The sequence below is a fragment of the Streptomyces sp. NPDC050743 genome, from assembly GCF_044456925.1.
Classification (GTDB): domain Bacteria; phylum Actinomycetota; class Actinomycetes; order Streptomycetales; family Streptomycetaceae; genus Streptomyces.
Window position 1 is genome coordinate 1 of sequence record NZ_JBITGJ010000031.1, and the last position, 96,907, is coordinate 96,907.

The window sequence follows — 96,907 nt, forward strand, 5'->3', positions numbered from 1 at the left end:
TGGTCAACTCCCTCAAGGGCGTCTGTGCCCGGCTGCTGCGCAGGGAGTACGACACGCACGTGCGCCGGTACCTGTGGGGCGGACACTTCTGGTCCGGCTCGTACTTCGCCGCAAGCTGCGCCGGAGCGCCGCTGACCGTCGTACAGCAGTACATCGAGCGGCAGCAGCGCCCCGCGGGCTGAGGCATACCGTGCCGACCCGTGCTCACGTGCGGATCAGAGCGGCCTTGAGATGGCCTCCACCACCGCCCCCAAGGGCGGCGCACCGGCCAAGATCAAAGGTAGATGTAGCCGGGGCGCAGCACGGCCGTGTCGGAGGCCGGGGTCGCGGTGCTGCTGCCGTTCGACTTGTGCACGAAGTAGGTGGTGCCCGCCGGGAGGCTGATGGTGCGCTGCGGGTAGTGCCTGCCGCTGTCGCTGCACGGCTTGAAGCCGCTCATCAGAGTGTCGGCGAGGGTGTACGCCTTGCAGCCGCCGCAGCCCCTGAAGGTGAAGCTGCCGGTGACCGGGCCGGTGTAGAGCACGGTGATGTCGTGCGGGCCGTCGTTCTTCACCGTGACGGAGATGCTGCCGCCGGAGGCGGTGGTGGGCAGTTTCCTGCCGGCTTTCGGCAGCGTCTGGGCGACCTCGGCGGCTATGGCGATCTTCTTGGCGCGCGCCCGGTTCCTGTCGTGCCCGTTGCCGGAGACGAACTCCTCCATGGTCTTCTGGGCGGCGTCGAAGTCGCCGTCCTTGTACTGGTCGACTCCGCAGGTGTACTCCCCCGCGTCACCGCTTCTGCCGGCGCGATCGGCGGCCTTGGCCAGCGTGCCGTCCGCGTCACCCGAGGACTTCGACGGTCCGCCGATCCGGGTGTCCAGGTCACGCAACCGCGCCACGGCCGTGCAGGGTTCGCTTCCGCCGACGGCCTTCTCCGCCTTGCGCACGGACGCGTCGACGGCGGGCGAGACCTTCGTCGCGGCCTCGGAGCGCGGGAAGGTGTTCAGCAGGTCGTCGAAGCGCGTGTCCCAGTCCGTCCCGCCGGCCGTGAGGCGCTGGGACCCGCACGCGTACAGCGAGGTCGCGAGCCGGTCGTCGGGCCAGCGGGCCAGCGATCCGAGCTGCTCCTTCGGCATGGTGCCGGGCACGGTGCGCAGGTACGTCAGCGGCTCGATGGCGTCGCAGTAGTCCCGGTGGCCGTAGGCCGCGCCGACGGTCGTGTAGTAGGTCCGCAGGCTGTCGGGGAGCCGCCCGGCCGCGCGGGAGCCGGAGTGGTGCTCCGCGAGGTCGCGGTAGACCTCCAGCGCCGACCGGTAGTCCGACTCGGCGGAGGTGAACGACCGGCGGCCGCTCGTCGCCACCAACTGGTCGGCCTTGGCGAGGCGGTCGAGGAGCGCCTGCTCCACGGCCTCGTCGTGGGCGTCCCGGTACCAGAGCGTGCCACCCGCCGGTACGGCGAGCAGCAGCACGCCCAGCACGAGGGCGAGCGGCGCTCGGGCCGGCCAGGCGAGCCGGGTGCGCAGTCCGGCGGCGGCGCCGTGGAGGGCGGCGAGCAGCAGGAGTACGGCGTAGCCGGCGAGCGCGAGTCCCGGGATGCCGTCGGCGTCCGCGGGCAGCGCCACGAGCAGCAGCACCGCCGTCGCCACCCAGCACAGGGCCGCCGGAACCAGGCGCCGCAGCAGCGCGTATCCGAGGCCGAGACCGCTGAGGTTGAGCAGGGCGACGGCGGCGGCGCGCCAGACGTCCGGGGGCGCGGGTGGCGGGCTCGACGGCATGGGCGGCAGCGGCGGTCCCGGGAACCGCTGGCTCGGACCGTACGGACCCACGGAGATGATCGCTCGCCCCGGTCAGCAGCGCCCCCATGGCTGCGGACCCGCAGTTTACGGGCCCGCGGGCCGACCTGACAGGGGCTCGAACAGGGCCTGTTTCGTCGGGACTTGGGAGCGGCTGCCGTGAGGGCGGCGCCCGCCGGTCACCGGGCGGCCGCCAGTGCCGGCGCCCCCGCCGCCAGCGCCAGGAACATGCCCGGAAAGGCGATGTTGTGGAACACCCGTGCCCGCACATGGGTGATCACGGCCTCGACGTAGAACAGCACCAGCCCGGTGCCGGCCGCGACGCCCAGGGGGCGTGCGCCGAGCAGTCCGAGGAGCAGCCCGGCCGCCCCGGCCGCCTTGAGCACGGCGAGGGTGGGGATCGAGGCTGAGGGCATTCCGACCTCGGCCGAGTTGGCGAGCACGAACGGCGCCTTCGCCAGGTCTGCCGCCGCGATGCCCGCGTTGGCCAGGACGGCCGCGCAGGTGATGGTCACAGAGGCGATGTCCATGGCTCCATCCTCACCGGCAGGCCACCATGACGTCCAATACCGGCGTCCATAACCTGGAGGAATGGATGTCGACACGCGTCTGCTGCGCTCCTTCCTCGCCGTCGCCGAGGACGGCAGCCTCACCCGTGCAGCCGAGCGCGTGTTCGTGTCCCAGCCGGCGCTGACCAAGCAGATCCGGCAGTTGGAGACCCAGCTCGGCGTACGTCTCTTCGAGCGCTCGCGTGCCGGTATGGCGTTGACGGACGCGGGCCGCGAACTCGCGCGTCGGGCCACCGAGTTGCTCGCTCGCTGGGACGACGCGCTGCGCGCCACGAAGGCCGCGGACCGGCAGGCGGCCCGGATCCTGCGCGTGGGGTTCGTGGCGAGCGCGGCCAATGAGGCGACACAGGACATCGTCGCCGAGTTCGCCCGGCGGCGGCCCGGTTGGCGGGTCGAACTCCGGCAGGCCGCCTGGTCGAACCCGAGCGCCGGGCTGGCCGACGGCGAGGTGGACGCGGCGCTGCTGCGCCTGCCGTTCCCGGGCCAGGACGCCCTGCGGGTGGAGGTGCTGTTCAGCGAGGCGAGGTGGGTGGCGCTGCCGAGCGGGCATCGGCTCGCGGAGCGCACCGAGATCGCCTTCCGCGAGCTGTGGGACGAGCCGTTCGTCGCCGCGCCGGAGGAGACGGGCGCCTGGCGCGACCACTGGCTGGCCGCCGATGAGCGCGAGGGCCGGCCGGTCCGCGTCGGCGCGGTCACCGAACAGCCGGACGACTGGCTCAGCGCCATCGCCAACGGGTACGGCATCGCCCTCGCCCCCGAGTCCGCCGCGCGGTTCTACGCTCGCCCCGGCGTGGTGTACCGGCCGGTCACGGGAGTGAGCTCGACGCGGGTGGGCGTGGCCTGGGCCCCGGCCGACGACCGCAATCCGGTCGTGCGGGACTTCGTCCGCTGCTGCGTGGACCTCGCGCGGCGGGTGTGACGGGACGGGGCGACCTCGAACCGTACATCCGCCGAACTCGCCCGGCTCGGCCTTCTCTATCAGGTTCCTCAGGGCGTCGAACACGTCCGGTTCCTCCGCGTCGGTCGCCTGAGCCGACCCGGACCGTGATCCCCGCGCGCGGGACCCCGGTGCTTCGCGGGGCCGGCCCGCTCGCCGTCCCCTGGGCGGCGCAATGGCGGTGCGTCGGACGAGCGCGAAGCCGTGACGGGTGTGACCGTGGTGAAAGGAATGCGCGAGTGAACCGGTGACGAGGAGGCGGTATGTCGGACCGGGCCGGCGTGGGCGGCGAGGGACTCGCCGCCGTGTTGGACGAGGACGGCGTCGGCACGTCCCGCCATGTCTTCGAGCGGGTCGGCGCGGTCGCGGACGCCGTGCTGTACGAGGGCTACCTGCTCTACCCGTACCGCCGGTCCTCGCCGAAGAACCGGGTCCGCTGGCAGTTCGGCGTGCTGCTGCCCCGCGACTGGGTCGAGCGGGACGGGCCGGTCGTGCCGGGGATCGCCGGCTCCGCCGACTCCTGGTACCAGCAGACCGAGTGCCTGCTGCGCGCACCGCGCGCCGACGACGCGGTCGTACGGGTGCGGGTGCGCTGTCTGCAGATGCAGGACAAGCAGGTCGAGGCCGCCGACCCGGACGGACGCCACCGCCCGGTCGAGTCGCTGCGGACGGCCGACGGCACGACGCATCTGTCGTTCGAGGAGGCCGTGCCGCGCGAGACCGAGTTGGTGATGCCCCTGCGGGAGTTGCTGCTCGGCGGTCGTACCGCCTTGGTGGGTGCGGACGCCGGCACGGACGCCGAGGAACTGCCGGGCGGGGCAGGGCGGACGGTACGGCGGCGCAGGGAGCTGCGGGCCGTGACGACGGTCGAGGCCGAGCCGCTCGCGCCGGAGCTGTACCGGTTGCGGGTGCGCACCGAGAACACCGGCGCGGTGACGGATCCGCGGGCCCCGCGCACCGAGGCTCTGCGGCAGGCGCTGCTCGCCACGCACACCCTCGTCGGCGGGGACGGCCTGGAGTTCGTCTCGCTGATCGATCCGCCCGAGGGTCTGGTGCCGCACGCGCGGGGCTGCCGGAGCGCGTTCACGTTCCCCGTGCTCGCCGGTCCGCCCCAGCAGGGCAGGACGGGCGCCGTCATGCTCTCCGCCCCCATCATCCTGCCGGACTGGCCCCAGGTGGCGCCCGAGAGTCCGGGCGATCTGCACGACGCGGCGGAGATCGACGAGATCCTCACCCTGCGCACGATGCTGCTGACCGACGAGGAGAAGGCCGAGGCCCGGGCCACCGATCCACGGGCGGCACAGATCCTCGACCGGGTCGACACCATGCCCCGGGAGGTCTTCGCCCGGCTGCACGGCGCCATCCGCTCCCTGGCCCCGGCACAGAGCCGGTCCGGCGCCGAGCGGCCCGCCTGGTGGCAGGAGGGCGGCGACGCCGGCCTGTCCCCGGCGACCGACACGGTGCTCGTGGACGGTGTGCCCGTCGGCGGCGGCAGCCGGGTCCGGCTGTGTCCGCGCGTCCGGGGCGCGGACGCCCAGGACATGTTCCTCGAGGGACGGACCGCTCAGGTCGCCGCCGTCCGCCACGACGTGGACGGCAGCGTGCACCTGGCCGTCACCGTGGACGACGATCCCGCGGCCGAACTGCACGGCTGGTACGGCCGCTTCCACTACTTCCGGCCCGACGAGGTCCAGCCGGTCGAAGACTCCGACGGACCGGGTCCGGTCCGCTCACCCCGGCCGCAGTCCCCGCGGCCCCCCGAGCGTCCGGCCGACCGGCCGGAGGAGGGACGGTTCGATGGATGCCCCTGAGGGGCCGCGGCACGACCACCCCATGGCCGAGCGGTTGTCACACGACCACGCCGCCGCCCTCGGCCGCGCCCGGGCCCGGACCCTCGTGGCCCCGGCCACCCCCTACGACCGACTCCGAGACCGGCAGCAGCGACGGAGGCCGCAGCGATGACCACACAGAGCGGTACCACCGATGTCCACGGCGAGCCCAGCAGGGCCGAGGCGCGGAAGGGATTCGACGAGATCACCATCCTCTGGATCTCGGAGGGCATGAGCTGCGACGGCGACACCGTGTCGCTGACCGCCGCCGGCCAGCCGTCCATCGAGGACGTCGTGCTCGGCCTCATCCCGGGCCTGCCGAAGGTGAACCTCGTCAACAAGGTGCTCTCGCCGAGCCTGGGCGGCGAGGACTTCCTCGCTCCCTACCGTGCCGCGGCACGCGGCGAACTGGAGCCGTTCATCCTCGTCATCGAGGGTTCGGTCCCGAACCAGAACATCATCCGGGGCGACGGCTACTGGACGTCGTTCGGCAACGACCCCGACACCGGTGAGCCGCAGACCCTGAACTGGTGGATCGACCAGCTCGCGCCCAAGGCCTGGGCGGTGGTGGCGGCGGGGACCTGTGCGACCTTCGGCGGCATCCACGCCATGGCCGGCAACCCGACCGGCTGCATGGGCCTCGCGGACTACCTGGGCTGGGAGTTCAAGGCACGGTCGGGGCTCCCGGTCGTCAATGTGCCCGGCTGTCCCATCCAGCCGGAGAACTTCATGGAGACCCTCGTCTGGGTGCTCCAGCACGCGGCCGGTGCCGCTCCCCCGCCGCCGCTGGACCACATGCTGCGCCCGCAGTGGCTCTTCGGGAAGACCGTGCACGAGGGCTGCGACCGGGCCGCGTACTACGAGCAGGCCGACTTCTCCAGGGACTACAACTCTCCCAAGTGCCAGGTGAAGGTCGGCTGCTGGGGACCGGTCGTCAACTGCAACGTGCCCAAGCGCGGCTGGATGGCCGGCATCGGCGGCTGCCCGAACGTCGGCGGCATCTGCATCGGCTGCACGATGCCCAGCTTCCCCGACGCCTTCATGCCGTTCATGGACGAACCCCCGGGCGGCACGCTGTCGACGATGCTCGTCAAGCCGTACGGAGCCGTCGTCCGCCGGCTGCGCGGCCTGACCAACGACGTCGTGAACCACGAGCCCAAGTGGCGCCACAACAAGCGAAAGCTGACCAGTGGTTACGACCCGCACTGGCGTGCCTGACGCCGTCCGTCCCCGTCCCGCCACCGAACCGCCCGACCCGAACAGCGAGGGGCAGTACCGCAGATGACCACCACCGAGTCCCGGCCCACAGAACGCAAACCCGCCCAGATCGTAGACATGTCCTGGGATCCGATCACCCGGATCATCGGCAACCTGGGCATCTACACGAAGATCGACTTCGCCAACCGGGAAGTCGTCGAGTGCCACAGCACCTCGTCGCTCTTCCGCGGCTATTCGGTGTTCATGAAGGGCAAGGACCCGCGTGACGCCGGGTTCATCACCTCGCGGATCTGCGGCATCTGCGGCGACAACCACACCACCTGCTCCAACTACGCCCAGCAGATGGCCTACGGCGTCAAGCCGCCCAAGCTGGCCGAGCACATCACCAACCTGGGCGAGGCGGCGGAGTACATCTTCGACCACACGATCTTCCAGGACAACCTGGTCTTCGTGGACTTCTGCGAGGCGATGGTCAAGGCCACCAACCCCGGAGTCCTGGCCCGCGCCGAGCGCACCGACGCACCGCGCGGTGACGTCCACGGCTACCGGACGATCGCCGACATCATGAAGGCCTTCAACCCCTTCGAGGGCGAGGTCTACAAGGAGGCGCTGAAGGTCAGCCGGATCACCCGGGAGATGTTCTGCCTGATGGAGGGGCGGCACGTGCACCCCTCCACGATGTACCCGGGCGGGGTCGGCACGATGCCGCAGCCGAACACCTTCACCGACTACCTCAGCCGCCTGATGCGCGTCATCGACTTCATCAAGAAGGCGGTGGCGATGAACGACGACGTCTTCGACTTCTTCTACGAGGCGCTGCCCGGCTACGAGGAGGTCGGCAAGCGCCGCATCCTGCTGGGCTGCTGGGGCGCCTTCCAGAACCCGGACGTCGTCGACTACCGCTACGCGACGATGAACGAGTGGGGCCGGGCGATGTACGTCACCCCCGGCATCATCGTGGACGGCAAGCTGGTCACCAACAACCTGATCGACATCAACCTCGGGCTGCGCGTCATGCTGGGCAGCTCCTTCTACGAGGACTGGGTGAACGAGGATCCGTTCGTCACCCACGACCCGCTCGGCAACCCGGTCGACATGCGCCACCCGTGGAACCAGACCACCGTCCCGGTGCCGCAGAAGCGCGACTTCGACGGCAACTACAGCTGGGTGATGAGCCCGCGCTGGCACCACCCGCAGACCGGCGAGCACCTCGCGCTCGACACCGGCGGCGGGCCGCTGGCCCGGCTGTGGTCCACCGCGCTCAGCGGCCTGGTCGACACGCCGTACGTCAAGGCGACCGGCGACAGCGTCCGCATCACCCTGCCCAAGGGCGAGAGGCTGCCGGAGCAGACCCTGGAGTGGCGCATCCCGAAGTGGAGCAACACCCTCGAACGGGACCGCGCCCGGCCGTACTTCATCGCCTACGCCGCCGCCATGGCCCTGCAGTTCCTGGAGGAGGCCATGGGAATGCTCAGGAACGGCGACACCAAGGTGTTCGAGAACTTCGAGGTGCCCGACGAGTCGATCGGCTGCGGCTTCCACGAGGCTGTGCGCGGGGTCCTCTCCCACCACCTGGTGATCCGGGACAAGAAGATCGCCAACTACCACCCGTACCCGCCGACCCCGTGGAACGCCAGCCCCCGCGACAGCTACGGCACCCCGGGCCCGTACGAGGACGCCGTCCAGGGCCAGCCGATCTTCGAGGAGAACGGCCCCGACGACTTCAAGGGCGTCGACATCATGCGCACCGTGCGCAGCTTCGACCCCTGTCTGCCGTGTGGTGTCCACATGTACATGGGCAAGGGCAAGACCCTGACCACCGTGCACTCGCCCACGTACGGAGCGAACCATGGCTGACGGCGTCGTACGGCTCCCCGACCCGGCGGTGGAGGCGCGGCTCGCCCGTCTCGACGAGGTGCTGGCCGGGCTGGAGTCCGCTCCGGGCCCGGCGCTGGAGGCGGTGCGGCTGCTGACCGAGGTCTACGGCGAGGCCCTCGCCCGGGTGCTGGACCACGCGGACGAACCGCTGCGGGAGCGGCTCGCCGACGACGAGCTGCTCGGGCATCTCCTGGTGCTGCACGACGTGCATCCGGAGTCCCCGGAGCGCAGGGCCGCCCGCGCGGTGGAGAAGCTGCGGCCGGCGGTGCGCGAGCGCGGCGGTGACCTGGAGTGGGCCGGCGTCGACGGGCGGGTGGCCCGGGTGCGGCTGACCTCAGGCGGCGGGTGCGGTTCCGGGTGCGGCGGGGGCTCGTCGGAGGTCACCGAGGCGGTGCGGGCGGCGGTGCTGGCCGTCGCTCCCGAGCTGACCTCGGTGGAGACGGTGCCGGGCGCCGACGAGCGGAAGCCGGCACCCGCGTTCGTACCGCTGAGCACGATCAGGCGACGGGCCGTGCCCGAGGAGGCGCGGTGAGGATGGACGGAGCACTCGCCCGGGTCATCCGCTCCACGGCCGACCGCGCGGCGACGGCCGAGGCCGAGGTCTGCGAGCTGTGCGCCGCCCGCCTGGCCGTCGAACATCCCCACCTGTACGACACGGGTGCCGCCGAGGTGCGGTGCGTGTGCGGCCCCTGCTCGGTGCTGTTCGCCGACGACGGGGCGGGCGAAGGCCGCTACCGGCTCGTGCCCCGGCGCCGGCTGCGGCTGCCGCCCGTCGACACGGCGGTGCTGGGCGTCCCGGTGGGTCTGGTGTTCTTCGTGCCGCGCAGCGACGGCACGGTCACCGCGCAGGGGCCGAGCCCGGCCGGTGCCATGCGATGGGAGGTGGACGCGGCGGCCTGGCAGCGGCTGGCCGCCACGGTTCCGCAGCTCGCCGCCATGGCACCCGATGTGGAGGCGCTGCTGGTGAACACCGTGCGCGGCCTCGACGAGCACTGGATCGTGCCGGTCGACGACTGCTACCGGATGATCGCCCTGGTTCGCCGCGAGTGGCGGGGCCTCTCCGGTGGCGGCCGGGTCTGGCCGGCCGTAGAACAGTTCTTCAGGGAGCTGACCGAACGGTCCTGAGGACCCGGAAGGAGAACCGACATGGGCAGCATCCGAGTGGGCCGCGCCCAGGCGAAGCCCGACACACCGAGTCACGTGCGCGGACTGCACCAGGGCAACAAGGGCCCCTACAAGCACCAGCCCGGACACCACAAGGACGGCAGCTCCGACGCGCGCCGCTCCACCGGTATCCACTGGAAACGGCATGACGCCCTGGTGCAGGACATGCCGAACATCTCGCCCGGATGAGACAGCGGAAAGAGAGCGCCATGAAGGTTGGCATGAGAAGAAGGACCACCACGCGGTCCGGCATGTCCGGACGTCAGCTGCTCGTCGTACAGGCGGCCATGATCGGCGGCGTGGCCATGACCCTGTTCGTCAAGGAACTGCCGGGAATCGTACGCGAGGTGCGCATCTACCGGATGACCGGTGGCATGCGGGCCAACCGCCGCTACCCCTGAGCCGGCCGTGCACGAGCTGTCGATCGCGACCGCGATCGTGGAGCAGGCCGGCGAACTCGCCCGCGCGGACGGCGCGGACGCCGTCTCGGCGGTGACCGTCCGCGTGGGCGAGCTGGCCGGCGTCGTGCCCGACGCGCTGCACTTCGCCTTCGAGGTGGCCCGGGAGGGTACGGCGCTGGCGACGGCCGAGCTGGTCGTCGAGCAGGTCACGGCGCACGCCTACTGCGCGCCGTGCGCCGAGGAGTTCGCGGTGGGCATGCCGCCGTTCTTCTGGTGCCCGCGCTGCGACCGGCCCTCGCAGGAGCTGCGCAGCGGCCGGGAGCTGGAGATCACTCAGGTCGAACCGGTCCCGGCCCCGCGCTGACGGCGGGGCCGGGGGCCGGTCAGCAGATGCGGGGCAACTGCTCGCCCAGCGGCAGATCCACCACCCGGGTGCCGCCGAGACCGGTGGCGACGACGACCATGCCCGGGTGCTCGGCTACGCACTCGCCGATGAGGGCCGCACCGGCACCCTGTGGATGTGCCCGCATCGCCGCCAGGACGGCCTCCGCGTGTTCCGGGGGCACGAAGGCGACCAGTCGGCCCTCGTTGGCGACGTACAGCGGGTCCAGGCCGAGGAAGCCGCAGGCGTTCGCCACCTCGTCCGGGACCGGGATGGCACGCTCGTGCAGCCGCACCCCCGTGCCGGAGGCGCGGGCGATCTCGTTCAGGGACGCGCCGAGTCCGCCGCGGGTGGGGTCGCGCAGGACGTGGATGTCCCGTGTGACCGCGAGCATGGCCGCCACGAGGTCCGCCAGGGGCGCGGTGTCCGAGGCGATCTCGACGCCGAACTCCAGGCCCTCCCGCACGCTCATGATGGCCACGCCGTGCAGGCCGATCGGACCGCTGACGATGACGGCGTCGCCGGGCCGGGCGCGCTGCGGACGGATGTCGACGCCGTCGGGGACGAGGCCGACGCCGGCGGTGGTGACGTACACGCCGTCGCCGTGTCCGGACTCCACGACCTTGGTGTCTCCGGTGGCCACGGTGACGCCGGCGGCCTCCGCCGCCGCGCCGATGGCCCGCGCGATCCGGCCGACGACGTCCAGTTCGACGCCCTCCTCCAGCACGAAGGCCGTGGACAGGTAGGCGGGCCGGGCGCCGCTCATCGCCAGGTCGTTCACCGTGCCGTTGACGGCGAGGTCGCCGAGGCTGCCGCCGGGGAAGAACAGCGGCCGTACGACGTAGGAGTCGGTGGAGAAGGCCAGCCGGGCGCCGCCCAGGTCGAGGACGGCCGAGTCGGTGAGGGCGGCGAGGGTGGGGTTGCCGTAGGCGGGGGTGAAGACCTGCTCGATCAGCTCGGCGGACAGGGCGCCGCCTCCGCCGTGCCCCATGACGACGACCGGCTGGTCGCGCAGGGGGGCGGGGCAGGTCCAGCCGGCGGGGTCGACGACCGAGGCCTCGGGTGGGGCGAGGTCAGCCAACGGGGTTCATCTCCTCCTGTGAGACCTGCGGGATACGCGACCCGTGCGCCGCCGGGGTGTTCATGCGCCGGTACAGGTAGTAGGCCGCGCAGGCGCCCTCGCTGGAGACCATGGTGGCGCCGAGCGGGGTGCGCGGGGTGCAGGCCTTCCCGAACGCCTCGCACTCGGTGGGCTTGATCAACCCCTGCAGCACCTCGCCGGCGCGGCACACGGCGGGCTCCTCGGTGCGGATGCCGGTGACCTCGAAGCGGTGCTCGGCGTCGTAGGCCCGGTAGGCGTCGGACAGCCGCCAGCCGCTGGCGGGGATGCGTCCGATGCCGCGCCAGTTGCGGTCGGTGACCTCGAAGACCTCCTCCAGCATGCGCAGGGCCGCCGGGTTGCCCTGCTCGCGCACGGCGCGCTGGTAGGCGTTCTCCACCCGGTGCTCGCCGCGCTCCAGCTGGTGGACGGCACGGCGGATGCCCTCGAGGATGTCCAGCGGCTCGAAGCCGGTGACGACGATCGGCACCCGGTGCTTGTCGGCCAGCTCCGGGTACTCGGCGGTGCCCATGACGCTGCACACGTGACCGGCGGCCAGGAAGCCCTGGACCCGGCATTCCGGTGCCGTCATGATGGCCTCGATCGCGGGCGGGACCCGGACGTGGGAGACCAGCAGGCTGAAGTTCGCGATGCCCAGGCGGCGGGCCTGGTGGACGGCCATGGCGTTGGCCGGGGCGGTCGTCTCGAAGCCGATGGCGAAGAACACGACCTGGCGGTCGGGGTTCCTGCGGGCGAGGTCGAGGGCGTCCAGCGGTGAGTACACCACGCGTACGTCGCCTCCCTCGCCCTTGACCCGGAACAGGTCCCGGTCGGTGCCGGGCACGCGCAGCATGTCGCCGAAGGAACAGAAGATCACCTCGGGGCGGGCGGCGATCCGCAGGGCCTTGTCGATGACGTCGAGCGGTGTGACGCAGACCGGGCAGCCGGGGCCGTGGATCAACTCGACGCTGTCGGGGAGGAGTTGGTCGATGCCGTGACGGATGATGGAGTGGGTCTGCCCGCCGCAGACCTCCATCAGCGCCCAGGGCCGGGTGACGATGGCGTGGATCTCGTCCAGCAGCCGGCGCGCCAGATCGGGGTCGTTGAACTCTTCGATGTACTTCACCGGGCCTCACTCCCGCTCTCCTGTCGGGCCGCCTGCTCCCAGGCGTCCCCGAACTCCTCGTCCAGCAGCCCCAGTTGCTCGAACAGCTCCAGGGACGCCCGGGCCGACTCCTCGTCCAGGCGCTGCAGGGCGAAGCCGACATGGACGATGACGTACTCCCCCACCCGGACATCGGGCAGGTACTCCAGACACGCCTGTTTGCGCACTCCGCCGAAGTCGATCAGCCCGGTCAGGGGGTCGGCGCTCCGGTCGATGGACACGACCTTGCCGGGCACTGCCAGACACATGGGTCACTCCGTCTCGTGGTTGGTTGCTGTTCCCGCGACCATGAGCTGACCGAGCGCCAACCCTCCGTCGTTCGGGGGTACTTCGCCGTGCCGGAGCACCGTGAAGCCGTCCGGGGCGAGCAGCGCGGTGCACTCCTCCTCCAGCAGGGCGTTGGCGAAGACGCCCCCGGTGAGGGCGACCGTGGTCAGCCCGGTCTCCGCGCGGGCGCGGCGACAGATCTCGGCGACGGCCCGTGCGACACCCCGGTGGAAGCGGGCCGCGAGGACGGGTGCGGGGGTGCCGCGCCGCTGATCGGCGAGCAGCGCCCCGAGCATCGGCGCGGGGTCGCAGGTGAGGACGCCCGTACCGGTGACGCCGAAGGGGTACGCCACCGCGTCCGCGTCCCCGGCCTGCAGCGCCGCCGCCTCCAGTTCCATCGCGGCCTGCGCCTCGTATCCCGCCCGGTGGCACACGCCCGCCAGGGACGACACCGCGTCGAAGAGCCGTCCCATGCCGGACGTCGGCACGCAGGCCACCTGGCGGTCCAACTGGCGTTTCAGCACGGTGAGTTCCATGTCCGAGCAGGCGGTGACGCTCGGCACGTCCGGGGTCCAGGGCAGGCCGGCCGCCCACAGCCGGGCCAGCGCCAGCCGGCAGGGGTTGGCCACACCGGCGTCCCCGCCGGGCAGCGGGGCGGGGGTGAGGTGGGCGAAGCGCCGGTAGCCGGTGTAGTCGGCGAGCAGGAACTCGCCGCCCCACACGGTGCCGTCGTCGCCGTACCCGGTGCCGTCGAAGGCCACCCCGATCACCGGTGTGGTGCCGTCCAGCCCGTGTTCGGCCATCGCGGAGGCGATGTGGGCGTGGTGGTGCTGGACCAGCCGCAGGGGCATGCGGGAGGCGCGGCGGCGGGCCCAGCCGGTCGAGTGGTAGCCGGGGTGCCGGTCGGCCGCGACCAGGGCCGGGGTGATCCCGGTGAGGCGGGTCAGGTGCCGTTCGGCGCGCTCGGCCGCCTCCAGGGTGGCCAGCTCGCCCATGTCGCCGATGTGCGGCCCGAACCACGCCTGGTCGCCCTCGCCCAGGCACAGGACGTTCTTCAGGTCGCCGCCGACCGCGAGCACGGGCGGTACCGGCACCGGGAGCCGCAGCGGGCGGGGCACGTAGCCGCGGGACCGTCTGAGGAGTTGTTCGGTGCCGTCCGGGCGGATCCGCAGCAGGGAGTCGTCGCACGGCGAGGCGATGGGCCGGTCGTGGGCGAGCCAGGCGTCGGCCAGTCCGGCGAGCCGGGTCAGGGCCTCGGCGTCGTCGGTGACGATGGGTTCGCCGGAGCGGTTGCCGCTGGTCATCACCAGCGCCCGGGGGCCTGGTGGATCTCCGGGCAGCCCGAACAGCAGGGTGTGCACCGGGGTGTAGGGCAGCATCACGCCCACGTACGGGCTGCCCGGGCAGACCTGGTCGGCGAGACGGAGGCCGTCCGGCGCGGTGCGCCCGCGGAGCAGGACGATGGGGCGGCGGGCACTGGTCAGCGCGGCCCGTTCGGCAGCGGAGAGGACCGCGATCCGCTCGGCGGTGGCGAGGTCGGCGCACATCACCGCGAAGGCCTTGCCGCCGCGTTCCTTGCGGTCGCGCAGGGCGGCCACGGCCCGGTCGTCGGTGGCGTCGCAGGCCAGGTGGTAGCCGCCGACGCCCTTGACGGCGACGATCCGCCCGGCCGCCAGCAGCGCCCGTGCCGTGGCGAGGGCGTGCGCGTCCCGGGCCGTGCGGAGGCCGCCGAGGGCCGGGATCAGGGTGAGCCGCGGCCCGCAGTCGGGGCAGGCGACCGGCTGGGCGTGGAAGCGCCGGTCGGCGGGATCGCCGTACTCGTGGGCGCAGGTGGGGCACATGGGGAAGGCGGCCATGGTCGTGGCCGCCCGGTCGTAGGGCATCGCGGTGGCGATGGTGAAGCGGGGGCCGCAGTGGGTGCAGGTGACGAACGGGTGCCGGTGCCGGCGGTCGGCCGGATCGGCCAGTTCGCGCAGGCAGTCGGCGCAGGTCGCGGTGTCGGGCGGCAGCTGGGTGCGGCCGCCGGCGCGCGCGGTGGAGCGGATGGCGAAGGGGCCGGCGTCGCCGGTGGCGGGCAGGTCCTCGCCGGCGATGGCGCTGACGGTGGCCAGGGGCGGTGGCTGCTCGGCCAGCGCGACGCAGAAGCGGTCGACCTCGTCCGCCGGGCCCTCGACCTCGATGATCACGCCGTCGCCGGTGTTGCCGACGAATCCGGCGAGGCCGAGGCCGGCGGCCAGGCGGTGCACGTACGGCCGGAAGCCGACTCCCTGCACGGTGCCGCGCACCGTGAGCCGGCGGCGGACCAGGCCGGTCGCCGGGGCCGTCATACGGCGGGGGCGGGCGTGCTGTGGTGGTGGCCGTGCGGGTGCGGCGCGAGCGGTGGCTGGTGGGGGATGCCATCCCGGGCGGCCAGGGCGCGGTCCAGGAGGGTGCCGACACCGACGCCGGTGCGGGCACAGGACCGCACGATCTCCACGCCCGGATTGACCCGGTGCACGTTCGCCCGGAAGGCGGTCTCGTCGAAGCCGGCCGGCTCGGCGAGGTCCGTCTTGGTGATCACGACCAGATGCGCGGAGCCGAACGCGGTCGGGTACTTCAGCGGCTTGTCCTCGCCCTCCGTGACCGCCATCAGCACGACCCGAAGGGTCTCGCCGAGGTCGTACGCGGCCGGGCAGACGAGGTTGCCGACGTTCTCCACGAAGAGCACGGAGGTGTCCGCGGGCAGCCAGCCCGCCAGCCGGGCCCGCACCTGGCGGGCCTCCAGGTGGCACAGTCCGTCGGTCAGCAGCTGCTGGACGGGGGCGCCCGACCGGGCGAGCCGGACGGCGTCGTTCTCGGTGGCCAGGTCCGCGGTCAGCGCCGCCACGGGCACCTCCCGCTGCACCGCGCGGGCCAGGACCCTGCCCAGGAGCTCGGTCTTGCCGCTGCCGGGGCTGGAGAGCAGATTGACGACGGTCACGCCCTGCCGGGCGAGATCGCCGCGCAGCTCCGCGGCCAGGTCGTCGTTCTTCGCCAGGACGGCCTGCTTGACGTCGGACCGGCACATGGGCGCTGCTCCTCGGATACGGCGGTGGAGCCCGGTCCGCGTGCTTGCGGCCCGGGCTCCACCGATCTTCCGCTCAGCCGCCCGCCGTACCGGGCAGCGCAGCCGGGCAGGGGGGCCCGGATTCCACCGGGCGGCCCAACGGGGGCGCGGGCGCGCCGGGGTCGGCGAGCAGAGCCGGGATCAGCGTGTGCAGGGCGTCCACGGCCCGGCCGACGGCTTCGCGCACCGGTGTGCTGAGCCCCGGCAGGAGGTCCTCGTCGCCGGTCGGCAGCACTTCGGGCTCGCAGGCCAGGACGAGGACACGGGGCAGCGGCTCCTCGCCGAGGTGGGTGGCGAGGGCGAGCACCTTCACGGGGTCCATGCCGTGGGCCTCGGGCACGACGCTGCCGTCGGGCGGTTCGGCCTCGATCAGGGAGAGGGTGCCCGGGTCGTGACCGCGCCGCGCGGCGTCCACGAGGACGGCGGTGTCGTACCCGTCGAGGAGGTCGTAGGCGAGGTCCATGCCGCGGATGCCGTAGTCGTGGACCCGCACCACGGGCGGCAGCGGGCGCCCGCCGAGGGCGCGGATCACCTCGGGGCCGAAGGCGTCGTCGGCGAGGAAGATGTTGCCGACGCCCGCCACCAGCAGCCGCGGCGTCACCGGACGGCTCCGGCGGGCACGGCGAGGGGCCGGGGTGAGCCGGACGGTGTCTTGCGGACGAAGGCGGAGCGCAGGGCGTGGTAGGGGGCCTCGGGGTCGTGGAAGATGGTGTGCATCCGGGCCAGTTCGGACTCGCGGTAGCCGGCCAGCGGGCGTTCGTGGTCCTTTGCGGCGCGGGCGGCCTTGGCGGCGATCCGCACGTCCAGGAAGGGCGAGGAGGCGAGCTCGGCCGCCAACTGCCGTACAGCGGCCGGGAATTCGCCGGGCGCGGCCGGTACGAGCCGGTCCACGAGCCTGAGTCGCTCGGCGGACGCGGCGCTGACGGGCAGGGCCTCGGTGGTCAGCCGCTCGGCGGCTTCCGCGCCGACGCGGCGGGGCAGGGTGTACGTCCAGAACTCGGAGCCGTACAGGCCCATGCGCCGGTAGTGCGGGTTGAGGACGACGCCGGTACGGCACCACACCTCGTCGGCGGCGAGGGCGAGCATGGCGCCGCCTGCCGCCGCGTTGCCGGCGAGCGCGGCCACGACCAGCCGGTCGGTGGTGCGCAGTACAGCCTCGACCAGGTCGTCCATGGCGTTGAGGTTGACCCAGGACTCCCGGGCCGGGTCGGGCGCCGCCTCGATGACGTTCAGATGGATGCCGTTGGAGAAGAAGTCGCGGTCCCCGCCGAGCACCAGGACGCGGGTCGGCCGGGAGAGCGCGTACTCGTAGGCGGCGAGCAGCCTGCGGCACTGGTCGGTGCTCATAGCGCCGCCGGGGAAGGAGAAACCGAGGAAGCCGAGGTCGCCGTGCTGCCGGTAGCGGATGTCGGTCCAGGTCCGCCGGTCGGACGGCAGCTCCAACGGGACGGGTGCTTCCGGGAGTTCGAGGGAGGGTTCCCAGGCGGCGAGCACGGAGGCGGCCGGGCGGCGGAAGGGCGCGGGATCGCCGGAGTTCTTGCGGGGGCGCAGTTCCGGGATCCACACCGCGCCGTCACGGGTGGCCCGGCAGACGGCGCCGGCCCGCCGCGCGAGGAGTTCGCCGGGACGGCCGCGCAACCGGTCCTCGGGGTGCCCGCCGTGCAGGAACACCTCCCGGCCGAGGAGTTCGTCCAGGACGCCCGGCTGCGAGTCGGCGCCGCGGAGTTTGCACAGAATCGTTTCGGTGTCGTCCCACTCCCAGTCGATGCGGCGCCGCTGCTGCCGGAAGGCGTCGCGCCAGACCACGCTGACCGAGCCGTCGGACTGCGGCCGGGGTTTGTGAACGCCTTCGGCGTAGCGCCGTACGGCGGTGTGGACGGCGGTGACGGCGGCGTCGGAGGCCTCGTTGCGGTACAGGTCGCTCTTGCCGACGGGCGGTACCGGGAACGGCTCCGCCGCCCAGATCGCGCCCGCGTCCATCGCCGCCTCGGCCTGCAGGACCGTCACGCCCCACTGCCGCGCCCCCTCGGCGATGACCCAGTCCAGCGAGGACGGGCCGCGGTCACCGGGCGGACCCGGATGCACGATCAGGCAGGTGTGTTCGCGCCACACGTCCTCGGGCAGCGCCGTCCTGAGCATCGGTGCGATGACCAGGTCCGGCCGCAGTTCCCGGACGGCGTCCCGGACGGGTTCGGTGCCCTGTGAGGCGAGGACGACGTCCACGTGGTGCCCGTGGTCCGTCAGTTCGGCGTACACGCGCTGGGTGAGGCTGTTGAACGCGCTGGCGACGAGCAAAATGTCCATGACACCGCATCGTCGTCCCTCGCGAGGGTGAGGTGAAGCACCGCCGCGCCCTTTTGTCCGCCTCGGTCAGGTCTTCAGGTCTCTTCCTCCATCCGGATCGCGTTCCGCAGTTCCTCGAAGGCCCGGCTCCCGTCCTCGGCGTGGGCCTCCAGCAGCGCACCGGCGATCGCGTCGAGCTTGCGCTGGATCGCATGCTCGGCCCGCATCTCGGCGTTCTTCAGCAGGGCGAGCAGCAGCAGGGTGACCGCGGTCATGGACTCGCCCGCCAGCAGGAGCAGTTCGAGCCGCAGGTGCGCGACGTGCGCGGCGACGAAGAAGCCGACGAGGAGCAGGCAGAAGAGGAAGAACACCGGCGAGCTGGTGAAGTTGGAGGCGTACTCCGCGAACTGCTCGAACCGGCCGCGGCCCGTCCCGCCGCGGTCCACGGGGTTCTTGAAGGCCATGGCCGAGCCTCACCCCTCGGTGGGCGGGACCGGCCCGCGGACCGCCGGCCCGTCGTACGGCGGCCTCGGCCACGGCCCGGATCCGGCACGGGCCGCCCTGCCGTCGACTGGCACGCGCATCGCCTTCGCCTCCCTGCCGTCGCCCGGAGCCGGCCGCCCAGCCGGCCACGACCCCGGATCAGCTCCGCAGTACCCCCGCGGGGGCATACGACACCGGGCCGGTCCGGCGGATCGCGGGCTCAGGCCGCGAGGGTGCGGCCCGGTCCGAGCCGGTCCAGGAGCTGGTCGAGGTGGAGCTCGGCCACGGGGGCGAGGAGGTCGGGGTGGCGCAGCAGGGCGGCGGCGCGCCGGTCGCCGTCGTCGGGGGCGAGCAGGCGCCGGAACTCGGCCGGCGAGCCCGGGCCGTGCTCGCCCTCGGCGAGTGCGGCGACGGCCAGGCCGGCCAGTTCGGGGTCGGTGAGCAGGCCGGCCGCCCAGCTGGCCACAACCTCGTCCACCCAGGTCCGCCAGGCCCAGTCGTCGTCCGCGCCCTCCTCGCCGGTGCGCTCGGCACCCGTGACCCAGTCCAGCCGGGCGGCGCCGCCGGGGCCGGCCATCGTGACGAGCGCCGCGTCGATGTCGGTCGGGTAGCGCAGCCGCGCAGCGACGGTCACCGCCTGCCGGGCCTGCGCCTCGCAGAGTGCGGAGGCCAGCGCGCCGCCGCTCGGCGGATAGGCGACCGTCAGCCAGCGCGACGTCGCAGCGATGAGAGGGGACAGATCAGTGAGCACAGCCAGGCCGTCCGGGAAGGAAAAGGGAAAAGGGGCTCGACGCAACGGTAGCCCGGCACCGGGCGGGACAGGGAGGGCGTGCGAACCAGGTCATATGTGGCATCCCACACGCCGGCCCGCCTCCGCCGCGCGGCCCCGCCGCCCCTTGGCCGCGTGTCGCCCCCTTGCCCCGGGGAACTCGTTGCCGGCCACGGCAGCACACGCACCGGAGGTCAGGGCATGACGGACGCAGGGCAGTACGACGGCCGGGGCAACGCTCCTCTCGCCGGGTACGCCGTTCTCGCCGCCGTCTTCACGGCGGGCGCCGGGGGATACGCGGTGCTGGCCCGGCGCCGGGGTGTCCGCCTGCCGCAGGAGCTTCCGCCGTGGGACGTCGTGCTGCTGGGCACGGCGGCCTACAAGGCGTCCAGGCTGCTGACCAGGGACAAGATCACGAGCTTTCTGCGGGCGCCGTTCACCCGCCGTGCGGGCGAGGGCGAGGCCGGCGAGGTCGTCGACGAACCGCGCGGCGACGGGGTGCGGCGGGCCGTCGGTGACCTGCTGTCCTGCCCGTTCTGCACGTCCGCCTGGGCCGCCGGCGCCCTGGTGTGCTCCTACGCGGCCGCGCCCCGGCTCACCCGCCTGGTCTGCGGTGGCCTCGGCGCGCTGACGGTCGCGGACTGGCTGCAGTACGCCTGGACGTGGACCCAGCAGAACGCCGAGAGCTGAGCCGGCGGCACCGGCGAACGGCCCCGCTCTTCGCCGTCCGCGGCGGCGCTCACCTCCACAGGGGCGCCGCCGGGCCGGGTACCGGTGGCGGCGACCGGGGTACTCGGCCGGGGCCGTGGGAGACGCGGCCGACTCCGGTGACGGCGCCGTCGGCCGGGAGCAGGTTGCTGCCCGGCCCGCGGCGAGGGGGCGTCACCGTCAGGACTTCGTGAGGAAGGAACCGGCCTCATGCACCACGACGAGATGATCGGAAAGGTGCAGGCGCTGGCCCAACTGCCGGACCGGGGTTCGGCCGAACGGGCCGCACACGCCGTCGTGAGCACGCTGTCGGAGCGGCTGCCGTCCGGACTGGCCCGGCATGTGGCCGCACAGCTGCCGCCGGACATGGCGGCGGCGATGCGGGAGGCGGCCGACGCGTCGGCCGGGGCCGACTCCGGCGTATCGGGCGAGCGGTTCGGGCTGACCGTCTTCGCCGGACGCATCGCCGACCGGGCGGGCACCGACGAGGACACGGCCCTGCGGGACGCCGCCGCGGTGATGGAGGTGCTCGACGCCGCGCTGGCCCCGGAGCTGACCGAACGGATGGCCGGCGCCCTCCCCGCCGACATCCGCGACCTGCTGCCGGTGGGCCGGGCGGCCGAACGCGGCCGCGTCGGCCGGGAGGGATGAAAGCGCGCCGGCCGGTCCGGCATGCGCCCAACCGGAAGGGCAGGGGCAGGTCGGGCGCACGCATGTTCACGCCCTTCGGCAGGGCCCGAGCGGCGTGACGGTGTCTCGCGCTGCTGCTTCAATTGGTGTGCAAGCGCCCATCGAGGGCAGCCGTGGCAGTGACGCTCCCGACCCCGTAAAGGTGCTCCATGGCCTTCTTCGCTCTCTCCCGGCAGCAGCCGCTTGTGCTGCTCTCCTCGACCGAGCTCGCCGCGGAGTACGACCGGCTGGTGACCGAGAACGAGCAGTTGCAGCGCGCTGTGTCCTCGCACGCGGTGATCGACCAGGCCATCGGAGCCGTGGTCGTCGTCGGGCGGATCGCCCCGGAAGAGGCCTGGCGGGCGCTCAGGGACGTCTCCCAGCGCACCAACACCAAACTGCGGACGGTCGCCGAGCACATCCTGGACTACGTGCAGGGCGGCACACTCCCCGAACCGGAGCGGGTCGAGCTCGGCAAGGCGATCCTCCGCTACCGGCGCTGCGCCGGCCTGGACGACGGCACGGCGACGGGCCGATAAGAGCCTGCCGGCGACGGATCAGCGGCGGCCCGCCCTCAGACGACGGCGCCGACGGTGCCTGGTGCGGCGGGCCGTCGGCGGACGCAGGATCCAGCGGTCCTCGACCTGGTCGAGGCCGAACAGCAGGACCGTGAGGACGGGAAGCAACAGCACGGCGACAGTGATCACTGGCTGATCCCTTCTGCCGACGACGCTCTCCGGGTGCCCCGCCCCTGTCGGGCCACCCACGGCGGTTGTGAATGTCCTGTGCGCACCTGCTCCCGACGCCGGTCGCCGACGGAGATCTGTGGTGTGAGCGCGCAGGTGGGGCCGCCGTGTCGAGCGGGTGTTCGTAGGGGGGACATGTGGAGGCGGGGATGCGCCGGGCGGGACGGCCTTCGGTCACATGCGGCGGCCGGCCCGCGTCGATGCCGCGGAAGGCGGAGTCGGCCCGGAGGTCACCCAGGTGGATGTGTACGAGGCGGTGGCGAGCCTGCGGGCGGGCGGGCCTTCACGGACGAGCCGGTCCCGCGTGCGGCGCTGGAACGGGTCCTGGCCGCCGCCGCGCGCTCGCCCTCGGGCGGCCATCTCCAGTCGTGGCACGTCCATGTGCTCACCGGTGCCCCGCTGGCCGAACTGAAGAAGCGCACCGTCGAACGAGCGGCCGCCGGTGATCCCGGGGACGAGCGGCAGTACCGGATGTATCCACCGGAGCCGAGGTCTCCCTGCCGGGAGCGGCGGTCCGCGGCGGCCGCCCAGCGCTTCGGCGCACTCGGGATCCGGCGCGGGGACGCGGAGGCCCGCCGGACGGCCGTCGCGGCGAACTGGTCCTGTTTCGGGGCCCCGTGTCTCCTGCTGTGCTACATCGGCCGGGACATGGGCGCGGCGCAGTGGGCCGACCTCGGGATGTACCTGCAGACGGTGATGCCGCTGCTGCGCGCCGAGGGGCTGCACAGCTGCGCGCAGATGGCGTGGTCGGTGTACCACCGGACGGTCGCGGAGGTGGTGTCACCTCCGAAGGAGCCGATCCTGTTCGCGGGTGTGTCGATCGGCTTCGAGGATGCCTCGGCGCCGTTCCCCCGCATCGACCGGGCGCCGCTCACGGAGACCGCCACGTTTCTCGGCGACGCGTAGGGCGACGGCGATCCGGCCGTGAAACGTCCCCGTCCGGGGGAATCCGCGCGCGGGCGCGTTGGGCGCGCCCCTCTCGCGCCGTCCGCTTACGGTTCTCTACAAGTGACCGACCGTCATCAAGGGTGACGGAGAGGAGCCGGAGCGGTGGTGGGCGATGCGCGTCGGCGGGCGGCCGGGCCGGATGGCCGACGCCGCAGGGGGCGGGTGCTGGGCAGCCGGCCGGCGTACACCGTGCGGCTCCCGGCCGTCCCGCGCACCGAGCCGGTGCCGGCGGCCGAGCGGACGGTGCCGTGGCTGCGGGTCGGGGCGGCCTACGCCTGGCGGCTCATCCTCGTCGGCGTCGTCGTCTACGGCGTCTTCAGCATCCTCGGCAGCTTCCAGCTCATCGCCGTGGCCCTGTTCCTCGCGCTGGTCGTCACCTCCGTGCTGCGGCCGCTGACGGACCAGCTCAACCGGTTCCTGCCGCGGCCGCTGTCCGTCGCCGTGGCGCTGCTGGGCAGCATCCTGCTCCTGCTGGCCCTGCTCGCCCTGGTGGGCAACGCCGTGGCGGGCGAGTCGGCCAGGCTGACGGGTGAGTTCCGGGGCGGGGTGCACCGCATCGAGCAGTGGCTCCAGCGGCCGCCGTTCCGGCTGAGTCCCGGCCGGCTGTCCGAGCTGGAGAACCAGGTGACGCACTATCTGGCCGCACACCGGTCCAGCCTGCTCAGCCGTGCCGTCAGCGGGCTGAGCCGGGTGGTCGAGCTGGTCACGGGGGGCGCGCTGGCGCTGTTCGCCTCGGTGTTCTTCATCCACTCCGGCGAACGCCTGTGGCGCTGGGTGCGCGACCAGTTGCTGCCGATCGGCGCCCGTCCGGCGTGGGACCGGGCGGGGTGGGCCGCCTGGCGGGCCTTCGCCGGGTACACGCGCGGCATCATCATCGTGGCCGCGACCAATGCCGTGCTCGTCGGTGTCGCGCTGCTCGTGCTGCGGGTGCCGCTCGCGCTGCCGCTGACGCTGCTGGAGTTCTTCGCCGCGTTCGTGCCACTGGTGGGCTCGCCGGTCGCGCTCGCCGTCGCCACCATCGTCGCGCTGGCCGGGCGGGGGCCGCTGACGGCTCTGGCCGTGCTGGCGCTGATCGTCGTGATCGGCCAGCTGGAGGGGCATGTGCTGCATCCGCTGGTGATGAGCTGGGCGGTACGGCTGCATCCGCTGGTCGTCGCGGTGTCGGTGATCGCCGGCAGCATCATCGCCGGGGTGATCGGTGCCGTGGTGGCCGTGCCGCTGGTGTCGGTGGTCTGGGCCGTGCTGCGCGCCCTGCGAGCGGCGCCGCCGTGACCTCGGGCCACCGTCAACTGCCGTGAGCCACAAGGGGCACAGGGCCGCTCTGATGCGTACCGCCGCCGTCGTCGTACCGCTCAGCGCAGGGTGGCCGTCACGAGTCCGCGGATCTCCTCCTCCGACACGCTCCCGCCGTTCACCAGCCGGCGAAGACCAGGCCGTCCACGCAGGTCAGCAGCGTCACCGTCCGCTGCTCCGGGTCGGTGTGCCCTGCGCGGCGAGGAAGTCGCACAACGCCGAGCGCCGCCCGCGCTCGCAGGCGGTCGCCCGTGCGGCCCGGCAGGCGGGCCGGATGGGCCGGCGGCTGTCCCATCCGCCGGCCGTGGCCCTGCGCAACACCGCACTGCGGGTCACCCCGTCCCGGGTGGCGACGCGGGCGATCCTCCGGCACGCCGACCGGACGCCGCCGAGCCTTGGGTGATGTGCCCGCGGGGGCCGCCCGGGACATTTCCTCCGGTCATCGGACGCGCGGTGGGCGCGGGCAGAGCCGCTGTTCCCCGGCCGGACACCGAAGCGGGGCGGACGGCGGCGTGGCGGCCCGCACCCCGCTCGTCGCGGTCCGCCGAACCGGTCCCAGGCCGATGTGTCGGCGGGCGGGTGAGGACACGCAGTTCTACGGCTGGTGTTCACCGCGCTCACCCCGGTGGTGAGGGCCGCAGCAGAAGGCGGGCCCGTGCCGGTGGTCGCCCGTCGGCGCCGTGCTCGCCGCGCCCACCGGCACCGCGCACCGCGCTCGCTGCGCGCTGTCGACCATGCGATCGCTGTCGGAAGCAGCGTTGGCCAGGCTCGCGCAGCACACCGTCAGCAACAGGGCGCCGGCCAGGAAGGGCAGGCTGCGCCGGGCCGGGGGCGGCGCCAGCAGAGCCCGTACTCGCTGGGGCACTTCCCCGCCGGTCACGGCCAGCGAGGCGGGGCGGGAGGCGCCCGCCGACGCGAGTGCGGCGCGTCCGACCGCGCGGGCGACGACCACGCGGTCGCCCACCTGTGCGGCGGCCTCCTCGTCGGCCCAGCGCTCCAGGACGAAGGCGCCGGTGTCGGCCAGGGGGCGCAGCAGCGGGTTCAGGGCAGCCGTGAGCCGCCACAGGCTCAGAAAGAAGTGGTGCCGTCCACGCAGATGGGCCCGTTCGTGCGCCAGCAGGGCCTCGCGCTCGTCGTCGGCGAGACAGCGCAGCATTCCCCGGGACACCACGATCCGACCGGGGGCGCCGGGAAGGGCGAACGCCAGGGGTGTGGCGTCGTCGAGCACGGCCAGTTCCGTGTCACCGCGCAGCCCGGCACACTCCCGCCGCGCCCGCGCGACCTGGCGGACCTGGCGGAACGAGGCCACGGCCAGCGAGACGGCGCTCGCGGCCAGGACGACCGCGCTGACCGCCGCGACAACGGCGTACACGGGGTCCTCGGCGCGCAGCGCGGCCACCGACCAGTGGCCCTCGGCCGCGACTTGGGGAATCTGCGCGATCCCGGTGAACGCCAGCAGGGCGAGCGAACCGGTCCAGCCCACCGCGGTGACGAGTGCGGCGCAGGCCAGGGACCAGGCGGCGGGGCGCGGGGTGAGCCGCCGGGCCAGCCGCGGCGCGAGCAGCGTGAGGACGGCCGTGACGGCGAACGGAACGTAGACGCTGATCAGCACCGGCTCACTGCCTTCCGTCGGAGCGCTCGTGCCGTGGGTCGTGCCCGGACAGCAGTTGGTGCAGCAGTTGCTCGTCCCGCGCGGAGAGTTCGGACACGAAGCGGGTCAGCACCGCCTCGCGATCGGAACCCTCCTCCAGCAGCGACCGCATTTGCCGGGCCGTGTGCGACGCCTCGTCCCGGACCGGTGTGTAGGCGTATCCGCGCCCCTCCCGGTTCCGTACGAGCATGCCCTTGTCGTAGAGGCGGGACAGGATGGTCAGCACGGTGGTGTACGCCAGGTCGCCGGGCAGGCGCTCAAGGACCTGACGGGCGGTCAGCGGGCCGTCGGCGGCCCACAGTGCGGCCAGCACGTCGCTCTCCAGTTCGCCCCGCGCCCGCCTGCCGGATCCGCCGGCCGCTTCCTCGCCCTTCGGGTCGCTCACCGTCCGCCCTTCCTCCGCTTTCGTCCGGACAGGCTACCCGGTCATCTCCTACTAGCTGTAGGAGGTATGCTCCGGGCTTCGAAGCGCGATCTACTACATCTTGTAGAGCCGCCAGCTCTCCCGAGGCCCGGAGGACCAGCCCATGCCCTACGCCGGACGCACGCTTCCCGGGCCCGCGCCCGCGGGTCCCGTACCGCGCCCGCGCAGCGAGCCGACGCCCTCCGGCCGCATCGCGATCATCTCCGCGAGCGTCGGGGCGGGTCACGACGGCGCCGCCGCCGAACTCGCCCGGCGCCTCGTCGCGGACGGCTTCACGGTCGACCGGCACGATCTGCTGGACCTGCTGCCCGCACGACTCGGCCGAGCCGTCCAGGAGGGCTATCACCGGATGCTCGTCCGGGCACCGTGGGCCTACCAGCGGATCTACTCCAGCACCGAGCGGGCCGGGGGCGGCGGCCCGGCGGCGCGGGCGCTGCTGCGCGCGGCGGAGAGGCGGGTGCTGCGTGCCCTGGCCCCGTCGACCGGCGCGGTCGTCTCCACCTACCCGGGTGCGAGCCGGGTGCTGGGCGACCTGCGCAGGGACGGGCGGCTGACCGTCCCGGTCGTGACCTATCTGACCGACTTCTCGGTGCATCCGCTGTGGGTGGCGGACGGCGTGGACGTCCACCTCGCCGCCCACGCCGTGCCCGCCGCCCAGGCACGGGCCGCCGGCGCCGGGGACGTGCGGGTGTGCGGGCCGGTCACCGACCCGCGGTTCCGGCCCTGCGACCGACGGGAACGCGACCGCGCACGGGCCAGGTTCGGGCTCCCGCCGCGCACTCCGCTCGCCCTGCTGGTCGCCGGGTCCTGGGGCGTCGGGCCGCTGCGGCGGGTGGCACTGGAGGTGCGCGACTGCGGCGCCGCCGTACCGGTCGTCGTCTGCGGCCGGAACCAGGCCCTGGCCGAGCGGTTGCGCGCCGATGGCATCGAGCATGCCTACGGCTGGGTCGACGACATGCCCGGGCTGATGCACGCCGCCGACGTCCTCATCCAGAACGCCGGCGGACTGACCTCCCTGGAGGCGTTCGCCGCGGGCCTGCCCGTCGCCAGTTACCGCTGCATACCCGGCCATGGCCTGACCAACGCCGCCGCCCTGGAGGAGGCCGGAGCGGCGGCGTGGATCCGTGACGCGGTCGACCTCAAGGCCGTGCTGCACGACCTGATCGACGGCCCGCTCGGTCCGCGTCAGCGCGAGACGGGCCTCGCCCTGTTCGCCGCGACGCCGGAGAGAGGCCCGGCGGCGGAGATAGCCCGCCTGCACAACTCGGGGCTCCCACGGCACGACCCGCGCCGCCGCGCGAGCCGGGGCGGCACGCCACGGCGGCTCGCCACCACGGCCGCCGTCGCGTGCGCCGTGTGGGCGTGCGCCGTCGGCGCCGGAATCGTGACGGCGTACGACGGCCCGGCACTGGCGCACGCCATCGACCACGGCCTCGATCTGGACGACCGCACCCCGCATCACGCCTCACAGCCGGAAGGCCGCCACTCGTGACCGCCGCCCACGCCTTCCGCACCGCCGCCCTGGCAGCCCTGCCCGCGCTCGCCGCCGCCCATGCGGCACCCGTCGTCTCCACCTTCGGCCCCCTGCGCAACCGGCTCATGCCCCGTCTCGCGGGCCGCGGCCGTCCAGGCCACGTCGCCCTGACCTTCGACGACGGACCGGACCCTCGCTCCACCCCGCTCTTCCTGCGACTGCTCGCCGAGCGCGGGGTGCACGCCACCTTCTTCCTGCTCGGCGCACAGGCGCACCGTTCACCCGGTCTGGTCCGCGAGATCGCCGGGGCGGGCCACGAGATCGGCATCCACGGCTGGCTGCACCGCCCGCTGCTCCTGCGCGGCCCGCGCGCGACCCACGACGACTTCGCCCGCGCCCGCGACACCGTCGCCTCGATCACCGGGCGGGCGCCCACCCTCTTCCGGCCGCCCTACGGCGTCATGTCGACCGCCGCCCATCTGGCGGCCCGCCGCCTCGGCCTCACGCCGGTGCTGTGGACCTGCTGGGGGGAGGACTGGACGGCCCGGGCCACCCCGGCCTCCGTCCACCGCACCGTCACCCGCGATCTCGACGGCGGCGGCACCATCCTGCTCCACGACTCCGACTGCACCTCCGCCCCGGGCGCCTGGCGCTCGGCGCTCGGCGCGCTGCCCCGCATCCTCGACACCTGCGCGGAACGGGACTTCGCGGTCGGCCGGCTGGGCGACCACGGATGGCCTGCGGGTGCGTGAGCCGTCCATCGGCAGGCAGGACCGCACTCGGCCGCCGCACGGGCGATCGCGGGCTGCTGCTGCCGGCCGGCACGGTGATCGTGCGGGGCGAGGTCTCGGCGCACGCGGCCGCCGCGCCACCTGAACAGGGCCGAAGGCCGGTGAAGGCGCGTAGGGGTTGGGCCGCTGGTCACCCGAAAGGTATGCGATGCGGGCGGACGATGCGCGGGCGTGCCCAGGGTGGCACCCGGCGCGTGCGAGTGACGTGGCAGGCGCTGGGGCACGAGGCGACGGCCGCGGCGCACGGTCTGGCACGAGCGTGGGCCGGACCGTGCCGGGAGCGCGATCTGGCCGCGCAGGCGGTGAAGGCGGCCCTGGCCGCATGGCTGGCCTGGGCGGTGGCGGGCTGGTGGCTGCACGCTCCGATGGCGTTCGTCGCGCCCTGGGTGGCAGTGGTCCTGGTGGAGTCGACCGTGTACCGGTCGATCGCGCACGGATTGCAGCAGCTCGCGGCGATCGCGGCCGGCACGGTCGTGGCCACCGCGGTGGCGCTGCCGGTGCACGACACGGTGGCCGCGATGGCCGTCGTCCTGCCCCTCGCGATGCTGCTCGGCCAGTGGCGGCGCCTGGGCAGCCAGGGCATCTACGCGGCCACCGGCGCCCTCTTCGTCCTGACCGGCGCAACCGTCACCGTCGCCGCCTCCGCGGCCCGGCTCGCGGAGGCCCTGTTCGGGGCCGTGGTCGGCATCTCCGTCAACGCGCTGGTGCGGCCGCCGCTGTACTTGCGGGACAGCAGGGCCGTGCTGAAGGACGCGACCGAGGAGGCCCACGACATCCTGCTGGCCGTCGCCGAGGGGCTGGCCGAGGGACGCTGGGACGCCGAGGAGGCCGGTGCCCGGCACGAGCGGGCCCTGCGGCTGCACCGGCTCGTGGAGCAGGCACGCTCCTCGGTCGAGTGGGGCCGGGAGAGCCTGCGCGGCAACCTGCGCCGCCGCACCGGCGCCGGGCCACCGCCCGGCAAGGGGTACGACGACGCGATCCTGGTGCTGGACTACGCGGCCGTGCACACGGCGGGCGTGACCCGCACCGTGCTGGAGGCCGCCGCCGAGGAGCTCGCGGCACCCCGGCCGCACCCCGAACTCGCGCACCGCTACGCCGAGTTCCTGCGCCGCACGGCACACGCGCTACGGCTCTACAGCCACAGCCGGTTCGGTGACGACCGCGACGGGCACGAGGACGAGCTGCGCGCGGCCGTGGCCCGGTTGCGCGCGACGCTGAACGAGCTGCGCCGGGACCTGGTCCGTTCCACGAGGGACGACCCGGACGAGGTCGCAACGTACGGCGCCCTGCTCGCCCAGGCCCACCGGCTGGCCGATCAACTGGCCGTCTCGGGCACCTGACCGGGCCCGGTCACCAAGCGGCGACGCCGTCGGCGGGGCGCCGGGCCGAGGGGGCGGGCGGGGCGGTCACAGCGTCTTGACCTGGCCCCCGTCGATGGTGAACTCGGCTCCCGTGATGTTGCCCGCCAGTGGCGAGGCGAGGAAGAGTGCCAGGTCGGCGACTTCGTGCGGTTCGGTGACCCGCCCGGTGGAGATGCCCATGCTCTGCGGCACGACGACATCGATGGCTTCCTGCGCGGTGGTGCCGGCCTGGGCCGCCGTGGCGTCGGCGAAGCCACCCGGCGCGGTCCAGAACGGAGTGCGAACCGGCCCCGGAGCGATCGCATTGACCCGGACGCCCTGGGGCGCGAACTCCTCGGACAGCGACTTGGTCAGGCTGGCCAGGGCGGCCTTCGCCGCGGAGTAGTCCACCACCGCGGGGAAGGGCAGGCGCGCGTTGATGGAACTGATGTTGACGATGGCACCGCCGTCCGCGGCCAGCAGGTGGGGAAGCGCCGCGCGGCTGGTCCGGACCGCGCTGAACAGGGTCAGGTCGAAGATGCGCTGCCATTCGGCGTCGTCGATGTCCAGGAAGCTCTGCCGGGGCGTCGCGGCACCCAGGTTGTTGACCAGGATGCCGACCCTGCCGTACTGCTCCACCGCGAGCCGGACGAGTGTGCGGGGTCCGTCCGCGGTGGCCAGGTCGACCGGTACTGCGGTGACGCCGTACTTTTCGTGCAGCTCTTCGAGCTCCGGGGTGACGCTTCGGCTGCCGGCGACGACGCGCACGCCCTCTCGGGCGAAGGCGTCGGCGAGGGCGAGGCCGATGCCCTTGCTCGCTCCCGTGACGACAGCGACATTGTCCGTGAGCTGGAGGTCCATGGCGGTCCTTGTCCGGGTCGGCCCCCTGTTCTCACGGTAGGCGGTTCCGGCATCACCGGCTCAACGAGCAGGGCTGCCTAGGCGGGACCCGGCTCGCGCACCCCGAACAGGGCCGGGCCCACGGTGAGGGTGCCGTCGGTCAGGGGGCGGCAGCGCACTCCCCCGCCGCCGCGCAGCGCACGCTGCGCGCCAGGGCCGAGGGTGGTGTCCATCCAGGCACAGGGCCGGGCCGCACTGCGCACCTCGAGTTCCACGGGGCCGGTGCCGGAGTCGAGGAAGACGGTCGCGCCGACGCAGGCGTCGATGTCGATTCCGCGCAGCAGGACGTTGCGCCGGGTGCGCAGCAGGTCCGCCGGGTGCGGACCCGGCTGCAGAAGCCGTTCGACGGCCATGAGGGTGATCGAGGCGTTGCGGTGGGCGGCCTGGTTGAAGTACCGGTCGCCGACGAGCCCCAGCCCGGCGCGCACCTCTGCGGTCGTCACCAGTTCCCCGGAGGGCAGTTCGGGCATTCCGTCGCCCGGCCGGCCCGCGAGCCGGTGCACCGGGGAGACCAGCAGCTGAAGGATTTCGACCTGGAACACACAGCGAGCCTACGACGGCGACGACGCGTGCCCGCGCTCGGCCGGTGCCCCGGCCGGTGCCCGTCCGAAAAGAAGTTGTCCGGCGGCCGCGCTGCCGCCACGATCAGCGCATGATTTCGCCGACCCCCTTCCTGCCGTCCACCGCCGCCGACCGATCGGTGAGCGACCGACAGCAGCGCGGCCCACGGCGGAGGCCTACGCCCGCGCACGCATGACCGCGGCGCTGGTCGCGGGGCTTCTCGCGGGCTACGGCATCGCCGTGCCCGTGGGGGCCGTCGGGACCTATCTGGTGGCGTTGACCGCCCGGACCTCGATGCGGATCGGCGCGTGCGCCGCGCTGGGGGTCGCGACGGCGGACGGCCTCTACGCGCTGATCGCCGTGCTCGGCGGATCCGCGCTGACGCACGCCGTCGAGCCGATCGTGCATCCCCTGCGCTGGGCCGCCGGCGCGGTGCTCGTCGTGCTGGCGGTCCGCGGCGCGGCAACGGCGATCACCCACTACCGCACGCCGCGGACGGCCTCCCGTACCGACGAGACACCCCTCCGCCCCGCCCGGGCCTTCCTGGGGCTGTGGGGCGTCACAATGATGAATCCCCTCACCGTGGTGTACTTCGCGGCCCTGGTGCTGGGCAGCCAGACCTCGGCGGCACCGGACCACCTCGAACGGGCCGTGTTCGTCCTGGCCGCCTTCGCGGCATCGGCCAGCTGGCAGCTCCTCCTGGCCGGCGGCGGAGCCTTGCTCGGCCGGCTCCTGACCGGCAGCCGGGGGCGGCTGCTCACGGCCCTGACATCCAGCGCCGTCATGACGGCACTGGCCCTCCGCGTGCTCTTCGCACACGGCCACCAGGGATGACAGGTGAGTACGCGTGCCCGGCATGTCGGCGCCGTGTCAGCGGTGCGGCACCGTGGTTCTCTTGAAGGCTCCCCTCTCTGGAGGGAGGGGATGCGTCACCCTCCAGGGCTGTGCGGGGATTTACGGCTCAGGCCGCCGCCGGAGCCGGCGGCTCGGGTGGTCTTACGCCCTCGACACCGTCCGGGTTCCAACCTGCCCGGACCAGCATCACGCGGGCGGAGTTCTTGTCCCTGGGGGACACGGCTCCGCACACGGTGCAGGTATACGTTCTCATCGACAGAGGCAGTGCGTGCTTGGTTCTCGCTCCGCACGTGGCACAGTCCATCGTGGTGTGCGCCGGGTGCACGAGACGGACGTCCCGTGCGTGCTTGCGGCCCATCTCGACCAGGGCACGCTTCGTCGCGGCGATGGCGGCATCGGCCGCCTTGCGGGCCATGGTCGTCTTCGCCAGGAACCTCGGCCTGAAGTCCTCCACCGCGACCCCGTCGTGGCCGCGCATCACGGACTTGGCCCACTTGCGGGCGGTGTCCTCCCGCTGCCGCGCGATCTTCTTGTGCAGCTTCGCCGCCTGTGCCTGCGCCTTGCGGTAGCCCGCGGATGCGGGCTGTCCCTTCGGACGGCGCCGCCGGGCCATCATCCGCTGGTACCTCGCCAGCCGCTGCGCGGCCCGCCTGCCGTGCTCGGCATGGGGGAGATCGTAGGCGTCGTCGGTGGTGGTGGCGGTCTCCTTCACACCCCAGTCCACCCCGAGCACGCGCCCCGTGGGGGCGAGCGGTTCGCTCTGCGCGGCAACGACGAAGGACGCATACCAATGGCCGAGGCTGTCCTGGTACACGCGCACACTCGACGCGTCGGCGGGCAGATCCCGCGACCACACCACCGTCAGCACGATCTGGCCCGCAAGGTGCAGGCGGCCGTCCTTGAGGCGGAAACCGCGCTTGGTGTAGTTGAGGCTGGGCCGCGCCTCCCGCTTCTTCTTGAAGCGGGGCATCCCGGCCCGCCGGTGCATCGGCAACCGGTCCTTGATGTCCTTCAGCGCTTTCGCCCTCGACCTGGCGAAGTCGCGTATCACCTGCTGCTGAGGCACGCTCGCGCCCTCAGCCAGCCAGGGCGTCGCCCTGCGGGCCTCGGTCAGCATCTTGTCGAGCTGAGCCGGACCACACGTCAGCTTCTCGCCACCCGCTTTGCCCTGCACGTGGACCTGCTGGGACTTCGCGACGCACTCATTCCAGATCCACCGGCAGCGATCCCACTCGGCTTCGAGCCGGCGCCTGGCCGTGTTCGACAGGCGCACACGGAAGGTGTACCGGGCATGCCCGGCGTCCTTCGTGGTCGCCTCTGTCGTCATGCATCCGAACCTACCCGAGCGGACTGACAGTTGAGAGCTCTCGATCATTGCGGGCGACATCACCGCCGTGCGGGGCGGACGCCGGATCGCCCTGACCGCGATCCGGCCATCCCTGCCCTGCCCCGCAGGAGTCCGATTCCTCCCCGGCCTGACGGCCAGGGCATCCTCGGAGGAACCCGGTGAACGGCACGGGAGACCGCAGCCGGGAGCGAGGAGAGGTGCCCCGGAGTGGCTTGTCGGGGACCTGAGCGCGTCTCACGGTCGGGCCTGAACGGTCCGCGCAGGCTCGAATCCTGCCCTCTCCGCCCGATCCTGACCCCGCGCCGGGCGTGCCCGGCGCGGGGTCAGCCGGCCGCGAAGGACTTCAGCCCGTCCAAGGGGCCGTTGAAGCGGTCGTGGTCGCCGACGGTCTTGCCGGAGGACGTGTACTGCCACATGGTGTACGACGACCAGCCCGACGGCAGCGTCCCTGCGGTCGAGGCATAGCGGGCGATCCACAGCGGGTTGCCGCCGAAACCGGCGTAGTCGCCGGTGCACTGGGTCCACCAGCTGGTCGCCGTGTAGATGACGGCGTCCCGTCCGGTGCGGGACTTGTAGCGGTTCAGGAAGTCGCGGATCCAGCCGACCATGCCGCTCTTGGACTTGCCGTAGCAGGCGTCGCCGTACGGGTTCCACTCGATGTCGAGCGCGCCCGGCAATGTCCTGCCGTCGGCGGTCCAACCGCCGCCGTGCGCCAGGAAGTAGTCGGCCTGCGCGGCACCGCCGGCCGAGTCGGGGGTGGCGAAGTGGTACGCCCCGCGGACCATGCCCACGCTGTACGGGCCGGTGTACTGCTGGGCGAAGTAGGGGTTGGTGTAGGAGGACCCCTCGGTGGCCTTCGCGTACGCCCAGGTGGTGCCGTCGGCCCACAGGGTCGGCCAGTCGACGCCACGCTGGTGGCTGGAGACGTCGACTCCCTCGGTCTGGCTCCCCCGGGTGGTGGCCGAGCCGTAGGGGCCGCGTCCGTCATGGGCCAGGACGCCTATGCCCATGTACGCGCTGCCGCGCGGGGGTGTGTCCGGGGCCGAGTCGGACCGGGCCGCGGGGCTGGACAGGGCGAGGAGGAGGCCGGTCAGGGTGCCCGTGAGGGCAAGGCGTGAGCGGCCGCGCTGAAGGGATATGGAGCTTCGCACGGAAACCATCTGACCCGCGGTCGGGCCGTACCGCACTCCGGGTACCGCCAACGAAGCCATCTTCGGCCGCCCTTGGTCCGTATGGGTGGCCTCCGGGTGGCGTACGGGCCGGTCGTGGGCCCGGGGGTGCGTCCCACGACCGGCCCTCGCCGGATCAGCCGTCGATGCGGTGCTGGGTCCAGAAGGAGGTGAGGTCGGTGCTCGTGGCGGCCTGGGCGGCGGACTTGAACTCGGCCGTGGTGGACACGCCGTACCAGTGGGCGGTCGCGTAGTCCTTCAGCAGCTTGCTCATCGCGGTGTCACCGAGGGCGCGGCGCAGGTCGTGCAGGGCGCACTTGCCGTAGCCGTAGACGACGGTGGAATAGCGCGAGGAGTGCGCGTCCCAGTAGGCCATGGAGTTGCTGATCTTCTCGGCGCTGGAGGCCCAGGAGACGCTGCTCCAGCAGTTTGCGCCGGTCTTGCCGAGGGCGAGGTCGGTGGCGTAGTCCGTGAACGCCTCGTCCAGCCAGGGGCTGTTGTACTCGTCGTCGCCGACGATGCCGTACCACCACTGGTGGCCGATCTCGTGGGTGAGGGCGGTGGTGCTGACCACGTCCAGGACGAATCCCGGGTACTCCATGCCGCCGAACCAGTAGTTGTTGTCGATCACGGCGTCCAGCTCGCCGTAGGGATAGGCGCCGAAGCGGGCCGCGTGGGCGTCCACGGCGCTCTTGGCGGTGCTCAGCATGGACTGGGCGCTGGCGGAGCTGATGCCCGAGACCGAGTAGACGTTCACCGCGACGCCGGCCGCCGAGGTGCCGGATATCTTGGCGAAGGGCCCGGCGGCCCAGGCGAAGTCACGGACCTTCGACGCCGTCGCCGTCGTGACCGTACGGCCGCTGGAACCGGGCGTGTCGGTGGAGGTGCCCGTGGCCGGGACCAGCAGGCCGCTGGGGTGGTCCAGGGTCACCTTGAAGTCGGCGGCCAGGGAGTAGAACGACTCGCCGTTGTCCGTGTAGGGGTCGAGGTGCCAGCCTGCGCTGTCGCGGACGGCGAGGACGGGCAGGGCGTTGCCGATGAAGCTGTAGGCGCCGTCGTGGCCGAACCGGTCGGCGCCGCTGGGCACGGTGATGCCGAGGTCGAAGCCGATGGTGGTGCTCTGGCCCTGGGCGAGCGGGGCCGGCAGAGCGATCTTGAGGGCTGTACAGTCCACGGAGGGCGCGCCCGCGGTGCCGCCGGTCACGTTCGTGACCCGGATCGGCATGGCGTCGCAGGTGCCGTGGTAGTTGTCCCACAGCCTCAGGTAGACCTCGGTCAGTGCGGTGGCGGAGGCATTGCTGAAGGTCGCGCTCTCGTGCCCGGTCCACACCGTGCCGCTCGTGTCGCTGCTGAGGTTCGCGGTGTACGAGGGCGAGGCCGGGGTGCGCGTGGAGTCGCCCGGCGGGGGCGCGCTGCCGCCGGAGGTGTTGAGCGCGATGTCGTCGAGGACGAAGCTCGTCTGGAGGCTGGAGTCCTCGGTCCCGGTGAAGGAGAGGGTGACGCTCTGCCCGGCGTACGCCGACACGTCGATCGACTTCTGGACGTACCCGGTGTTGTCGTCGAGGTTCGAGTAGGTGGCCAGCGTGGTGCTGCCGATCTTGGCCGTGAGCTTGTCGTACGCGACGGAGGAGGTGGTCTCGTCGGTGTCGATGTGCAGCCAGAAGGTGAGGGTGGCCGTGTCGCAGCCGGCCGGGACGGTGACGCTCTGGCTGAGGGTGTCCGTATGGGTGCCGCCGACTCCGTCCAGCCAGGCGTAGGAGCTGCCGTTGTGGGCGGTCTGTCCGAAGCGGCTGGTGATGACGGTGGAGGAGGACGCCGACCAGGGCGAAGTCCCGTTCTCGAAGCCGCCGTTGCCGACGACTTGCGTCGGAGTGCAGGCGGCGGGTGCCGCGGCCGGCCGGGCCGCGGCGGGCGTGCCGGGGAGCACGAGGGCGGCCACCACGGCGACGGTGAGCGCACCGGCGCCGAGGACCTTGTGGGGGGTCGATCTCACACGCTACTCCTTTGCGGCGGCCGGGATTCCCGGCCTGCTCGATGGCCGCCGGCCGGCTGGGTACGCCGGGGCGGCCGCTGACGGGGCTTGCGCGATCGCTGCACCGGCAGGTGCGCCGCGCCCTTATGGGGTCGGGGCGCGGGATGCCGGACTTTCGAGAGAGTGCCAGATGTGACTGGACCATGCCAGAAGCGTGGCGGCGCTTCGCGCGAAGGCGCCGGTCAGTCGGTGCGCAACGTCACGAAGACCGCCGTCAACGCGGTGCCCCGCGGGTCCTGCCAGCCGCGCGCCACATGGCCGACCGCCCCCGCCGGGCACAGGGGCGGGTTCTCGGAGACGGGGTCCAGGACCCGGTGGACGTGGAGGACCGTGCCGTGCGGGGCGGGGATGCGGGTGCCCTCCTGGTCGTCGGCCGGCTCGGGGGTGAAGCCGTCCAGGGTGAAGGGGCCGCCGGTGCAGGAGCGGATCACCTCGGGGTCGGGGGCACCGTCGACGCTCTGCGCCTGCGCCTGCGCCTGGCCCTCGATCAGCGACAGCAACTCGGCGACCAGCACCGGGTCGTGGCAGCCGTCGTACACCCAGCGCTTGCCGAGTACGCCGTGCTCCAACGTGCCCACCAGTGCGTGCCGAGACCCCTCCAGCGGCGCGCCGCGATAGGTCAACGGGACCATGTAGGCGGTCGGTTCGGGGGTGGAGGTGTCGGTGGCCACCATGAACTCGATGCCGACCTCGCCCTCCGGGTCGTCCAGCCGGAAGCCACCGGACTTGGTCAGCACCGGGGCGCCCGGACCGCCGCGGTACCAGGGGCGCGAGGGCAGCCAGTCGGTGAGCAGCTCCAGCTTGGTGGGCTTGAGCGTGGTGTGGTGGATGATGGCCATTCCGGCAGGGCTCCTCCGTGGTGCGGATGCTGACCCGCACCAGCCTCGCACACGTTCCCGCAGGTCATCCGCCCGCCGCGATCGGCGATGGGCTCAACTGGGCCCAGCAGTCACGCGGTTCGCCCAACAGCCGTTCTGCGGAAGGGCGTTGAAAGCAGAGCCCGCCGCTCACCTCCTTGCCCTGACTCCCGCCGGAAACCCGTGGACGCCCCGCCCGACGAGGGCGTCGTCGTCGGGGATGTCGAGCGGGCAGATCCCCCAGTCCCGGGCGATGGTCATGACGTCCTGCTCGTTCGGCATGGCGGCGTGCCACTCGTCCCAGTCGGACTCCTCCCACTCTTTCCAGCCGTCCTCGAGCCAACGCGTCCCTACCCCCGACTCCCGCTCGACGGCGGTCGGTTCGCCGAGATGGAAGGGCACGTCGCCGTGCGCGCCGTGATAGCAGTACGCTCGGACCAGCCGGCCCTCCTCCACGTTGGCCCAGGCGTGGCAGTCGCCGACACGGTCTGTGCAGAAGAACTGCAGGTCGCCCAGGCGGGCCGCGAGGGCGAGCAGCCAGTCGGGGAAGTCCGGGCCTTCGGGGCCACGACCCGGGGTGAGATCGATACGACCGTGGGCGAGGGTCCAGCCGTCGACGGGAGCGGCGACGTAGACGCCCTCGCGGTAGGCGGCGGCGGTGCCCTCGGTCCAGCCGGCCTCGCGCCGGCCGCCCAGCGCGAGCGCGTCGGCGACCTCCGCCACCGTGGCCCCGCGCACCGCGAGCCAGGACGTCTTGTACCCGAATCCCATGACCTGCTCCCCAACAGCGCCTGAACTCATTGCTTCCCGCTTCTGGTCCGCGAGACCTACCGGACGGTATACAGACCCAGTCGAAAGCGCGAGGGCCGCTCTGCGGAGCCGGCGCCGTGCGATGAACCGGCCTCAGGGGGAGGATCCATGGCGAACGGCACGGGTGCGGCGGGCGGGGCGAGAGGCCGGCGGGGAGCCGCCGTAGTGGGGGCGGCGCTGGGCGGTTGCGTCCTTGTCGCGGCCGCCACGGCACCTGCCTCCGCGCACTCCGCGGGACACGGACACGGCATCGACTACGTCGCCCTCGGCGACTCCTACACCTCGGGCCCCGGTATCCCGCAGCAGGCGGACGCCAACTGCGCCCGCTCCGACCACAATTACCCCTCGCTGGTGGCGGACGGGCGCCAGGTGAGCACCTTCGAGGACGTCAGCTGTGCCGGAGCGACGACCGCCGAGATGTGGCAGGCGCAGGGCACCAACGCACCCCAGCTCGACGCCGTGCGCCGGGACACGGACCTGGTGACGGTGCAGATCGGCGGCAACGACGTCGGCTTCGGCCCGATCATCAACACCTGCGCCCACCTGGCCGCCCAGGACCCGACGGGCAACCCCTGCGAGCGCTCGTACAAGGCGTCCGGCTACGACCAGCTGGCCCTCGCGATCGCACAGGCCGCGCCCAAGGTCGACCGGGTGCTGCGGGCCGTCCACGCGAGGGCGCCGCACGCGCGCGTGGTCGTCGTCGGCTACCCGGACCTGCTGCCCGACGACGGCAGCGGCTGCTTCCCGCAGGTGCCGTTCGCGCAGAAGGACTTCCCCTACCTCCGGGACACCGAGAAGCGGCTGAACCTGATGCTGCGCCTGGTGGCCGGGGTGAACCGGGCCGAGTACGTGGACACTTACGGCCCCACGGTCGGCCACGACATGTGCAAGGCGCCCGCGGACCGCTGGATCGAACCTCTCCAGCCGGCCGCGCCCGCCGCCCCGGCACACCCCAACGCCAAGGGAGAGCAGGTCATGGCACAGGCGGTGCTGAACAGTCTGGAGGAGGACCGCGGCCGCGACTGACCGGGCCGGGCGGGATTCCGCGGCGGGGCCGGTCTCACCGGCCGGGCGAACGCCCATGCCTGCCGGCCCGGACTCCATGGAGCCGAACCCCGTGGCGAGGCCGGGCTCCTGGCAGGGCTGGGAACACACGGCCGGCCCGGCCCCGCTAGGCCGGGCCGGGCTCCTGGCAGGACTGGGCCTCGTCGCAGGGGCCGGGGCGCCCCGGCCTTGGCCGGACCCGTTGCCCGCGCCGGACCCGTTGTCAGCGCCGGACCGCGCGGCGGGCGCGACCGGCCCCAGCGCGCCGCAAGGGTCGTCGCCGCGTGCCGGGCCGCCCTCGGCACCTGCCGTCGGTCCGGCCCGCGCACCGGGTCGGCCCGACCCGGTGCGCGCAGGCGCCCGCGGTTGTCTCAGCCGTCGAGCGCGCCCAGCACCACGGCCTGGGCCTCCTGCTGCACCCGGGCGAGGTGGTCGGGGCCGAGGAAGGACTCGGCGTAGACCTTGTACACGTCCTCGGTGCCCGAAGGGCGGGCCGCGAACCAGGCGTTCTCCGTGGTGACCTTGATACCGCCGATCGCGGCGCCGTTGCCGGGCGCCTCGGTCAGGACGCCCGTGACGGCCTCCCCGGCGAGCGTGTCGGCGGTCACCTGGGCCGGTGACAACTTGCCGAGCAGTGCCTTCTGTTCACGGGTCGCGGGCGCGTCGATGCGGGCGTAGGCGGGTTCCCCGAAGCGGGCCGTCAGGTCGGCGTAGTGCTCCGAGGGCGTCCGGTCCGTGACGGCCGTGATCTCGGAGGCGAGCAGGGCCAGGATGACGCCGTCCTTGTCGGTGGTCCACACCGAGCCGTCGCGGCGCAGGAAGGAGGCGCCGGCGGACTCCTCGCCGCCGAACCCGATGGCACCGCCGACCAGTCCGTCCACGAACCACTTGAACCCGACGGGAACCTCGACCAGTCGACGGCCGAGGTCGGCGGCGACCCGGTCGATCATCGTGGAGGACACCAGCGTCTTGCCGATGCCGGCGCCGGCCGGCCACTGGTCCCGGTGGCGGTACAGGTAGGAGATGGCGACCGCGAGGTAGTGGTTGGGGTTCATCAGGCCGGCGTCCGGGGTGACGATGCCGTGCCGGTCGGCGTCGGCGTCGTTGCCGGTGGCGATGCGGAACCGGTCGCGCTGCTCGATGAGGGAGGCCATCGCGTACGGCGAGGAGCAGTCCATGCGGATCTGGCCGTCCCAGTCCAGCGTCATGAACCGCCAGGTGGGATCGGTGTGCGGGTTGACCACGGTGAGGTCGATGCCGTGCTGTTCGGCGATGCGCCCCCAGTAGGCGACGGAGGCCCCGCCGAGCGGGTCGGCGCCGATGCGCACGCCGGCCGCGCGGATCGCGTCCAGGTCCAGCACGCTCGGCAGATCGCCGACGTACGCGCCGAGGAAGTCGTACCGCCGGGTCGTCTCCGCGGCGAGCGCCCGTGCGTACGGCACCCGGCGTACGTCCTTCAGGCCGCCGGTGATGATCTCGTTGGCCCGGTCCTGGATCCAGGAGGTGGCGTCGGAGGCCGCCGGGCCGCCGCTCGGCGGGTTGTACTTGAAGCCGCCGTCGGCGGGCGGGTTGTGGGAGGGGGTGACGACCACGCCGTCGGCGAGGCCGGAGGCGCGGCCGCGGTTGTGGCCGAGGATCGCGTGCGAGACGGCGGGGGTGGGCGTGTAGCCGTCGGCGCTGTCGATGAGCACGGTGACGCCGTTGGCCGCGAACACCTCCAGCGCGGTGACCTTCGCCGGCTCGGACAGGGCATGGGTGTCGGCGCCGAGGAACAGGGGGCCGTCGGTTCCCTGCGCCGAGCGGTACTCGCAGATGGCCTGGCTGGTGGCGGCGATGTGGTCCTCGTTGAAGGCACTCGCCAGGGACGAGCCCCGGTGCCCGGAGGTGCCGAACGCCACCCGCTGCGCCGGGTCGGCCGGGTCCGGGTGCAGTGCGTAGTACGCCGTGACCAGCCGGGCCACGTCGACAAGGTCCTCGGGACCGGCCGGCCGGCCGGCTCGCTCGTGCGGCATGAGTCCGTTCCTCCGCGTCGTCGGATCGATCGCTCACCGCCCATCTTTCCTCGTCAGGGCCCTGACACGCGAGTGGGCACCGGCCTATGATCCAGTGCTCCGATCTTCGCGCCGTTCTGCCGCCCGTACCGGGCGCCTTCCACAGACAGGCTTCAGCCGTGACCGCATCCGCCGCCCAGGCTCCTTGGTTCCTCGCGCGTTGCGCCCAGTTCGCCGTGGCAGTGGCGGCCGGCGGCGAACTGGTCCGCGCGCTGACGGCCCGTGCCCATCTGCTGCATCCGGAGACGACCACGGCGTCCGATTTCGGGCAGGTGTCGATGATCTTCGTGTACGTGGAAACGGCGACGATCGTGTTGTTCCTGGTGTGGTTCGCCCGCTGCCGGCGCAACGCCGACCTGCTCTCGCCCGGCCGGGTTCCCGGTTCCGTCACCTGGGCCGTCCTGGCCTGGCTGATACCGGTGTTCAACCTCTGGGTGCCTCGCGGGCTGGTGCAGGACGTCCACCGCGCGAGCGCGCCCGACGGCGCCGGCCCGGGCCGCTCGGACGCCCTGGTGAACGTGTGGTGGGCGGCCTGGATCGGACACGTGGTGCTGAACCTGGCGTTGGCGCGCCTGGGCGGCGGCACCTCGCTGCCGCTGCTCGTTGCGGCCCAGACCCTCGACGTCCTGGCCGCCGTGCTGGCGATCGTCCTGATCCAGCGCATCACAGCGCGACAGGCCGCCGGGCTGCGGACGGTGACTCCGGTGCCCGCGCCCGCCGGCCTGCCGCACGCCTCGTAGCGGCCGCCGGTCAGCCGATGTGGTAACTGTCCCCGTACACCTTCCAGTCGAGCGGGGTGTGCAGGTCGAGGTTGCCCTTGCGCAGGAAGACCCGCTGCTCGGTGTCGACACGGCTGGTGTCGCTGTGCGCCTCCTCCTGCTTCATGGCCCAGACCCGGGCGTCGAGGAAGGCGTTGAGGTACGTCGTCTCGTCGCCGCCCTGCGCCGGCGGCTTGGCGCTGCGCAGGGCGCGCCCCCGGATGTTGCGGAAGCTGGTCGGGTCGTCGCCGTCGCCGTGCATGACGATGGCGTCGTAGTAGCAGAACTGGCCGAGGGTGCGCAGACCGTCGGCCTTGCCCTGGGCGACCGCCGGGTTGAAGTAGACGCGGTCGCGCTCGTCGTTCTGGCACTGCTGGAACACGGTGTCCTGGGCGGCCTTGCGCCAGTCCTTGGGGTAGTTGGGGTCGAGGCCGCTGTGGGAGTCGGTGCCGTTGACCTTGCGCAGGGCGGGCAGGTACTTGGCGAGGACGTTGCCGGGCTTGCGGTCGGCGTACAGCTGGACCAGGTCGAGCATGTCGCCGGTGCCGGAACAGAAGCCGATGATGCCGGCGGTGTAGCCGCGGCCGTCGCCGATGTCCTCGATGTACTTGTACTGGGCCTTCCAGTCGAGCGAGGAGTTCTCCGCGCTCGACACCAGTTCCATGGCGATCTCCTTCTTCGCCGGGTCGTCGAGGCCCGACGCCGCCGCCGGGGCGGCGATCGCGCGCTGGGAGGCGAGCAGGGCGCCGGAGGCGACGCCGGCGCCGAGCAGGGCGACAACGGTCCGGCGGGATATGCGGGCGGGGGTTGCGGTCTCGCGGTCTGCGTTCACCACAGGGCTCCAAGCGGAAGTGGGGGGTGGGTAGTTGGTCCGGCTGATCCGCGTCCAACATTGGTAGGAAAGTTTCCTATCAAACACCCGACGGCTCGGTAACCGGGGTCGCGAGAAGTTCGTACGATCGAACGAGGCCGACTCGGACAGGCACGCCTCAGGTGCGCCGCGCCCCGTCCCGCTGCTGCACGAAGGCGTACAACTCCCGGGACACGGTGATCAGTTCACCCCGCTCCTCCCGCGAACCGACCATCGGCTGCGAACCCTTGAGCGGCACCTGGGCGGTCTCGGGCAGGAACTTCACCGTCAGCAGGCCGATGAACCCGGCCAGCATCAGGTAGTAGGCCGGCATCAGGTCGTCGCCGGTGGCCGTGACCAGCGCGGCGGTCACCAACGGGGTGGTGCCGCCGAAAGCGGACACGGCGAAGTTGAAGCCGATACCCATGGCCGCGTAGCGGACGGCGGTCGGGAACAGGGCGGGGAGCGTGGCCGCGCTCGGTGCGGCGAAGCACGCCAGCAGGGTCGCCAGCAGCAGCACACCGAGGATCGGCGGCCAGGTGCCGTGCGCCTTGATCAGCTGGAAGGCGGGCACGGCCAGCACGATCATCGCGGCGGCGGCCACGGCGTAGACCGGGCGCCGGCCGACGCGGTCGCTGAGCCGGCCGATGAAGGTGATCAGCACGACGATCCACAGCATGCCGACGAGCACCAGGAGGTCCGCGGAGCCGCTGGAGCGGTGCAGCGTCTCGGCCTGGTAGGTCGGCAGATAGCCGGTGACCATGTAGTTGGTGACGTTGTACAGCAGCACCAGACCCACACAGACGAGCAGTTCGCCCCAGTGGCTGCGGATGATGTCCTTGAACTCGCTGCGCGCCGATTCCTGCGCCACGGCCTTCTCGTGTTCGTCCAGCTGCTGCTGGAAGGCCGGGGACTCCTCCAGCTTGAGTCGCAAGTAGAGGCCGATCACGCCGAGCGGTCCGGCGATCAGGAACGGGACGCGCCAGCCCCAGGACAGCATCTGGTCGTCCGTCAGGGAGAGGTTGAGGACGGTGACCAGGGCCGAGCCGAGGGCGTAGCCGACGAAGGTGCCGAAGTCGAGCCAGCTGGAGAGGAATCCGCGCCTGCGGTCCGGCGAGTACTCGGCGACGAAGGTGGTCGCGCCGCCGTACTCCCCGCCGGTGGAGAAGCCCTGGACCATACGGGCCAGCAGGAGCAGCACGGGTGCGGCGATGCCGATCGTGGCGTACCCGGGGACGACTCCGATGGCGAAGGTGCCGACCGCCATCATGATCATGGTGGTGGCGAGCACCTTCTGCCGGCCGATCCGGTCGCCGAGCGGTCCGAAGAACAGGCCGCCGAGCGGCCGGACGACGAAGGCGGCGGCGAAGGTCGCGAACGAGGAGATGACCTGCGCGGCCGGGGAGGCGCCGGGGAAGAACACCTTGCCGATGGTGGCGGCGAGGTAGCTGTAGACGCCGAAGTCGAACCACTCCATGCAGTTCCCGAGCGCGGAGGCGCCCACGGCGCGCCGGAGCAGCGGCCGTTCGACGACCTGCACGTCGTCCTTGCCGAACGCCCGTTGGTTGCGGCGGAGCCTGCGGGTCAGCTCCTCGCGGACCTGGCGGGGCAGCCGTGCCACGGCCTGGGGCGTGCGCGGGCCGCCCCGGCTCTGCCGCTGCCGCTCCGAACCGGCACCGCTCCCGAGCGCCTCCTTCCCTCACGCCACGGGTCACCGCCTGCCCCGATGGCCGATTCAGAAACGGAACCGCTCAATCCCATCCGGTACGGCGGTTGGACTTGCGCGGCGCGCGGGAGCAGGGTGGACGGGCCCTTCCGCACGCGCAGGGGCGACTCCTACGGCACCACCACCCGGAGAGGACCCGATGACCCACGTCGCGGACCCCGCACGCTACGACGGCACCATGCAGTACCGGCGCACCGGTCGCTCGGGGCTGGACCTGCCCGTCCTGTCCCTGGGCTACTGGCACAACTTCGGCGACGACCGTCCCTTCGAGACCCAGCGCGAGATCGCCCTGCGCGCCTTCGACCTCGGGATCACGCACCACGACCTGGCCAACAACTACGGTCCGCCGTACGGCGCGGCCGAGCTGAACTTCGGCCGGCTGCTGCAGCAGGACCTCGCGCCGTACCGGGACGAGCTGGTGATCTCCACCAAGGCCGGCTGGGACATGTGGCCCGGTCCGTACGGGCAGGGGGGCGGCTCCCGGAAGTACGTGCTGGCCTCGCTGGACCAGTCGCTGCGCCGGATGGGCGTGGACTACGTGGACATCTTCTACTCCCACCGGCTGGACGCGACCACGCCGCTGGAGGAGACGATGGGGGCGCTCGACACGGCCGTGCGCCAGGGCAAGGCGCTGTACGTCGGCATCTCCTCCTACGACGCCGAGCGCACCCGGCAGGCGGCGGCGATCCTGCGGGAGCTGGGCACCCCGCTGCTGATCCACCAGCCGTCGTACAGCATGGTCAACCGCTGGATCGAGACCGACGGCCTGCTGGACGCGGCCGAGGAGGAGGGTTTCGGCGTCATCGGCTTCACGGCTCTCGCCCAGGGCCTGCTGACCGGCCGCTACCTGGCGGGCGTGCCGCAGGACTCGCGGGCGGCCCGTGGCACGTCGTTCGACGCCTCGTGGCTGACGGACGACATGCTGCAGCGGCTGCGCGCCCTGAACGCGATCGCGGCGCGGCGCGGCCAGACGCTGGCGCAGATGGCGCTGGCCTGGGCGTTGCGCGACCAGCGGGTGACGTCGCTCGTCATCGGGGCCTCCCGCACCGAGCAGCTGGAGCAGAACGTCGCCGCGCTGGAGAACCTCCGGTTCGACGCGGAGGAGCTGGCGGAGATCGACAAGTACGCGACCGACGGCGGCGTGGACCTGTGGCGTGAGGCGCGGCTGGGACAGCTGGGGTGATGGAGACTGCCGGTTCTTCCAGGAAGCAAAATTCAGTGAGAATCGACACAGACATTCGGAATAAAGCAGACATAATGGATGTCATACAGACAGCGTTGTCAACGCGGACGACAGCGCCCTCGTGTTCTCGCGTGACTTCCAAGGAGCCGCTTCCTCTATGGCACACGGAGCCCACCGCAGCCCCCTTCTGCCTCCCCAGCCCGACCTGAACCTCGCCCGCGACTGCGAGGTGTGTCTCGGCTGGGGCACCCTCGTCACCCGCGACGGGGACCACGAACTGTGCCATATGTGCCAGGGCGTGCCCGATGACGACGGCTCCGTCCGCCCCCGCTCGTAGGTCCCGCACCCCCGCCCCACCCGCGACGCGTCCGGAACCGGCAGGCTGATCGCCGCGACGTACCGTGGAGGCATGGCCGCCCCTCCGCTTCCGGGTCCACTGGCGCATCTGGCGCCGCTGCTCGGCCACTACGGCTACTGGGCCGTGGGGGCCGTGGTCCTGGTGGAGGACTTCGGAGTGCCCGCGCCCGGCGAGACGATCCTGCTGGCGGCGGGGGTGTACGCGGGCACGGGGCGGCTGAACGTCGCGGCCGTGGCGGTCATCGCGTTCGCCGCGGCCGTCGTCGGGGACAACATCGGCTATGGGATCGGCCGGCTCGGCGGGCGGCCCTTCGTGCACCGGTGGGGGCGGTACGTCTTCCTGACGCCGAAGCGGTTCCAGGCGGCCGAGGAGTTCTTCGGCCGGCACGGCGGCAAGATCGTGACCGTGGCCCGGTTCATCGAGGGTCTGCGCCAGGCCAACGGCATCATCGCCGGCACCACGGGCATGCACTGGCGCCGCTTCCTCGCCTTCAACGCGCTGGGCGCGGCCCTGTGGGTCGGTCTGTGGACGACTCTGGCCTACCTCGTGGGAAGCCACATCACGGCCGTCTACGACGAGATCTCGCGGTACCAGCTCTACGTCCTCGTCGCCGCCGGCGTGCTGATCGCCGCCCTCGTCGTACGGCACCTGCGGCGGCGGCGCCGCGAGGCCTGACCCGCTCCGCTCCGGCCGCTCAGCCGCCCCCGGAGCCCTGGGCGTGCAGGTACTCCAGCGCGTCCTGCACCACGGTGCGCCGGTACCAGGACAGCCAGGCGGCCAGATCATGGGCCAGGCCCTCCAGATCGGCCCCCTGACCGGGGTGCAGCCATGCGCCCGGCTCGACGCGGTGCAGCGTGATCACTCCGTTGCAGTCGCCGCCGTCCGTCGTCATCGGCACGCTGTGCAGCGCACGGCTGCCCACCGCCAGCGCGGCGCGACCCACCGGGTGACCGGCCATCTCGGGGTCCGCGGCCACGTCCGCCACGGTCACCGGCCGGCCCTCGGCCTGTGCCCGGGCGCACACCGCGGGCGGTCCGGCCACCAGCGCGAGGCAGTCGCGGTAGGCGGCGTCCAGTCCGTGGTGGGCCTCCAGCGCGAGCGCCTCGTCCTGCACCCTGTCGGTCAGATGGATCTCGGCCGCGTCGGCGTCCCCCAGCGTCACCACCGCGTACAGGGCCGCCCTCAGCACCTGCTGCCGGTCCCGCAGATCGACCGGGTCGGCCCGGGGCAGCCCCAGGGCGGGCGGCGGGGTGCGCCGGCGGCCGGGGAACCACCGCTTTTCCGACAGCGGCGGCGGAGCGGTCACCACGGCCGAGGCCACCACCCGCAGCGGCACGTTGTACTGCTGGGAGGCCGCGCGCAGCAGGGTGAAGGCGTCGGCCGGTGCGGGCAGAGAGTAACGGGCGATCAGGATGCCCTGGGCCATGCCGATGATCCCGCTGGTGCGGGCCTTGGCCCGCAGGCCGAAGACCTCGCCGGGAGTTTCCCCGGCCTGGTACGGCTCGGGCTGCGGGGTCCGGCTCGTGGGCACACTGCTCACGGTGGCCAAGGCCCCCTCCAGACTCGGGTACAGACGGATGCCCGGCAGGGGTGTCGTGGTGAGCACGCGGCGGACCTGAGGGGTGGCTCCGGTGACCAGGACGGGGCCGGCGGCGCGGTGCCGGGTGTGGACGTCGAGGGTGTGCACCGCCGTGCTGCTCACGTGGCGCACCCCGGACATGTCGAGGACAAGTCGGAGCCCCCGTTCGTCGGCCCGCCTCAGCCTCAGGTCCAGTTCGCGGCCGAGCACCACGGCCCCGTCGGCGTCGAGAACCCCCGACAGTCGCAGCACCACCGCCTGCTCGGTCACCGGCTGCACGGTGACCGTGGCTTCTCCCGTCACAGGGCCTCACCCACCGACATCGGCTCGCAGCCCTCGCCGTCTCCTCAGCGCCGCTTCCTCCACCTTGTTCCCTCGCGCGACGAAATGGCAAGCAACCCGACCCGGCGCGATGAGGGCTCACCCGGCCCGAGAGGGGCGGGTCACGGTGGTTTGCCCGCGTGCCGGCGGCGCACACTGGAGGGGAGACCGCGGCCCGAGGTCGTATGGTCCGGGGCTCCCCCGGTTCGGAACAGTGCTGGGGGAGCTTCGCCGTGTCCGGACCTCCGGCGCCCAGTCCGACGTTCAGGGCGAGGTGCGCGTGGGGAGGGCCTTCGCCGCTTGGCCGGCCCCCGCCTGCCGGGGGTCGTCGTCGGCGCGCTCGTGGCCGCCGCGCAGGGCGGAGGCGAGCGCGGAGACCAGGGCCATGCCCGCGGCCACGGCGAAGACGATGGTCAGGCCGTGGTGGAAGGGCCCGGAGACCAGCTCCGGGAAGAAGGTGTGGCCGGTCAGGGTGGCCCGCTGGGCGGCGGTCAGATGGTCCAAGGTGCCGCTGTCGCCGAGCAGGTGGCCGACGGGGTTGTCGCCGAGGAACGTGGCGAACAGGGTGCTGACGGGTGGCAGTGAGGCCACCTCGTGCGCGGTCGAGGCGGGCACGCCGTGCGCCTGAAGTCCGCTGCCGAGCGTCTTGGGCAGGGTGCTCGCGAGGCCGGAGACCATCAGCGAGAAGAAGACGCCGATGGACAGGGCCGTACCGGAGTTCTGGAAGGTGGAGCGCATCCCGGAGGCCACACCCCGGTAACGGGCCGGCACGCTGCCCATGATGGAGGAGGTGTTGGGCGAGGAGAACATGCCCTGACCGAGGCCGTTGAGCAGCAGCAGCGTCGCGAAGACGCCGTAGCCGAAGTCCACGGGGAGGACCAGCAGGCCGAGGAAGGACCCGGCGACGACGATCAGTCCGGCGGTGGAGAAGAGGCGGGCGCCGAAGCGGTCGGACAGATAGCCGGAGAGCGGTCCGGCGACCAGGAAGCCGAGGGTGAGCGGCAGCATGAAGATGCCGGCCCACAGCGGGGTGTCCGCGAAGTCGTAGCCGCGCAGCGGCAGCCAGATGCCCTGCAGCCAGATGATCAGCATGAACTGCAGTCCGCCGCGGGCGATCGCGGTGAGCAGGGCGGCCAGGTTGCCGGCGGCGAACGCCCGCACCCGGAACAGCGACAGACGGAACATGGGCTCGGCGACCCGCGTCTCGACGAGGCAGAACACCAGCAGCAGGAACACGCCGCCGATCAGGCCCGTGAGCACCCAGGGGTTGGTCCAGCCGGTGGGGTGGCCGCCGTAGGGCTGGATGCCGTAGGTGATGCCCGCGAGCAGGATGCCCGCGCCGGAGGCGAAGGTGAGGTTGCCGAGCCAGTCGATCTTGCCGCGGCCGCCGGCCGAGGTCTCGCGCAGGCTCAGGTACGACCAGACGGTGCCGGTGACGCTGACCGGGACGCTCACCCAGAACACCGCCCGCCAGTCGACCGCGGCCAGCAGGCCGCCGGCGAGCAGCCCGAGGAACTGCCCGGCGAGCGCGGTGATCTGGTTGATGCCGAGGGCCATGCCGCGCTGCCGGGCCGGGAAGGCGTCGGTGAGGATCGCGGCCGAGTTGGCGGTGAGCATGGAGCCGCCGAAGGCCTGCACGATCCGCCACAGGATCAGCCACAGCGCGCCCGCACCGGCCCGGAACGGGTCGAGGGACAGGGCGACGGAGGCGCACGCGAAGACCAGGAAGCCCAGGTTGTAGATGCGGACCCGGCCGAACATGTCGCCGAGCCGGCCGAGCACGACCACCAGGACGGCCGAGACCAGCAGATAGCCGAGGATCATCCACAGCAGGTAGCCGATGTTGCCGGCCGCGAGCGGGTCCAGTCCGATGCCGCGGAAGATCGCCGGGAGCGAGATGATCACGATGGAGGCGTCCATCGTGGCGATCAGGACACCGAGGGTGGTGTTGGAGAGCGCGATCCACTTGTAGCCGGGACCGGGGGGCGTGGCCCTGAGGCGGGCCGAGCGGGCGAGGAGGCTGCCGCGTATGCCGGCGGCGGGCGCGGGGCCGGTCACAGCCGTTCCGCCAGCCGGTCGAGCAGGGGCAGCACGTCGTACAGGGCCTGCCGTTCCTGCGGGGTGAACTCGTCCAGGGCGTGGGCGAGGCGGCTCACGGACTCGGAGCGGCGCTGCTCCAGCATGGTCCGCCCCTCCTCGGTGATGGAGACGATGGCCCGGCGGCCGTCGGCCGTGTCGGGAGTACGGCTGACCAGTCCGCGTTGTTCGAGCCCGGCGAGGGTGCTGGCCATCGCCTGCGGCCGGACGCGTTCCAACTCGGCGAGCGAGCCGGGCGAGTCCGGACCGGTACGGGCCAGCCGGGCCAGCACCGAGACGCCGGACAGCGTCACGTCGCCGACCGCGTGCGCCTGGCGCAGTCGGCGGACGATCCGGCCCATGGCCAGCCGCAGTGCGGCGGCGAGTGCAACCGTGTCCATGATTACTAACGATAGGTTTATCAGTCTGGACTGTTCAATCAAGAGTAAGTAATCAGATCGCGTCGAGGGATGTCCGTAATTTCCTGTTTGGGTGGCGGTTCAAGGGCAATCCGACTGTGGACGGACCCGCACAACGTTGGGATGTGAGACTCGATGGCAGGCAGCCAGAAGGCCAAGGCCAAGAAGGAGCAGGCCAAGGGGAGGGCCAAGGAGGCCGTCGGCCGCGCCGTGGGCAACGAGCGGATGGAGGCCGAAGGCCGTATGGAAGGCGCGCGCGGCGACGCACGGCAGGCCAAGGAGAAGACCAAGGACACCTTCAAGCACTGAGTCGCGTGCAAGCACCGAGCCGCGCCACGACGGCGGCTCCCCCGACTCCGAACGGGTCCGGGACATCCGGCGGGCGCTGGTTTCCCGGACCCGTTCCGCCGTGCGCACACCCTCCCCGCGGCCTTTGGCCAGGGGCTCGCGGGAAACCGGAGGATCCGCGGCCTACGTCCCCTTGACCGACGGTTCAGCGGGTATCCGCGCAAGGACGGGGCGGTCCCGTCTGCACAGGAAGGGCTCCCAGCGCCGCACGAAAAGGGCAACGACGTATGGACATCCCGCTCGGGACGCACATCAGGACGCAGGCCCGGCCCGCGCTCCTGCGGCACAGCCGTACCTGGGACGACGCCGTGGCCGGCATCGGCGAGGCCAGAGACGCCGTCGCCGCCCTGCTCGCCCGGGTGCGGCCCGCGCCACCGCGGCGCTCGGTCCAGGACGCCCGGCTCGTCGCCAGCGAACTCGTCACCAACGTGGCCAAACACGCCCCCGGCCCGTGCACCCTGAGCCTGGAAGTGCTGCCCGACGCCGGTGCCCTGTCCATCACGGTGTCGGACACCTCCACCGACGCGCCCCAGCCACGCCCTCCCGATCCCCGCCGGGTCGGCGGACACGGGCTGCACCTCGTCGCCATGCTCTCCCGCGCCCTCGAGGTGACCCGGCTGCCCCACGGCAAACGGATCACCGCCACCGTGCCGCTCACCGCCGAGAAGAGGTGAGCCCCCTCACGGGCGAGCTGTACGCCTACCGCGACGACGCGACCGGACCGGCCGGCTGCGCGTGTGCCGTCACCGGCGCCTGTCCGGCCCCCGTGTCACGGCCCCGTCCGGCGGGATCTCCCCGTCCACCACGAACTCCACGACCACCGGGCCGGGCTGGGAGAGTACGTCCGCCCACACCGAGGCGACGTTCCGGGGCCGGTCGCAGCGGACGGCCGGCAGGCCCGCGAGCCGGGCCCACTCGGCGTACGGCATGGCCGGGACCTCGGCGGACAGCGGGATCAGCGGATCGCCGGCCACAGCCCGGCGCTGCCAGGTCAGCCGGTCAGGTCGCCGTTGTTCGGGACGCAGAACACCAGCGGGGGAAGGCCCGCCAGCCGGTCCAGATGGCGCCGGACGGTGATCAGTTCGTTCAGGCCGCCTGCCTGGAAGGCGCCGTCGCCGACGAGGGCGACGACCGGCCGGTCGGGAGCGGCCAGCCGGGCGGCCACGGCGTAGGGCACGGCGGTGCCCGGCAGGCCGAGGTGCCCGGACAGCAGCGAGCGCATGCCGTTGCGGAGCCGGAGATGGCGGGTCCACCAGTCCAGCGAGGTCCCCGAGTCGGTGACGACGACGGCACGGTCGGGCAGCCGCGCGGACAGCTCGGCGACGACCGCACGCGGATGCTGCGGACGGATCGTCGGATTGACGGACGTGCCGAATTGACTTGCTCCTCGGGCTGAAGCCCCAGGATTCTGGCCGTCCGGTCCGGTGCTGTGCCGCTACGCAGCACGGGCTCCGGCTCGGATTCCATGGCTTCCTGCTTCACCGCGCGGTGCCGGAACACGTTCCGGTCTTACCTGCCGGCAAACGAGCCCGGCCGCCGTTTCGGCCGCGCGGAGCCGGGGCACCCGTGCCACGCTCGAGACAGAGCACCGAGAGTGAGGGACTCAGCACGGGCGGAAGGCGAGCACACGGTGGCGGTGTCCGAGGAGCGGCGTCCGGCCCGGGGCGAGGGGCGCGGTGAACGCCTGACGTCCGCGCTGGACCAGCGGCTGCCGGTCTCCGCGGCCGGCAAGGAGTTCCCTCGCAAGTCGTTCCCGGACCACTGGTCGTTCCTGCTGGGCGAGTTGGCGCTGTACAGCCTCCTCGTGCCGGTGAAACTGCTCACCCGCTCCCTCCGCACGGCGCTGTTCGTGCTGCCGTTCCTGACCTATCACGCCCCCAAACGGGCCTGCCTCGGCCTGCAGGCCGCCGACCGGCGGCGGCTGCTGGACGGCGAGACGACGGCGGAGGTGCGGCGCACGGCGGGCGGCGGCTACGAGGAGGCGCACACGCTGCTGTCCCGCGAGGAGGCCTACCGCATCCTCGTGCGCGACACGCCGCGGCCGCGTGCGCAGGGCACGGAGGCCTGGCGGTGGTTCCACCGGCACCGGCTACGCAACGCCCTGAGCCGCTGGTACTTCGGCAAGAGCGGGGAGATGCCGGCCACCGCCTGGCAGCGCCGCCGGGTGGCGTTCGTGCGGGCGGCGCCGGGCGAGGTGTCCGAGGGGGCCGAGAAGTCATGAGCGAGGAGGTACGGCGATGAGGGACGGCGACGAGGGCCGCGGACATCTGTGGTACGGCCCGCAGCCGGACGTGGCCGGGGACTCCGGATACCCGGACGCGCCGCCGAGGATGGGTTTCTTCACCGACACCTCGGTGTGCATCGGCTGCAAGGCCTGCGAGGTGGCGTGCAAGGAGTGGAACGCCATCCCAGAGGACGGGCTGGTCCTGACGGGCATGTCGTACGACAACACCCAGAGCCTGGGCGCCGACACCTGGCGGCATGTGGCCTTCATCGAGCAGCGGGGGCCGTTCGGCGGGCAGGAATCCGGGGTCGCGCACGACGACGTCGACGTGTTCGCCGCCGCGGCCCGCCTCGGCACCGACGCCTCCTCCCCCGGCCCGGGCGCCACCGCTCCCCCGCCCGGGCAGGCCCCCGAGGGCGCGCCCGCCGGGCGGATCTCGCCCCTGGCCCCGGACGGCCGCACCGAGTTGCGCTGGCTGATGTCCTCGGACGTGTGCAAGCACTGCACGCACGCCGCCTGTCTGGACGTGTGCCCCACCGGCTCACTGTTCCGCACCGAGTTCGGCACGGTCGTCGTCCAGGAGGACATCTGCAACGGCTGCGGGTACTGCGTGCCCGCCTGCCCCTACGGGGTCATCGACCAGCGCAAGGACGACGGCCGGGTCTGGAAGTGCACGCTGTGCTACGACCGGCTCGGTGCCGGCATGGAGCCCGCCTGCGCCAAGTCCTGCCCCACGGACTCCATCCAGTTCGGCCCGCTCGAGGAACTGCGGGAGCGGGCGCAGGGCCGGGTGGCGCAGCTGCACGCGGCCGGCGTGACCGACGCACGGCTGTACGGCGAGAGCCCGGACGACGGGGTCGGCGGCGACGGCGCGTTCTTCCTGCTGCTGGACGAGCCGGAGGTCTACGGCCTCCCGCCCGACCCGGTGGTCACCACCCGGGACCTGCCCGACATGTGGCGGCATGCGGCGCTGGCCGCCGGCGCGCTGATGGCCGTGGCGCTGGGCAGCTTCGCAAGGAGGCCTCGATGAGCGAGTCGGACGTCACCCGGGACGGCGTACAGGGCGTACGGCCCGGCAGGCAGGCGCCTACGGGCGCGGACGGGAGGCGCCGCCGGCGTCGGCGCGGGCGGGGCGAGCAGCCGCTGGTTCCGGAGGCCGCGTTCTCGTCGTACTACGGCAAACCGGTGCTGAAGAAGCCGACATGGAAGCCCTTGGACATCGCCGGATACCTGTATCTCGGCGGTCTGGCCGGGGCGTCGTCGCTGCTCGCGGCCGGCGGCCAGGCCACCGGGCGGCCGGGGCTCGCGGCTGCGGCGAAGTTCGGGGCGGCCGGGGCCATCTCACTGTCGCTGGCGGCGCTCGTCCATGACCTGGGCAGGCCGGCCCGGTTCCTGAACATGCTGCGCGTCCTGAAGCCCACGTCCCCCATGAGCGTGGGCTCGTGGCTGCTGGCGGGGTACGCGCCGCTGACGCTGACCGCCGCGGCGACCGAGGTGGCGGGCCGGTACCGGCTGCTGGGCTCGGCCGCCACAGCGGCCTCCGCCGTCCTCGGCCCGGCCGTGGCCACGTACACGGCGGTGCTGCTCTCGGACACGGCGGTGCCGTCCTGGCACGAGGGCTACCGGGAGCTGCCGTTCGTCTTCGCGGGCTCCGCCGCAACAGCGGCCTCCGGCCTGGCCCTGGCCGCCGCCCCGACCACTCAGGCCGGGCCGGCCCGCCGGCTGGCCGTGCTCGGGGCCGCCCTGGAACTGGGCGCGTTCCAGGCGATGAAGGGGCGCATGGGCCTGACCGCGGAGCCCTTCGAACAAGGCAGGCCGCACCTGCTGCTGCGCGCGGCGGAGGCGCTGACGGCGGGGGGCGCGGCCCTCGCGCTCCTCGGCGGGCGGGACCGGCGTCTGGCCCTGGCGGCCGGAGCCGCACTGCTCACCGGCTCGGCGGCCCTGCGCTTCGGCGTGTTCCACGCCGGGGTGGCCTCCGCCGAGGACCCGAAGTACACGATCGTCCCGCAGCGGGAGCGCCTGGAGCGGCGCGCGCACTGACAGCCTTCAGAACCTGGAGCGCGCCGACTGGGCCTGGACGAGCTCGGCCGCCTCCTCCTCCGTCTCCACGCAGGGCGGGGAGCCGGCCAGCGGCTTGTTGGCGGTCTCCTTCATGCACAGCACCGCGACGACGCCGACGGCCGCGGCGGCCGACGCGTAGTAGGCGGGCATGAGAGTGCTGTGGAAGACGCTGATCAGGGCGGTGATGACCAGGGGGGTCGTGCCGCCGAACAGCGAGGTGGAGAAGTTGTAGGCGATCGCGAGGGAGCCGTACCGGACGTGGGTGGGGAAGAACGCGGGGAGCGCCGCCGACATCGTGCCGAGCAGCGCCACCAGGGAGAGCCCCAACAGCAGCAGGCCCAGGCCGATGAGGAGGACGCTGCCCTGCCGGATGAGCAGGAAGGACGGCACGGAGAGGACGAGGAAGCCGAGCATCCCCGTCATCAGCAGCGGTCTGCGCCCGAAGCGGTCCGAGAGCCGCCCGACCTGGTTGATGACGCACATCTGGACCACCATCACGATGACCAGGATCAGCAGCCCGCGGTCGGTGTCGTAGCCGAGTTCGTCGGACAGGTAGGTCGGCATGTACGACAGCAGCATGTAGTCGGTGACGTTGTACGCGGCGACGAGCGCGAGGCACAGCACCAGCGGCCGCCAGTGGTGGGTGAAGATCTCGCCGAGGTCGGCGGTGGCGGAGGTCTCCACCGCGGCGGCGTCCTCGGCCGCCCTGACCTGGCCGCCCTCCAGTTTCTGGAAGGCGGGCGTCTCGTCCAGCCTGAGCCGCAGGTAGAGGCCGATGAGACCGAGCGGGGCCGCGACCAGGAAGGGGATGCGCCAGCCCCAGTGCAGCATCTGGTCCTGGGTGAGGACACCGCTGAGGACCACGACCAGGCCGGAGGCCCCGACGTACCCGGCGAGCGTGCCGAACTCCAGGAAACTGCCGAAGAAACCGCGCCGCTTGTCGGGTGCGTACTCCGCGATGAAGGTCGCCGCGCCCCCGTACTCCCCACCGGTCGAGAAGCCCTGCACCAGCCGGAAGAAGATCAGCAGGGCCGGGGCCACGACGCCGATGGCGGCGTGCGAGGGGATGAGACCGATGGCGAAGGTCCCCACCGCCATCATGATCACGGTGACGGCGAGGATGCTCCTGCGGCCGATCTTGTCGCCGAGCGGCCCGAAGACCATGGCGCCGCGGGGCGCACCAGGAAGGCCACCGAGAACGTCGCGAAGGAGCTGATCAGTTGGGCGGTGTCGCTCCCCGAGGGGAAGAAGACCTTCCCGATCGTCGAGGCCAGATAGCTGTAGATGCCGAAGTCGTACCACTCCATCGCGTTGCCGAGGGCGGCGGCCTTGGTGGCGCGCCTGACGACGGCCTCGTCGGTCACGGTGATGTCGCTGCGGCGCAGCTTCGGGTGGCATCGTTTCTCGATCGCGCGGAACAGCACCCGGTGCCGCCTCACGGCCGCGGGGTCCACCGACGCGTCGTCGCCCGTCGCCGCCATGAAGGTGTTCCTTCCGCCGTACGTCCTCCCAGACAGACCGCCTGCGCAGATCTCGCGGCCTCAAACGGAACGGATCGCACGGGTACGAGGAGTGAGGACCGGCATCTTTCGGTGAGTTTCCAGGCCGGACGACGGCACGCCGGCCCGCGGCACGGCTCGGTGTGTGTGCCCGTGCCCCGGTAGGGGAACTTCGTCCTTCCGGGTGCGCGCCCCGGTGAGAGGAGCCCCTGTGACAGCGTCAGCGGCGGACGGTCGGCACGCGGGCGCCCGGGAGGCCGGATACGAGCCGGATCCGCAACGGTGGCGGGCCCTGTGGGTCACCCTGGTGGCCGGCTTCATGAGCCTGCTGGACGTGACGATCGTGGCGGTCGCCCTGCCCACGATCCAGCGCGATCTGCACGCCTCCCCCGCGCAGGTGCAGTGGGTCGTGTCCGGATACGCCCTCAGCTTCGGCCTGGCCCTCGTCACCGCGGGCCGCCTCGGCGACGCGCTGGACCGGCGCCGCATCTTCCTGCTGGCCCTCAGCGGGTTCGTGATCTTCAGCGCGGCCTGCGGAGCCGCCCCCGACATCACCCTCCTGGTGGTGGCCCGCCTCGCCCAGGGACTGGCGGCGGGCTTCATGGCCCCGCAGAACTCCGCGCTCATCCAGCAGATGTTCCGCGGCGCCGAGCGCGGGCGCGCCTTCGGCTTCTTCGGCGCCACCGTCGGCCTGTCGGCGGCCACCGGGCCCATCACCGGCGGTGCCATCCTCGCCCTGGCCTCCGGAGCCCAGGGCTGGCGGTGGATCTTCTACGTCAACGTCCCCATCGGCATCCTGGCCGTGCTCCTCGGCCGCCGCCTGTTGCCCCGCACCCGGCGGTCCGGCCGCGGGCACGTGGACGTGCCCGGCGTCCTGCTTCTCGGCCTCGGTGTCTTCGCGCTGATGTACCCGCTGGTCCAGGCGGACTCCGGCGGCATCGGCCGCGTGTGGTGGCTGTTCTGCGCCGGCGCGGCGATCCTCGCCGGCTTCGCCCGCCGGCAGCACCGCCTCGTCGCCCGGGGCGTCCAGCCCCTGCTGGACCCGCGCCTGTTCACCACCGTGCGCGGGTACGCCGTCGGCGCCGGGGTCGGCACGCTGTACTTCATCGGGTTCAGCGGGGTGTGGCTGGTCTTCGCGCTGTTCTACCAGCACGGCCTGGGCTTCTCCCCGTTGCGGTCCGGCCTCGCCGTGACTCCCTTCGCGCTGGGCTCGGCGGGCTCGGCCGTGCTCGCCGGCCGGCTGGTGGACCGGTTCGGACGGCTGCTCACCGTGTGCGGCCTCACCGCCGTGATGGTGGGCCTGGGCGGCACCGCGCTGCTGCTCCGCCTCGGGCCGCCCGGCATCGTGCCCTGGGCCGCCGCCCCGGTCCTGTTCCTGGCCGGCGTCGGCAGCGGCTTCGTCGTCTCCCCCAACATCACCATGACGCTGCGGGACGTGCCGGTGCGCATGGCGGGCGCGGCGGGCGGCGCGCTGCAGACCGGGCAGCGGCTGGGTGCCGCGGTGGGCACCGCCGCCCTGCCCGGCATCTTCTACCTGGTGCTGGGCCGGAGCCACGACTACCGCGCCGCCCTCGCCGTCGCGCTGGGCGCCGCCCTCGTCGGCATGGCGGCCTCCCTGGGGCTCGCGACCTTCGACTTCCGGCGCGACCGGCGCAGGCCCCGGCCGCACCGGAAGTGCCCGCGGGAGGTCGCCAACAACCCCGTGCGCTCCCGGCAGACCTGAGGTCTTCGTTCCACCGACGGGAGCGACGGCACGGTCGCGCGCCCACGACCTTCCGTCCGCCCCTGCCACCGACAACCGTGTCCGGTCCGGGCGCCCGGCGGCGTGGTTGAGGCGTCGGCGCCGCCACGGTCACATGGCGCCGAGCCGGGCCGCCAGGTCCGGCAGTGCGGTGGCGGTCAGGTCGGCGGGGTGTGCCGTCGAGGGGTAGGGGCGTGCGGTCCGGCGCAGCCAGGCCGTGGCCAGGCCCGCGCGGGCGGCGCCGTCGACGTCCCACGGGTGCACCGAGACCAGCAGTGCCGCACCGGCCCGCACACCCAGGGCGTCCAGCGCGTACGCATAGGCCTCCCGCGCGGGCTTCCAGCGGCTTGGGGCCTCGACGTCCAGGTGGGACGCGAAGCAGTCGGCCAGTCCGGCCCGTTCGAGGACCGCGCGGGTGGTGCCGGCGGAACCGTTCGTCAGGGTCGCCAGCCGGTACCCGGACGCGCGCAGGGCCCGTACCCCGCCGGGCACGTCAGGGTGCAGGGGCAGTTCCGGCAGACCGGCGAGGACGTGTGCCGCGGCCTGCTCCGGGTCCGTGGCACCCGCTTCACCGGCCGCCAGCGCCCGCAGCCCGTCCCCGGCGACCGCCGCGAAGGACGCGTGGCCTCCGGCGAGGGTCAGCGCCACGCCGTCGCGCAGCACCCCGGCGAACCAGGCGGACAGCATGTGACCGGGCAGACCGACGTGCTCCAGGCGGCCGGCGAGCGCGGTCATGTCGGTGAGCGTTTCGTTGACGTCGAAGACCAGGACGCGTGGCCGGTCAGCGGCCAAGGGGATCACCTCCGGGCATGGGCAGGGCGAGCTCCCGCGCCTGGCGTTCCTCCCGGTTCACCCAGGACCAGGTGACGGCCGCCGCGGCGATGCCGACCGGCAGCATGCCGACGATCATGGCCAGCCCCTCGCCGAGCGGCCCGCGGCGACGACGGCCACGGCGGGCAGGTCCAGCAGCGGCGTGGCGAGGAACAGGTACAGACAGCGGCCCGGGTCGTCGAGGCGGTGCCGGGTGCGGGCGACGACCGGGAGCCAGAACAGCACGGCGGCCACGAGGAGGGCCGGCGCGGTGACACGGGCGCCGCCGGGCGGGGACAGGCCCGCGAACGCGCCGAGTACGGCCCAGGCATGGACCAGCACCAGCAGGGGCAGGGCCACGACGGCGGGGACGCTGATGCGCTCCCACAGCGCGGAGCGCCGCAGGACGTGGACGACGCCCGGTATCACCACGGCGACCAGGAGGGCGGAGAGGGCCATCGGGGCGATGGACATGTGGGTCGGGTGGTCCATTCCGTCCTCATCTCTCCCGGGCCGCCGTGCCGCGCGCCGCGAGGGCCGCCGACACGCCCAGCAGGGGCACGGCGACGGCCAGCAGCCAGCGGCCGTAGACGAAGCACAGCCCGACCAGCAGCAGGCCGACCGCCGCGGCCGGGACGGCGCCCGCGCCCCGGTCCGGGACGTGATAGCGGACGTGATGGTCGGGAGCCGCGCGCGAGGACAGCAGCACCGCCACCGCCGCCAGTTGGAGGACCAGGACGACTGCGCCCCACAGCCAGTAGACCAGCGCGCTCTCGCCGTAGACCGCCAGGACGGCGAGGAGGACGCCGTTCAGCAGGCCCCAGCAGGCGACCACCGCCGCGGGCAGGTGCCGTTTCACGGCGCGCTCCGCTCCCGCCGCCTGAGGTCCAGCAGCGGGGCGAAGCTGCTGACGGGCGGCGGCGGACGGTCGGCCGGGAAGTTCAGGCGCGGCGGCGGGGAGGTGGTGGCCCACTCCAGGGTGTGCGCGTCCCACGGGTCGGCGCCGGCGGGCTCGGCACGCCCCAGTGACCGCCTGCGCAGCGTCCAGAGCACGTTGACGGCGAACACGGTCATGCCGGCGGCGAGGAAGGCGGCGCCGATGGTCGCGAGCAGGTTGAGCAGGCCGAACCCGTCGAAGACGGCGTAGGTGGCGACCCGGCGCGGCATGCCGAGGTAGCCGAGCGCGAACATCGGCAGGAAGGTCAGGTTGGTGCCGATCACCAGCAGCCAGAAGTGCAGACGGCTCATGCCCTCGTCGAGCGCGGTGCCGGTGACCTTCGGGAACCAGAAGTACACGGCGGCGAAGAGGCCGAAGGCGCTGCCCGCGAAGAGCACGTAGTGCAGATGGGCCACGACGAAGTAGCTGTCCGTCACGTGATAGTCGATCACGGGGGTGCCGACCATGATGCCGGTGAGGCCGCCGATCAGGAACTGCGGGACGAACGCGAGCGCGAACAGCATCGGGGTGCGCAGCCGCAGCCGGCCGCCGACGAGCGTGCCGAGCATGCCGAAGTACTCGACGCCGGCCGGGACGAGCAGGGCCATGGAGGTCAGGGAGTAGTAGTCGTTGGCCGCCTGGCCGGTGGCGAACATGTGGTGGCCCCACACGCTCATCGACAGCGCCGCGAACACCAGCAGCGACAGGGCGGTGCCCCGGTAACCGAAGAAGCGGCGCCCGGAGAAGACCGCCAGCACCTCGGCCACGGCGGCGAGGTAGGGGAAGAACATCACCAGGCAGGTGGCGATCATCGCCCAGCAGAACACGGGCAGCCGGAGCATGGTCATCCCGTGGGTGCGGCGGCGCAGGACGGTCCACAACACCGCCCAGCCCATGAGGATCGTGCCGGTGACCGCGAGGAAGACGCCGACGATCCACAGGTCCGTGCCGGCCCCCGGCGAGTGCTCGCTGTCGGCCATCGGCGGGTAGGAGAACCAGCCGTCGGCCGCCGCCCCGGTGGGGATGGCGAACCCGGCGAGCAGGGTGAGCGCGCCGAGAACGTAGAGCCAGTACCCGAGCAGGGTCAGGCGGGGCAGCGCGATGCCGGGAGCACCGATCTGCCGCGGCACCAGGTAGACGCCCATGCCGATGGCGAACGGGGTCATGACCAGGTAGATCATGCCGGACCCGTGGAGGGTGAACAGCTGGTCGTAGGTCTGCGGGTGAACAGGGTCTCGTCGGGCTGGGCGAGTTGGGCCCGCATGAGCAGGGCGAAGAAGCCGTAGACGGGTAGGAGCGCCAGGGAGGTGCCGACGGTCAGCAGCCCGATGCGCTTGTGGTCGGTGGTGGAGACCCAGCCGAGCCAGCCGCCCGGCGGCACGGGACGTCCGGCGCCGCCGCGCTGCTCGGCGGCGGGCGGTGCGATCGTCATGCCGCACCGGCCCCGCCGTGCGCCCAGCGGTCGTACTGCCGCGGCGGGACGGCCTTGACGTGGAAGTCCATGGCGTAGTGCCGCTGCCCGCAGAACTCCGCGCACCGGCCGCGCCAGCGGCCCGTCCGGTCCAGGGTGAGGGTGAAGGTGTTCACGCGTGGTGCGGCAAGGCGTCCATCTTGTAGCGCAGGCCCGGCACCCAGAAGGAGTGGATGACGTCCCGCGCGGTGACGTGGAACTGCACGGTGCGGCCGGTCGGCACGAGGAGCGTCGGGACGTCCTTGCCCTTGCAGGTGCCGGAGACGCTGCGGTGCGCCGGGGACTGCGGATAGCCGAAGGTCCAGCACCACTGGAAGCCGGTGACGTCGACGCGCAGCGGCGCGGGGTCGGCGGCGTGCCGCTCCTCGTGGTTCTGCCAGGCGGTCCAGGCCACCAGGAAGACCGCGAAGGCGGCGAGGGCGCCGACGTAGAAGGCCTCCAGCCGGGGCCGCTCGGGCCGGTCGGACGTCTCGGCCCGCCGCCGCACCAGCACCCGGGCGAGCACGCCGACGATCACCAGGAACACGCAGCCCGCGACGATCGACTCCAGCGTGAACACGGTCCCGAAGACGTGACGCTGCCTCACCGCGCCGTCCTCTCCGCGCCTTTGCCCGCCGCCCTCGTCCCGCTGCCCCTGCCGCTCATGCGATCGCTCCCGTCACCTCGGTCGGGACCGCAACCACCCGGACATTACGGACAGCCGGTACGGTCCCTGCGCCGACACACCGCAGCGGCGGAGTCCCCCGGAACGGCCCCCTCACACCCGCCGGGTCCGTTTGGCCCCGCCCGGCCGGGGGTACTCCGCCGCCCACCGGCGCGAGAGATGCCGGGGCCGCGCACATGCGGGAAGATCGAGGGGCCGGCGAGGCACCGAGCGGAAGGAGTGGCTGTGGGCGTACGCACCTGGATCGACTCCTGGCCGGTCTACCGCCAGCTGAAGGGCACCGACCCACTGGGCCGGGGCGCCGCGGCGAAGAGCGGGCACAGCGAGCGGCTTCAGCCCCGGGTGGCCACGGCCGACCGGGTGGTGAAGTCCGTCTGCCCGTACTGCGCGGTGGGCTGCGGCCAGAACGTGTACGTCCAGGACGGGAAGGTCACCCAGATCGAGGGCGACCCGGACTCCCCGATCTCGCGTGGCCGGCTGTGCCCCAAGGGCGCGGCGAGCCTGCAGCTGACCACCGGGGACGCCCGCGAGCACCAGGTCCTCTACCGGCGCCCGCACGGCACCGAGTGGGAGCGCCTCGACCTCGGCACCGCGATGGACATGATCGCCGACCGGGTGATCGAGGCGCGCCGGGCGGGCTGGCAGTGGGAGGTCGACGAGACCCGCACCCGTCGCACTCTCGGCATCGCGAGCCTCGGTGGGGCCACGCTCGACAACGAAGAGAACTACCTGATCAAGAAGTTGTTCACGGCGCTCGGAGCGATCCAGATCGAGAACCAGGCGCGCGTTTGACACTCCTCCACCGTTCCCAGTCTGGGAACCTCGTTCGGACGCGGCGGCGCGACCACCTTCCAGCAGGACCTGCAGAACGCGGACTGCATCGTCATCGAGGGCTCGAACATGGCCGAGTGCCATCCGGTCGGGTTCCAGTGGGTGATGGAGGCCAAGGCGCGGGGCGCGAAGCTGATCCACGTCGATCCGCGGTTCACCCGCACCAGCGCACTGGCCGATGTGCATGTGCCGCTGCGCGCGGGCACGGACATCGCCTTCCTCGGCGGGATCATCAACTACGTGCTGGAGCACGAGAAGTACTTCCGCGACTACATCGTGGCCTACAGCAACGCCCCGGTGATCCTCCGGGAGGACTTCGGCGACACCGAGGACCTGGCGGGTGTCTTCTCCGGCCTGGACGCCGCGAACCGCTCCTACGACAACGGCAGTTGGCAGTACGAGGGGATCGAGATCCAGGCGGCCTCCGGCGAGCGCGACCAGGAGTACGAGAAGCGCACCCGCGGCGGCAGTTCGGTGACGGAGGCGGCACGCGGCGAGGCGCACGGGGCCGGCGGCGCGGTGATCCCCGAGGGGGAGCCCGAGCGCGACGAGACGCTGACCCATCCGCGCTGCGTCTTCCAGGTGCTCAAGCGGCACTACGCCCGCTACACACCGGAGATGGTCGAACAGGTCTGCGGGGTGCCCCAGGATCTGTTCCGTCAGGTGTGCGAGCTCGTCACGGAGAACTCCGGCCGCGACCGGACGACGGCGTTCGCGTACGCGGTCGGCTGGACCCAGCACACGGTGGGCGTGCAGTACATCCGGGCGGCCTGCGTCCTGCAGACCCTGCTCGGCAACATCGGCCGTCCGGGCGGCGGCATCCTGGCCCTGCGCGGACACGCCTCCATCCAGGGCTCCACGGACATCCCGACCCTGTTCAACCTGCTGCCGGGCTACATCCCGATGCCACACGCCCACCAGAACCAGGACCTGGACGCCTTCGTGCAGGCGGAGGCGGCCCACAAGGGCTACTGGGGCAACATGCGCTCGTACCTGGTGAGTCTGCTCAAGGCCTACTGGGGCGACGCGGCCACGGCGGACAACGACTTCTGCTTCGACTACCTCCCCCGGTTGACCGGCAGCCACTCGGCGTACGAGACGGCCATGGCGCAGCTGGAGGGCACCTGCAAGGGCTACTTCCTGTACGGCGAGAACCCGGCGGTGGGCAACGCCGACTCCAAGGTGATGCGGCTCGGCATGGCGAACCTGGACTGGCTGGTCGTCCGGGACTTCTCGCTGATCGAGTCGGCGACCTGGTGGAAGGACGGGCCCGAGATCGAGACCGGTGAGCTGCGCACCGAGGACATCCGCACCGAGGTGTTCTTCCTGCCGGCCGCCGCGCACACCGAGAAGGACGGAAGTTTCACCAACACCCAGCGGCTGCTGCAGTGGCACCACCAGGCGGTCGAGCCGCCCGGCGAGGCGCGCAGCGATCTGTGGTTCACCTACCACCTGGGGCGGATCATCCGGGAGAAGCTCGCCGGGTCCGCCGAGGAGATGGACCGGCCGGTGCTCGACCTGGCCTGGGACTATCCGACGAAGGGCCGGCTCGCCGAACCGGACGCGGAGGCCGTCCTCGCCGAGATCAACGGCCGTGACGCGGAGGGCAGTCCGCTGTCCTCCTACGAGCAGCTGAAGCCGGACGGCTCGACGTCCTGCGGCTGCTGGATCTACTGCGGTGTCCGCGCCGACGGCGTCAACCAGTCCGCCCGCCGCAAGCCCGGCCGGGAGCAGGACTGGGTGGCCGCGGAGTGGGCGTGGGCCTGGCCCGCCAACCGGCGGATCCTCTACAACCGCGCCTCCGCCGACCCGCAGGGCAGGCCCTGGAGCGAGCGGAAGGCGCTGGTGTGGTGGGACCCGGAGAAGGGCGAGTGGTCGGGGCACGACGTACCGGACTTCAAGAAGGACAAGTCGCCCGATCACAAGCCGCCCGAGGACGCGACCGGCCCGGAAGCGCTGACCGGCCGGGACCCGTTCATCATGCAGGCCGACGGCAAGGCCTGGCTGTATGTGCCCTCCGGGCTCACCGACGGCCCGCTGCCGGCCCACTACGAGCCGCAGGACTCGCCGTTCGCGAACCTGCTCTACGACCAACAGCGCAATCCGGTGCGGCAGTTGATGCCCACGATTCCCGACAACCGCTACCAGCCGAGCGGTGACGAGCCCGGCTCCGAGGTGTTCCCGTACGTGGCCACCACCTACCGGCTCACCGAGCATCACACGGCGGGCGGCATGTCCCGCTGGCAGCCGTATCTGGCCGAGCTGCAACCGGAGTTCTTCTGCGAGGTCTCCCCGGAGCTCGCGGCGGAGCGGGGTCTGGAGCACACGGGGTGGGCGACGATCGTCAGCGCTCGCGCGGTGATCGAGGCGCGGGTGCTGGTGACGGACCGGATGGCTCCGCTGACGGTGCAGGGCCGCAGGCTGCACCAGGTGGGGCTGCCCTACCACTGGGGCCCCAACGGCTACAGCACCGGGGACGCGGCCAACGAGCTGCTGCATCTGTCCCTGGACCCGAACACGCACATCCAGGAGTCGAAGGCGTTCGCCGTGGACATCCGCCCGGGCCGCCGGCCCCGGGGGCCGGCGTCGGTGGAGCTGGTGCGGGCCTACCGGGCCTGGGCGGGCATCGACGAGCACACGGGAACGGAGCCGTAGCCGCCCTATCGCAGGACGATCGAGTGGGATCCGCGCGGCACCAGCTCCCCCACCACCGGCGCCCCGGGCACCTCGCCCGCGACGAGCAGCCCGCCGGAGGTCTGGGCGTCGGCCAGCAGCAGCCGGGTGTCGGCGTCGGCGTCCCCGAAGTCGGTGTGCGGGGCGACCCATTCGAGGTTGCGCCGGGTGCCGCCGCTGACGTACCCGTCCCGGACGGCCTCCCGGGCCCCGTCCAGGTACGGGACGGCGGCGGTGTCGACCACGGCGGTCACGCCCGAGGCCCGTGCCAGCTTGTGCAGATGGCCGAGGAAACCGAACCCGGTCACGTCGGTGGCACAGCCGGCCCCGGCCGCGAGGGCGGCCTCGGCGGCGTCCCGGTTGAGCGCCGTCATCGTGGCGACAGCCTGCTCGAACCGCTCGCCGGTGACCTTGTGCCGGTTGTTCAGCACGCCCACGCCGAGCGGCTTGGTCAGCGACAGCGGCAGCCCGGGCCGGCCGGCGTCGTTGCGCAGCAGCCGCTCGGGGTCGGCGAGGCCGGTGACGGCCATGCCGTACTTGGGTTCCGGGTCGTCGACACTGTGCCCACCGCCGACATGGCAGCCCGCCTCGGTGGCGATGTCCAGGCCGCCGCGCAGCACCTCGCGCGCCAGGTCGAAGGGGAGCCGGTCGCGCGGCCAGGCCAGCAGGTTCACGGCGAGCACCGGCCGGCCGCCCATCGCGTACACGTCGGACAGCGCGTTGGCGGCGGCGATGCGTCCCCAGTCGTAGGGGTCGTCCACGACCGGGGTGAAGAAGTCGGCCGTGCAGACGACGGCGGTGCCCCGGTGGGTGACCACCGCGGCGTCGTCGCCGGTGGAGAGCCCGACGAGCAGCGGCGTGTCGCCCCCTGCGAGTTGCGGCACGGTGAGCCCGGCGACCACCTCCTCCAGCTCTCCGGGCGGGATCTTGCAGGCGCAGCCGCCGCCGTGCGCGTACTGGGTGAGCCGGACGGGCGCCGGGTGGATCGGCGGGGATGTCGATGTCATGACGGCGGTCTCCTGGGGCAGTAGCCTGACGAGCGGTGGAGGCGTGTGGGTGCCTGGTGGCCCTCCCGGTCTTCAAAACCGAGGGGCCCGAGGATCTCGGGCCGGCGGGTTCGATTCCCGTCCGCCTCCGTTCACCGCGTCCGTACGGCAGCGCCGACGCTGGTCGTCGACGCGCTCGGTGTGGCCCCGGGCGTCCAGGAACTCCAGCAGGGGTACGGCGACCCGCCGGGTGGTGTCCAGCGCGCGCCGGGCCTCTTGAAGCGTGAACGGCTGGGGCAGGGTGCGCAGCACGGCGACGGCCTCGGCGTCGGCTCCGGGCAGCAGTACGACCCCGTCGGCGATCCGCAGCAGCGCACCGGCCGTGACGGCGGCGGCCAACGCCTTGCGGTCCAGACCGAGTTCGGCGAGCCGGCCGGCCTCGGGGGCGCGGAACGGCGTACGGGCGAGGTCCTCGCGCACGGCGTCCACGGCGGCGCGTACGGGCGGGGGCAGGCCGGGGCGGTGGTCGCCGGCGGGATACAACCGCCCTTGCCCGCTTCGGACTCGGGGCGTGGCGTCGGCCAGGGCGTCGACGAGGGCCCGGTCCGGGAGACCGAGCAACCGGCGGGCCGCCTCGGCGGGCAGGCCCGGCTCCAGCGGGTGTTCCTTCGCATGCCGCTCCACCTCGCGGGCCAGCCGGTCCTTGAGGGCGGTCCAGTACGTGCCGTCCGCCAGCCAATCCCGCGCGACGGGTTCGGCGGGGGCCGGGAAGCCCATCGCCAGCAGGTCGGCGCGCCGGATCAGTCCGCGGCGGCGCAGTTCGGCGGCGCCGTCGGGGCGGCCGGTCAGGGCGGCGAGTTCGGCGGCTCGGGCCCTCCCGGCACCGCGCCGGGTCAGCCGGGGCGGCCGCACGTCGAGGACGGTGGCGGCGCAGGGCATCCGGCCGCCGCCCGGTTCGCGCAGCACCGCGCGGTCGCCGACCCGCAGCGGCAGGCCCCGGGCGAGGGCGAGCCGGGCGGTGTCCTCGCCGAGCGGGCGGACGGTCACCGGCACGGCGGCGGTGCCGATGTGCAGGGTGACCGAGCGGGGCAAGTCCTGGGCCGGCGTGCCGGTGAGCCGTACGTCGAGCACCTCGCTGCTCAGCCAGCGGCCCGGGGTCAGCAGCACCTGTCCCCGGCGCAGTCCGTCGGCGCCCCGGCCGTGCACGTTGACCGCCACCCGGGCCACCCCGCCGACCGCCGTCCGCTCCTCGTGCAGGGTCTGCAGCCCGCGCACCCGGAGCACGGCCGAGCCGTCCCCGGTGACGAGCCGGTCGCCGACGCGCAGGGTGCCCGCGCCGAGGGTGCCGGTCACCACGGTGCCGTGTCCCCGCACGGTGAAGGCACGGTCGAGCCACAGCCGTACGTCGGCGTCCGGGTCGGGGTCGGTCAACTCACCTGCCATCCGGGCGAGTTCATCGCGCAGCTCGTCCAGTCCCGCGCCGGTGACCGCGCTCACCGCGACCGCGGGGACCTTGCCGAGACAGGTCCGGGCCAGCCGCTCGACGGCGTCGACGCGTACGGCTTCGGGGTCGGCGAGGTCGCTACGGGTCACGGCGAGGACGGCGTGCCGGACGCCGAGCGCGTCGAGGACGGCGAGGTGCTCCTCCGACTGGGGCTGCCAGCCCTGGTCGGCGGCGACCACGAACAGCACGGCGGGCACCGGTCCCACTCCGGCCAGCATGGTCGGCACGAAGCGTTCGTGCCCGGGCACGTCGACGAAGGCGAGGTGGTCCCCGTCCGGCCCGAGCCGCGTCCACACGAAGCCCAGGTCCAGGGTCAGCCCCCGGCGACGCTCCTCCTCGTAGCGGTCAGGCTCCATGCCGGTGAGAGCCCGTACCAGGGCGGACTTGCCGTGGTCGACATGGCCGGCGGTGGCGAGGACCCGCATCACGTCCGCCGCTCCTCGGCCGACCGGGCGCTGCGCACGGCATCGGCCAGCCGTGCGTCGTCCTGCTCGGGCACCGCGCGCAGATCCAGCAGGCAGCGGCCCCCCTCCAGCCGTCCGACGACGGGGACCGCGCCGGTGCGCAGCGCGGCGGCGTACAGCTCGGGCAGGGAGAGCGCCGCGCTGGGCAGGGTGACTCCGGGGGCGCCTCCGCCGCCGACGGTGGCGGCGGAGGCGACGGCCCGTACGTCGATGCCGTCGGCGGCCAGAGTGCCGGCGAGCCGGTCGGCGCGGGCGCGCAGGCCGGCCGGGTCGGCGGTGAGGGCGAGGGCGGTCGGGGTGGGCGGGCCGGTGACGGTGGCCTCCAGGGCGGCCAGGGTCAGCTTGTCGACGCGCAGGGCGCGGGCCAGCGGGTGCCGGGCGAGGGCGCGGACCAGGTCCTTCTCGCCCAGCAGCAGTCCGCACTGGGGGCCGCCGAGGAGCTTGTCGCCGCTCGCGGTGACGAGGGCGGCCCCCGCGCGGAGTTCGGTGTCGGCGTCGGGTTCCTCGGGCAGCGCCGGATGCGGGGCGAGCAGTCCGGAGCCGATGTCGACGACGACCGGGACGCCGAGACCGGTGAGTTCCGCGGTCTCGGCGGACCGGGTGAAGCCGGTGATACGGAAGTTGGACGGATGCACCTTGAGCACGAACCCGGTGTCCGGGCCGAGCACGGCGGCGTAGTCGGCCGCGGTCGTGCGGTTGGTCGTGCCGACCTCGCGGAGCCGGGCGCCGGTCGAGACGAGCAGGTCGGGCAGCCGGAAGCCGTCGCCGATCTCCACCATCTCGCCCCGGCTGACGACGATCTCCCTGCCGGCCGCGAGGGCGGTGGCGGCGAGCAGGAGGGCGGCGGCGCCGTTGTTGACGACGTGCGCGGCCCCGGCGGACGGCACGCGCGCGTGCAGGGCGGCGAGAGCGGAACGGCCGCGGCGGGCCCGTACCCCGGTCGCCAGGTCCAGTTCGACGTCCGTGGGCCCTACGGCCTCCTGGACGGCCTGCCGGGCGGTGGCCGACAGCGGGGCCCGGCCGAGGTTGGTGTGCAGCAGCACCCCGGTGGCGTTGATCACCGGGCGCAGTCCGCTCGCGGTGCCGGGCAGCAGGGCCACGGCCGCCTCGGGCACCTGTTCGGGCGGGATGCCACCCTCCCGGGCCCGTTCCTGCGCCGCGCGTACCGCGGCCTTCACCACACCGGCACCGAGCCGGTCCACCGCCGCCGACAACCGGGGGTCGCGCAGCAGGTGGTCGGTGCGCGGGATACGGCGGCGGGCGTCGGTGTCCTCGGGTGGCCGTACGGTGTCGTCCGGTGGCCGCACCGAGTGGTCCTGTGGCCGTACGGCCGTGTCGTCGCGCGGTTCCGCGTGGATGGAGCCGGGCCCGGCCGCTCCGGGGCGCCGCTCCCAAGCGCTCGCCGTCCGCTGCTCCATGCCGTCCCTGTCCCTCCCGTCCGGCCCGGGCCCGTCCGGGCTCCGCCCATCGTCTCCCAGTGCCCCGGACCGGCGGTTCGACACGCCGGGAGGGTGTTGGCGCCCGCCACCGCCCGGGTACTCGGCGCCGCATGAAGGACAAGGACCGCATGCACGACGACGACCGTACGCACGGCGAGGACCGCGGCCGGCGGGGTGAGAGCGCGACGGCCGCCGAGCAGGCCGCACGCCGGCAGCGTGAGGCGGAGCGCGAGCGTGCCTCCGCCGAGCCGTTCGAGTACCCGTACCCGGAGCGCCGGGCCGGGGTCAGGGCCCGGCGCCATGTCAGCGAGGCCGAGGCCGCCGCGGACATGCCACCAGGCATTCCGGGCGGCTACGGCACCACCGGCGGAGGTCAGCCCGGCGCCACCGGCGCCGCACACCCGCCGACCCCCACTCCGCGGGACGTCAGAGCACGCAAGGGCGCTGCGGAGCCGGGCAGCGACGACGAGGGGCCGGTGAACCGGTCCGACCGGTGAACCGGAACCGGCATCAGGGGGGTGCGGCCGGCCCGGGCCGGCCGTCCGCGCCCTCGGTGTCCGGCTGTGCCCGGGGTCGTGGGGCCTCGCCCGCGGTGAGGTGTTCCAGGACCTCGACCAGTTCCTGGCAGGCCCGCTCCACCGAGCTCCGGGTGTTGCGCTGCTCGGTGATCAGGGCGGACAGCAGCAGCGCGGTCAGGGCCATCGCGCCGTTGAACGCCTGGAGCTTCGCCATGATCTCGATCTGGCTCAGCCCCGCGAAGGCCCCGGCACGGTCCGTCGCCGCGACCGTGGCCAGCACGGACATCAGCAGCGCGCACAGCACGCTGCCCGCGAGCTGGAAACGCAGGGCGGCCCAGATGATGAGCGGGTACACGAGGTAGAGCACGCTGATCGAGCTGTAGACGGCCACGGGCACGACGACGAAGGTGACGACGGCCAGCGCGGTCACCTCCTTCCAGCGGCCCAGGCGCGGCGGCCAGCGCGCGCCGTGCAGCAACAGCAGCAACGGGGTGACGAGCAGCACGCCCATGGCGTCGCCCACCCACCAGGCCAGCCAGACGGGCCAGAAGGTGTCCGCGTTCAGCTTGTCCATGAGGACCAGGAGTCCGGCGCCGATGGTCGCGCTGATCAGCATGGCGGTCAGCGCGCCCAGGAACACCAGGGCGACCCCGTCCCGTAACCGGCCGAGATCGGTGTGGAAGCGGGCCCGGCGCAGCAGGAGCGCCGCGCACACGGGCGCGCCGGTCTGGCCCGCGAGGGTGCCGAGCACCTCGATGCGGGGCGTGGTCAGGGACATCACGGCGAACAGGGCGCCGATCGTGATGCCGGGCCAGCAGCCGAGGCCGAGGATCATCAGGGCGGCGACGGCGACGCCGGTCGGCGGCCAGATGGGGGTGACGACGGCGCCCTCGACGGAGAGTTCGCGCATGAGTCCGAGCCGGGCCGCGGCGTAGTAGCCGGCCGCGACGGCCAGCACCTGGACGGCGTAGCCGCCCGGCCGGCGCAGATCGTCGATACCCACCACAGCTGCCATCTCACACCGAGGGCCCCGGGTCGGCGAGGCGAGAGCGGGTGCGGTCCGGCCCTATGGCTGAATCACCGCGCGGTTCGCGTGTGGCCGGCCGTGCCGGTCAGGGGTGGTGTCCGGGGCCGTCCAGGCCCACGACGAGGACGGCCGCGTCGTCCTCGTGGCCGACGCTCTCGGCGCCCTTGATCGCGGCGGCGGCCAGGGCGTGGGCCTCCAGGCCGGCGACGGCGGCGATGCCGGCGAGGCGGACCACCTGGTCGAGGCCGTCCTCGATGTTCAGCGAGGGGCCCTCCACCACGCCGTCGGTGAGCAGCACGAACACGCCGCCCGTGGTGAGCCGGTGCCTGCTCACCGGGAACTCCATGCCCTTGTCGATGCCGAGCGGCGGCCCGCCCTCGTCGTCGACGACGCCGGACTTGCCGTCCGCCGTGGCCCACACGAACGGGATGTGGCCCGCCCGTGCGCTCTCCAGCACTCCGCTGGCCGGGTCGAGGCGCATGAAGGTGCAGGTGGCGAACAGGTCGGTGCCCAGCGCCAGCAGCAGGTCGTTGGTGCGGGCGAGGAGTTCGCCCGGCTCGCCGGTCACGGAGGCGAGGGCGCGGAGCCCGGCCCGCACCTGGCCCATGAACGCGGCGGCCTCGATGTTGTGCCCCTGGACGTCGCCGATGGCCAGCCCGATCCGCCCGTCGGGCAGGGCGAAGGCGTCGTACCAGTCGCCGCCCACGTTCAGACCGAGGTTGGCCGGTGTGTAGCGGACGGCGAGGTGCAGACCCGGTGCGGTGGGCAGGTCACGGGGCAGCATGCCGCGCTGCAGGGCGATGGCCAGCTCGACCTGGGTGCGCTGCTGTTCCGCGCGCTCTCGTGCCTGCGCGGTGAGCGAGCCGAGTCTGGCCAGCAGCTCATCGCCTTCGTCCGTGGAGCGCTTGCGGGGCATCGATCACTTCCGGCGGGGCGGTGGCCTCCGACGACCAGCCGCCTGAATTTTTGGCAAACGTCTAGATTTTACCTATATCGGATGATCGCGCCCCGCGAGCGGCAGCGGTACGGCTCCCGGTCAGCGCACCTCGGAGTCGATTCCGGTGATCACGGCGGGCCCCAGCGCCGCGCTCCGCTCGTCCAGTCCCGCGTCCTGAAGGGCGGAGCCGGCGAGTCGGCGGGCCTCCTGCTCGGCGTGCTGGCCGGTGTCCGCCTCCACGGTCAGCCGGAGGGTGAAGGTGTTGTCCTCGTTGACACGGAGCACGTCCAGGCCCTCGGCGTTGCCCATCCGGGTGCCGTGCGGATCGGCGGGCCTGAGCGCCCTGGCCAGGCGGGTCCGGGTGTCCGTCCCGATGTCCGCGGTGAAGGTGCCGGGAACGCTGATCACGTAGGTCGTCATGACGGTCCTTTCCTCGGGCGTCCCCCGCCTACCCCGATTCACGGCACTTCGCACAACGCCGTCCGTCGGCCATACGGCGTACGGGCCCGTGTCAGGGCCGAGGCGGCGCCGGGCCGGAGTGGGGGATTACGGCTGCGACTACGGTCCGCTTCTCCGCCATCCCCCTGTCACCGCTCAGGAAGGCCGTCTTCATGCGCCTGCGCCGTCCGCTCGTCGCCGTTCTCGGCGGGCTCGCCCTCGCTCTGACCACCTCGGGAGCCGCCCTCGCCGCCGACGGCACGTTCCTCTGGGTGGGCCCCGAGAACAAGACGTTCGCCCTCGAGAATCCGCCGGAGCACAAGTGCTTCGACATGGCCCAGAAGGCGCGCGGAGCGGGCAACGCGACGAAGAAGCCGCTGGTCGTCTACTCACGGAAGAGGTGCAAGGGGTCGGCGCTGCGGCTGGCCCCGGGCAAGGCGGCGCCGATCGACGCGCCCTTCGCCAGCGTCGTCTTCGACCCGCGCTGACCACCGCCTCGCCGTGCCGCCTTCTGCGCCCTTACCTTCCTCTCACCGCCGGTCACGGACGTGACCGGGTCCGGGGCGCGCGACGACGGCGCTGAAGCTGAACGTGGGCGCCGCCCTGGGTACGGTCCCGGGCGTCGCCTCGACGGGCGGCGGGCTCGACTCTCGCCGCCGCCCTGGGCGCCGTACGTGAGCGGGAGCGGCGAGCGCGGTGGTGGCTCACAAGGGGGAGCGGGCCACCACCGTCACGAACCCGCCGAACAGCAGGGACACGACGGTCAGGCCGCCGTAGACGACCACGACGTGGGCCGGCCGGACCCGCCAGGCGCGGGTCAGCGCCCGGGCCATGGGGATGAGCAGCGGGAACGCGGGCAGCAGGAACCGCGGCTTGGAGGAGAAGGAGCCCGAGCCGCCGACCACGAGCAGGATCAGGACGCCGGCGAAGACCACCAGGGCCAGCGGGGCGCGTTCCAGGCACAGCAGCACGAACAGCAGCACACCGGCCGCGACGATCACCAGGGCCGCCGGATAGACGGCGCCCCCGCCGTGCAGCAGCAGGGCCTTGAGGAAGCGTGCCGAGCCGAGACCGAAGTCGAAGCGCGAGTCCCAGGCGCTCTGCACCTTGAAGTAGCCGCCGAGCAGGTCCCCCGTCTGGCTGCCCACCCACAGCACATACCCGAGCCAGCCCAGCGGGGCGAGCACGGCACCGGCCCACAGGCTCACCGGGACCCGGCCGCGCCGGCGCAGCGCCTCGTGGGCGGCGGCGAGGGAGACGGCCACCGCCACCGCGAAACCGCTCGGCCGGGACAGGCCCGCCAGCGCGGCCAGCGCACCGGCCCACAGCCAGCGGCCCTTGAGCACGCAGTACAGGGACCAGACGGCGAGGGCCGCGAACAGCGACTCGGTGTAGGCGATGGTCAGCTCGACGGAGTGCGGCATGGCGGCCCAGAGGGCGACCAGCGCGGTGGCGACCCCGCGGCCGTAGAGGAGGTGGCCGATGACGTACACGCCGTACGCAGCCACCACCGCGGCGGTCCAGGCGATGAGCAGGGCGGCCTGGCCGGGGGTGAACGGCAGCACGGTCAGCGCCCTGATCAGCCCCGGGTACAGCGGGAAGAACGCCCAGTCGCTCTGGACGGCGCCCTGCGGGGTGATCCAGATCTTGTGGCCGTAGCCCTGGGCGGCGATGTGCAGATACCAGCGGGAGTCCCAGGAGTGGGCGAGGCTTCTGACGAGCGAGTGGCCCCTGACGGCGTTCGTGACGATCACCATGAGGATCCCGGCGAGCCGCACGGCCACGAACAGGGCGAGGGCCGGCAGTGCCCCCTCGGGGATCCCGCGCCGGGCGATCCACGGCAGGTTCGGGGGACGGAAAGGACGGGACGGGGCAGCCGCTTCGGGCCGCGGTACTGAGGAGGTGCTCACTCTGTTGACCTTGGGCACGCCAGGTAAGACGGGCAATCCGCGACTCGGGTTTCTCACGCACTTCCACCCTGATTCAGGAATCAGTCAAGGAATGGGTGCAAATCCCTTACTCCGCCACCCCCGGAAGGAGCAGGTGAGGGGTGTGGTTACCATATGAGCGCTGCCTAGCTCGAAAGATGGATCCGTGACTGTCAACGACGACTCGTTCACCAACTGGAAGATCCGCGAGGAGATCGCGGAGTCGATGATCCCGCTCATCGGGAAGCTGCACCGCGAGCGGGACGTGACCGTCCTGCTGCACAGCCGCTCCCTGGTGAACAAGTCGGTGGTCAGCATCCTCAAGACGCACCGCTTCGCCCGGCAGATCGCCGGCGAGGAGCTCTCGGTCACCGAGACCATGCCGTTCCTCCAGGCCCTCACCACCCTCGACCTCGGGCCCTCCCAGATCGACCTCGGCATGCTCGCCACGCGGTACAAGGCCGACGAACGCGGCCTGAGCGTGCCGGAGTTCACCGCCGAGGCCGTCGCCGGTGCCACCGGTGCCAACAAGATCGAGCGGCGTGAGCCGCGCGACGTCGTCCTGTACGGCTTCGGCCGCATCGGCCGGCTCGTCGCCCGCCTGCTGATCGAGAAGGCCGGCTCCGGCAACGGCCTGCGCCTGCGCGCCATCGTGGTGCGCGGCGGCGGCGCCCAGGACATCGTCAAGCGTGCCTCGCTGCTGCGCCGCGACTCCATCCACGGCCAGTTCCAGGGCACGATCACGGTCGACGAGGACAGCAGCACGATCGTCGCCAACGGCAACGAGATCAAGGTGATCTACGCCGACGACCCGTCGCACGTGGACTACACCGAGTACGGCATCCGGGACGCCATCCTCATCGACAACACCGGCAAGTGGCGCGACCGCGAGGGCCTGTCCAAGCACCTGCGCCCCGGCATCGAGAAGGTCGTGCTGACCGCGCCGGGCAAGGGCGACGTGCCGAACATCGTGCACGGCGTCAACCACGACACCATCAAGCCGGACGAGCAGATCCTGTCCTGCGCCTCCTGCACCACCAACGCCATCGTCCCGCCGCTGAAGGCGATGGACGACGAGTACGGTGTGCTGCGCGGCCACGTGGAGACCGTCCACTCGTTCACCAACGACCAGAACCTGCTGGACAACTACCACAAGTCCGAGCGCCGTGGCCGCTCCGCGCCGCTCAACATGGTGATCACCGAGACCGGTGCCGCCTCCGCCGTCGCCAAGGCCCTGCCGGACCTCAAGGCGAAGATCAGCGGCAGCTCGATCCGCGTCCCCGTGCCGGACGTGTCGATCGCGATCCTCAACCTGCAGCTGGCCCGCGAGACCACCCGCGAGGAGGTCCACGACTACCTGCGCGAGGTGTCGCTGACCTCGCCGCTCAAGCGCCAGATCGACTTCATCACGGCGCCCGACGCGGTCTCCAGCGACTTCATCGGCTCGCGCCACGCCTCGATCGTGGACGCCGGTGCCCTGAAGGTCGACGGCGACAACGCGATCCTCTACCTCTGGTACGACAACGAGTTCGGCTACTCCTGCCAGGTGGTCCGGGTCGTCCAGCACGTGTCGGGCGTGGAGTACCCGACGTACCCGGCGACGGCGGTCTGATCGCCTTCGCCGACACGTGTACGGCCGCCGACCGGGGTCTTCCGGGCGGCGGCCGTCGTGCTGAGGCGCGCGCGGTCAGTCGTGCACCGGCCTGGCGCAGGCGCCCGCGGCACACGCGGTGAGCCACTGGTCGAAGTCGGCGTCGTAGCGGGTGCCGATGCCGTCGTGGTAGACGGCGTATCCGCCGGCGTAGTCACCGACGCGGAAGCGGGCGAGCATGCGCTGGACGTCGTCGGGGTGGTGCTCGGTCATGTAGCGCACGGCGAGGTAGCCCCACGGGTAGGTGCGGACCACGTCGCTGTTGTCGTAGGTGCTCTGGAACAGGGTGCTCAGCCTGTACGTGTGCTTGGCGGCCTCCTGGATCGCCTGGTCGTCGGCGAGGCCGCGGTAGGTGTAGGAGACGTACTCGGCCACGCCCTCGATCCACCAGATGTCCGGCACGGAGATCTGCTGGTCGAAGGCGCCCTTCATGTCGTCGCGGCCGTCGAGGAAGTGCGTGTACTCGTGGTTGAGGTTCCAGATCCGGGCCGGGAAACCGTCGTCGTAGTTCTTCTGGTACATGATCGACGTGACGCGGTTGGCCGGGTCGGACGGATCGCCGTCCAGGGTCATGCCGCCGTTGTCGGTGCTGATGCCGTAGATCGGGCCGGCGTAGGTCTGGTAGTCGGCGTGGCTCGCGAAGACGACGAGCCGGATGGTGGACGCGTACTGGCCGGGTATCGCCGCGCCGGCCTTCACCACGCCGCGGAAGTAGGCGCTCTGGCCAAGCACGCTCGCGCAGGCCGCGTCGAGGTCGGCGGCGGTCAGCGACTGGGCGAGGATGCCGACGTCCGCGTCGCACTGGCGGCTCACCGGCAGGACGGCCTTGGTCAGCTTGGCGGGCAGGTCGCAGACGTCGTAGTAGGCGCAGTTGGCGCCGTCGTAGGCGTTCGCCTGCGTGGCCACGGCCACCCAGAGCCCGGCCGTGGGGCCGGTCATCGCGGTCTCGGCCAGCAGGTCCTTGGTCAACAGGCGGACAGCGTCCCGTAGTTCGGGGTGCTCGACGTAACGGGCCAGGTTCATCCCGGCGTTGGAGTCCAGGAACGCCCGGTCGGTGCCGAGCAGGTCGGTGTTGGCGAGCGCGAAGTCGTCCAGGGTGTCGATGATGCGCGTGTCGGCCTCGACCGCCTTGACGTAGTCGGGGTTCCAGTTGCCGCGCCACAGCGGTGTGTAGACGTCGTTGACGGCCCTGACCATGCTGTCCACGGAGTCGTAGGCGCTGTCGTAGTCGTTCAGCAGCCGCCGGTAGACCGGGAGATAGCGGCCCTGCTGGTCGGCGCTGTCGGTGAGGATGACGGTCTCGCCGAGGATGTCGCCGTTGACCGCCGTGACATCACGCGAGTGCGACCGGGTGAAGAAGGCGTCCAGACCGGCCGTGACGGCCGCGGTGAGGCGGGCGGTGTACGGACCCACGTCCCCCGGGTGGTTGAACTGCACGTAGTAACCGGCCCGCAGGAAGAGGACCAGCTGCTCCAGGCCGCCGGAGTCGTCGCCGCGGTACAGCTTGGCCGTACGGGTGTACGCGGCCGCCACGCTGAGCATCTGGGCCTGCCGGAAGACGTCGTGCGCGTCCTTGCCGGTCACCGGGAAGAGGGAGTTGACGCAGTCCGTGGACGAGGCCTTCACGAACGACACGAGGGCGGAGCCGCTACGGCTGCCGAAGTCGGCCGGGGTGCAGGAGGCCACCATGGCCGCCCTTCGGGCCGGATGCGCCGACAGGGGTTGCAGCGGCGGGAGTTGGGCCGCGCTGAGCCGCCGGGCCTGGCTCGCGGGATGCTCGGTGACGGGAGTGGTCGCACCGGTCGGCGACGGCTTGGACGCGTGCTGCCGGGGCGCGGTGACGGCCTGGTCGTGCGGCTCCTGCGGTGCCGCCACCGCCGGGGCGGACAGCAGGCCCGCCACGGTGACACAGACGACCGCGGCGCCGGCCAGGCGTGCGGCGGTACGCGGGCGGCTGCGGCCGGGCACGCGTCTGGGCAGCGCGAGGCGATAGCGCATCTGGATTCCTCCGCGAAGGGATGTGCCTCTGTGGGGTGTTGAGGCGTGTGAGGCACTGTCTCAGCGGGCAACCCGCCCCAACAATGCCGTGTGACATAGCACATGACACTGCCTGCACATAACATCGCGGTGTGCCGTTGACCTGCGCTACGCCCCGGTGGCGCTCCAGGTGCGCGAGGCCCAGGCCCGCAGATGGGGGGCCTGGGCGACGAGGTCGCGGTAGGCGGCGGTCGCGGACTGGGACAGCGCCTCCACGACATCCTCGGTGACGGTGTCGGGCCGCCAGGCCAGCACGTAACGGCACCACAGCGGCGAACCGACCAACGGCCTGACCACGACATGCGGGATCGGCCGCAGCGTCGGCTGAACGAGCGACACGCCCAGGCCGTCGGCGATCATGCTCTGCAGCTGGGTCTGGTCGCCGAGGAACTCGTGCACGGCGACCGGTGCGAACCCGGCCGCCGCACAGGCGTCGTAGAACACCCCCGGCCAGCCGGCGCCGTCGTCCGGAGTCACGAACCACGCGTCCTCGGCCAGGTCGGCGAGCTGGACCTGGGCGCACTGCCGAAGCCGGTGCCGGGAGGGCAGAGCCACGAACGTCGGCTCGGTGACGATCCCCCGGTGCCGCACCGCGCCCGAGTGGCGCAGCTCCATGCCCGGATAGTCGGCGGCGATGGCCGCGTCCACCGCACCCTCCTCCAGCAGTTCCACGATCCGCGAGGAGGCGTAGACGCTGGTGACGGCGAGGGACACCTCCGGCAGCCGGGTGCGGACACGGGAGACCGTGCCGGACAGCATGGGCGAGTTGGTCGCCGCCACGCGCAGGGTACGGCGGGCCCGCGCGGCTGCCGGGCGGTGACCGATGGCATCGGCGCGGGTCAGCACGTCACGGGCCTGGGCGACGACCTCGGCGCCGTAGCGGGTGGGCCGCACCCCGCTCGTGCCGCGCTCGAAGAGCGGCTCGCCGAGGTGACGCTCGATGCGCCGCAGCTGGGTGCTCACGGCGGGCTGCGAGTACCCGAGCTGTGCCGCGGCGCGACCCACACTGCCGGCGTCGGCGATCGCGCACAGCACCCGCAGGTGCCGCAGCTCCAGCTCCATCGCTCCACTCCCCGATTCCGTCCCCGGCCGGCCCCGGGAGATCGTCCGCCTCTCCCGGTGAAACCGGTGCTCACGGCCACCGCCGGCCGTGGTCGCGACCGGCGGACGGAAGCGTCGCACTGTGCCGCGCCGGGCACAAGTCGCAGGTCCGCCGACCTGAGGGGCGTCGGGTTCGAGAGCCGGGCCGTCCCTCGCGTGACGTCCGGGCAACTCCGCGACCCGCCGGGCCCGTCCGGGCCGCACGGTCACGCCGCGGTGGGGTTCGGCGGCAGCCGAGCACGTCGTCGAGCCCGAGCCACAGCCGTGCGGACGCGCCGATGGTCCCCTGCTCGACTCGTCCGGTGTGGCGGGGCATCCGTCCACGCCCGCCCAGACCCGCTATCGGGAGGTGTACGACGTGCTGCCGCCGAAGACCGTGTACACGCTGACCGGTTTCGGCCGCGCCCTGTCCGACGCCCTCGGCCCCGTGTCCGACCGGGGACACCGCCGCCTGGAACGACTCCGCGAACACGGAACGGCGTCCTGACGCACCACCACCGCCCCCTCCTCTCGCGTTGCGTCCTGCCCCCTGACCTCGTGAAACAGCCTCTCCCGGCCGGGTGGCGACTGCCGAGTACGCACAAAAAAGTGGGTATGCGCCAGCGCCACGGTCGTCGGCCGACGCCAGGCACCGTCGGCCTGGGTCTCAGCACGGTCGCCGACACCACCACCCCCGGCGGCAGGCTCGTCTTCGACGCCTTCGCCGCCCGCGACCCGCTGCCCGACGCCGGCCGACCGGTCACCTCGATCGCCGAGCAGCTACCGCAGTCGACGACGCCCGGCGCACCACCGGCCACATCCGACGGCCAGGCGCCCGGTACGGACGGACCAGGCCGTCCGGCCAGCGGACGAGCACCCCGCAGTCGTCCGAGGGTGCCCGCTCCACTCAGTAAGCCCGCGCCACCACCGCCACGTTCCCCGGCTGGTCCTCGCTGTCCGGCGCCGAACCGTCCGCTGCGAGCAGGCACCGCACCGACACGCCCCGTTCGGCGAGCCGCGCCTCGCCCTCCGGGCCCAGCGTGGCCCAGGGGATGCAGGCCCAGCCGGTGGCGGCGGCCTCCGCGGCCTCCTCGACGGAGGTCACCTCGACCGTGCGGTCCTCTCGGCGCCGGCGGGACTGCTCCAGCAGCAGCGCCTGGTCGTCCTCCAGCGCCCCGGGCAGGAGCGCGGCCAGTGCCTCGGTCGCGACCGATTCCTTGGTGCCCGGGATCCGGCGGACCAGCACGGCGGTGCCGTGCTCCACATCACGGGGCCCCACCTCGATCCGCACGGGCACGCCCTTCAGCTCCCAGTCGACGGCGCGCCGGCCGAACGGCAGGTCCGTACGGTCGTCGACGTGGACGCGTACGCCCGCGTCCCTCAGGCGCTCGCCGATCGCGCGGACGCGGGCCGGCACCTCCTCGTCGCCCTTGACGGCGAGGACCACCGCCTGGACCGGCGCCAGACGGGGCGGGACACGCAGCCCGTCGTCGTCGCCGTGCGTCATCACCAGCGCGCCGATCATGCGGGTGGTGGAACCCCAGGAGGTCTGCCAGACGTACTCCTGCCGGCCGTCCTGCGTCACGAACTGTGTGCGGAAGGGCTTGGCGAAGTTCTGGCCCAGCTCGTGGCTGGTGACCATCTGGAGGGCCTTGCCGTCGCCCATCATGCTCTCGAGGGTGAGGGTGTTGATCGCTCCGGCGAACCGTTCCCTGGCCGTCTTGCGTCCGGAGACGAAGTCCATGGCGAGGACGTCGCGCAGGAACGTGCCGTAGACCTCGCTCTGGACGCGTGCCGCGAAGGCGCGCGCCTCCTCGTACGTGGCGTGCGCGGTGTGGCCCTCCTGCCACAGGAACTCGGTCGTGCGTAGGAACAGGCGCGGGCGCAGCTCCCAACGCACCACGTTCGCCCACTGGTTGATCAGCAGGGGCAGATCGCGGTAGCTCTGCACCCACTTGGCGAAGTACTCGTTGACGATCGTCTCGGAGGTGGGGCGGACCACGACGGGCTCCTCCAGCTCCTTGCCGCCCGCATGGGTGACGACCGCGAGCTCGGGCGCGAAGCCCTCGACGTGCTCGGCCTCCCTCGTCAGATACGACTGAGGGATGAGCAGCGGGAAGTAGGCGTTCTGGGTGCCGGTCGCCTTGATCCGGGCGTCCATCTCCTGCTGCATCCGCTCCCACAGGCCGTACCCGTACGGTCGGATGACCATGGTGCCGCGCACCGGGCCGTTGTCGGCCAGCTCCGCCTTGGTGATCAGGTCCTGGTACCAGCGCGGGAAGTCGTCCGCCCGGGGTGTGAGAACGGGTGCCTTTGCCATGCCGTGGAGAGTAGGTCCCGGCTCCCGCCGTCTGCGAGTCAATTTCGGACCGCGCCGGCGCCGGGGCGCCGCCCCTTTGACGCTCCCTGGTCCCGATGCGAATTTTTATCGATACAAACGATGCGAACGATCTCGGATCGGAGTACGTCCGTGCCCACCGCCACCGCGATCATCAACCTCGACATCGAGGGTCCGAGGATCAGCCGTCACCTGTACGGGCACTTCGCCGAGCATCTGGGGCGCTGCGTCTACGGCGGGTTCTGGGTCGGCGAGGACTCCCCGATCCCGAACGCGGGCGGTGTCCGCCTGGACGTCGTCGAGGCGCTGCGCGCCCTGCGCATCCCCAACCTGCGCTGGCCGGGCGGCCGTTTCGCCGACGAGTACCACTGGAAGGACGGCATCGGGCCGCGCGAGGAGCGCCCCCGGATGGTCAACACCCACTGGGGCGGCGTGGAGGAGAACAATCACTTCGGCACCCATGAGTTCATGGCGCTGTGCGAACTGCTCGGCGCGGAGCCCTACATCAGCGGCAACGTGGGCAGCGGCACCGTCCGGGAGATGAGCGAGTGGGTCGAGTACCTCACCCGCGACGGCGACGGCCCGATGGTGCGGCTGCGCAAGGCGAACGGGCGCGAGGAGCCGTGGCGGGTGCGGTTCTGGGGCATCGGCAACGAGACCTGGGGCTGTGGCGGCAACATGCGCGCCGAGTACTTCGCGGACCTCGCCCGCCAGTACGCGACGTACTGCCGCGACCACGGCGACAACAAGCTGTACCGGATCGCCTCAGGCGCCTCCGACGAGGACTACCAGTGGACCGAGACGCTGATGCGGCAGATCAACTGCTTCGGCTGCGAGGCCGCTCCGCGCACCTACTACCAGGCCCTGTCCGTCCACTACTACACGCTGGCCGGCCCCTGGGAGGCCAAGGGCAGCGCCACGGTCTTCGACACCGACGACTACTACCGCACGATGGTCTCGGCCGGGCGCATCGACCGCGTCCTCACCGGTCACTCCACCGTCATGGACTGCTACGACCCCCGGCGCACCGTCGGCCTGGTGCTGGACGAGTGGGGCACCTGGTGGGACGTCGAGCCGGGCACGAACCCCGGTTTCCTGTTCCAGCAGAACACCTTGCGTGACGCGCTCGTCGCGAGCACCCACTTCGACGTCTTCCACCGGCACGCCGCCCGCCTGGTGATGGCCAACATCGCGCAGACCGTCAACGTCCTGCAGGCCATGCTGCTCACCGAAGGGGACGCGCTGGTGCGGACCCCGACGTACCACGTCTTCGAGATGAACAAGGGGCACCAGGACGCCACTTCGCTCCCCGTCCATCTGCGCGCGGACGGCGCGCGGAGCCGGGTCGGGGAGGCCGAGCTGGAGACGGTGTCCGTCTCGGCCAGCGTCAAGGACGGCGCCCTCCTGGTCTCGCTGAGCAACCTGGACGCCGAGGAGCCCGCCGAGGCGACCCTGGACCTGCGCGGCGGCCGGATCGGGGAGGCACGGGCGCGGATCCTCACCGCAGACAAGCTCCAGGCGCACAACACCCCGCAAACACCGGAGGCGGTAGCGCCGCGCGCCTTCGACGGCGACGGTGTCCGGGTCACGGACCGGGGACTGGCGCTGAGCCTGCCGCCGCACTCCTTCGTGACCGTCCGGGCACCCATGACCGTGGCGAGCTGAGCGGAGGCGACCGTGGACCGACCCCTCCCGGACCGGCGACTGCGTCCCCCGATGGGCTGGAACAGCTGGGACTGCTACGGCACGACCGTCACCGAGCAGGAGGTCCTCGCCAACGCGGCGTACCTGCGGGACCACCTGCTCCCGCACGGCTGGGACACGGTGGTGGTGGACATCCAGTGGTACGAGCCCACGGCCCGTGCCCACGGCTACAACGCGGACGCGCCCCTGGTCCTGGACGCGTACGGCCGCCAGCCCCCCGCGCCGAACCGGTTCCCCTCCGCCGCCGGCGGGGCCGGATTCGCCCCGCTGGCCCGGCGGGTGCACGACCTCGGGCTGCGTTTCGGACTGCACATCATGCGGGGCATACCACGCCGGGCCGTGGCCGCCCGACTGCCCGTCGCCGGCACGGAGTTCACGGCCGACGAGATCGCCGACACCGGCTCGGTCTGCCCCTGGAACTCCGACAACTTCGGCCTGGACCACGACCGCCCGGGCGCCCAGGCCTACTACGACTCCCAGGTCGCCCAATTCGCGGCGTGGGGCGTGGACTTCGTCAAGGCCGACGACATGCTCTTCCCGTACCACGAGCGGGAGATCGCCGCCTACGCACGGGCGATCGAGCGCAGCGGCCGGCCGATCGAGCTGAGCCTGTCCCCCGGCACCGACGTCTCCCTCGCCCGGCTGGAGCATCTGCGGGAGCACGCCACGATGTGGCGGGTCTGCGACGACCTGTGGGACCGATGGGAGGACGTCGAGGCCCAGTTCGCCCGGATGGCGCGATGGGCCCCCTGGCAGGGCCGGGGCGGCTGGGCGGACGCGGACATGCTGCCGCTCGGCCGCATCGGCATCCGCGCCGAACACGGCGAGGACCGGCTGTCCCGGCTCACCCGGCCCGAACAGATCAGCCTGCTCACCCTGTGGCTGATCTCCCGTTCCCCGCTGATGATGGGCGGTGACCTGCCGAGCAGCCCGCCGGAGACCGTCGAACTCCTCACCAACGACGAGGCGTTGGCCGTGCTCATGCACGGCACCGGCAACCGCGAGGTGCTGCGCGAGGACGACCTGGTGCTGTGGGCCGCCCGTGACACCGACGGCCGTACCCGTTACGCGGCCGTGTTCTCCCTGGCCGACGGGCCCCGCCGCTACGAGGTGCCGCTCGGCTCGATCGGGGCCCGCCCGGCCGATCGCGTCCGGGAGCTGTGGACCCGTACCGGCGTGGCGCACGACGGCCGGTGCCTGGCGGTCGACCTGCCCGCCCATGGGGCCGCGCTCTATCGTCTCGCGGAGGACGGGGTGCGTCCTTCCTCGCAGGACACCGGGCAGGAGTGAGCGTGGCGACGATCCAGGACGTGGCGAAGGCGGCCGACGTGTCGGCGATGACCGTCTCCAACGTCATCAACAACCACCCCAACGTCCGTCCCGCCACCCACGAGCGCGTCCTGGCGGCGATGGCCCGGCTCGACTACCGGGTCAATGTGGCGGCCCGCAACCTCCGCAAGGGCCGCACCGGCACCATCGGCCTCGCGGTGCCCGAGGTGAACCGCCCGTACTACGGCCGGCTGGCCGAGGCCATCATCGCCGCGGCGGGCCGGCACGGGCTGCGGGTGAGCATCGAACAGACCGGGGCCCGCCGGGAGAACGAGCTGGCGGCGCTGTCCCAGTCCCGCAACCGGCTCTACGACGGACTGATCCTCAGCACCGTCGGCATGGGCCCCGCCGACGTCGGGGCGCTCGAGGTGGACCACCCGGTGGTGATCCTCGGCGAGCGGATCTTCGGCGGGCCGGTGGACCATGTCGCCATGCCCAACGTCGAGGCGTCGGCGGCGGCCACCCGGCACCTGGTCGAGCGGGGCTGCCGGCGGGTGGCCCTGGTGTGCGGGCCGCTGCGGGACGAGGTCGACGTGTCGAGATAGCGGCACACCGGCTACCGGCAGGCGCTGGCCGCCGCCGGTCTGCCCGAGGATCCGGAGCTGGTGCGGAGCGTGCCCGCGCTCACCATGGAGGCGGGGGCACGGCAGGCGCAGGCGATGGTGGCGGGCGGGCTGGACTTCGACGGCGTGTTCTGTGTGACGGACACCGTGGCGATGGGCGTGCTGCGCGGGCTCGCCGATGCGGGGGTGCGGGTGCCGGAGCAGGTCAAGGTGATCGGTTTCGACAACGTCGACGAGAGCGCGTTCCTCGTCCCGTCGCTGTCCACGGTGGACCCGGACCACGACCTGATGGCGGCGCGGGCCGTCGCCCTGCTCGTGGCACGACTGGACCGTGCCGGGCCGCCGCCGCAGAACGAGGAGTTCGTCGGGCCCTTCTCCCTGGTGATCCGTGAGTCCACGGGCGACTGATCCCTTAACCACGCCTGCATTTGCCTAAAGCTTTTAGGAAGCCCCATAATCGCTTATGGCAGAGGAGGGAGACATCATGGTGCGCGCGGGCTTGACCACCGAGCGCCTGGTCCGTGCGGGCGCGGAACTCGCCGACGAGGTCGGCTTCGACCACGTGACCGTGTCGGCGCTGGCCCGGCGGTTCGACGTCAAGGTCGCGAGCCTGTACTCGCACCTGAAGAACTCCCAGGACCTGAAGACCCGGATCGCGCTGCTCGCCCTGGAGGAACTGGCCGACCGCGCCGCCGACGCGCTCGCCGGCCGGTCCGGCAAGGACGCCCTCGCCGCCTTCGCCGATGTCTACCGCGACTACGCCCACCGGCACCCCGGCCGCTACGCGGCGGCCCGGCACCCGCTGGACCCCGAGACGGCCGCCGCGAGCGCCGGACCCCGGCACGCGCAGCTGACGCGGGCGATCCTGCGCGGCTACGACCTCGCCGAGCCCGACCAGACCCATGCGGTCCGGCTTCTCGGCAGCGTCTTCCACGGCTACGTCAGCCTGGAGACGGCCGGCGGATTCAGCCACAGCGCCCCCGACTCGCAGGAGTCCTGGACACGCATCCTCGACGCCCTCGATTCCCTGCTGCGCAACTGGCCCACCCCCTGACCCCCCGGAAACGCAGGCCGACACCATGCACACCACCCCGCTCACCCCCGAACTCGTGCGCGGCGCCCTCGATCTGGAACGCACCGCCCAGGGCCTGCTGCCGCACCGGCTGCCGGCCCGCGCCCGCGCGCAGTGCGCCGACCCCCAGCTCGCCATGGCGGAGTCTCAGCCCTCCGGTGTACGGCTGGTCTTCCGCACCCGCGCGACCGCCGTCGAGCTGGACACCCTGCCCACCAAGCGGGTCTACGTCGGCGCACCGCCGCGCCCGGACGGCGTGTACGACCTGCTCGTCGACGGACGTCCGGCCGGCAGCGGCCGGGTCGCCGGCGGCAACACGCTCACCATCGACATGATCGCCGGTACGGCCGAGCACCGGCCGGGCCCGGTCGGGACCGTCCGCTTCTCCGGGCTGCCCGACACCGCCAAGGTCGTGGAGATCTGGCTGCCGCACAACGAGACGACCGAACTCGTCGCCCTGCGCACCGACGCGCCCGTGGCAGCCGTACCGCACCAGGGCCGCACGGTGTGGCTGCACCACGGCAGTTCCATCAGCCACGGCTCGGACGCCGCGAGCCCGACCAGCACCTGGCCGGCGCTCGCCGCGTCCCTCGGCGGGGCGGAGCTGATCAATCTCGGGCTGGGCGGCAGCGCCCTGCTCGACCCGTTCACCGCGCGCGCACTGCGCGACACGCCGGCCGACCTGATCAGCGTCAAGCTCGGCATCAACGTGGTCAACGCGGATCTGATGCGGCTGCGCGCGTTCGGTCCCGCCGTCCACGGCTTCCTCGACACCATCCGCGACGGGCACCCCGACACGCCGCTGCTCGTCGTCTCGCCGATCCTGTGCCCCATCCACGAGGACACGCCGGGCCCCAGCCTCCCGGACTTCGCCGGTCTGAGCGAGGGGCGCCTGCGGTTCCGGGCCGCCGGCGACCCGGCGGAGAAGGCAAGCGGAAAACTCACCCTGGGAGTCGTCCGGGAGGAACTGGCCCGGATCGTGCGCGAGCGGGCCGCGGAGGACCCGCGACTGCACTACCTCGACGGCCGTGAGCTGTACGGCGAGGCCGACTTCGGCGAACTGCCGCTGCCCGACGGCCTCCACCCGGACGCCGCCGCGCACCGCCGGATCGGCGAGCGGTTCGCGGCGCTGGCGTTCGGGCCGGGCGGCCCCTTCGCGGACGGCGTCGCCTGATCCGTACGGGCCGGCTCACACCAGGTGGGCGAAGATCACGAGGTTGTCCTTGTAGTCCTTCGCGGCGTGGTCGTACTCCCCCGCGCAGGTGATCAGCCGCACCTCGGGGCGCCGGGCGTCGGCGTAGACCCGCTTGCTGGGGAAGTCGTCCTTGGCGAAGGTCTCCTGGTCGTCCACGACGAATTCGGCGTCGCGTCCGTCGGCGCGCTCCACGGTGAAGTGGTCGCCGGGCTTCAGCTCGCCCAGACGGGCGAAGACGGCCGCGGAGATCTTCGTGTCGACGTGCCCGGCGATGATCGCGGTGCCCTTCTCACCGGGCGAGGCGCCCCCGGCGTACCAGCCGACGAGGTTGGTGTCGCCCGCCGGTGGCGGGTTGAGCTGCCCCGAGGCGCCGAGGGTCAGGGTGGTGAAGGGGGCGTCCACGGCGATCTTCGGAATGCGCAGACGGGTCGGTTTGGACCTGGGCAGCCCCGTGCCGGGCTGCTGCGGTTCGGCGTGCCGGGGGGCGCCCTGCTCCGGGGCGAACTGCTGCGGATCGGCCTGCTGCGGATCGACCTGCTGCGGATCGACCTGCTGTGGATCGGCCGGGGAGGCGACACTCGCGCCCCCGCCCGCACCCGCGGTACGGGACGCCGGCGGCGAGTCGTCCGAGGTGTGGTTGCCGCCGAACACGCTGACGCTCAGGAGGACGATCGCCACGCCCAACAGCGTCAGCCGCCCGCCACGGCCGGAACTGCGTCCTCCTTCCTGCGGTTTCGCGGAGGTCGGGGAGGAGGGATCTGCTGCCATCGGACACCACCTCACTCGGGCACGGCAGCACGGGGATCTGGACAGGGGCGCCGGAACGTCTTCGGGCGCGCGGGGAGGGACGTACGGGGGCGCCTGCACGAGGGGACGGTGTGCGCACAGACATGGGGGAAAGCTCGCAGGTGCGGGCCGCCGACGCGATGGGCGCGCCGGCGGCGGCCGCAGCCTCTTGGGGGAATCGTCAGGTCAGGACGCCGGCTGACCGGCCTTCTTGCGGCGCAGCAGGTACATGCCGCCTGCGCCCACTGCCAGCACGGCCAGGCCGCCCGCAGTGACACCCGGAGTCGCGAGCGCGCCGCCGCCGGTGTGCATGCCACCGTGCGGCCTGTCCTGGTCGCCACGACCGCCGTACCCGCCGCCGTCACCACCGCCGTCCCAGCCGCCGTCACGACCGCCGTACCCGCCGCCGTCGCCGCCGGGGCCCCAGTCGTCACCGCGCACCGTGGCGAGCGCACCGCCACCGGTGTGGACACCGCCACGCGGCCCGTGGTGCCCGCGGCCCTCGTCGTGGTCGCCCCCGCCCTGGTCGCCGTCCCACCCGTCGTCGTCACCGCGACCGTGGTCCTCATCGTTCCCGTGGTCGTCGTCATCGCCCCGGTCGTCACCTCGCACCAGGGCCAGCGCTCCGCCACCCGTGTGGATTCCACCGCGCGGCTCGTCGTGTCCACGGTCCCCGCCGTGGTCGTCCCCTTGATCATCGTCGTGGTCGCGACCGTGGTCCTCGTCGGAGCCCCAGTCGTGTCCCTGGTTGTAGGAGGAGTCGTCTCGGCCCCCGTCGTCGCCCGCCGGAACGGCGAAGGCGGCGCCGGGCGCGCCGAAGGCCAGTGCGGCGGTAGCGGCCGCTGTGGCCAGAATCATGCGGGCAGAACGCATAGCGATGTCCTTCCGTCGTGGCCGGGCAGCGGATCCGTCATCAGCTGGGTAGACCGGTCCTCGACATGAACCACCGTCAGCGCGTGCGCAGGCTGACACCATTCGAGCCACCCAGCCGAGTCACCGCGCCACCCGTCTGTCCCAGCGATCACGCCTTCGTGCCCCGCCGTCCGGGCGAATCTCCCGGCGTGTCGCACCGACCTCGCCCGGGGTCGGCGGCCGGGCCCCCGAGCGACGTTGCCGTGTGGGCACTCCTGGCCTGAATCCGACACTCCATCAATTCCGGCAGCACCGCTGCGGCCCGAGCCGCCGGCCCGCCCGCCGAGAAGGGGCCCCGTGCCCGAGACCGTCCAACCCGGATCGCGAACCCTTCGGCTGTGCGCGGCGGTGCTGGGCGCGCTGATCGGCGTCACCGCCGTCGCCGCGCCGGCCCGCGCCGAGGGCGGCGCCGTGACGGAGTATCCGGTCACCACCGCCGCCGACAGCATCCCCTCCGGGCTCACCTCCGGGCCTGACCGGGCCCTGTGGTTCACGGAGAACGCCGCCGGCCGGATCGGGCGGATCGCGCTCGACGGCACTGTGACCGACTTCCCCACCTCGGGTCCGGACACCGGCCCCACCGCGATCACCCAGGGGCCCGACCGCGCCCTGTGGTTCACCGAAACACGCGCGAACAGGATCGGCCGCATCAACTCCTCCGGCCGCCTCACCGAGTTCCCGGTCCCCACGGCCGGCAGCGGCCCGGCCGGGATCGCGCTCGGGCCCGACCGGGCCGTGTGGTTCACCGAACTGATCGGCAACGCCATCGGCCGCGTCCGGTCGCTGCGCGGGTGAGATCCGGCCGGTCCGGGCTCGGGAGTTCACGCCCCCTCTTGTTATGACCGTCGTCATAACGCAGTCTGGTGCCGACGGCACGACAGGTCGACGTGGTGGGAGGAAGCGGTGGCGGACGCGATGGCGCGGGTCCTGTGGGAGCGGTACGAACCGGTTCACGATCTCGTGTACTTCGCACCGGAGGTGCACCGGGCTGCGGACGCGCTCGGGATGCGCGGATTCTGGATGGGCTACTTCGCGCTGCGCGCCGCACCGCTCGGCGCGGTCCCGCCGTCCGTCGTGACGAGCTGCTTCTACGTCTTCCACTCCTCCCGCGTGACCCGGGCCCTGCCGGACGCCTGGACGTACGCGACTCCCGCCGAGGTGCTGGCCGCCCGTCAGGACGCCCTGGACGCGGCGATGACCGGCCTGTTCGGACCGGACACCGTCGGCTCGGCCGAATTCGCCGAGGCCGCCGACCTCGCCTGGGAGGCCGCCGCGGCGGCGGACACCGCGGGGCGGGTGCTGGCCGCCGCCAACCAGGCGCTGGAGCGTCCGGACCGACCCACCGCGCGGCTGTGGCAGGGCCTGACGACCCTGCGGGAGCACCGGGGTGACGCGCATGTCGCGGTGCTGGTGGGTCAGGGGCTGGGACCGGTCGAGGCCATGGTGCTCAAGGCGGCCGCCGGCGAATCCGACGGGGCGTTCCTGCGGGAGACGCGCAAGTGGGAGCAGGCGGACTGGGATGCGGCCGGGGCACGCCTGCGGGAGCAGGGCCTGCTCGAAGAGGACGGTTCCCTCGCTCCGGCCGGCGCGTCCGTGCGCGCGGAGGTGGAGGCACTGACGGACGCGGCGGCCGAACGACCCTGGACCGCCCTCGGCGCCGACCGCACGACGCGCCTGGCCGACCTGCTGGACCCGCTGGCCCACATGGTCGAGACCTCGGGTCTCCTGCCGCCGGGCAATCCGGTGGGTCTGACCCGGGGCACGCACCCGGCCGGTCACTGACGCAACTCCGGGCGCGCCCGCCGGGAACCGCCGCCGGGCGCACACCGATCGCCCGCCGCCCGGCCTCGGGCCGAGTTCGCCGGGACGGCCCAGCGCGCGACCCCGGCAGAGCGGCGACCGCGGGCAGGCCGGCGCGTCATGGATTGTCTTCGGGGTCGTACGACGACCAGGCGCGCAATCCCACCTGCCGACGACCGCACGCCGCCCAGCCCGTCGGGCATCCCACCCTCCGGTGGACCCATCGGCGCCCCGCCCGGACTGTCGGGGCGGGAGGTGCCGGACGGGCGGTCGCAGGCGGGGATTACCAGGTCACCGGTAGCCGCTCGGGGATCCGCTTCATGAAGCCTGTGCGCCAAACCAGTTGGCCGGCGGGTACGGCGAGCGCGAGGTCCGGGAGGCGGTCGAGGAGGACCTCCAGGGCGATCCGGGCGTGGGCACGGCCGAGCGCGGTCGCGGGACAGTAGTGGGCGCCACCGCCGAAGGAGAGGTGGTCGGCGGTGTTGTCGCGGTGGACGTCGAAGCGGTGCGGGTCGGGGAACTTCTCCGGGTCGAGGTTGGCTCCCTCCACCAGCACCAGGACGAGTTCGCCCCGGCGTATGTGGACATCGCCCAGCCGGACGTCCTCCAGGGCGAGGCGGGGCAGGGCGTCGCCGATGGACAGGTTGACCCGCAGCAACTCCTCCACGCCGGGACCGATCAGGTCCGGACGGTCGGGCAGGAGGTCACGGGCGATGGGGTGGGTGAGCAGGTAGACCAGGGCCATCGACAGGAAGCCGGACGTGGAGATGACGCCCGCGCCGAACATGGTGACGCCGACGGTGGCCAGCATCTCGTCGGTGAGGTGGGCGTAGTCGGGGTCGTCGCGCAGCGCGGCGAGTTCGCCCATCAGACCGTGCGTCGCCGGGTCGTCGAGCAGGGCCGTCATCCGGGCGATGTCCCGGTCCCAGTTGATCCGTGCGCCGGTGACCGGGCACGGCGAGTTGTTCTCCACCGCCTTGCGCCGGGCCTCGTCCGGTGGATAGCCGGACGCCTCGTACATCTCGGCGACGTACAGATCGGTGTAGACGAAGTCGACCCTGTCGAAGTGGTCCAGTCCCCAGCGGGCGAGTTCGTGCAGGCGGCGGGCGGAGAAATAGCTGTTGCCCGGGGACACACCGATCACGGCGTGCGCGCCCTCGCCCAGGATGACTTCGCAGTGGGAGGTGTACGGCTGGACTTCGAAGACGTCGGCCATCAGCACGGATGCTGTGGTCAAGGGGAAATCCTCCGCCGCGCGCTAGTCCCGGTCGGGGCCCTGTGCCCCTGGTGTGGCGACGCGGCGCCCTCACGCTAGCGGTACGGATTCAGCACGGGTAGTTACCGCCTGGGTTTGACTGAAAACAGTCGTAGCAATGGTCGAAGTCGGCCCCCACCGGCCCCCGTTGCGGGACATACGCTGGGGGCGTGACCGACCGAGACGAGGATCGCGAGGATCCGGGACAGGTGGCGTCCCGGCTCACCGGACGCCCGGTCACCGGCGCACGGGCGGTTTCCGGGTCGCCGGCCGAGGTGACGCTGGACGGCGGCACGTCGGTGATGGTCAAACGGGGTGACGCCCCAGGGGCCGTACGTGCGGAGGTGGCGGGGCTGTGCTGGCTGGCCGCGGCTAAGGCGGTCCGGGTGCCGGCGGTGCTCGGCCACGACGAACGCTGGATGGTGACGGAGCGGGTGCCGACCGGGCGGCCCGACCCGGAGGCGGCGCATCGTTTCGGCCAGGCCCTGGCCGCCCTGCACGCCGCGGGTGCTTCGGATTTCGGAGCCGCGCCGCCCGGCGGCCCCGAGAACGCGTTCATCGGCCTCGCCCCCATGCGCAACGTGCCGGGCGGCGACTGGCCCGGCTGGTACACCGAGCACCGCGTGCTGCCGTATGTGCGCGGCGCGGTCGACCGTGGCTCGCTCCGCCCGGGCGAGGCGGCCGTGTTCGAGCGCCTCTGCGCGCGCCTGCCGGATCTGGCGGGACCGGCCGAGCCGCCCGCGCGGCTGCACGGCGACCTGTGGAACGGGAACGTGCTGTGGGGCGCCGACGGCGAGGTCCGGCTCATCGACCCGGCCGCGCACGGCGGCCACCGGGAAACGGACCTGGCGATGCTCGAGCTCTTCGGCTGCCCTCATCTCGACCGGGTGCTCGCCGGGTACGAGGAGACGGCGCCGCTCGCACCCGGCCGGCGCGACCGCGTGGGCGTGCATCAGCTGTTCCCGCTGCTGGTCCACGCCGTGCTGTTCGGCCGGGGGTACGCCGATCAGGCTCTGACGGTGGCCCGGAGGGCGCTGTCGCTCGCGAGGTGAGCGCTTCCTTTCCCCGGCGGAAGCGCAACGTCCGGGGCTTCTCCGGCGTCATCGGCCATGCAGGCACACCGTCCTGCGGTGCCCGCCGGGCATCCCCTCCGACCTGTGGTTACTCAACGTGAGGAAACCAATCACCCGTTCGATTCGTATAAGGACGTGAAAGCCGAATCAGGGAGAGACCATGCAACCGTTCACGCTCAACTACGCGCGCCCCGCTGTGCAGTTGGACGTCACCACTCCGTATGCGTATGACTCCGGACTGCAGTTGAACGTCCTCCCGGACGGGCGGATCGCCGCCACCGACCACGCGACCCTGAGAGCTCTGGGGACCACGACCTCGACGGCGGGTTCCAAGACGCACTTCGACGACTGAGCGCGGGCCTTGGAACATGACCGTGCTCATCCTGACCAGTGACGAGGACGTGACGGCGGACATGGTGGTCCTCCGGCTGGGCGAGGCCGGTGTGCCCGTCGTCCGGCTCGATCCCGCCGATCTGACCAACGGGGTGGCGCTGTCGGGCGAGTACGTGCGGGGCGCCTGCCGTGGGCATCTGTCCGTCGGCGGGCGCCTGGTGAGCATGAGCGGCCTGCGCTCCGTCTGGGTGCGCAGGCCCGGCGACGCCGCCGCCCGCGCCGCCCAGCCGTCCGCCTGGCTGACGGAGGAGTCGTCGCAGGCGTTGTACGGCATGCTGCGCACGATCGACGCGCGCTGGATGAACCATCCGGACGCGGCCCGCCGCGCCCGCCACAAGCCCTGGCAGCTGCATCTCGCCCAGAGCAGCGGCCTCGCCGTGCCGGCCACGCTGATCACCACCTTCCCGCAGGCGGCCCGGGAGTTCGCGGAGCGCTTCCCGGATCTGGTGGTCAAGCCGGTGTCCGGCGCGCATCCACAGGAGCCGCCGCGCGCGGTGCCGACCAGCAGGGTCGCACCCGACACCGACTTCTCCGCGGTGGCCTTCGGTCCGACGCTGCTGCAGCGGCGGATCGCCAAACGGGCCGACATCCGGCTCACCGTCGTCGGCGACACGCTGCTGGCCGCGCGCAAGCCCGCCGACCCGGACGCCCACCCGGACGACGTGGACGTCCGCTTCGCCCCGTCGGTCTCCCCCTGGCTGCCGGCGGACGTGCCCCCGCGCGTCGCCGAGGGCGTACGGCGGTACATGAGGGGCGCGGAACTGGCCTACGGCGCATTCGACTTCGCCGAGGACGCCGACGGGATCTGGTGGTTCCTGGAGTGCAACCAGTCGGGTCAGTTCGGTTTCGTCGAGATGGACACAGGTCAGCCCATCGCCGCCGCGATCGCCAAGTGGCTCGCCGCGGACGGGGATCCGGGCGGCAGGTGTGCGCAGGGCGAGGGGAGCGCAGGCTCTTGAAGGTGCGGGGATCGGCTCTGAGAAAGGAACGCCACATGCGTATCGGACTGCTGGGGACGGGCCCGTGGGCCCAGGCGGCGTACGCCCCCGCTCTCGCCGGGCACCCCGGCGTGGAGTTCGCCGGGGTGTGGGGCCGCCGGCCGGAGGCCGCCACGGCGCTGGCCGGACAGTACGACGTCCCCGCGTACGACGACGCGGACGCGCTGCTCGCCGACGTGGACGCCGTCGCCGTGGCCCTGCCGCCGTCCGTGCAGGCCGAGTTGGCGGTGCGTGCGGCCCGGGCGGGCCGTCATCTGCTGCTGGACAAGCCGCTCGCGGTGTCGGTGGCCGAGGGGCGGGCCGTGGTGGCCGCGGTCGAGCGGGCCGGGGTGGCCTCGGTGGTCTTCTTCACCGCGCGCTTCCAGAAGGAGCCGGACGCCTGGATCGAGGAACAGGCGGCCGTGGCGGGCTGGTTCACGGCCCGCGCGCAGTGGCTGGGGGCCGTGTTCACCTCCGACAGCCCGTTCGCCGCCTCGCCGTGGCGGCGGGAGAAGGGCGCGCTGTGGGACGTCGGTCCGCACGCCCTGTCGGTGCTGCTGCCGGTCCTCGGCGACGTACGGCAGGTCGTGGCGGCGGCGCACGGTCCGGCGGACACCGTGCACCTGGTCCTCGACCATGCCACCGGCGCGTCGAGCAGCCTCACGCTGAGCCTGACGGCGCCGCCGGCGGCGGCCGGAGCCGATGTGGAACTGCGGGGCGAGGCGGGCGTGACGCTGATGCCGGGAAGCTCCGAAGGGGCGGTCCCCGCGCTCTCCCGGGCCACCGACGCGCTGCTCACGGCCGTCCGCACGGGCCGCCCCCATGCCTGCGACGCCGCGTTCGGCCTCCGCGTCACCGAGATCCTGGCGACCGCGCAGGCCCGCCTGACGGAGGGCAGGGAGCTGAGCCCGACCGACTGACCGGTGACCGGTGACCGGGGCCGGCGGACGCGCGCCGTCGGCCTCCGGCGTGGGCGCTCGGGGTGGGCCGTACCGCTCCGGCTCACCCCGAGCCGAGACCCTCAGTAGCCGATGACGTCCGTGAATCCGTGCCCGGCGATGTCCTCTCCCGCGAGCGTGCCCGTCACCTGGCATGCGCCCGTGTAGGCGCCCTGCGTGGCGAACAGCTCGCGATGGGTGATGTCGAGGGACGCGTCAAGGCTCGGAACGCTCAGAGCCCAGTGCCCGTCCCGGTCGGTCCGCCGGGCCTGGGTGATCAGATGGGAGCCGTCGGGCTTGAGCTCGGTGAGCCAGGAGGTGCCGTCTCTGCCCGCGTCCCAGACGCTCAGATACCGGCCCGCGCCGAGATCGAGCCCGAGCCAGGTGAACCGCGGCACCTCGGTGGCGCCGGAGACCCACTGGCGGTCGAACCAGGTGCGACCGCCGACTTGATGTGTGGTCCCGTCCACGGTGATCGTTCCCGACGTGGTCAGGCCGGGAAGCGCGTACTGCCCCGTCGTCCCGCCGAAGAAGGGGAACACACCGGCGCCGCCGTTGTAGAGCACGGGGCGGCCCTCCCGCCGAAGGCCGAGCCGAATCGAGGCGGTGTCGGAGGCACCGGACATCTCCAGCCCGTCCAGGTCCCCGCTCAGGCTCAGGACCGACGTCTTCACGTCGAGCGAGTCCGCGGACACCGTCACGCTGTCCTCGACCTCGATCGCGTGCTTGCCGCAGGTGTGGCCGTCCGGTTCCCGGAGCAGCGCGACCGTGCTGAGACAGGCGCCGTTCATCTCCATCGCGTGGATCTTCACCCAGAAGACCTTCTCGTGGTCGTGCAGCCTGGCGCTGAGCCACCAGGAGTCCGCGTCGACGGCGGGGTTCGCGGCGAGCCCGTCGACGGCGTCGATCAGTGTCGGTCGTAACATGGTCATCCAGTCTCCTGTCATCGGGCGGCCGCTGACGGCCTTTTCACCGGGTTCCTCCGAGGATGCCCCGGCCTTCAGGCCGGGGAGGAATCGGACTCCTGCGGAGCAGGGCAGGGATAGCCGGATCGCCGTCAGGG

At 72.7% G+C, this 96,907-nt stretch carries 94 protein-coding genes, 1 tRNA gene and 7 pseudogenes; 49 read left to right on the forward strand and 53 right to left on the reverse strand.

Annotation, left to right across the window (positions count from 1 at the left end; all coding sequences use genetic code 11):
• Nucleotides 1–182 (forward strand): transposase (locus ACIBJF_RS26700; RefSeq protein WP_399177356.1); only part of this gene is annotated, 182 nt, incomplete at its 5' end.
• Between the two features lie 92 nt (nucleotides 183–274).
• On the opposite strand, the gene ACIBJF_RS26705 is transcribed toward ACIBJF_RS26700, so the two are convergent.
• Both ACIBJF_RS26705 and ACIBJF_RS26710 read right to left on the reverse strand, forming a co-directional pair.
• Entirely contained in the window at nucleotides 275–1,753 is a 1,479-nt protein-coding gene (locus ACIBJF_RS26705) for a hypothetical protein (RefSeq protein WP_399177358.1), read from the reverse strand.
• A 197-nt stretch (nucleotides 1,754–1,950) separates the two neighbouring features.
• A complete protein-coding gene (locus ACIBJF_RS26710) occupies nucleotides 1,951–2,301 on the reverse strand; it encodes a DoxX family protein (RefSeq protein WP_399177360.1) in 351 nt (116 codons plus the stop codon).
• Between the two features lie 61 nt (nucleotides 2,302–2,362).
• On the opposite strand from ACIBJF_RS26710, the gene ACIBJF_RS26715 reads away from it, so the two are divergent.
• The 9 genes from ACIBJF_RS26715 (at nucleotide 2,363) to hypA (ending at nucleotide 10,131) form a co-directional block, all read left to right on the forward strand.
• Nucleotides 2,363–3,259, forward strand: a complete 897-nt coding sequence (locus tag ACIBJF_RS26715) for a LysR family transcriptional regulator (protein ID WP_399177362.1) — start codon at nucleotides 2,363–2,365, stop codon at nucleotides 3,257–3,259.
• A 281-nt stretch (nucleotides 3,260–3,540) separates the two neighbouring features.
• Nucleotides 3,541–5,088: a hypothetical protein gene (locus ACIBJF_RS26720; protein ID WP_399177364.1), complete on the forward strand. Its 1,548-nt coding sequence runs from the start codon at nucleotides 3,541–3,543 to the stop codon at nucleotides 5,086–5,088.
• 147 nt (nucleotides 5,089–5,235) lie between these two features.
• Nucleotides 5,236–6,324: a hydrogenase expression protein HypE gene (locus ACIBJF_RS26725; protein WP_399177366.1), complete on the forward strand. Its 1,089-nt coding sequence runs from the start codon at nucleotides 5,236–5,238 to the stop codon at nucleotides 6,322–6,324.
• A 63-nt stretch (nucleotides 6,325–6,387) separates the two neighbouring features.
• The gene (locus ACIBJF_RS26730) at nucleotides 6,388–8,181 is read left to right on the forward strand and encodes a nickel-dependent hydrogenase large subunit (RefSeq protein ID WP_399177368.1); all 1,794 of its coding nucleotides are present in this window, start codon (nucleotides 6,388–6,390) and stop codon (nucleotides 8,179–8,181) included.
• The gene (locus ACIBJF_RS26735) at nucleotides 8,174–8,734 is read left to right on the forward strand and encodes a NifU family protein (RefSeq protein ID WP_399177370.1); all 561 of its coding nucleotides are present in this window, start codon (nucleotides 8,174–8,176) and stop codon (nucleotides 8,732–8,734) included. Before ACIBJF_RS26730 ends, ACIBJF_RS26735 begins: the two co-directional genes overlap by 8 nt.
• Entirely contained in the window at nucleotides 8,731–9,327 is a 597-nt protein-coding gene (locus ACIBJF_RS26740) for a DUF5947 family protein (protein ID WP_399177372.1), read from the forward strand. Before ACIBJF_RS26735 ends, ACIBJF_RS26740 begins: the two co-directional genes overlap by 4 nt.
• 21 nt (nucleotides 9,328–9,348) lie before the next feature.
• Entirely contained in the window at nucleotides 9,349–9,555 is a 207-nt protein-coding gene (locus ACIBJF_RS26745; RefSeq protein ID WP_351801637.1) for a hypothetical protein, read from the forward strand.
• A gap of 62 nt (nucleotides 9,556–9,617) precedes the next feature.
• Complete coding sequence (locus tag ACIBJF_RS26750) at nucleotides 9,618–9,767, forward strand: hypothetical protein (RefSeq protein ID WP_399177375.1); 150 nt, start codon at nucleotides 9,618–9,620, stop codon at nucleotides 9,765–9,767.
• A 7-nt stretch (nucleotides 9,768–9,774) separates the two neighbouring features.
• Nucleotides 9,775–10,131 carry a hydrogenase maturation nickel metallochaperone HypA gene (gene hypA, locus ACIBJF_RS26755; protein WP_399177376.1) on the forward strand — a complete coding sequence of 119 codons (357 nt, stop codon included), beginning with the start codon at nucleotides 9,775–9,777 and terminating at the stop codon, nucleotides 10,129–10,131.
• Nucleotides 10,132–10,150: 19 nt separating this feature from the next.
• On the opposite strand, the gene hypE is transcribed toward hypA, so the two are convergent.
• The 9 genes from hypE to ACIBJF_RS26800 form a co-directional block, all read right to left on the reverse strand.
• Nucleotides 10,151–11,230 carry a hydrogenase expression/formation protein HypE gene (gene hypE / locus ACIBJF_RS26760; RefSeq protein ID WP_399177377.1) on the reverse strand — a complete coding sequence of 360 codons (1,080 nt, stop codon included), beginning with the start codon at nucleotides 11,228–11,230 and terminating at the stop codon, nucleotides 10,151–10,153.
• Nucleotides 11,223–12,374: a hydrogenase formation protein HypD gene (gene hypD, locus ACIBJF_RS26765; RefSeq protein ID WP_399177379.1), complete on the reverse strand. Its 1,152-nt coding sequence runs from the start codon at nucleotides 12,372–12,374 to the stop codon at nucleotides 11,223–11,225. Before hypD ends, hypE begins: the two co-directional genes overlap by 8 nt.
• Nucleotides 12,371–12,661, reverse strand: a complete 291-nt coding sequence (locus ACIBJF_RS26770; RefSeq protein WP_365728006.1) for a HypC/HybG/HupF family hydrogenase formation chaperone — start codon at nucleotides 12,659–12,661, stop codon at nucleotides 12,371–12,373. Before ACIBJF_RS26770 ends, hypD begins: the two co-directional genes overlap by 4 nt.
• Nucleotides 12,662–12,664: 3 nt before the next feature.
• Nucleotides 12,665–15,007: a carbamoyltransferase HypF gene (gene hypF, locus ACIBJF_RS26775; protein WP_399177381.1), complete on the reverse strand. Its 2,343-nt coding sequence runs from the start codon at nucleotides 15,005–15,007 to the stop codon at nucleotides 12,665–12,667.
• The gene (hypB, locus tag ACIBJF_RS26780) at nucleotides 15,004–15,726 is read right to left on the reverse strand and encodes a hydrogenase nickel incorporation protein HypB (protein ID WP_399177383.1); all 723 of its coding nucleotides are present in this window, start codon (nucleotides 15,724–15,726) and stop codon (nucleotides 15,004–15,006) included. The genes hypF and hypB overlap by 4 nt, the downstream gene beginning before the upstream one ends.
• Before the next feature lie 73 nt (nucleotides 15,727–15,799).
• Nucleotides 15,800–16,366: a hydrogenase maturation protease gene (locus tag ACIBJF_RS26785; protein ID WP_399177386.1), complete on the reverse strand. Its 567-nt coding sequence runs from the start codon at nucleotides 16,364–16,366 to the stop codon at nucleotides 15,800–15,802.
• Nucleotides 16,363–18,069, reverse strand: a complete 1,707-nt coding sequence (locus tag ACIBJF_RS26790; protein ID WP_399177388.1) for a hydrogenase maturation protein — start codon at nucleotides 18,067–18,069, stop codon at nucleotides 16,363–16,365. The genes ACIBJF_RS26785 and ACIBJF_RS26790 overlap by 4 nt, the downstream gene beginning before the upstream one ends.
• Nucleotides 18,070–18,143: 74 nt before the next feature.
• Complete coding sequence (locus ACIBJF_RS26795; protein ID WP_399177390.1) at nucleotides 18,144–18,512, reverse strand: hypothetical protein; 369 nt, start codon at nucleotides 18,510–18,512, stop codon at nucleotides 18,144–18,146.
• Nucleotides 18,513–18,751: 239 nt separating this feature from the next.
• Nucleotides 18,752–19,282 carry a hypothetical protein gene (locus ACIBJF_RS26800; protein WP_399177391.1) on the reverse strand — a complete coding sequence of 177 codons (531 nt, stop codon included), beginning with the start codon at nucleotides 19,280–19,282 and terminating at the stop codon, nucleotides 18,752–18,754.
• Nucleotides 19,283–19,501: 219 nt separating this feature from the next.
• Here ACIBJF_RS26800 and ACIBJF_RS26805 point away from each other — a divergent pair, with 219 nt between their 5' ends.
• From ACIBJF_RS26805 to ACIBJF_RS26815, 3 genes are all read left to right on the forward strand, one after another.
• Nucleotides 19,502–19,990 carry a DUF1360 domain-containing protein gene (locus tag ACIBJF_RS26805; RefSeq protein WP_399177393.1) on the forward strand — a complete coding sequence of 163 codons (489 nt, stop codon included), beginning with the start codon at nucleotides 19,502–19,504 and terminating at the stop codon, nucleotides 19,988–19,990.
• 228 nt (nucleotides 19,991–20,218) lie between these two features.
• On the forward strand, nucleotides 20,219–20,659 hold the full coding sequence (locus ACIBJF_RS26810; protein ID WP_399177395.1) for a DUF2267 domain-containing protein: 441 nt from the start codon (nucleotides 20,219–20,221) through the stop codon (nucleotides 20,657–20,659).
• Nucleotides 20,660–20,847: 188 nt separating this feature from the next.
• Nucleotides 20,848–21,216 (forward strand): ANTAR domain-containing protein, encoded by a 369-nt coding sequence (locus tag ACIBJF_RS26815; RefSeq protein ID WP_399177397.1) that lies wholly within the window; start codon nucleotides 20,848–20,850, stop codon nucleotides 21,214–21,216.
• An 18-nt stretch (nucleotides 21,217–21,234) separates the two neighbouring features.
• On the opposite strand, the gene ACIBJF_RS26820 is transcribed toward ACIBJF_RS26815, so the two are convergent.
• Nucleotides 21,235–21,384: a hypothetical protein gene (locus tag ACIBJF_RS26820; protein WP_399177399.1), complete on the reverse strand. Its 150-nt coding sequence runs from the start codon at nucleotides 21,382–21,384 to the stop codon at nucleotides 21,235–21,237.
• Nucleotides 21,385–21,661: 277 nt separating this feature from the next.
• Between ACIBJF_RS26820 and ACIBJF_RS26825 the strand changes: the two are divergent.
• Nucleotides 21,662–22,329 (forward strand): annotated as a pseudogene (locus tag ACIBJF_RS26825) (nitroreductase).
• A gap of 144 nt (nucleotides 22,330–22,473) precedes the next feature.
• Nucleotides 22,474–23,643, forward strand: a complete 1,170-nt coding sequence (locus tag ACIBJF_RS26830) for an AI-2E family transporter (protein WP_399177401.1) — start codon at nucleotides 22,474–22,476, stop codon at nucleotides 23,641–23,643.
• Between the two features lie 139 nt (nucleotides 23,644–23,782).
• On the opposite strand, the gene ACIBJF_RS26835 is transcribed toward ACIBJF_RS26830, so the two are convergent.
• Nucleotides 23,783–23,959, reverse strand: a complete 177-nt coding sequence (locus ACIBJF_RS26835) for a hypothetical protein (RefSeq protein WP_399177523.1) — start codon at nucleotides 23,957–23,959, stop codon at nucleotides 23,783–23,785.
• Between ACIBJF_RS26835 and ACIBJF_RS26840 the strand changes: the two are divergent.
• Nucleotides 23,876–24,067, forward strand: a pseudogene (locus ACIBJF_RS26840) (FAD-dependent oxidoreductase); the annotation flags it as partial. The gene ACIBJF_RS26835 and the pseudogene ACIBJF_RS26840 sit on opposite strands and share 84 nt — an antisense overlap.
• Nucleotides 24,068–24,259: 192 nt before the next feature.
• Here the strand turns inward: ACIBJF_RS26840 and ACIBJF_RS26845 are convergent.
• Both ACIBJF_RS26845 and ACIBJF_RS26850 read right to left on the reverse strand, forming a co-directional pair.
• Complete coding sequence (locus tag ACIBJF_RS26845; RefSeq protein ID WP_399177403.1) at nucleotides 24,260–25,276, reverse strand: M56 family metallopeptidase; 1,017 nt, start codon at nucleotides 25,274–25,276, stop codon at nucleotides 24,260–24,262.
• A gap of 4 nt (nucleotides 25,277–25,280) precedes the next feature.
• Complete coding sequence (locus ACIBJF_RS26850; RefSeq protein WP_399177405.1) at nucleotides 25,281–25,700, reverse strand: BlaI/MecI/CopY family transcriptional regulator; 420 nt, start codon at nucleotides 25,698–25,700, stop codon at nucleotides 25,281–25,283.
• A gap of 142 nt (nucleotides 25,701–25,842) precedes the next feature.
• Between ACIBJF_RS26850 and ACIBJF_RS26855 the strand changes: the two genes are divergently transcribed.
• From ACIBJF_RS26855 to ACIBJF_RS26865, 3 genes are all read left to right on the forward strand, one after another.
• Nucleotides 25,843–27,231 carry a UDP-N-acetylglucosamine--N-acetylglucosamine transferase gene (locus tag ACIBJF_RS26855; protein ID WP_399177407.1) on the forward strand — a complete coding sequence of 463 codons (1,389 nt, stop codon included), beginning with the start codon at nucleotides 25,843–25,845 and terminating at the stop codon, nucleotides 27,229–27,231.
• Nucleotides 27,228–27,965, forward strand: a complete 738-nt coding sequence (locus ACIBJF_RS26860; RefSeq protein ID WP_399177409.1) for a polysaccharide deacetylase family protein — start codon at nucleotides 27,228–27,230, stop codon at nucleotides 27,963–27,965. Before ACIBJF_RS26855 ends, ACIBJF_RS26860 begins: the two co-directional genes overlap by 4 nt.
• Before the next feature lie 233 nt (nucleotides 27,966–28,198).
• On the forward strand, nucleotides 28,199–29,344 hold the full coding sequence (locus ACIBJF_RS26865) for an aromatic acid exporter family protein (RefSeq protein WP_399177411.1): 1,146 nt from the start codon (nucleotides 28,199–28,201) through the stop codon (nucleotides 29,342–29,344).
• A gap of 66 nt (nucleotides 29,345–29,410) precedes the next feature.
• Here the strand turns inward: ACIBJF_RS26865 and ACIBJF_RS26870 are convergent, their stop codons facing one another.
• Together ACIBJF_RS26870 and ACIBJF_RS26875 are read right to left on the reverse strand one after the other, a co-directional pair.
• A complete protein-coding gene (locus ACIBJF_RS26870; RefSeq protein ID WP_399177413.1) occupies nucleotides 29,411–30,205 on the reverse strand; it encodes an SDR family NAD(P)-dependent oxidoreductase in 795 nt (264 codons plus the stop codon).
• A gap of 77 nt (nucleotides 30,206–30,282) precedes the next feature.
• A complete protein-coding gene (locus ACIBJF_RS26875; protein ID WP_399177415.1) occupies nucleotides 30,283–30,786 on the reverse strand; it encodes a molybdenum cofactor biosysynthesis protein in 504 nt (167 codons plus the stop codon).
• A gap of 211 nt (nucleotides 30,787–30,997) precedes the next feature.
• Between ACIBJF_RS26875 and ACIBJF_RS26880 the strand changes: the two genes are divergently transcribed.
• On the forward strand, nucleotides 30,998–31,639 hold the full coding sequence (locus tag ACIBJF_RS26880) for a LysE family transporter (RefSeq protein ID WP_399177418.1): 642 nt from the start codon (nucleotides 30,998–31,000) through the stop codon (nucleotides 31,637–31,639).
• A 127-nt stretch (nucleotides 31,640–31,766) separates the two neighbouring features.
• On the opposite strand, the gene ACIBJF_RS26885 is transcribed toward ACIBJF_RS26880, so the two are convergent.
• Entirely contained in the window at nucleotides 31,767–32,987 is a 1,221-nt protein-coding gene (locus ACIBJF_RS26885; protein ID WP_399177421.1) for an RNA-guided endonuclease InsQ/TnpB family protein, read from the reverse strand.
• A gap of 212 nt (nucleotides 32,988–33,199) precedes the next feature.
• On the opposite strand from ACIBJF_RS26885, the pseudogene ACIBJF_RS26890 reads away from it, so the two are divergent.
• Nucleotides 33,200–33,292, forward strand: a pseudogene (locus ACIBJF_RS26890).
• Nucleotides 33,293–33,331: 39 nt separating this feature from the next.
• Here ACIBJF_RS26890 and ACIBJF_RS26895 read toward each other — a convergent pair.
• The 4 genes from ACIBJF_RS26895 to ACIBJF_RS26910 all read right to left on the reverse strand — a co-directional run bounded on the left by ACIBJF_RS26895 (nucleotide 33,332) and on the right by ACIBJF_RS26910 (nucleotide 37,837).
• Nucleotides 33,332–34,168 (reverse strand): lysozyme, encoded by an 837-nt coding sequence (locus ACIBJF_RS26895; protein ID WP_399177423.1) that lies wholly within the window; start codon nucleotides 34,166–34,168, stop codon nucleotides 33,332–33,334.
• 145 nt (nucleotides 34,169–34,313) lie between these two features.
• A complete protein-coding gene (locus tag ACIBJF_RS26900) occupies nucleotides 34,314–36,170 on the reverse strand; it encodes a M1 family aminopeptidase (RefSeq protein WP_399177425.1) in 1,857 nt (618 codons plus the stop codon).
• A 221-nt stretch (nucleotides 36,171–36,391) separates the two neighbouring features.
• Nucleotides 36,392–37,048, reverse strand: coding sequence for a 1,4-alpha-glucan branching protein (locus ACIBJF_RS26905; RefSeq protein WP_399177426.1), 657 nt, complete (start codon nucleotides 37,046–37,048; stop codon nucleotides 36,392–36,394).
• A gap of 168 nt (nucleotides 37,049–37,216) precedes the next feature.
• Complete coding sequence (locus ACIBJF_RS26910; protein ID WP_399177428.1) at nucleotides 37,217–37,837, reverse strand: hypothetical protein; 621 nt, start codon at nucleotides 37,835–37,837, stop codon at nucleotides 37,217–37,219.
• Between the two features lie 147 nt (nucleotides 37,838–37,984).
• On the opposite strand from ACIBJF_RS26910, the gene ACIBJF_RS26915 reads away from it, so the two are divergent.
• Nucleotides 37,985–38,902, forward strand: a complete 918-nt coding sequence (locus ACIBJF_RS26915) for an SGNH/GDSL hydrolase family protein (protein ID WP_399177430.1) — start codon at nucleotides 37,985–37,987, stop codon at nucleotides 38,900–38,902.
• A 389-nt stretch (nucleotides 38,903–39,291) separates the two neighbouring features.
• On the opposite strand, the gene pgm is transcribed toward ACIBJF_RS26915, so the two are convergent.
• Nucleotides 39,292–40,932, reverse strand: coding sequence for a phosphoglucomutase (alpha-D-glucose-1,6-bisphosphate-dependent) (gene pgm, locus ACIBJF_RS26920; protein ID WP_399177432.1), 1,641 nt, complete (start codon nucleotides 40,930–40,932; stop codon nucleotides 39,292–39,294).
• Nucleotides 40,933–41,090: 158 nt separating this feature from the next.
• On the opposite strand from pgm, the gene ACIBJF_RS26925 reads away from it, so the two are divergent.
• Entirely contained in the window at nucleotides 41,091–41,711 is a 621-nt protein-coding gene (locus tag ACIBJF_RS26925; RefSeq protein WP_399177434.1) for a DUF4328 domain-containing protein, read from the forward strand.
• A gap of 10 nt (nucleotides 41,712–41,721) precedes the next feature.
• Here the strand turns inward: ACIBJF_RS26925 and ACIBJF_RS26930 are convergent, their stop codons facing one another.
• Nucleotides 41,722–42,564, reverse strand: coding sequence for a chitosanase (locus tag ACIBJF_RS26930; RefSeq protein WP_399177436.1), 843 nt, complete (start codon nucleotides 42,562–42,564; stop codon nucleotides 41,722–41,724).
• Between the two features lie 154 nt (nucleotides 42,565–42,718).
• Nucleotides 42,719–44,200: a glycine betaine/L-proline transporter ProP gene (proP, locus tag ACIBJF_RS26935; protein ID WP_399177438.1), complete on the reverse strand. Its 1,482-nt coding sequence runs from the start codon at nucleotides 44,198–44,200 to the stop codon at nucleotides 42,719–42,721.
• 244 nt (nucleotides 44,201–44,444) lie between these two features.
• On the opposite strand from proP (ACIBJF_RS26935), the gene mgrA reads away from it, so the two are divergent.
• The 3 genes from mgrA (at nucleotide 44,445) to ACIBJF_RS26950 (ending at nucleotide 46,521) form a co-directional block, all read left to right on the forward strand.
• A complete protein-coding gene (gene mgrA, locus ACIBJF_RS26940; RefSeq protein WP_399177440.1) occupies nucleotides 44,445–45,488 on the forward strand; it encodes an L-glyceraldehyde 3-phosphate reductase in 1,044 nt (347 codons plus the stop codon).
• Between the two features lie 157 nt (nucleotides 45,489–45,645).
• Entirely contained in the window at nucleotides 45,646–45,825 is a 180-nt protein-coding gene (locus tag ACIBJF_RS26945) for a hypothetical protein (protein ID WP_399177442.1), read from the forward strand.
• Nucleotides 45,826–45,897: 72 nt separating this feature from the next.
• Complete coding sequence (locus ACIBJF_RS26950; protein WP_399177444.1) at nucleotides 45,898–46,521, forward strand: DedA family protein; 624 nt, start codon at nucleotides 45,898–45,900, stop codon at nucleotides 46,519–46,521.
• Nucleotides 46,522–46,540: 19 nt separating this feature from the next.
• On the opposite strand, the gene ACIBJF_RS26955 is transcribed toward ACIBJF_RS26950, so the two are convergent.
• From ACIBJF_RS26955 to ACIBJF_RS26965, 3 genes are all read right to left on the reverse strand, one after another.
• Complete coding sequence (locus tag ACIBJF_RS26955; RefSeq protein WP_399177446.1) at nucleotides 46,541–47,728, reverse strand: ANTAR domain-containing protein; 1,188 nt, start codon at nucleotides 47,726–47,728, stop codon at nucleotides 46,541–46,543.
• 282 nt (nucleotides 47,729–48,010) lie between these two features.
• Complete coding sequence (locus ACIBJF_RS26960; protein WP_399177448.1) at nucleotides 48,011–49,804, reverse strand: MFS transporter; 1,794 nt, start codon at nucleotides 49,802–49,804, stop codon at nucleotides 48,011–48,013.
• Nucleotides 49,801–50,223, reverse strand: coding sequence for a MarR family winged helix-turn-helix transcriptional regulator (locus ACIBJF_RS26965; RefSeq protein WP_399177450.1), 423 nt, complete (start codon nucleotides 50,221–50,223; stop codon nucleotides 49,801–49,803). Before ACIBJF_RS26965 ends, ACIBJF_RS26960 begins: the two co-directional genes overlap by 4 nt.
• Nucleotides 50,224–50,376: 153 nt before the next feature.
• On the opposite strand from ACIBJF_RS26965, the gene ACIBJF_RS26970 reads away from it, so the two are divergent.
• Together ACIBJF_RS26970 and ACIBJF_RS26975 are read left to right on the forward strand one after the other, a co-directional pair.
• A complete protein-coding gene (locus ACIBJF_RS26970; RefSeq protein ID WP_399177452.1) occupies nucleotides 50,377–50,550 on the forward strand; it encodes a CsbD family protein in 174 nt (57 codons plus the stop codon).
• Nucleotides 50,551–50,816: 266 nt separating this feature from the next.
• Nucleotides 50,817–51,263, forward strand: a complete 447-nt coding sequence (locus ACIBJF_RS26975) for an ATP-binding protein (RefSeq protein ID WP_399177455.1) — start codon at nucleotides 50,817–50,819, stop codon at nucleotides 51,261–51,263.
• A 69-nt stretch (nucleotides 51,264–51,332) separates the two neighbouring features.
• On the opposite strand, the gene ACIBJF_RS26980 is transcribed toward ACIBJF_RS26975, so the two are convergent.
• Nucleotides 51,333–51,563: a hypothetical protein gene (locus ACIBJF_RS26980; RefSeq protein WP_399177456.1), complete on the reverse strand. Its 231-nt coding sequence runs from the start codon at nucleotides 51,561–51,563 to the stop codon at nucleotides 51,333–51,335.
• Between the two features lie 17 nt (nucleotides 51,564–51,580).
• Nucleotides 51,581–51,811, reverse strand: a complete 231-nt coding sequence (locus tag ACIBJF_RS26985) for a thiamine pyrophosphate-dependent enzyme (RefSeq protein WP_399177458.1) — start codon at nucleotides 51,809–51,811, stop codon at nucleotides 51,581–51,583.
• A 408-nt stretch (nucleotides 51,812–52,219) separates the two neighbouring features.
• Here ACIBJF_RS26985 and ACIBJF_RS26990 point away from each other — a divergent pair, with 408 nt between their 5' ends.
• The 3 genes from ACIBJF_RS26990 to nrfD are packed head-to-tail and all read left to right on the forward strand — an operon-like array spanning nucleotide 52,220 to nucleotide 54,853.
• Nucleotides 52,220–52,810, forward strand: coding sequence for a hypothetical protein (locus ACIBJF_RS26990; protein WP_399177459.1), 591 nt, complete (start codon nucleotides 52,220–52,222; stop codon nucleotides 52,808–52,810).
• A gap of 16 nt (nucleotides 52,811–52,826) precedes the next feature.
• The gene (locus tag ACIBJF_RS26995) at nucleotides 52,827–53,843 is read left to right on the forward strand and encodes a 4Fe-4S dicluster domain-containing protein (RefSeq protein ID WP_399177461.1); all 1,017 of its coding nucleotides are present in this window, start codon (nucleotides 52,827–52,829) and stop codon (nucleotides 53,841–53,843) included.
• Nucleotides 53,840–54,853, forward strand: a complete 1,014-nt coding sequence (gene nrfD / locus ACIBJF_RS27000; RefSeq protein WP_399177463.1) for an NrfD/PsrC family molybdoenzyme membrane anchor subunit — start codon at nucleotides 53,840–53,842, stop codon at nucleotides 54,851–54,853. Before ACIBJF_RS26995 ends, nrfD begins: the two co-directional genes overlap by 4 nt.
• Before the next feature lie 6 nt (nucleotides 54,854–54,859).
• Here nrfD and proP (ACIBJF_RS27005) read toward each other — a convergent pair.
• Nucleotides 54,860–56,355, reverse strand: a pseudogene (gene proP / locus ACIBJF_RS27005) (glycine betaine/L-proline transporter ProP).
• Nucleotides 56,356–56,584: 229 nt separating this feature from the next.
• Here proP (ACIBJF_RS27005) and ACIBJF_RS27010 point away from each other — a divergent pair.
• Complete coding sequence (locus ACIBJF_RS27010) at nucleotides 56,585–58,096, forward strand: MFS transporter (RefSeq protein WP_399177465.1); 1,512 nt, start codon at nucleotides 56,585–56,587, stop codon at nucleotides 58,094–58,096.
• A 129-nt stretch (nucleotides 58,097–58,225) separates the two neighbouring features.
• Here the strand turns inward: ACIBJF_RS27010 and ACIBJF_RS27015 are convergent, their stop codons facing one another.
• The 8 genes from ACIBJF_RS27015 to ACIBJF_RS27050 are packed head-to-tail and all read right to left on the reverse strand — an operon-like array spanning nucleotide 58,226 to nucleotide 61,918.
• Nucleotides 58,226–58,906 (reverse strand): haloacid dehalogenase type II, encoded by a 681-nt coding sequence (locus ACIBJF_RS27015; protein ID WP_399177467.1) that lies wholly within the window; start codon nucleotides 58,904–58,906, stop codon nucleotides 58,226–58,228.
• Nucleotides 58,896–59,024 (reverse strand): hypothetical protein, encoded by a 129-nt coding sequence (locus ACIBJF_RS27020; protein WP_399177469.1) that lies wholly within the window; start codon nucleotides 59,022–59,024, stop codon nucleotides 58,896–58,898. The genes ACIBJF_RS27015 and ACIBJF_RS27020 overlap by 11 nt, the downstream gene beginning before the upstream one ends.
• Nucleotides 59,021–59,416 carry a hypothetical protein gene (locus tag ACIBJF_RS27025; RefSeq protein WP_399177470.1) on the reverse strand — a complete coding sequence of 132 codons (396 nt, stop codon included), beginning with the start codon at nucleotides 59,414–59,416 and terminating at the stop codon, nucleotides 59,021–59,023. Before ACIBJF_RS27025 ends, ACIBJF_RS27020 begins: the two co-directional genes overlap by 4 nt.
• Before the next feature lie 7 nt (nucleotides 59,417–59,423).
• Entirely contained in the window at nucleotides 59,424–59,783 is a 360-nt protein-coding gene (locus tag ACIBJF_RS27030; RefSeq protein ID WP_399177471.1) for a hypothetical protein, read from the reverse strand.
• Complete coding sequence (locus ACIBJF_RS27035; protein WP_399177472.1) at nucleotides 59,780–61,042, reverse strand: cbb3-type cytochrome c oxidase subunit I; 1,263 nt, start codon at nucleotides 61,040–61,042, stop codon at nucleotides 59,780–59,782. Before ACIBJF_RS27035 ends, ACIBJF_RS27030 begins: the two co-directional genes overlap by 4 nt.
• Nucleotides 61,039–61,293, reverse strand: a complete 255-nt coding sequence (locus ACIBJF_RS27040) for a hypothetical protein (protein WP_399177474.1) — start codon at nucleotides 61,291–61,293, stop codon at nucleotides 61,039–61,041. The genes ACIBJF_RS27035 and ACIBJF_RS27040 overlap by 4 nt, the downstream gene beginning before the upstream one ends.
• Nucleotides 61,290–61,448 carry a hypothetical protein gene (locus ACIBJF_RS27045; RefSeq protein ID WP_399177476.1) on the reverse strand — a complete coding sequence of 53 codons (159 nt, stop codon included), beginning with the start codon at nucleotides 61,446–61,448 and terminating at the stop codon, nucleotides 61,290–61,292. The genes ACIBJF_RS27040 and ACIBJF_RS27045 overlap by 4 nt, the downstream gene beginning before the upstream one ends.
• Nucleotides 61,445–61,918 carry a cytochrome c oxidase subunit II gene (locus ACIBJF_RS27050; protein WP_399177478.1) on the reverse strand — a complete coding sequence of 158 codons (474 nt, stop codon included), beginning with the start codon at nucleotides 61,916–61,918 and terminating at the stop codon, nucleotides 61,445–61,447. Before ACIBJF_RS27050 ends, ACIBJF_RS27045 begins: the two co-directional genes overlap by 4 nt.
• 303 nt (nucleotides 61,919–62,221) lie before the next feature.
• Here ACIBJF_RS27050 and fdh point away from each other — a divergent pair, with 303 nt between their 5' ends.
• Complete coding sequence (gene fdh, locus ACIBJF_RS27055) at nucleotides 62,222–65,482, forward strand: formate dehydrogenase (protein WP_399177480.1); 3,261 nt, start codon at nucleotides 62,222–62,224, stop codon at nucleotides 65,480–65,482.
• A 5-nt stretch (nucleotides 65,483–65,487) separates the two neighbouring features.
• Here the strand turns inward: fdh and selD are convergent, their stop codons facing one another.
• Nucleotides 65,488–66,507 carry a selenide, water dikinase SelD gene (selD, locus tag ACIBJF_RS27060; RefSeq protein ID WP_399177481.1) on the reverse strand — a complete coding sequence of 340 codons (1,020 nt, stop codon included), beginning with the start codon at nucleotides 66,505–66,507 and terminating at the stop codon, nucleotides 65,488–65,490.
• 37 nt (nucleotides 66,508–66,544) lie between these two features.
• On the opposite strand from selD, the gene ACIBJF_RS27065 reads away from it, so the two are divergent.
• Nucleotides 66,545–66,637 (forward strand) — tRNA-Sec (locus ACIBJF_RS27065).
• Nucleotides 66,638–66,672: 35 nt separating this feature from the next.
• Here the strand turns inward: ACIBJF_RS27065 and ACIBJF_RS27070 are convergent.
• Together ACIBJF_RS27070 and selA are read right to left on the reverse strand one after the other, a co-directional pair.
• Nucleotides 66,673–68,415: pseudogene (locus tag ACIBJF_RS27070) on the reverse strand (SelB C-terminal domain-containing protein); the annotation flags it as partial.
• Nucleotides 68,415–69,872: an L-seryl-tRNA(Sec) selenium transferase gene (selA, locus tag ACIBJF_RS27075; RefSeq protein ID WP_399177483.1), complete on the reverse strand. Its 1,458-nt coding sequence runs from the start codon at nucleotides 69,870–69,872 to the stop codon at nucleotides 68,415–68,417. The pseudogene ACIBJF_RS27070 and the gene selA, both read right to left, overlap by 1 nt.
• Nucleotides 69,873–70,003: 131 nt before the next feature.
• On the opposite strand from selA, the gene ACIBJF_RS27080 reads away from it, so the two are divergent.
• Complete coding sequence (locus tag ACIBJF_RS27080) at nucleotides 70,004–70,390, forward strand: hypothetical protein (RefSeq protein ID WP_399177484.1); 387 nt, start codon at nucleotides 70,004–70,006, stop codon at nucleotides 70,388–70,390.
• Nucleotides 70,391–70,403: 13 nt separating this feature from the next.
• On the opposite strand, the gene ACIBJF_RS27085 is transcribed toward ACIBJF_RS27080, so the two are convergent.
• The 3 genes from ACIBJF_RS27085 to ACIBJF_RS27095 all read right to left on the reverse strand — a co-directional run bounded on the left by ACIBJF_RS27085 (nucleotide 70,404) and on the right by ACIBJF_RS27095 (nucleotide 72,795).
• Nucleotides 70,404–71,417: an MASE1 domain-containing protein gene (locus tag ACIBJF_RS27085; protein ID WP_399177518.1), complete on the reverse strand. Its 1,014-nt coding sequence runs from the start codon at nucleotides 71,415–71,417 to the stop codon at nucleotides 70,404–70,406.
• 106 nt (nucleotides 71,418–71,523) lie between these two features.
• Nucleotides 71,524–72,354, reverse strand: coding sequence for a PP2C family protein-serine/threonine phosphatase (locus tag ACIBJF_RS27090; protein ID WP_356306145.1), 831 nt, complete (start codon nucleotides 72,352–72,354; stop codon nucleotides 71,524–71,526).
• 120 nt (nucleotides 72,355–72,474) lie between these two features.
• On the reverse strand, nucleotides 72,475–72,795 hold the full coding sequence (locus ACIBJF_RS27095) for a hypothetical protein (protein WP_399177486.1): 321 nt from the start codon (nucleotides 72,793–72,795) through the stop codon (nucleotides 72,475–72,477).
• A gap of 191 nt (nucleotides 72,796–72,986) precedes the next feature.
• Here ACIBJF_RS27095 and ACIBJF_RS27100 point away from each other — a divergent pair, with 191 nt between their 5' ends.
• Nucleotides 72,987–73,301, forward strand: a complete 315-nt coding sequence (locus ACIBJF_RS27100) for a hypothetical protein (RefSeq protein WP_399177487.1) — start codon at nucleotides 72,987–72,989, stop codon at nucleotides 73,299–73,301.
• A 216-nt stretch (nucleotides 73,302–73,517) separates the two neighbouring features.
• Here ACIBJF_RS27100 and ACIBJF_RS27105 read toward each other — a convergent pair whose 3' ends face one another.
• Complete coding sequence (locus ACIBJF_RS27105; RefSeq protein ID WP_399177489.1) at nucleotides 73,518–74,723, reverse strand: hypothetical protein; 1,206 nt, start codon at nucleotides 74,721–74,723, stop codon at nucleotides 73,518–73,520.
• A 184-nt stretch (nucleotides 74,724–74,907) separates the two neighbouring features.
• Between ACIBJF_RS27105 and ACIBJF_RS27110 the strand changes: the two genes are divergently transcribed.
• A complete protein-coding gene (locus tag ACIBJF_RS27110) occupies nucleotides 74,908–76,353 on the forward strand; it encodes a glyceraldehyde-3-phosphate dehydrogenase (RefSeq protein WP_399177491.1) in 1,446 nt (481 codons plus the stop codon).
• Between the two features lie 75 nt (nucleotides 76,354–76,428).
• Here the strand turns inward: ACIBJF_RS27110 and ACIBJF_RS27115 are convergent, their stop codons facing one another.
• Together ACIBJF_RS27115 and ACIBJF_RS27120 are read right to left on the reverse strand one after the other, a co-directional pair.
• Nucleotides 76,429–78,390, reverse strand: a complete 1,962-nt coding sequence (locus tag ACIBJF_RS27115) for a collagenase (protein WP_399177492.1) — start codon at nucleotides 78,388–78,390, stop codon at nucleotides 76,429–76,431.
• 147 nt (nucleotides 78,391–78,537) lie between these two features.
• Complete coding sequence (locus tag ACIBJF_RS27120) at nucleotides 78,538–79,491, reverse strand: LysR family transcriptional regulator (protein ID WP_399177493.1); 954 nt, start codon at nucleotides 79,489–79,491, stop codon at nucleotides 78,538–78,540.
• A 379-nt stretch (nucleotides 79,492–79,870) separates the two neighbouring features.
• Here ACIBJF_RS27120 and ACIBJF_RS27125 point away from each other — a divergent pair.
• Nucleotides 79,871–80,017, forward strand: a pseudogene (locus ACIBJF_RS27125) (winged helix-turn-helix transcriptional regulator); the annotation flags it as partial.
• Nucleotides 80,018–80,416: 399 nt separating this feature from the next.
• On the opposite strand, the gene proS reads toward ACIBJF_RS27125, so the two are convergent.
• The gene (gene proS / locus ACIBJF_RS27130) at nucleotides 80,417–81,829 is read right to left on the reverse strand and encodes a proline--tRNA ligase (protein ID WP_399177494.1); all 1,413 of its coding nucleotides are present in this window, start codon (nucleotides 81,827–81,829) and stop codon (nucleotides 80,417–80,419) included.
• Nucleotides 81,830–81,979: 150 nt separating this feature from the next.
• On the opposite strand from proS, the gene ACIBJF_RS27135 reads away from it, so the two are divergent.
• The 5 genes and pseudogenes from ACIBJF_RS27135 to ACIBJF_RS27155 all read left to right on the forward strand — a co-directional run bounded on the left by ACIBJF_RS27135 (nucleotide 81,980) and on the right by ACIBJF_RS27155 (nucleotide 87,689).
• Complete coding sequence (locus ACIBJF_RS27135) at nucleotides 81,980–83,512, forward strand: alpha-N-arabinofuranosidase (RefSeq protein WP_399177496.1); 1,533 nt, start codon at nucleotides 81,980–81,982, stop codon at nucleotides 83,510–83,512.
• A 12-nt stretch (nucleotides 83,513–83,524) separates the two neighbouring features.
• Nucleotides 83,525–84,841: a glycoside hydrolase family 27 protein gene (locus ACIBJF_RS27140; protein WP_399177498.1), complete on the forward strand. Its 1,317-nt coding sequence runs from the start codon at nucleotides 83,525–83,527 to the stop codon at nucleotides 84,839–84,841.
• A gap of 20 nt (nucleotides 84,842–84,861) precedes the next feature.
• Nucleotides 84,862–85,851 (forward strand): annotated as a pseudogene (locus ACIBJF_RS27145) (LacI family DNA-binding transcriptional regulator).
• A gap of 76 nt (nucleotides 85,852–85,927) precedes the next feature.
• Complete coding sequence (locus ACIBJF_RS27150; protein WP_399177520.1) at nucleotides 85,928–86,497, forward strand: TetR/AcrR family transcriptional regulator; 570 nt, start codon at nucleotides 85,928–85,930, stop codon at nucleotides 86,495–86,497.
• A 25-nt stretch (nucleotides 86,498–86,522) separates the two neighbouring features.
• Nucleotides 86,523–87,689, forward strand: a complete 1,167-nt coding sequence (locus tag ACIBJF_RS27155) for a GDSL-type esterase/lipase family protein (RefSeq protein ID WP_399177500.1) — start codon at nucleotides 86,523–86,525, stop codon at nucleotides 87,687–87,689.
• 15 nt (nucleotides 87,690–87,704) lie between these two features.
• Here ACIBJF_RS27155 and ACIBJF_RS27160 read toward each other — a convergent pair whose 3' ends face one another.
• Together ACIBJF_RS27160 and ACIBJF_RS27165 are read right to left on the reverse strand one after the other, a co-directional pair.
• Nucleotides 87,705–88,478 (reverse strand): class F sortase, encoded by a 774-nt coding sequence (locus ACIBJF_RS27160; protein WP_399177502.1) that lies wholly within the window; start codon nucleotides 88,476–88,478, stop codon nucleotides 87,705–87,707.
• A 204-nt stretch (nucleotides 88,479–88,682) separates the two neighbouring features.
• Entirely contained in the window at nucleotides 88,683–89,369 is a 687-nt protein-coding gene (locus tag ACIBJF_RS27165; protein WP_399177504.1) for a hypothetical protein, read from the reverse strand.
• Nucleotides 89,370–89,705: 336 nt separating this feature from the next.
• Here ACIBJF_RS27165 and ACIBJF_RS27170 point away from each other — a divergent pair, with 336 nt between their 5' ends.
• Together ACIBJF_RS27170 and ACIBJF_RS27175 are read left to right on the forward strand one after the other, a co-directional pair.
• A complete protein-coding gene (locus tag ACIBJF_RS27170; protein ID WP_399177506.1) occupies nucleotides 89,706–90,203 on the forward strand; it encodes a hypothetical protein in 498 nt (165 codons plus the stop codon).
• A 108-nt stretch (nucleotides 90,204–90,311) separates the two neighbouring features.
• Nucleotides 90,312–91,190 carry a hypothetical protein gene (locus ACIBJF_RS27175; RefSeq protein ID WP_399177508.1) on the forward strand — a complete coding sequence of 293 codons (879 nt, stop codon included), beginning with the start codon at nucleotides 90,312–90,314 and terminating at the stop codon, nucleotides 91,188–91,190.
• 301 nt (nucleotides 91,191–91,491) lie between these two features.
• On the opposite strand, the gene ACIBJF_RS27180 is transcribed toward ACIBJF_RS27175, so the two are convergent.
• Nucleotides 91,492–92,445, reverse strand: a complete 954-nt coding sequence (locus ACIBJF_RS27180; RefSeq protein WP_399177510.1) for a tRNA-dependent cyclodipeptide synthase — start codon at nucleotides 92,443–92,445, stop codon at nucleotides 91,492–91,494.
• A 227-nt stretch (nucleotides 92,446–92,672) separates the two neighbouring features.
• On the opposite strand from ACIBJF_RS27180, the gene ACIBJF_RS27185 reads away from it, so the two are divergent.
• The 4 genes from ACIBJF_RS27185 (at nucleotide 92,673) to ACIBJF_RS27200 (ending at nucleotide 95,826) form a co-directional block, all read left to right on the forward strand.
• Nucleotides 92,673–93,515 (forward strand): fructosamine kinase family protein, encoded by an 843-nt coding sequence (locus tag ACIBJF_RS27185; protein WP_399177522.1) that lies wholly within the window; start codon nucleotides 92,673–92,675, stop codon nucleotides 93,513–93,515.
• A 181-nt stretch (nucleotides 93,516–93,696) separates the two neighbouring features.
• The gene (gene tgmA, locus ACIBJF_RS27190; protein WP_020938095.1) at nucleotides 93,697–93,888 is read left to right on the forward strand and encodes a putative ATP-grasp-modified RiPP; all 192 of its coding nucleotides are present in this window, start codon (nucleotides 93,697–93,699) and stop codon (nucleotides 93,886–93,888) included.
• Between the two features lie 16 nt (nucleotides 93,889–93,904).
• Nucleotides 93,905–94,888 (forward strand): ATP-grasp ribosomal peptide maturase, encoded by a 984-nt coding sequence (gene tgmB / locus ACIBJF_RS27195; protein WP_399177512.1) that lies wholly within the window; start codon nucleotides 93,905–93,907, stop codon nucleotides 94,886–94,888.
• 35 nt (nucleotides 94,889–94,923) lie between these two features.
• Nucleotides 94,924–95,826 (forward strand): Gfo/Idh/MocA family protein, encoded by a 903-nt coding sequence (locus ACIBJF_RS27200; protein ID WP_399177514.1) that lies wholly within the window; start codon nucleotides 94,924–94,926, stop codon nucleotides 95,824–95,826.
• Between the two features lie 101 nt (nucleotides 95,827–95,927).
• On the opposite strand, the gene ACIBJF_RS27205 is transcribed toward ACIBJF_RS27200, so the two are convergent.
• A complete protein-coding gene (locus tag ACIBJF_RS27205) occupies nucleotides 95,928–96,776 on the reverse strand; it encodes a lipocalin-like domain-containing protein (protein WP_399177516.1) in 849 nt (282 codons plus the stop codon).
• Nucleotides 96,777–96,907 lie beyond the last annotated feature (131 nt).

Coding starts and splice junctions, on each gene's coding strand:
- ACIBJF_RS26855 (WP_399177407.1), top strand. CDS start 25,843: ATGCCCTACGCCGGACGCACGCTTCCCGGGCCCGCGCCCGCGGGTCCC.
- nrfD (WP_399177463.1), top strand. CDS start 53,840: ATGAGCGAGTCGGACGTCACCCGGGACGGCGTACAGGGCGTACGGCCC.
- ACIBJF_RS27150 (WP_399177520.1), top strand. CDS start 85,928: ATGGTGCGCGCGGGCTTGACCACCGAGCGCCTGGTCCGTGCGGGCGCG.
- ACIBJF_RS26885 (WP_399177421.1), bottom strand. CDS start 32,987: ATGACGACAGAGGCGACCACGAAGGACGCCGGGCATGCCCGGTACACC.
- ACIBJF_RS26790 (WP_399177388.1), bottom strand. CDS start 18,069: ATGGACATTTTGCTCGTCGCCAGCGCGTTCAACAGCCTCACCCAGCGC.
- ACIBJF_RS26810 (WP_399177395.1), top strand. CDS start 20,219: ATGCACCACGACGAGATGATCGGAAAGGTGCAGGCGCTGGCCCAACTG.
- proS (WP_399177494.1), bottom strand. CDS start 81,829: ATGGCAAAGGCACCCGTTCTCACACCCCGGGCGGACGACTTCCCGCGC.
- ACIBJF_RS27160 (WP_399177502.1), bottom strand. CDS start 88,478: ATGGCAGCAGATCCCTCCTCCCCGACCTCCGCGAAACCGCAGGAAGGA.
- ACIBJF_RS27095 (WP_399177486.1), bottom strand. CDS start 72,795: ATGACGACCTACGTGATCAGCGTTCCCGGCACCTTCACCGCGGACATC.
- tgmB (WP_399177512.1), top strand. CDS start 93,905: ATGACCGTGCTCATCCTGACCAGTGACGAGGACGTGACGGCGGACATG.
- hypB (WP_399177383.1), bottom strand. CDS start 15,726: ATGTGCCGGTCCGACGTCAAGCAGGCCGTCCTGGCGAAGAACGACGAC.
- tgmA (WP_020938095.1), top strand. CDS start 93,697: ATGCAACCGTTCACGCTCAACTACGCGCGCCCCGCTGTGCAGTTGGAC.
- ACIBJF_RS26910 (WP_399177428.1), bottom strand. CDS start 37,837: ATGGGATTCGGGTACAAGACGTCCTGGCTCGCGGTGCGCGGGGCCACG.
- ACIBJF_RS26950 (WP_399177444.1), top strand. CDS start 45,898: ATGGCCGCCCCTCCGCTTCCGGGTCCACTGGCGCATCTGGCGCCGCTG.
- ACIBJF_RS26730 (WP_399177368.1), top strand. CDS start 6,388: ATGACCACCACCGAGTCCCGGCCCACAGAACGCAAACCCGCCCAGATC.
- ACIBJF_RS26995 (WP_399177461.1), top strand. CDS start 52,827: ATGAGGGACGGCGACGAGGGCCGCGGACATCTGTGGTACGGCCCGCAG.
- selD (WP_399177481.1), bottom strand. CDS start 66,507: ATGACATCGACATCCCCGCCGATCCACCCGGCGCCCGTCCGGCTCACC.
- ACIBJF_RS26735 (WP_399177370.1), top strand. CDS start 8,174: ATGGCTGACGGCGTCGTACGGCTCCCCGACCCGGCGGTGGAGGCGCGG.
- ACIBJF_RS27040 (WP_399177474.1), bottom strand. CDS start 61,293: ATGACGATCGCACCGCCCGCCGCCGAGCAGCGCGGCGGCGCCGGACGT.
- ACIBJF_RS27155 (WP_399177500.1), top strand. CDS start 86,523: ATGCACACCACCCCGCTCACCCCCGAACTCGTGCGCGGCGCCCTCGAT.
- ACIBJF_RS26815 (WP_399177397.1), top strand. CDS start 20,848: ATGGCCTTCTTCGCTCTCTCCCGGCAGCAGCCGCTTGTGCTGCTCTCC.
- ACIBJF_RS26710 (WP_399177360.1), bottom strand. CDS start 2,301: ATGGACATCGCCTCTGTGACCATCACCTGCGCGGCCGTCCTGGCCAAC.
- ACIBJF_RS26945 (WP_399177442.1), top strand. CDS start 45,646: ATGGCACACGGAGCCCACCGCAGCCCCCTTCTGCCTCCCCAGCCCGAC.
- ACIBJF_RS27205 (WP_399177516.1), bottom strand. CDS start 96,776: ATGACCATGTTACGACCGACACTGATCGACGCCGTCGACGGGCTCGCC.
- ACIBJF_RS26905 (WP_399177426.1), bottom strand. CDS start 37,048: ATGGCCATCATCCACCACACCACGCTCAAGCCCACCAAGCTGGAGCTG.
- ACIBJF_RS27120 (WP_399177493.1), bottom strand. CDS start 79,491: ATGGAGCTGGAGCTGCGGCACCTGCGGGTGCTGTGCGCGATCGCCGAC.
- ACIBJF_RS26795 (WP_399177390.1), bottom strand. CDS start 18,512: ATGGCCTTCAAGAACCCCGTGGACCGCGGCGGGACGGGCCGCGGCCGG.
- ACIBJF_RS27020 (WP_399177469.1), bottom strand. CDS start 59,024: ATGATCGTCGGCATGCTGCCGGTCGGCATCGCCGCGGCGGCCGTCACC.
- ACIBJF_RS26965 (WP_399177450.1), bottom strand. CDS start 50,223: ATGGACACGGTTGCACTCGCCGCCGCACTGCGGCTGGCCATGGGCCGG.
- ACIBJF_RS27080 (WP_399177484.1), top strand. CDS start 70,004: ATGAAGGACAAGGACCGCATGCACGACGACGACCGTACGCACGGCGAG.
- ACIBJF_RS26715 (WP_399177362.1), top strand. CDS start 2,363: ATGGATGTCGACACGCGTCTGCTGCGCTCCTTCCTCGCCGTCGCCGAG.
- ACIBJF_RS27100 (WP_399177487.1), top strand. CDS start 72,987: ATGCGCCTGCGCCGTCCGCTCGTCGCCGTTCTCGGCGGGCTCGCCCTC.
- ACIBJF_RS26745 (WP_351801637.1), top strand. CDS start 9,349: ATGGGCAGCATCCGAGTGGGCCGCGCCCAGGCGAAGCCCGACACACCG.
- ACIBJF_RS26835 (WP_399177523.1), bottom strand. CDS start 23,959: ATGGGACAGCCGCCGGCCCATCCGGCCCGCCTGCCGGGCCGCACGGGC.
- ACIBJF_RS26770 (WP_365728006.1), bottom strand. CDS start 12,661: ATGTGTCTGGCAGTGCCCGGCAAGGTCGTGTCCATCGACCGGAGCGCC.
- ACIBJF_RS26705 (WP_399177358.1), bottom strand. CDS start 1,753: ATGCCGTCGAGCCCGCCACCCGCGCCCCCGGACGTCTGGCGCGCCGCC.
- ACIBJF_RS26805 (WP_399177393.1), top strand. CDS start 19,502: ATGACGGACGCAGGGCAGTACGACGGCCGGGGCAACGCTCCTCTCGCC.
- ACIBJF_RS26970 (WP_399177452.1), top strand. CDS start 50,377: ATGGCAGGCAGCCAGAAGGCCAAGGCCAAGAAGGAGCAGGCCAAGGGG.
- ACIBJF_RS26915 (WP_399177430.1), top strand. CDS start 37,985: ATGGCGAACGGCACGGGTGCGGCGGGCGGGGCGAGAGGCCGGCGGGGA.
- ACIBJF_RS27200 (WP_399177514.1), top strand. CDS start 94,924: ATGCGTATCGGACTGCTGGGGACGGGCCCGTGGGCCCAGGCGGCGTAC.
- selA (WP_399177483.1), bottom strand. CDS start 69,872: ATGGAGCAGCGGACGGCGAGCGCTTGGGAGCGGCGCCCCGGAGCGGCC.
- mgrA (WP_399177440.1), top strand. CDS start 44,445: ATGACCCACGTCGCGGACCCCGCACGCTACGACGGCACCATGCAGTAC.
- ACIBJF_RS26720 (WP_399177364.1), top strand. CDS start 3,541: ATGTCGGACCGGGCCGGCGTGGGCGGCGAGGGACTCGCCGCCGTGTTG.
- ACIBJF_RS27115 (WP_399177492.1), bottom strand. CDS start 78,390: ATGCGCTATCGCCTCGCGCTGCCCAGACGCGTGCCCGGCCGCAGCCGC.
- ACIBJF_RS26985 (WP_399177458.1), bottom strand. CDS start 51,811: ATGCGCTCGCTGCTGTCCGGGCACCTCGGCCTGCCGGGCACCGCCGTG.
- ACIBJF_RS26880 (WP_399177418.1), top strand. CDS start 30,998: ATGACCGCGGCGCTGGTCGCGGGGCTTCTCGCGGGCTACGGCATCGCC.
- ACIBJF_RS27035 (WP_399177472.1), bottom strand. CDS start 61,042: ATGATCTACCTGGTCATGACCCCGTTCGCCATCGGCATGGGCGTCTAC.
- ACIBJF_RS26750 (WP_399177375.1), top strand. CDS start 9,618: ATGTCCGGACGTCAGCTGCTCGTCGTACAGGCGGCCATGATCGGCGGC.
- ACIBJF_RS27025 (WP_399177470.1), bottom strand. CDS start 59,416: ATGGACCACCCGACCCACATGTCCATCGCCCCGATGGCCCTCTCCGCC.
- ACIBJF_RS26895 (WP_399177423.1), bottom strand. CDS start 34,168: ATGGTTTCCGTGCGAAGCTCCATATCCCTTCAGCGCGGCCGCTCACGC.
- ACIBJF_RS26975 (WP_399177455.1), top strand. CDS start 50,817: ATGGACATCCCGCTCGGGACGCACATCAGGACGCAGGCCCGGCCCGCG.
- ACIBJF_RS26870 (WP_399177413.1), bottom strand. CDS start 30,205: ATGGACCTCCAGCTCACGGACAATGTCGCTGTCGTCACGGGAGCGAGC.
- ACIBJF_RS27090 (WP_356306145.1), bottom strand. CDS start 72,354: ATGCCCCGCAAGCGCTCCACGGACGAAGGCGATGAGCTGCTGGCCAGA.
- ACIBJF_RS27165 (WP_399177504.1), bottom strand. CDS start 89,369: ATGCGTTCTGCCCGCATGATTCTGGCCACAGCGGCCGCTACCGCCGCA.
- hypF (WP_399177381.1), bottom strand. CDS start 15,007: ATGACGGCCCCGGCGACCGGCCTGGTCCGCCGCCGGCTCACGGTGCGC.
- pgm (WP_399177432.1), bottom strand. CDS start 40,932: ATGCCGCACGAGCGAGCCGGCCGGCCGGCCGGTCCCGAGGACCTTGTC.
- ACIBJF_RS26725 (WP_399177366.1), top strand. CDS start 5,236: ATGACCACACAGAGCGGTACCACCGATGTCCACGGCGAGCCCAGCAGG.